The following is a 115343-nucleotide window of genomic DNA, read 5'->3' as shown; positions in this document are numbered from 1 at the left end:
TGCAGAATAAGATTTTGCCAGAGGGGAAGACTCGATTGTGCTGTTAATAACTTAATAATGGCAAAATAATGAGGTGTATATGCTTAATAATTAATGTTATGTAGTGAATTGTTCTGATTCTTAATTGTGAGTGTGGTTTTTTTATCTGTAAGATAATTGTTTGAAAATACCTCGTTTAAGAATTCACTAATGAATCGTGATGATGATATTTCCGCATTACGGAGAGTTTAACAGCGTGATGATTTCCGAGGTGTCGTAATGGGTGCAAGGTGTGAAACTATTGTTAAGCGGGATTAATGTATGAGGATGATGCTAATTAATTATTATTTAATATTCAAAAAGGTTTTGTTGTGCTTATTAATAATAGAAGATTACTTTGCCTAACATAACATAACTTTGCATCAGATAATTCGCAATGACCCTTATAAATAAAAGGTTTTTGGGGTAAAATGCTCGCATAAATGACGGATCCCTGCTCTTGATGCCGCCTCACCATTGCTGTTTGTACGTGTTCGCGTATGACCAGCGATGCTGCACGAGAGTGGAACAAGGACTCACATTTACATTTATACAAACACGCGCATGTCATAAATACAAAAGAGTGAGTAACTTAATAGATATGCGATTCCTGAAGATATATTCTGTGATCTACTTCAGGCATTATAACGGAACAATGTGAGTCGCTTTTTTAGTGCAACTCATATGCATTTTTACTTTCGTCCGGGTTCCGGATGAAACTGCCAGGGAGGCACATTACAAATGGAATTGCTTGTTTGTGTGTGCACAGCATTAACCAGCTCAGTATGAGCCGCCAGTAAGTGATAATATATGATAAGTGCAAATCGTCCGATAATTAACCTCGACCTCGATCTGCTGAGAACATTTGTTGCTGTTGCCGATCTGAACACTTTTGCTGCCGCAGCTGCCGCTGTGTGTCGTACTCAGTCCGCCGTAAGTCAGCAAATGCAGCGTCTGGAACAACTTGTTGGGAAAGAACTGTTCGCTCGTCACGGTCGCAACAAACTGTTAACTGAACATGGCATTCAACTTCTTGGTTACGCCAGAAAAATTCTGCGTTTTAATGATGAGGCCTGCTCATCATTAATGTTCAGTAATCTTCAGGGCGTGTTAACTATCGGTGCTTCAGATGAATCTGCCGATACGATCTTACCTTTCCTGTTAAATCGCGTGAGTTCGGTTTATCCGAAACTAGCGCTGGATGTCCGCGTTAAACGTAATGCCTATATGGCAGAAATGCTGGAATCCCAGGAAGTGGATTTGATGGTAACCACCCATCGTCCTTCAACGTTTAAGGCATTGAACCTGCGTACCTCGCCAACACACTGGTACTGCGCAGCGGAATACGTATTGCAAAAAGGCGAGCCGATCCCTCTTGTATTGCTGGATGATCCTAGCCCGTTTCGCGATATGGTGCTGGCGACGCTTAATAAAGCAGATATTCCATGGCGACTGGCTTATGTCGCCTCGACGCTTCCGGCAGTTCGTGCGGCAGTAAAAGCCGGTCTTGGCGTGACGGCAAGGCCGGTCGAGATGATGAGTCCAGACCTGCGTGTGCTGAGTGGAGTAGATGGCTTACCGCCGCTACCCGATACCGAATATTTGCTGTGCTATGACCCGTCCAGTAATAATGAGCTGGCTCAGGTGATCTATCAGGCGATGGAGAGCTACCATAATCCGTGGCAATACAGCCCAATGTCTGCTCCGGAAGGCGATGACTCATTGTTGATTGAAAGGGATATCGAGTAATCGACGGACCATAGATAATTTCTGAGACAATAGTGTAAAAACGAGCCGCTGGGGGTGTTTTAAACCCCAGCGGCTTTTTTTTAGTAAAAAGCCTTCCTCGTATCGTGCAGAACGTACAAAACTGTTCATTTTTCAATCACCAGAGATTCACGTCCCGAACGCACAAATAATCGCCTGAAAAAAATCACCTGCTACAATGATGTTAAAAAATACGTAAATTTGTTGCTGCGTTTTTGTTATGGAATGACAAAAGCGTGTCACAGATCAAGAAAATACTCTCTTTTGGGGGGAGGAATCGACACAAATTCCTGTCAAAATAGACCCGTATTTTTTCCATTGCTTCACAACGGACACGATTCAACAACATCTAATTATCCTGGAGTCGTCAAGGATCTGGGGTGAAAGGGCATTAAATGCTAATGGTGTTGATATTATGTAAACTAATGTGAAGAAACTTTTGTCAAAGTTGACAAAAGGTTATAGAAAGGAGTAAAAGACCACATCAATTAGCTGTATAAAAGAATTTCTACAGTGATTGTAAGGTTTTTTTTATTCCTCCCCATGAATCGATGTGGCGTCCATCTGCCGTGAAGAGCAGTGAATCTGGCGCTACTTTTGATGAGTAAGCAATGAGTATGTCAACATCCACTGAAGTCATCGCTCATCACTGGGCATTCGCTATCTTTCTTATCGTTGCCATTGGCCTGTGTTGCCTGATGCTGGTAGGCGGTTGGTTTTTAGGCGGTCGCGCACGCGCAAGGTCGAAAAACGTTCCGTTTGAATCCGGTATCGACTCGGTCGGCTCCGCCCGCTTACGCCTGTCCGCCAAGTTTTATCTGGTGGCCATGTTCTTCGTTATCTTCGACGTTGAAGCGCTGTATCTGTTCGCATGGTCAACCTCTATCCGCGAAAGCGGCTGGGTAGGCTTTGTGGAAGCTGCAATTTTTATTTTTGTGTTACTGGCAGGTCTGGTTTATCTGGTGCGTATTGGCGCGCTGGACTGGACGCCCGCGCGTTCACGCCGCGAGCGTATGAACCCGGAAACGAACAGTATCGCTAATCGTCAACGCTAACCGCGAGGCATTAAGATGGATTATACGCTCACCCGCATAGATCCCAACGGTGAGAACGACCGTTACCCCCTGCAAAAGCAGGAGATCGTAACCGACCCTCTGGAGCAAGAAGTTAACAAAAACGTGTTTATGGGCAAGCTCAATGACATGGTTAACTGGGGTCGTAAAAACTCAATTTGGCCGTATAACTTCGGTCTTTCCTGCTGTTACGTTGAGATGGTGACTTCGTTTACCGCGGTGCATGACGTGGCGCGTTTTGGCGCAGAAGTATTGCGTGCTTCGCCGCGTCAGGCTGACCTGATGGTGGTGGCAGGAACCTGCTTTACCAAAATGGCACCGGTTATTCAGCGTCTGTATGACCAGATGTTGGAACCAAAATGGGTTATCTCAATGGGTGCCTGTGCCAACTCCGGCGGTATGTACGATATTTATTCCGTTGTGCAGGGCGTCGATAAATTCATCCCGGTTGATGTGTATATCCCGGGCTGCCCGCCGCGTCCTGAAGCGTACATGCAGGCACTGATGCTGTTGCAGGAATCTATCGGCAAAGAACGTCGTCCGCTCTCCTGGGTGGTTGGCGATCAGGGCGTTTATCGCGCCAATATGCAATCAGAGCGCGAACGCAAGCGCGGTGAACGCATTGCCGTAACCAACCTGCGTACACCTGACGAGATTTAATTTGCGCCTGTCGGCAAAGGGATTTTTCTTCGCTTATTCCTAAATCTATTTCGCGAAGCTTACTGCGCCGACAGTCACCACGGACCATTTGCAATGGTGAACAATATGACCGACTTAACCGCGCAAGAACCCGCCTGGCAGACCCGCGATCATCTTGATGATCCGGTGATTGGCGAACTGCGCAACCGTTTTGGGCCGGATGCCTTTACTGTTCAGGCGACTCGCACCGGGGTTCCCGTTGTGTGGATCAAGCGTGAACAATTACTGGAAGTTGGCGATTTCTTAAAGAAACTGCCGAAACCTTACGTCATGCTGTTTGACTTACACGGCATGGACGAACGTCTGCGCACACACCGCGAAGGGTTACCTGCCGCGGATTTTTCCGTTTTCTACCATCTGATTTCTATCGATCGTAACCGCGACATCATGCTGAAGGTGGCGCTGGCAGAAAACGACCTGCACGTACCGACCTTCACCAAACTGTTCCCGAACGCCAACTGGTATGAGCGTGAAACCTGGGATCTGTTTGGCATTACTTTCGACGGTCACCCGAACCTGCGCCGCATCATGATGCCGCAAACCTGGAAAGGTCACCCGCTGCGTAAAGATTATCCGGCGCGCGCTACCGAATTCTCGCCGTTTGAGCTGACCAAAGCCAAACAGGACCTGGAGATGGAAGCCCTGACCTTCAAACCGGAAGAGTGGGGGATGAAGCGCGGCACCGAAAACGAGGACTTCATGTTCCTCAACCTCGGCCCGAACCACCCGTCGGCGCACGGGGCTTTCCGCATCGTTTTGCAGCTTGATGGCGAAGAAATTGTCGACTGCGTACCAGACATCGGCTACCACCACCGTGGTGCGGAGAAAATGGGCGAACGCCAGTCCTGGCACAGCTACATTCCGTATACCGACCGTATCGAATACCTCGGCGGCTGCGTTAACGAAATGCCTTACGTGCTGGCGGTAGAGAAACTGGCCGGGATCACCGTGCCGGATCGCGTTAACGTCATTCGCGTAATGCTTTCTGAGCTGTTCCGCATCAACAGCCATCTGCTGTATATATCCACCTTTATTCAGGACGTCGGCGCGATGACGCCAGTGTTCTTCGCCTTTACCGATCGTCAGAAAATTTACGATCTGGTGGAAGCAATCACTGGTTTTCGTATGCACCCGGCGTGGTTCCGTATTGGCGGCGTAGCGCACGACCTGCCGCGCGGCTGGGATCGCCTGCTGCGTGAGTTCCTCGACTGGATGCCGAAACGTCTGGCGTCTTACGAGAAAGCGGCGCTGCAAAACACCATTCTGAAAGGTCGTTCCCAGGGCGTTGCCGCCTATGGCGCGAAAGAGGCGCTGGAGTGGGGCACCACTGGCGCGGGCCTGCGCGCCACCGGGATCGACTTCGACGTGCGTAAGGCGCGTCCTTATTCTGGCTATGAAAACTTCGACTTTGAAATCCCGGTGGGTGGTGGTGTTTCTGACTGCTACACCCGCGTAATGCTGAAAGTGGAAGAGCTGCGCCAGAGTCTGCGCATTCTTGAGCAGTGCCTCAACAACATGCCGGAAGGCCCGTTCAAAGCGGATCACCCGCTGACCACGCCGCCGCCGAAAGAGCGCACGCTGCAACATATCGAAACCCTGATCACCCACTTCCTGCAAGTGTCGTGGGGTCCGGTGATGCCAGCCAATGAATCTTTCCAGATGATTGAGGCGACCAAGGGGATCAACAGTTACTACCTGACCAGCGACGGTAGCACCATGAGTTATCGCACCCGTATCCGTACGCCGAGTTATGCGCATTTGCAGCAAATTCCGGCGGCGATCCGCGGCAGCCTGGTGTCTGACCTGATTGTTTATCTGGGCAGTATCGATTTTGTTATGTCAGATGTGGACCGCTAATTATGCACGAGAATCAACAACCACAAACCGAGGCTTTTGAGCTGAGTGCGGCAGAGCGTGAAGCGATTGAGCACGAGATGCACCACTACGAAGACCCGCGTGCGGCGTCCATTGAAGCGCTGAAAATCGTTCAGAAGCAGCGTGGCTGGGTGCCGGATGGCGCGATCCACGCGATCGCCGATGTGCTGGGTATTCCGGCGAGCGACGTCGAAGGCGTGGCAACGTTCTACAGCCAGATCTTCCGCCAGCCGGTTGGCCGCCATGTGATCCGTTATTGCGACAGCGTGGTCTGTCATATCAACGGTTATCAGGGTATTCAGGCGGCGCTCGAGAAAAAGCTGAACATCAAACCAGGGCAAACGACATTTGATGGCCGCTTTACGCTGCTGCCAACTTGCTGCCTGGGGAACTGTGATAAAGGGCCAAACATGATGATCGATGAGGACACTCACGCGCATCTGACCCCGGAAGCGATCCCTGAACTGCTGGAGCGGTATAAATGAAAAACATTATCCGTACTCCCGAAACGCATCCGCTGACCTGGCGTCTGCGCGATGACAAACAGCCAGTGTGGCTGGACGAATATCGCAGCAAAAACGGTTACGAAGGCGCGCGTAAGGCGCTGACCGGGCTGTCTCCGGACGAAATCGTTAATCAGGTAAAAGACGCTGGTCTGAAAGGGCGCGGCGGCGCGGGCTTTTCGACTGGCCTGAAGTGGAGCCTGATGCCGAAAGACGAATCCATGAACATCCGTTACCTGCTGTGTAACGCCGATGAAATGGAACCGGGCACCTATAAAGACCGCCTGTTGATGGAGCAACTGCCGCACCTGCTGGTGGAAGGTATGCTTATCTCCGCGTTTGCGCTGAAAGCTTACCGTGGCTACATCTTCCTGCGTGGCGAATATATTGAAGCGGCAGTGAATCTGCGCCGCGCCATTGCCGAAGCGACTGAAGCGGGCTTGCTTGGCAAAAACATTATGGGAACAGGTTTCGACTTCGAACTGTTCGTCCATACCGGTGCAGGGCGCTACATCTGCGGGGAAGAAACAGCGTTAATCAACTCCCTGGAAGGGCGTCGTGCTAACCCACGCTCGAAACCCCCCTTCCCGGCAACCTCCGGCGTATGGGGCAAACCGACCTGTGTCAATAACGTCGAAACCCTGTGTAACGTTCCGGCGATCCTTGCTAACGGCGTGGAGTGGTATCAGAACATCTCGAAAAGTAAAGATGCTGGCACCAAGCTGATGGGCTTCTCCGGTCGGGTGAAAAATCCGGGCCTGTGGGAACTGCCGTTTGGCACCACCGCACGCGAGATCCTCGAAGATTACGCCGGTGGTATGCGTGACGGTCTGAAATTCAAAGCCTGGCAGCCAGGCGGCGCGGGTACTGACTTCTTGACTGAAGCGCACCTTGACCTGCCGATGGAATTCGAAAGTATCGGTAAAGCGGGAAGCCGTCTGGGTACGGCGCTGGCGATGGCGGTTGACCATGAGATCAACATGGTGTCGCTGGTGCGTAACCTGGAAGAGTTTTTCGCCCGTGAGTCCTGCGGCTGGTGTACGCCGTGCCGCGACGGTCTGCCGTGGAGCGTGAAAATTCTGCGTGCGCTGGAGCGTGGCGAAGGTCAACCGGGCGATATCGAAACACTTGAGCAACTGTGTCGATTCTTAGGCCCGGGTAAAACTTTCTGTGCCCACGCACCTGGTGCAGTGGAGCCGTTACAGAGCGCCATCAAATATTTCCGCGAAGAATTTGAGGCGGGAATCAAACAGCCGTTCAGCAATACCCATTTGATTAATGGGATTCAGCCGAACCTGCTGAAAGAGCGCTGGTAACCGAATTTCGATTAACGCTCAGTCTCTGACTGAGAAAACTGGAAGCATGCTAATGGCTACAATTCATGTAGACGGCAAAGAATACGAGGTCAACGGAGCGGACAACCTGCTGGAAGCTTGTCTGTCTCTGGGCCTTGATATTCCTTACTTTTGCTGGCATCCGGCGCTGGGAAGCGTCGGTGCTTGCCGCCAGTGTGCGGTGAAGCAATACCAAAACGCGGAAGACACGCGTGGTCGCCTGGTGATGTCCTGTATGACACCGGCTTCCGATGGCACCTTTATTTCCATTGACGACGAAGAAGCGAAACAGTTCCGTGAAAGCGTGGTCGAGTGGTTAATGACCAACCACCCGCACGACTGTCCGGTATGTGAAGAGGGCGGTAACTGCCATCTTCAGGATATGACGGTGATGACCGGACACAGCTTCCGTCGCTACCGTTTCACCAAACGTACCCACCGTAATCAGGATTTGGGGCCATTCATCTCTCACGAAATGAACCGCTGCATCGCCTGCTACCGCTGCGTGCGTTACTACAAAGATTACGCTGACGGCACGGATCTGGGCGTTTACGGTGCGCACGACAACGTCTACTTCGGTCGCCCGGAAGACGGCACGCTGGAAAGCGAATTTTCCGGTAACCTGGTCGAAATTTGCCCGACCGGCGTATTCACCGACAAAACGCACTCCGAGCGTTACAACCGTAAATGGGATATGCAGTTTGCGCCGAGCATCTGCCAGCAATGTTCCATCGGCTGTAACATCAGCCCCGGCGAGCGTTATGGCGAACTGCGTCGAATCGAAAACCGTTACAACGGTACAGTAAACCACTACTTCCTCTGCGACCGTGGTCGTTTCGGTTACGGTTACGTCAACCTGAAAGATCGTCCGCGTCAGCCAGTACAGCGTCGTGGCGATGATTTCATTACCCTCAACGCCGAACAGGCAATGCAGGGCGCAGCAGATATTCTGCGTCAGTCGAAGAAAGTGATCGGTATTGGTTCTCCGCGTGCCAGCGTGGAAAGCAACTTTGCGCTGCGTGAGCTGGTGGGCGAAGAAAACTTCTACACCGGTATCGCTCACGGTGAGCAGGAACGTCTGCAACTGGCGCTGAAAGTGCTGCGTGAAGGCGGCATTTATACGCCGGCACTGCGCGAAATCGAATCTTACGATGCGGTACTGGTGCTGGGCGAAGACGTTACTCAGACTGGCGCTCGTGTCGCACTGGCGGTGCGTCAGGCGGTGAAAGGTAAAGCGCGCGAAATGGCGGCAGCACAGAAAGTGGCTGACTGGCAGATTGCGGCAATCCTCAATATTGGCCAACGAGCGAAGCATCCGCTGTTTGTTACCAACGTTGATGACACCCGTCTGGATGATATCGCGGCGTGGACTTACCGCGCACCGGTTGAAGATCAGGCGCGTTTAGGTTTTGCCATTGCCCATGCTCTGGATAACTCCGCACCAGCGGTTGACGGTATCGAACCTGAGCTGCAAAGCAAAATCGACGTCATCGTGCAGGCTCTGGCGGGTGCGAAGAAACCGTTGATTATCTCCGGGACGAACGCCGGTAGCGCTGAAGTGATTCAGGCTGCGGCTAACGTGGCGAAAGCCCTGAAAGGTCGCGGCGCTAACGTCGGTATCACCATGATTGCCCGTTCCGTCAACAGCATGGGGCTGGGCATTATGGGCGGTGGATCGCTTGAAGAAGCGTTAACCGAACTGGAAACCGGACGCGCCGATGCGGTGGTGGTGCTGGAAAACGATCTGCATCGTCACGCTTCCGCTACCCGCGTGAATGCTGCGCTGGCTAAAGCGCCGCTGGTGATGGTGGTTGACCATCAACGCACAGCGATTATGGAAAACGCCCATCTGGTACTTTCCGCCGCCAGCTTTGCTGAAAGCGACGGTACGGTAATTAATAATGAAGGTCGCGCCCAACGTTTCTTCCAGGTTTACGATCCGGCTTATTACGACAGCAAAACTGTCATGCTGGAAAGCTGGCGTTGGTTACACTCGCTGCACAGCACCCTGCTGAGCCGTGAAGTGGACTGGACGCAGCTCGACCATGTGATTGACGCTGTTGTGGCGAAAATCCCGGAACTGGCGGGTATCAAAGATGCTGCGCCGGATGCGACATTCCGTATTCGTGGGCAGAAACTGGCCCGTGAACCGCACCGTTACAGCGGTCGTACCGCCATGCGCGCCAATATCAGCGTTCATGAGCCGCGTCAGCCGCAGGATATTGACACCATGTTCACCTTCTCGATGGAAGGTAACAACCAGCCGACCGCGCACCGTTCGCAAGTGCCGTTTGCCTGGGCTCCGGGCTGGAACTCCCCGCAGGCGTGGAACAAATTCCAGGACGAAGTTGGCGGCAAACTGCGCTTTGGCGATCCGGGCGTGCGTCTGTTTGAAACCAGCGAAAACGGTCTGGATTACTTCACCAGCGTACCGGCACGCTTCCAGCCGCAGGACGGGAAATGGCGTATCGCGCCGTACTACCACCTGTTTGGCAGCGATGAATTGTCACAGCGTGCTCCGGTTTTCCAGAGCCGTATGCCACAGCCGTACATCAAACTTAACCCGGCGGATGCCGCGAAGTTGGGTGTGAACGCGGGTACACGCGTCTCCTTTAGTTACGATGGCAACACGGTCACGCTGCCGGTTGAAATCGCCGAAGGGCTGACGGCAGGGCAGGTGGGCTTGCCGATGGGTATGTCCGGCATTGCTCCGGTGCTGGCGGGCGCGCATCTTGAGGATCTCAAGGAGGCACAACAATGAGTTGGATATCACCGGAACTGATTGAGATCCTGCTGACCATCCTCAAAGCGGTGGTGATCCTGCTGGTGGTTGTCACCTGTGGGGCATTCATGAGCTTTGGCGAACGTCGCCTGCTGGGTCTGTTCCAGAACCGTTACGGACCTAACCGTGTTGGCTGGGGCGGTTCGCTCCAGCTGGTTGCGGACATGATCAAGATGTTCTTTAAAGAAGACTGGATCCCGAAATTCTCGGATCGCGTCATCTTTACCCTGGCACCGATGATTGCCTTTACCTCGCTGCTGCTGGCCTTTGCGATTGTGCCAGTCAGCCCAGGTTGGGTGGTTGCCGACCTGAACATCGGGATTTTGTTCTTCCTGATGATGGCCGGTCTGGCGGTCTACGCGGTGCTGTTTGCGGGCTGGTCAAGTAACAACAAATACTCGTTGCTGGGGGCGATGCGTGCTTCTGCGCAGACTCTGAGCTACGAAGTGTTCCTCGGGCTTTCCCTGATGGGCGTGGTGGCGCAGGCCGGTTCATTCAACATGACCGACATCGTTAACAGCCAGGCGCATGTGTGGAACGTCATCCCGCAATTCTTTGGTTTTATTACCTTTGCCATCGCGGGCGTGGCGGTGTGTCACCGTCACCCATTTGACCAGCCGGAAGCCGAGCAGGAACTGGCGGATGGTTACCACATTGAATATTCCGGCATGAAGTTCGGTCTGTTCTTCGTGGGCGAATACATCGGGATTGTGACCATCTCTGCACTGATGGTGACGCTGTTCTTCGGTGGCTGGCAAGGCCCGTTGTTACCGCCATTCATCTGGTTCGCGCTGAAAACCGCGTTCTTTATGATGATGTTCATTTTGATTCGTGCGTCGTTACCGCGTCCGCGTTATGACCAGGTAATGTCCTTCGGCTGGAAAATCTGCCTGCCGCTGACGCTGATCAACTTGCTGGTAACGGCGGCTGTCATTCTCTGGCAGGCGCAATAAGGGGCAATAAGACCATGACCTTAAAAGAATTGTTAGTAGGTTTCGGCACCCAGGTTCGTAGTATCTGGATGATCGGCCTGCACGCGTTCGCCAAACGCGAAACGCGAATGTACCCGGAAGAGCCGGTCTATCTGCCGCCCCGTTATCGTGGTCGTATCGTTCTGACCCGCGATCCGGACGGCGAAGAGCGTTGCGTAGCCTGTAACCTCTGCGCGGTAGCCTGCCCGGTCGGCTGTATCTCGCTGCAAAAAGCAGAAACCAAAGACGGTCGCTGGTATCCGGAATTTTTCCGCATCAACTTCTCACGCTGCATTTTCTGTGGTCTGTGCGAAGAAGCCTGTCCGACCACGGCGATTCAGTTAACCCCGGATTTCGAAATGGGGGAATACAAGCGCCAGGATCTGGTTTACGAGAAAGAGGATCTGCTGATCTCCGGTCCGGGCAAATACCCGGAATATAACTTCTACCGGATGGCAGGTATGGCAATCGACGGCAAAGATAAGGGCGAAGCAGAGAACGAAGCCAAGCCTATCGACGTCAAGAGCCTGTTACCGTAAGGAGAGGGGCAATGGAGTTCGCTTTTTATATCTGTGGCCTGATAGCCATACTTGCGACCTTGCGAGTGATCACCCATACCAATCCGGTACACGCACTGCTGTACCTGATTATTTCGCTGCTGGCGATTTCCGGGGTGTTCTTCTCACTGGGCGCTTACTTTGCCGGTGCGCTGGAAATTATCGTCTACGCGGGTGCCATTATGGTGCTGTTCGTGTTCGTGGTGATGATGCTCAACCTGGGCGGTTCAGAAATTGAACAGGAACGCCAGTGGCTGAAACCGCAGGTGTGGATTGGTCCGGCGATTTTGTCGGCCATCATGCTGGTGGTGATTGTTTACGCCATTCTCGGTGTTAACGATCAAGGTATCGACGGTACGCCAATCAGTGCTAAAGCAGTGGGTATTACGCTGTTCGGGCCTTACGTACTGGCGGTGGAACTGGCTTCTATGCTGCTGCTCGCGGGTCTGGTTGTGGCCTTCCACGTCGGTCGTGAAGAGCGTGCGGGTGAAGTGCTGAGCAATCGTAAAGACGACAGCGCGAAAAGAAAAACGGAGGAGCACGCATGATCCCCTTACAACATGGACTGATCCTCGCGGCAATCTTATTCGTTCTTGGCTTAACTGGTCTGGTTATCCGTCGCAATCTGCTGTTTATGCTGATTGGTCTGGAAATCATGATTAACGCCTCCGCGCTGGCCTTTGTGGTCGCCGGAAGCTACTGGGGCCAGACCGACGGTCAGGTGATGTACATTCTCGCCATCAGCCTCGCGGCGGCAGAAGCGAGTATCGGCCTAGCGCTGCTGCTGCAACTTCACCGTCGTCGCCAGAACCTGAACATTGATTCAGTAAGTGAGATGCGCGGATGAACATGCTTGCCTTAACCATTATTTTGCCATTGATTGGCTTCGTCCTGCTGGCGTTCTCCCGTGGGCGCTGGTCTGAAAACGTCTCGGCGATCGTCGGCGTTGGCTCTGTGGGCCTGGCGGCGCTGGTAACTGCCTTTATCGGCGTTGACTTCTTCGCTAACGGTGAGCAGGCATACAGCCAGCCGCTGTGGACGTGGATGTCGGTAGGCGACTTTAACATCGGTTTTAACCTGGTGCTGGACGGCCTGTCGCTGACCATGCTCTCGGTGGTCACTGGTGTGGGTTTCCTTATTCACATGTACGCCTCCTGGTATATGCGCGGTGAAGAGGGCTACTCTCGCTTCTTCGCTTACACCAACCTGTTCATCGCCAGCATGGTAGTTCTGGTGCTTGCCGACAACCTGCTGCTGATGTACCTCGGCTGGGAAGGCGTGGGCCTGTGCTCCTATCTGCTGATCGGTTTCTATTACACCGATCCGAAGAATGGTGCAGCGGCAATGAAAGCGTTCGTCGTGACCCGTGTGGGTGACGTGTTCCTCGCTTTCGCGCTGTTCATTCTTTACAATGAACTGGGCACCCTGAACTTCCGCGAAATGGTGGAACTGGCACCAGCGCACTTTGCTGACGGCAATAACATGCTGATGTGGGCGACGCTGATGCTGCTGGGCGGTGCGGTCGGTAAATCTGCGCAGTTGCCGTTGCAGACATGGCTTGCCGACGCGATGGCAGGCCCGACGCCTGTCTCCGCGCTGATCCACGCCGCAACGATGGTAACCGCGGGTGTCTACCTGATCGCCCGTACCCACGGCCTGTTCCTGATGACGCCGGAAGTTCTGCATCTGGTGGGCATTGTTGGGGCGGTTACGCTGCTGCTGGCCGGTTTTGCCGCGCTGGTACAGACCGACATCAAACGTGTTCTCGCTTACTCTACCATGAGCCAGATTGGCTACATGTTCCTCGCGCTTGGCGTGCAGGCATGGGATGCGGCGATTTTCCACTTGATGACTCACGCATTCTTTAAAGCGCTGCTGTTCCTGGCATCCGGTTCCGTCATTCTGGCCTGCCATCACGAACAGAACATCTTCAAGATGGGCGGTCTGCGTAAATCTATTCCGCTGGTTTATCTCTGCTTCCTGGTGGGTGGCGCAGCACTGTCGGCACTGCCGCTGGTCACTGCGGGCTTCTTCAGTAAGGATGAGATCCTCGCGGGTGCGATGGCGAATGGTCATATCAATCTGATGGTGGCAGGTCTGGTCGGTGCGTTTATGACCTCGCTCTACACCTTCCGTATGATTTTCATCGTCTTCCACGGAAAAGAACAAATTCACGCTCACGCCGTGAAAGGGATAACTCACAGCCTGCCGCTGATTGTGCTGCTGATCCTTTCCACCTTCGTTGGCGCACTGATTGTACCGCCGCTGCAGGGCGTGCTTCCGCAAACGACGGAGCTGGCGCACGGCAGCATGTTGACCCTGGAAATTACCTCTGGCGTGGTCGCGGTGGTCGGCATTCTGCTGGCAGCCTGGCTGTGGCTGGGTAAACGTACTCTGGTGACCTCCATCGCCAACAGTGCTCCGGGCCGTCTGCTGGGCACCTGGTGGTACAACGCCTGGGGCTTTGACTGGCTGTATGACAAAGTGTTCGTCAAGCCGTTCCTGGGTATTGCCTGGTTGCTGAAACGCGATCCGCTGAACTCAATGATGAACATCCCGGCTGTCCTTTCCCGCTTTGCAGGTAAAGGTCTGCTGTTAAGCGAGAACGGTTATCTGCGCTGGTATGTGGCATCCATGAGCATCGGTGCGGTCGTGGTGCTGGCACTGTTGATGGTACTGCGTTGAGTTAAGGATTGTGGGCTTGCCCCTGGGCATATAAGAACGTAGGTCGGATAAGCCGCATTCGCGGTGCATCCGACACTACCCCCAATCCGAAGAGAATTTTCTGTCGTGAGAATTCGTTGAAAATCCGGTCCTGACGGGACTTTTACAAGGAATAAAGATCGCCATGTTACTACCCTGGCTAATATTAATTCCCTTTATCGGCGGCTTCCTGTGCTGGCAGACCGAACGCTTTGGCGTCAAGGTGCCGCGCTGGATCGCGCTGATCACCATGGGATTGACGCTGGCGCTGTCGCTGCAACTGTGGTTGCAGGGCGGTTATTCACTGACGCAATCCGCCGGAATTCCGCAGTGGCAGTCTGAATTCGACATGCCGTGGATCCCGCGTTTTGGTATCTCTATCCATCTCGCCATTGACGGGCTATCGCTGCTGATGGTCGTGCTGACCGGTCTGCTCGGTGTGCTGGCGGTACTCTGTTCGTGGAAAGAGATCGAAAAATATCAGGGCTTCTTCCACCTCAACCTGATGTGGATCCTGGGCGGCGTTATCGGCGTGTTCCTTGCCATCGACATGTTCCTGTTCTTCTTCTTCTGGGAAATGATGCTGGTGCCGATGTACTTCCTGATCGCACTGTGGGGGCATAAAGCCTCTGACGGTAAAACGCGTATCACGGCGGCAACCAAGTTCTTCATTTACACCCAGGCGAGTGGTCTGGTGATGTTGATCGCCATCCTGGCGCTGGTTTTTGTTCACTACAATGCGACTGGCGTCTGGACCTTCAACTATGAAGAGCTGCTGAATACGCCAATGTCTAACGGCGTGGAATATTTGCTGATGCTGGGCTTCTTCATCGCGTTTGCGGTGAAAATGCCGGTGGTTCCGCTGCATGGCTGGCTGCCGGATGCGCACTCACAGGCTCCAACCGCCGGTTCCGTTGACCTCGCGGGGATCTTGCTGAAAACCGCCGCTTACGGTCTGCTGCGTTTCTCCCTACCGCTGTTCCCGAACGCGTCGGCAGAGTTCGCGCCAATCGCTATGTGGCTGGGTGTTATCGGCATCTTCTACGGTGCGTGGATGGCCTTCGCCCAGACCGATATCAAACGTCTGATCGCCTACACCTCGGTTTCCCACATGGGCTTCGTGCTGATTGCTATCTATACCGGCAGCCAGTTGGCCTACCAGGGCGCGGTAATCCAGATGATTGCGCACGGCTTGTCGGCGGCGGGTCTGTTTATTCTCTGCGGTCAGCTTTATGAACGTATCCATACCCGCGACATGCGCATGATGGGCGGTCTGTGGAGCAAGATGAAATGGCTGCCAGCACTGTCGCTGTTCTTTGCGGTGGCAACGCTTGGGATGCCTGGCACCGGTAACTTCGTCGGCGAATTTATGATTCTGTTCGGCAGCTTCCAGGTTGTCCCGGTGATTACCGTTATCTCTACCTTTGGGCTGGTCTTTGCATCTGTTTATTCGCTGGCGATGTTGCATCGCGCTTACTTCGGTAAAGCGAAAAGCCAGATTGCCAGCCAGGAACTGCCAGGGATGTCGCTGCGTGAGCTGTTTATGATCCTGTTGCTGGTGGTGCTGCTGGTACTGCTGGGCTTCTATCCGCAGCCGATTCTGGATACCTCGCATTCCGCGATTGGCAATATCCAGCAGTGGTTTGTTAATTCCGTTACTACTACAAGGCCGTAAATCGCCATGACAATAACTCCACAAAACCTGATCGCACTGCTACCGTTGCTGATCGTCGGCTTGACGGTGGTGGTTGTGATGCTCTCCATTGCGTGGCGACGCAATCATTTCCTCAACGCTACGCTCTCGGTTATTGGGCTTAACGCGGCGCTGGTTTCGCTCTGGTTTGTCGGCCAGGCGGGCGCTATGGACGTTACGCCACTGATGCGCGTTGATGGTTTCGCCATGCTTTACACCGGGCTGGTATTGTTGGCGAGCCTCGCCACCTGTACTTTCGCCTACCCGTGGCTTGAAGGCTATAACGACAACAAGGACGAGTTCTACCTGTTGGTGTTAATTGCCGCGCTGGGCGGGATCCTGCTGGCGAATGCCAACCATCTGGCGTCTCTGTTCCTCGGTATCGAACTGATCTCTTTGCCGCTGTTTGGCCTGGTCGGTTACGCTTTCCGCCAGAAACGTTCGCTGGAAGCCAGTATCAAATACACCATTCTCTCTGCCGCAGCGTCTTCTTTCCTGCTGTTCGGTATGGCGCTGGTGTATGCGCAGTCTGGCGACCTGTCGTTTGTCGCGCTGGGTAAAAACCTCGGCGACGGTATGCTCAACGAGCCGCTGTTGCTGGCAGGTTTCGGCCTGATGATTGTTGGCCTCGGCTTCAAACTCTCTCTGGTGCCGTTCCACCTGTGGACGCCAGACGTATACCAGGGCGCGCCTGCGCCGGTTTCCACTTTCCTGGCGACGGCGAGCAAAATCGCTATCTTCGGTGTGGTGATGCGTCTGTTCCTCTACGCACCGGTGGGTGACAGCGAAGCGATTCGCGTGGTGCTGGCGATTATCGCCTTTGCCTCTATCATCTTCGGTAACCTGATGGCGCTGAGCCAGACCAATATCAAACGTCTGCTCGGTTACTCATCTATCTCTCACCTCGGCTATCTGCTGGTGGCGCTGATTGCGCTGCAAACCGGCGAGATGTCGATGGAAGCGGTAGGGGTTTACCTGGCCGGTTATCTGTTCAGCAGCCTCGGCGCGTTCGGCGTGGTCAGCCTGATGTCCAGCCCGTATCGTGGCCCGGATGCTGATTCCCTGTTCTCTTACCGCGGACTGTTCTGGCATCGTCCGATCCTCGCGGCGGTGATGACGGTGATGATGCTGTCTCTGGCCGGTATTCCGATGACGCTGGGCTTTATTGGTAAGTTCTACGTGCTGGCGGTCGGTGTCCAGGCACACTTGTGGTGGCTGGTGGGTGCCGTGGTTGTCGGTTCGGCAATCGGCCTCTACTACTACCTGCGCGTGGCGGTGAGCCTGTACCTGCACGCACCGGAACAACCGGGTCGCGATGCACCATCAAACTGGCAGTACAGCGCGGGCGGTATCGTGGTGCTGATCTCTGCACTGTTGGTACTGGTGCTGGGTGTATGGCCGCAACCGCTGATTAGCATTGTGCGGTTGGCCATGCCGCTGATGTAAGCAGTCAGTTTGTAAGTCAGAAAGCCGCCGACATGTTCGGCGGTTTTTTTTTGGTGCCCTGACCCCATCACCCAACAATAACCGTCAGCGCATGATTCCCTTGTCGCAGCATACGTCGATACGCACTAATCAGCTTTTCCATATCAAGCATGATCGAAGCAAAGAGTTGCCCCTCTAACTCTTCTGAAAAAGTCACACCAGGGTAAATCTCCATTTCATTGAGTCGTTTAATGGAAAACTGTTTACGCAGCTCACTTCGATCCAGAGCTTCCAGTCGGTCGATTGTCGCGGCTAACTCCTGATTCCAGGTCAATCCCAGGAAGCCATCTATGCCATCTTCGAGGTTGTGTTCACCAAGCACGGCACGACTCAGCGGATCATTCTTCGCGGGATCAAAAGCAGAGGTGCCTGTCAGGCCAAAATGTAAAAAATCCCAGCGTTTATCAATATCCAGTCGGCGTAATCCTGAAAGCGTGTCATGAATATTGTCCATTAAGGGTTTTTCAGTAGACTCAAGCAGTTGGTTAATCTTTTCTGAGTCAATTTCTGCAAAATAGCCAATCATTCCCATTTTATTTTCCTCCGTTGAATTTCATGTTTCGCATCTTAAAACAGACGAGGGAAAATAAAATGTACATGTCGCTTTTTCTGGACTCGCCTCGAGAAATTTTTATTATTTACTGTTGTATAACAAAGTTATAACCCCATCCACTACCTGAGCCATTTTCTGATAATTCAATCTGTCTGCGGTATCACCGGGCAAGTGGTATTGTTTATTACGATAAAAAGCGGTGTCGGTAATCATTACGGCGGGAATATCGTGTTGCCAATAATTAAGGTGATCAGAGAAATCAATACCGGGAATAAACCCTGGGGCATTCATAGAATAAACAGATAAATCCCGGGATGACAACAATGCCGCTTTTACCTGACGAACGGCGTTGATATCCTGCATTCTGCCGACCACGGCAATAAAGTCTCCCCGATCGGGATAAAGCCAGGACATTGCCGGGTAAGGGTAATCCTGACTACCAGGCGCAGAGTCGTAATAGCCAATCATCTCCAGCGCTATCATTAATCTCACTGGACGCTCAAGCGAAGCTGCATGTACCGCGCTCCCCATTTCATCGCTACGAAAGAAGGGCGGTTCTTCCGACGCATAGGCGACCAGCTGCACGCCAGTTTTCGGTGCTTGCTGCTGTAACAAACGTGCCAGTTCGAGTAATCCTGCCACGCCACTGGCGTTATCATCCGCGCCCGACGTATAGGTCAATTGATCGTTTTCATAACTGCTGGCAGAGTCATAGTGCGCACCAATAATAATCAGCGGTCCATCGGCAGGACCATAATCAGCAACAATGTTTTTGTAGGGGCCACCCGCAATGGGGACGTCCTGCGAGGTAACTCTGGCACCGCTACTGACAAAGACCTCTTTTATATACTCTGCGGACCTATTCAGATTATCAATATTGTCGGCACTACGTGGATGCACAGTTTGTGTAAGATAACGAACTGTTTTTTCTAATTGCTCAGGACTTGCGTGTCGGGGCGTTGACGGTAATGCATTGACCCAAGGTTGGCAAAAAATAATCAGAGGGAGTGATAGTAGTAATGATATAAAACAAAGAGGTGTTATTTTTTTCATATGTAAATTATCAATAAAAGGCGTTATTTCATTATTATTTATAATGAGTTATGAGCGTTTATTTTATTACGGTTGGTAGGAATATACAAAAAGTATTTTTTCAGTTGGTTCGCTATTTTAAAAAGGAATTCATATAAGAAATAAAAAATAAGTATGTTATTTATTGGTAGATTGAATTGACAGGGTGCAGAAATCTGAGGGTAAGAAAAATCAGCAACAACAATTCACTACATCAACAGACCAGCAATCGAGTGCCGCGATACGCTGGAAATACCCGCAGATTGAACTGGCGGGTGGTGTGACTGACATCAGTCAGTGATGACTTTTTAGCAAACTATGTTCGACCAGTCAGCATATTTGCTGACTGGTCGAATTAATTAACAATGATGTTAACTTACTCTTTTGCCTGATGCTCTATTTTGGGGTTGTGAGTGTTTTATTTCTAAGTCTCTATAATAATCATTGATATTTGCATCGCCATATTTATCTAAATAACAATTTCTGTTTGCCTGTCGATGTTGAAAATCAATTTCGTACTGCTCTTCTGCTGAATATTTTTTAAATCTGTCAGCATAGTTTTTTAATAACGTATAGGGGGCGCTGTCAGAATTGCTTTCCCTTTGTTCAATTACTTCCTGGGCTGCCATGCACACAAATGCACCGCAACTTTGGCTTAAATATTGCTGAAGATCGGCATGTAAAAATATTATCTCGGGTTCAGTTAAATGAACTTTTATATTATTATTCGACATTTCTCCCATGAGTTCAGAATTAAAACTATTAATGATACGTTTAAGTGAATTTTCTTTTTCATGGCCTAGTGCACGTAATGAATTGAATATGATGCATTTTATTTGTTGTGTGTTATTTTTTTCATTAACTATTTTTTGTAGCGAAACTAATATCCAGTGTCCGCCAGTATTTATGGGGAATAACTGGACTGCTTTCGGCCATAATGGATCGCTCTTAATATTATCATTGAGAGCGACTTCCAGGTAAGTGCTGTTGGAATTGGGGAGGTAGAAATCAGTAGGATAATTGACTTGAGTATTTTTTGCATTAGCGGCTATCTTTTTAAGATAGCAAGCTATTTCATCTGTGGTTAATTGACGATTTTTATCCCAGAAGTTTGTCCCATCGCTCAGTTCATTATTCTTATCATTTAAAAGTACCTTTGAAAGCGACTGTTTTTCTGATATAAGAGGAATGTCCTCACCGATAATTGTCATTAATTTCGAAGGGGAGAATAGTTTTTTGAACAGGAGATCATCTGAATCATGTGATTTGAGGGGGTGTTTGGTTGCGGTATGTGCCAAATTATATAATTTTAAACAGGCATTTTTAATAAGTCGGATAATCGATAGGGTTTCATTTGTTGGGTTTCTAACAATATGGTAAAGAATATCTTCAGCTTTTTTCCCAAATTCATCATAACCTAACGCAATATTATGCAGTAACTCAATGCTTTCTTCATCTCCGGATAACGCTGTTTTTTTTAAAGACTGCAGTAATTCATCGGTCACAGTAAATTTTTCTGCAAATGTCTGGCTGAGTTGGGTTTGAGATAATTGACAATAATTGCTGACAACTGTAACCATTATAGGCTCCTTTTAGTTGCAAAGGTTGTGCTGAATGAAGATAAAAAGAGGCAACTTATTGCTCTGAATATAGTGCGTAAGGAGATGAATAAATATCAAAAATCGCTCAATATGCCCGTGTGGGTGGATATATGTAGCGCGGGTTGCGATAACAGGGCAAGTTTCGCCCTGTTTTTAATAATAAGCAGAGTTAAACGTTAAACACGGTGAAATCATTCGCCAGTTCAGTCGCCGGGAAAATTGACCTGCATTCACGTAACAGGTGCTGACAACCTTTGTCATCATAGCGCGAGCTGACGTGGGTAATGATTAGCTTACCGACTCCAGCCTCACGTGCCAGTGTCGCAGCCTGGCGTGTAGAGCTATGACCGCGACTATTGGCTTTGGCTTCCATGGTTATATCCAGCGTCGCTTCGTGCACCATGACATCGACACCTTTAGCCAGGTCAAGTGCGGCATCGCAGGGGCCGGTATCGCCGAAAATAGCGAGCGCTTTACCTGGCACTGGAGCGGCTAAGTAATCTGCGCCGTTAATCTGCCTTCCATCTTCCAGCATGATTGTTTTGCCCGCTTTTAATGCCTGAAACAGTGGGCCAGGCGGTACGCCAGCAGCTTTTAATGCCTGGGCATTTAATGCACCCGGTTTATCATGTTCTTCAATACGATAGCCATAACATTCCAGTGGGTGTTCCAGCGGATAAGCGGTCACTTTGCGCAGGCCATCATCGAGAATTTCGCCAGCGCCAATTTCGACAATTTCCAGCGGATAATCGATCCATGAGCCGCTAATCCGTAGCGCAGTCTCCACAAATTCACGGATACCTTGCGGACCATAAATCGTTAAGGGTTGGATAATGCCTGACATAGAACGACTGCACAGTAAGCCGGGTAATCCAAAGAGATGATCGCCATGAAGGTGACTGATAAAAATCTTGTCCAGTTTTCCAGGGTTAAAGGTGGTATGCAGTAGCTGATGCTGGGTGCCTTCACCGCAGTCAAATAACCAAAGTCCGCTCTGGGTCGGATGTTGCAGGTTAAGCAATATTGCCGTGACATTGCGCGTACGGGTTGGCACACCGGCTGAAGTACCTAAAAAAATTAATTCCATGAGTTCATCACGTTTCAAAAAATATTCCGGCTAGTATAAGTCATACATCTAAAAGGAGAGCATTATGATTGAATGGCAAGATCTGCATCACTCTGAATTATCGGTTTCCCAGCTTTATGCCTTATTACAACTGCGTTGCGCGGTGTTTGTTGTTGAGCAGAATTGCCCTTATCAGGATATCGATGGTGATGATTTGACGGGGGATAATCGCCATATTCTCGGTTGGAAAAATGATGAACTGGTGGCGTATGCGAGGATTCTGAAAAGTGATGATGATCTTGAGCCGGTCGTTATTGGTCGGGTGATTGTTAGTGAAGCGTTGCGTGGCGAAAAAGTGGGGCAGCAGCTGATGAATAAAACACTCGAAACATGTACGCGTCACTGGCCTGATAAACCTGTTTACCTCGGGGCGCAGGCGCATCTGCAAAACTTCTACCAGAGTTTTGGCTTTATCCCTGTGACGGAGGTCTATGAAGAAGATGGTATCCCACACATTGGGATGGCACGCGAGGTAATTCAGGCGTAATCAATAACCCTTGTCTATAGTTAGTGACAGGTTTTACGCAAATGGAGAACGAGAATGTCTAATCAGTTTGGTGATACACGTATCGATGACGACCTGACGCTGCTTAGTGAAACACTGGAAGAGGTGCTCCGCTCCTCTGGCGATCCCGCCGATCAGAAATATGTTGAGCTGAAAGCGCGTGCAGAAAAAGCGCTGGATGATGTGAAAAAACGGGTTAGCCAGGCTTCAGACAGTTATTACTATCGGGCGAAGCAGGCTGTTTATCGTGCTGATGACTACGTCCACGAAAAACCCTGGCAAGGAATTGGTGTGGGCGCGGCCGTCGGGCTGGTACTAGGACTGTTGCTGGCACGCCGTTAAAACCTCCCTACACCGGGGTACTGCATTTTTTTTGTAGTACCCCGTATAATGTGAGGCTTTTAACAGGGAGAGGTCCGCGTGCAATCACTTACTACGGCGCTGGAAAATCTACTGCGCCATTTGTCGCAAGAGATTCCGGCGACACCCGGCATTCGGGTTATTGATATTCCTTTCCCTCTCAATGACGCTTTTGATGCCTTGAGCTGGCTGGCCAGTCAGCAAACGTACCCGCAATTCTACTGGCAACAACGTAATGGTGATGAAGAAGCTGCTGTCCTGGGCGCGATTATCCGTTTTACGTCGTTGGACCAGGCACAATGTTTTCTTCGTCAGCACCCGGAACACGCCGACTTACGCATCTGGGGGCTGAATGCGTTTGACCCGTCGCAGGGTAATTTACTTTTACCACGCCTTGAATGGCGACGCTGTGGTGGTAAAGCCACGCTGCGGCTGACGCTATTCAGCGAAAGCTCCCTTCAGCATGATGCGATTAAGGCAAAAGAATTTATCGCCACACTGGTGAGTATTAAACCCTTGCCTGGGTTACATTTAACCACCACCCGAGAACAACACTGGCCGGACAAAACGGGCTGGACGCAATTAATCGAACTGGCAACGAAAACCATCGCCGAAGGTGAGCTCGACAAAGTGGTGCTTGCTCGGGCAACTGACCTGCATTTCGCAAGTCCGGTCAATGCGGCAGCGATGATGGCTGCCAGTCGTCGGCTTAATCTGAACTGCTATCATTTTTACATGGCCTTTGATGGCGAAAATGCTTTTCTTGGCTCTTCACCGGAACGATTATGGCGGCGGCGTGACAAAGCGCTGCGTACTGAAGCGCTGGCGGGAACGGTAGCAAATCATCCTGATGATAAGCAGGCGCAGCGGTTGGGTGAGTGGCTGATGGCGGATGATAAAAACCAGCGCGAGAACATGTTGGTGGTAGAGGATATCTGCCAACGATTGCAGGCCGATACCCAGACGTTGGATGTTTTACCGCCGCAGGTACTGCGTCTGCGTAAAGTGCAGCATCTTCGCCGCTGTATCTGGACTGCACTCAACAAAGCGGATGATGTGATCTGTTTACATCAGTTGCAGCCAACGGCAGCAGTTGCTGGCTTACCGCGCGATCTGGCGCGACAGTTTATCGCCCGTCACGAACCGTTCACCCGAGAATGGTACGCCGGTTCTGCGGGCTATCTCTCTTTACAACAAAGCGAATTCTGCGTTTCCCTGCGCTCAGCAAAAATCAGTGGCAATGTCGTGCGATTATATGCTGGCGCGGGCATTGTCCGTGGTTCCGACCCCGAGCAAGAGTGGCAGGAAATCGACAACAAAGCGGCAGGGCTGCGTACTTTATTACAAATGGAATAGTAATGAGTCGCATCATTACCGATTCATATCAATAATCTATTTTTGTAGCTCCTTATACTTAGCCGCAATATTGATACCGGACAAACTCATGTCAGTAAGCGCATTTAACCGACGCTGGGCGGCGGTCATTCTGGAAGCATTAACGCGTCACGGCGTCAGACACATCTGTATCGCCCCTGGCTCGCGTTCTACACCGTTAACGTTAGCGGCGGCGGAGAATTCCGCATTCATTCACCACACCCATTTCGATGAGCGTGGACTGGGGCATCTGGCGCTGGGGCTGGCGAAAGTCAGCAAGCAGCCGGTGGCGGTGATTGTGACCTCCGGCACGGCGGTAGCAAATCTCTATCCTGCACTGATTGAAGCTGGGTTAACCGGAGAAAAACTGATCCTGTTAACCGCCGATCGCCCGCCGGAGCTAATTGACTGCGGCGCGAATCAGGCGATTCGTCAGCCGGGAATGTTCGCCTCTCACCCCACGCACAGTATTTCACTGCCGCGCCCGACCCAGGATATCCCCGCACGTTGGCTGGTTTCTACCATCGACCATGCTCTCGGTACGCTTCATGCTGGTGGAGTCCATATCAACTGCCCGTTTGCTGAACCGCTGTATGGCGAAATGGACGACACCGGGCTTAGCTGGCAACAGCGTCTGGGCGACTGGTGGCAGGACGATAAGCCGTGGCTGCGTGAAGCGCCTCGTCTGGAAAGTGAAAAACAGCGCGACTGGTTCTTCTGGCGACAAAAGCGCGGCGTGGTGGTTGCCGGGCGCATGAGTGCGGAAGAGGGCAAAAAAGTTACACTGTGGGCGCAAACTCTTGGCTGGCCGCTGATCGGCGATGTGCTGTCGCAAACCGGGCAGCCGCTGCCGTGTGCCGATCTCTGGTTAGGCAATGCCAAAGCGATCAGCGAACTGCAACAGGCGCAAATTGTGGTGCAACTGGGAAGCAGCCTGACGGGCAAACGGCTCCTGCAATGGCAGGCAATCTGTGAACCCGAAGAGTACTGGATTGTTGATGACATTGAAGGGCGACTTGATCCGGCACACCATCGCGGACGTCGCTTAATTGCCAATATTGCCGACTGGCTGGAGCAACATCCGGCAGAAAAACGCCAGCCCTGGTGCGTTGAAATCCCGCGCCTGGCTGAACAGGCAATGCAGGCGGTTATTGCCCGTCGCGATGCGTTTGGCGAAGCGCAACTGGCGCATCGCATCAGCGACTATCTGCCTGAACAGGGGCAATTGTTTGTCGGTAACAGCCTGGTGGTACGTCTGATTGATGCGCTTTCGCAACTTCCGGCAGGTTACCCGGTGTACAGCAACCGTGGTGCCAGCGGTATCGACGGGCTGCTCTCAACTGCCGCTGGCGTTCAGCGGGCCAGTGGCAAACCGACGCTGGCGATTGTGGGCGATCTCTCAGCACTTTACGATCTCAACGCGCTGGCGTTATTACGTCAGGTTTCCGCGCCGCTGGTATTAATTGTGGTGAACAACAACGGCGGGCAAATTTTCTCGCTGTTGCCAACGCCGAAAAACGAGCGCGAGCGTTTCTATCTGATGCCGCAAAACGTCCATTTTGAGCACGCCGCCGCGATGTTCGAGCTGAAATATCATCGTCCGCAAAACTGGCAGGAACTTGAAACGGCGCTTGCTGACGCCTGGCGCACGCCAACCACCACGGTGATTGAAATGGTGGTTAACGACACCGATGGTGCGCAAACGCTCCAGCAACTTCTGGCGCAGGTAAGCCATTTATGATCCTGCACGCGCAGGCAAAACACGGCAAACCAGGTTTACCCTGGCTGGTGTTTTTGCACGGTTTTTCCGGCGATTGCCACGAATGGCAAGAAGTGGGCGAGGCGTTTGCCGACTACTCGCGGTTGTATGTTGATCTCCCAGGTCACGGTGGTTCAGCGACGATCAGCGTCGATGGATTTGATGATGTCACCGACTTACTGTGTAAAACGCTGGTTAGTTACAACATCCTTAACTTCTGGCTGGTGGGGTACTCGCTTGGCGGACGGGTGGCGATGATGGCGGCTTGCCAGGAGCTGGCGGGGCTTTGTGGAGTTGTTGTCGAAGGCGGGCATCCTGGGTTGCAAAATGCTGAACAACGCGCGGAACGTCAGCGTTCCGATCGCCAATGGGCGCAGCGTTTTCGTACAGAACCGTTAACGGCGGTATTTGCCGATTGGTATCAACAGCCTGTTTTTACCTCGCTCAATGACGATCAACGCCGGGAGCTGGTGGCGCTGCGCAGCAACAATAATGGCACAACCCTTGCCGCCATGCTGGAGGCGACTTCTCTCGCCGTTCAGCCTGATTTACGTGCTAACCTTAGCGCCCGCACATTTGCGTTTTATTATTTATGTGGTGAACGTGACAGCAAATTCCGCGCCCTGGCGGCGGAACTGGCTGCCGAATGCCATGTCATTCCTCGCGCCGGACATAACGCGCATCGGGAAAATCCCGCTGGCGTAATCGCAAGTCTGGCGCAGATCTTGCGTTTCTGACTAAAGGACACAATATGATTTATCCTGATGAAGCAATGCTTTACGCACCGGTTGAATGGCACGACTGCTCCGAAGGTTTCGAGGACATTCGTTATGAAAAATCTGCCGACGGTATCGCAAAAATCACCATTAATCGTCCGCAGGTGCGCAATGCCTTCCGTCCTCTGACGGTAAAAGAGATGATCCAGGCGCTGGCAGATGCGCGTTATGACGACAACATCGGCGTGATCATTCTGACTGGTGCAGGCGATAAAGCGTTCTGCTCCGGTGGTGACCAGAAAGTGCGTGGCGATTACGGCGGCTATAAAGATGATTCCGGCGTACATCACCTGAACGTGCTGGACTTCCAGCGTCAGATCCGTACCTGTCCGAAACCGGTTGTCGCGATGGTGGCTGGCTACTCCATCGGCGGCGGTCACGTTCTGCACATGATGTGCGACCTGACTATCGCGGCAGATAATGCCATCTTCGGTCAGACTGGCCCGAAAGTCGGTTCCTTCGACGGCGGCTGGGGCGCTTCCTACATGGCGCGCATCGTCGGGCAGAAAAAAGCACGTGAAATCTGGTTCCTGTGCCGTCAGTACGACGCGAAACAGGCGCTGGATATGGGCCTTGTAAACACCGTGGTACCGCTGGCGGATCTGGAAAAAGAAACCGTCCGCTGGTGCCGCGAAATGCTGCAAAACAGCCCGATGGCGCTGCGCTGCCTGAAAGCTGCACTGAACGCCGACTGTGACGGTCAGGCAGGTCTGCAGGAGCTGGCGGGCAACGCCACCATGCTGTTCTACATGACGGAAGAAGGTCAGGAAGGTCGCAACGCCTTCAACCAGAAACGTCAGCCTGACTTCAGCAAATTCAAACGGAATCCGTAATGCGTAGCGCGCAGGTATACCGCTGGCAGATCCCCATGGACGCGGGGGTGGTTCTGCGCGACAGGCGGTTAAAAACCCGCGACGGGCTGTACGTTTGCCTGCGTGAGGGCGAGCGCGAAGGGTGGGGGGAGATCTCCCCACTGCCGGGCTTCAGCCAGGAAACCTGGGAAGAGGCGCAAAGCGTGCTGCTTGCCTGGGTAAATAACTGGCTGGCAGGCGATTGCGAGCTACCGCAGATGCCTTCCGTGGCCTTTGGCGTAAGCTGTGCATTGGCAGAACTGACCGATGCGTTGCCGCAAGCAGCCAACTACCGTGCGGCACCGCTGTGTAATGGCGATCCGGACGATCTGATCCTCAAACTTGCCGATATGCCGGGCGAGAAAGTGGCGAAGGTCAAAGTGGGATTGTACGAAGCCGTGCGCGACGGCATGGTGGTCAATCTGTTGCTGGAGGCAATTCCGGATCTGCATTTGCGTCTTGACGCGAACCGCGCCTGGACACCGCTGAAAGGCCAGCAGTTTGCCAAATACGTTAACCCGGATTATCGCCACCGCATTGCTTTTCTCGAAGAGCCGTGCAAAACCCGCGATGATTCGCGAGCGTTTGCCCGTGAAACCGGCATTGCCATTGCCTGGGATGAAAGCCTGCGCGAGCCGGATTTTACCTTTGTGGCTGAAGAGGGCGTGCGCGCGGTAGTTATCAAACCCACGCTCACGGGCAGCCTGGAGAAAGTACGCGAGCAGGTAGAGGCGGCGCACGCGTTGGGGCTGACGGCGGTGATCAGTTCATCTATTGAGTCGAGCTTAGGCTTAACGCAACTGGCGCGGATTGCCGCCTGGTTAACGCCAGAGACTATTCCAGGGCTGGACACGCTGGATCTGATGCAGGCGCAGCAGGTACGTCGCTGGCCGGGTAGCACGCTGCCTGTCGTGGAAGTTGATGCGCTGGAGCGGTTGTTATGATCTTCTCTGACTGGCCGTGGCGTCACTGGCGGCAAGTGCGGGGAGAAGCCATCGCCTTACGTCTTAATGACGAGCAACTCAACTGGCGCGAGCTTTGTGCTCGCGTCGATGAATTAGCCTCCGGCTTTGCGGCGCAGGGCGTTGTTGAGGGCAGCGGTGTGATGTTGCGGGCGTGGAATACGCCACAAACGCTGCTCGCCTGGCTGGCGTTACTGCAATGCGGGGCGCGGGTGCTGCCCGTGAACCCTCAGCTGCCGCAACCGTTGCTTGAAGAATTGCTGCCCAATCTTACGCTGCAATTTGCGCTGGTGCCGGATGGGGAAAACACGTTTCCAGCATTAACTTCGCTGCACATTCAGCTGGTTGAAGGCGCACATGCCGCTGCGTGGCAGCCGACGCGTCTGTGCTCAATGACGTTAACCTCTGGTTCCACTGGCTTGCCGAAAGCCGCTGTTCATACTTATCAGGCTCATCTTGCCAGCGCCGAAGGGGTGTTATCGCTGATTCCGTTTGGCGATCACGATGACTGGTTGCTCTCTTTACCGCTGTTTCACGTCTCCGGTCAGGGAATTATGTGGCGCTGGTTATACGCTGGTGCGCGGATGACGGTGCGTGATAAACAGCCATTGGATCAAATGCTGGCAGGCTGTACTCACGCTTCACTGGTGCCAACACAACTCTGGCGTTTGCTGGTTAACCGCAGTTCCGTTTCCCTGAAAGCGGTGTTACTTGGTGGTGCGGCAATTCCAGTCGAGTTGACGGAACAGGCGCGCGAGCAGGGGATTCGTTGCTTTTGCGGCTATGGTCTGACCGAGTTTGCCTCCACAGTGTGTGCGAAAGAAGCCGACGGTCTGGCAGACGTCGGTTCGCCGCTGCCGGGTCGGGAAGTGAAAATCGTAAACGACGAAGTGTGGCTGCGGGCTGCCAGCATGGCAGAAGGTTACTGGCGTAACGGGCAACTGGTTCCACTGGTTAATGATGAAGGCTGGTGCGCCACGCGCGATCGCGGTGAGATGCATAATGGCAAGCTGACCATTGTCGGACGTTTAGACAATCTGTTCTTCAGTGGTGGCGAAGGCATTCAGCCAGAAGAAGTCGAGCGCGTTATTGCTGCACATCCTGCGGTTTTGCAGGTGTTTATCGTTCCCGTTGCTGACAAGGAGTTTGGTCATCGACCGGTAGCGGTGGTGGAGTATGACCAGCAAACCGTTGATCTTGGCGAATGGGTGAAAGATAAGCTGGCCCGTTTTCAGCAACCGGTGCGTTGGTTAACGTTGCCGCCTGAACTGAAAAACGGCGGTATTAAAATTTCACGTCAGGCGCTAAAAGAGTGGGTGCAACGTCAGCAATAATTAACCCTCCGTTTCACTTCTCATTTCTGCCATTCCATTGCCGTTGATAAAGAGTTTATCTGTTAATCTGTAAATTGATGTGAAAACTCTTAGCAAACAGGATAATGCAATGGAATGGCTGGTCAAAAAATCGTGCTGCAATAAACAAGATAACAGACATGTACTTATGCTCTGCGATGCTGGCGGCGCGATAAAAATGATCGCCGAAGTGAAGAGTGACTTCGCCGTGAAAGTGGGGGATTTACTCTCCCCTTTGCAGAATGCGCTTTATTGTATTAATCGTGAAAAGCTGCATACGGTGAAAGTCCTCTCGGCAAGCAGTTATAGCCCCGATGAGTGGGAACGGCAGTGTACAGCGGCAGGGAAAACTCAGTAACGTTGTTTTGTCGTGGGCAGGAAAATCAACATCAACCCGCTCATAATACAAGCAACTCCCAGTAGTGCCTTCAGCGAAAAAGTTCCTTCCCAGCCGGGAAGTATCATTGATGCAATCCATACCAGCACATAGCTCATACTGAGCAAGGCATAGGCTTTGCTTAACGCAAGTTTATGTAGCGTTTTATACCAACAAAAAACGGAAAGCAGATAACCCAGCAGCCCGAGTAACAGTATCCGGGCATCCAGGCCAAAAGCTAACAGCGCCGCGATAAAATCCCATAAGTGCGTCATCGGCGGCAGATGACTCGCCGCAAAACCCAGGCTTAATTGCGCAGCGGAGGCGATAATGACGCTGAATAATCCCCACATCAGGCCCATTACACGGTACTCCCGAGGATCACAATGCCACCAATAATGAACGCCACCCCACACCAGTGACGCGGCGATACCGGTTCGTGCCACAGTTTTACTGCAGCCAGCGTCACCCAGACAAAATTCAGACTTAACATCGGGTAGGCAATGCCTACCGGTACGTTCTGCAAGACCAGCAGCCAGAGCACCATGGCAAGACCAAGACAAGCCAGCGCCAGTCCCAGCCACAGCACGATATGTTTGCGCCGTTTGTTTATCGCCACAAAGCAGGTTGCCTGTTTCTGACACAACTGCCCGGCAACGCTAAGCAAGCTGGCAAAGACTAATGTTAGCCAGATCATTTGGGACGATACTGAATCAGCACCAGACGCTCCTGACGATCGATGGCATCTGCGGGCGGAATGGCGAGACTGTTGATATCTTCATTGCGGTCAACCGAAAGCACGAGTGTAATAATCCCCTCCTGACGATGTTGATTAAGCCAGTTTGCGAACTCATCACCGCTGACAAATCTCCCTTTCGCATCCGGATAATTAAGGCCGTATTTCAACTCACCTGTCTGGCGATACATGATGATGTCATCGCGTTGCAGGCTCCATGCCAGACCTGCGGCAACACCGACGCTATCAGTAAGAATATAGCGGCTTGGCTGAAGTGATTCTTGTGTCATCTCGACAAAAAATTGCGGATGTTTTCCTTCCATGACTCTGTCAGGAATTGAAAATCCTACCAGCAACGCCAGCCCCAGCGGGCAAAGCGCGGCAAAAGACCAGGTCTTTTCGACGTTTGTTAAGGTGTACCAGCCGAAAAATGCCCATAGCGAAAAAATCGACCAGGCACAAAAGACTTTATAGCTCTCGAAGGTTTGCCACACTGGCGTGTTCATTGGTCCCCATGGGGAGACCACAAATGTGGCAATAATGCCAGTGACACCAAAAGCGATGTTAATCCAGCCATTAATCCGCAGCGCCAGAGGATTATTTTTTGCTGCCAGCAAAGCGTAATGCGCCATCAGCATTGCCAGAGGTGCAAAGCAGGAAAGAATATAGGTGGGCAATTTGCCTTTGGCGACGGAGAAAAACAGCAGCGGCATTATCGTCCAGCTCAACAAATAGACGGTTGCGGAATGCTTGCGGTTTTTCCAGCCTGCGTACAGTGCTCCGGGGAGTAATCCCAGCCACGGCAGGCTACCGGCAATGATGACCGGCAAGTAGTACCAGAACGGAGCTCTATGCTGAGCATCATCCATTGCAAAGCGTTGAATATGCTCAACCCAGAAAAAATAGTGCCAGAAGTCAGGCTCCCGCTGCGCTATCGCCAGTCCCCAGGGGAGAACCGTCAGTACGCAACTGATGACCGCCAGCCAGCCGTAAATAAAGAGATCTTTCCAGCGTTTTTGCGTTGCAACCCATGGAAGCACGCTTAATACCGGCACGGCAAGGGCGAGAAAACCTTTGGTCATCACCCCCATGCCGCAGGTGATTCCCAGCAGTAAAAATCCTGCGCTTTTGCCTTTCCACGTCTGTGCCTGCATTGCCAGCCAGAAGCTGCACATTCCCGCCACCAGCCAGAAGGCAATAAACGGATCGAGCACGGCATAAGTGCCGATGGCATAGACAATAAACAATGAGAGATAAATCACTGCGGCGAGTAATGCCAGACGTTTATCGCGCCATAAGCGCAGAGTAAACCAGGTCACCAGCGCGGCAGTTAACAGGGTCGCAAAGATAACGCCTGCCCGCACACCAAAGTTATTCGCGCCAAATAGCCATTGCCCAATGCTGTTAATCCAGTATCCGGCAATGGGTTTTTCGAAATAACGTAGCCCTAACAGATGGGGCACAATCCAGTCGCCGGATGCCAGCATTTCCCGACTGATTTCCGCATAACGCGTTTCATCGGGTTGCCAGAGCAGACGCGTGCTGATCGGTAACAGGTAATAGCAGGCAATAAACGCGAAGAGGCCGATAAGGTAACGTACCGATTTCATCAGCGACTACCCGCAATTTGTTGGCAACCCAGCCAGCCTTCACGTCCGGCAATATTTCCGCGAACAACTTGCCCGAGCGGCAACGTCCCTGATAACAGTTCGCTTAAAGGGCAAAATGTCACGCCTTCCTGGGCTGCCCGTTTCAGGAGATCCACAAAATTATGCTGATAAGCGCAGCCTTCAACTTCTGCATGAATGGTATAAACCGGCATGCCTTTATCTCGCAGGATGCGGTTGAGTAACCAACCGTTAAAATCTTCTGCTTTCACATCCCGACCAATCACTTCATCCCAGGTGGGTAAGGTCACCGGAATTTGCGCAGTACCGGGTTTTCCTGATTCGAGCAATGGACGAAACGGCATCGCCCCACGACAATCGCTGTTGTAGCGCAAATGGAACGCTTCTTTTGCTTCGATCACCTGCTGGTCGGCACGCCAGCCAGCGGCTGCGGAGCAAGTTACCGGTTGGCCGATAATTTCTTCCAGGGTGCGAAGGCCGCGTGCGATATCGTCGACCATTGTTTGCCGATCCCAGTTACCGCTATGGGCTTGCCATGCATGGTGATCCCAGGCGTGCAGGCCGACTTCGTGGTGTTTAGCCGCTTCACGAATGATATCGGCATTGGCATGACCAATCTCTTTACCTGGCCAGGCCGTACCTGCCAGTAAAATATCCCAGCCATAAAGCGATGCCGCGTTTGAGCGCAGCATCTTCCACAAAAACCTTGGCTTCACCAGTCGCCAGAGATGGCGGCCCATATTGTCCGGGCCGACGCTGAAAAAAATGCTGGCCTGAATATTATGCTTACTCAAGATTTCCAGCAGACGCGGCACGCCTTCACGGGTGCCACGAAAGGTATCGACATCAATGCGTAAGCCGACTTTGGTCATGATGGTTTATCCGTAAGATCAACGGTGCGCAGGAAGAAATCCAGCGTTTCGTCGATGGTTTCCTGCATATCAATTTTTGGTTCCCAGTCCAGGCAGCGGCGGGCATTGCGGATGCTCGGTTTACGATGCTCTACATCCTGATATCCTTTGCCGTAGTAGCTGCTACTTTCGACAACACGAAAGCCCGCAAACGGTGGGAAGTGATGGCGCAGCGGATGTTTTTCGAAGCTCGCCAGCAGCATCTCGCCCAGTTCCTCAATGCTCGCTTCGTTATCAGGATTGCCAATGTTGATAATTTCGCCGTCGCAGCGATTTCCCGCATTTTCGATAATGCGGTATAACGCCTCGATACCATCGCGAATATCAGTAAAGCAGCGTTTTTGTTTTCCGCCATCAATCAGCTTAATCGGTGAACCCTCTACCAGATTGAGAATGAGTTGCGTAATAGCGCGGGAGCTGCCGATTCGTGCCGCATTAAGGTTATCCAGTCGTGGTCCCATCCAGTTAAACGGGCGGAAGAGGGTGAACTGTAAACCCTCTTTTTCGCCATAGGCCCAGATAACCCGATCAAGTAATTGTTTAGACACCGAATAAATCCAGCGTGGTTTATTCACCGGGCCGACGATTAAATTAGAATGATCCTCATCGAAGTATTTATCGCTACACATCCCATAAACTTCTGAAGTCGACGGGAAGATGATTCGCTTACGGTACTTCACGCAGTAGCGGATAATGCGCAGATTCTCTTCAAAATCGAGTTCAAATACGCGCAGTGGGTTGCGGGTATATTCAATCGGCGTGGCTATCGCCACCAGCGGCAAGACGACATCACATTTTTTGACGTGATACTCAATCCATTCGGAATGAATACTGATATCGCCTTCGACAAAGTGAAAATGCGGATGATTCAGAAAACGGCTTATCGCATCGCTGCCGATATCCAGACCGTAAACTTCATAATGATCTTCGCGCAGCAGGCGTTCTGTCAGATGGTTGCCAATAAAGCCATTCACCCCGAGGATGAGTACCCGGGTACGGCGTCGGGCGGCACAGGCAGGCTGGCTATTCAAGCGTGAACCTTGCACCAGGCCCAGCGTCTGCGCTAATTGCGAGCCCTGCATAGTAATGCCGTCGCCCGCCTGTCCGGTGACGATTTCCAGCGCGCCATCGCCACAGGCAATCAGCAGTGGCGCAACAGAAATCACGCTCCCCGGTTGTGCTGCGGGCGCATGAGAATGCACGCGTGACGACCAGACGGTAAATTTCTGATTACCAACATAGCTGAAGGCACCCGGCCACGGATCGGCAACGGCACGCACCATGTTGTGCAGCACGGATGCCGGTTTATGCCATTCGAGGAAACTGTCTTCCGGTGTTCTGCGACCAAAACAGGTGGCTTCGTTTTCGCGCTGGGCGATTTCCAGAATATTACCGTGTTTAATGGCGGGTAATGTCTGTTCCAGTAGCTGGCGCGCGGCATGGCACAATTTATGATGCAGCGTAATAGCGATATCGTCTGGCGCAATGGCAATGCGCAGTTGCGCCACAATGGCCCCGGCATCGGCACGTTTCACCATTCGGTGCAATGTAACGCCAGTTTCCGTTTCACCGTTCACCAGCACCCAGTTCAGCGGCGCGCGACCACGATATTTTGGTAACAGCGAACCATGCAGATTAAATGCACCTGCGGGAGCGAGCTGCAAAATCTCGTCGCAAATAAGATGGCGATAATAAAAAGAGAAAATCACCTCTGGTGAGAGTTGGGCAATACGTTCCACCCACAGCGGATGATTAACGTTATCCGGCGCATAAACCGGAATGCCTCTTTCCGCCGCCAGACGAGCTACGGAACCATAAAAGGCTTTTTCACCGGGATTATCGGTATGGGTAAAAATGGCGCTAATTTCGTAACCGGCAGCCAGCAGGGCTTCAATACCGAGGCATCCCATATCGTGGTAGGCAAAAACGACGGTTTTCATTATTCATTTTCCTTGCTGGATGGACGGATAACTTGCTGAACAAAATAGCGGGGGCGGGCGCGGACATCGGTGTAGATCCTGCCGATATATTCACCGAGTAATCCCATGCCGATAAACTGAGCGCCAATAAAAGTAAACAGCACGGCAAATAGCATAAAGACGCCTTCTGCCGCCCATTGTGGTCCGAAGGTCAGGCGTAAAATCACCAGCAGCACAGCAATGCTAAAACCTCCAATCGCAATAATGCTGCCAAGCAGACTCAGCATACGTAGCGGCGTTGTGGTAAGGCAGGTCACCAGGTCGTACATCAAATTAATCAGGCGCATAAAACTGTATTTGGATTCACCAAACTCACGCTCGGCATGATGCACGGGAATTTCAATGGCACGGCGGGCGAAGATATTCGCCAGAATCGGGATAAAGGTACTGCGTTCATGGCAGTGCAACATCGCATCGACAATATGACGGCGATAGGCGCGCAGCATACAACCGTAGTCACCCATCGCTTTGCCGGTGGTGCGCTGAATAAGCCGGTTAATCATCTTCGATGCCGTTTTACGAAACCAGCTGTCCTGGCGGTTCTGACGCACAGTTCCTACCACGTCGTAGCCTTCATCGGCTTTTGCCACCAGGCGGGGGATCTCCTCTGGCGGATTCTGGAGATCGGCATCAAGGGTAATAATTAAGTCGCCAGTAACGTGACTGAATCCCGCCATAATCGCTGAATGTTGCCCGTAATTGCGGTTAAGCAAAATAGACACAATATGGCTGTTCTCCGCTTGTGAGGCTTCGACCAGCATATGCGCGGAATTATCGCTACTGCCGTCATCAATCAGCAGGATCTCATACTCTTTCCCCAGTGATTCACAGGCTTTTGTGGTGCGCCTGATTAATTCCGGTAAGCTTTCCTGCTCGTTATAAACGGGAATAACCACCGAGACTTTCTTAACAGGGTGGATTTCAAACATGGCTTATTGTCCTGCGAGTTGCTGAAGGGCTGTGATGACGCGGTCGGCATCGGCGGTGGTCATATCCGGGAACAGCGGCAACGAACAGATGCGTTCGCTATTCCATTCGGTATTCGGTAACGACATCGTGGGAAAACGCTCGCGATAATATTTTTGTGTGTGAGCGGCGCGGAAATGTAACCCGGTACCAATGCCTCTTTCTTTTAACGCTTCCATCAACGCATCGCGACTGATACCACAACGTTGTTCATTGACACGAATAATAAACAGATGCCAGGCGTGAACGTGCGGCCAGGCGGGAAGGCTTAATGGCTGAAAGGGGAGAGCTGCCAGTGCTTGCTGATATTGCAGAGCAATTTCGCGCCGACGGGTGTTGAGGTGCTCTAATTTGGCTAACTGGGTCAGGGCAATCGCGGCGTTAATATCGGTCAGATTATACTTATAGCCCGGCGTTAAGACTTCAGCTTGCGGTGCACGGCCCCAGGTTTGTCTGTCATAGGCATCGACACCCAGACCGTGAAATTTCAGCATCCGTAGCAGGCGGGCAAGGTTTTCATTATCTGTAACAATCAGGCCACCTTCCGCACAGGTAATATTTTTGATGGCGTGAAACGAAAAAATAGCGGTACCTTTTGCGCCAATATGTCGCCCTTTGTAATACGTACCGACGGCATGGGCAGCATCTTCGATAACTGCGATGCCGTAACGTTCGCCAATGGCGCGAATGGCGTCAATATCTGCTGGCGCACCGGCATAATGCACCGGAATGATGGCTTTAGTGCGTGGCGTAATGGCTGACTCGATCGCTTCAGGCGTGACCATCAGCGTATCGCGGTCGACATCCACCATTACCGGCGTTGCACCCAACAAGGAAATCATATTGAGGGTTGAAACCCAGGTCAGGGAAGGCGTAATCACTTCATCGCCCTTGCCAATTTCCAACGCCATTAGCGTGATATGCATTCCGGCGGTGGCTGAACTGACCGCGATGGCATGCTGATTTCCCGTCAACTGGCAAAAGGCTTGTTCAAGCGCCTGATTCTTCGGACCGGTTGTGATCCAACCGGATTCGAGAACCTCTTTAACTGCAGCGAGTTCCTCCACGCCCATTGCTGGTCGCGAAAAAGGCAAAAATTCTGACATTGCTTTTCCTTCCGCCATTGAATACCTGTCCACTTATATTTGCTATAAAGAGTGTTGTGTATATTTTGCCATTTGGAGCAAAATTTTAAGGATAGAATATTAACTTAACCTTAAGAAACTAATATTAGACGTAAATATTGAAATTTTTATATTTTTTCTTATTTAGGCTTTGCATTTGGCAAAATTTTGAGGCATTTTGCCGGCATCGCAGGATTTTTAATATTACACCAACTGCTAATTATCGCCAGAAATGTCGCTCAATTTCACGGTAATTGTCTGGTTGCGCTTGTCTATAGGTGGAGTTTACGTGTTAGCTTTTTGCCGCTCTTCGTTGAAGTCAAAAAAATATTTCATCATTTTACTGGCGCTCGCTGCAATTGCCGGACTGGGTACTCATGCCGCCTGGAGTAGCAATGGTTTGCCACGTATCGACAATAAAACGCTGGCCAGACTGGCACAGCAGCATCCGGTTGTCGTTTTGTTTCGCCATGCTGAACGTTGCGATCGTTCAACCAATCAATGCTTGTCAGATAAAACAGGTATTACGGTCAAAGGTACCCAGGATGCCCGTGAACTGGGCAACGCTTTTAGTGCTGATATCCCTGATTTCGATCTTTATTCCAGTAATACCGTCCGGACCATTCAGTCGGCGACCTGGTTTTCAGCGGGTAAAAAGCTGACGGTAGATAAACGACTTCTTCAGTGCGGTAATGAGATTTATAGTGCAATTAAGGACTTACAAAGCAAAGCGCCTGATAAAAATATCGTTATTTTCACCCATAATCATTGCCTGACATATATTGCTAAAGATAAGCGTGATGCGACATTTAAACCTGATTATCTGGATGGTTTAGTCATGCATGTGGAAAAAGGCAAAGTTTATCTGGATGGGGAATTCGTTAACCACTAAATTTTCAATCTGACAGCCAGTAATGGCTGTCATCATTATTACAGAAGACCTTTCAAACGTAACGTTTTTCGGGTGGCGACATTCAAATCATAATGCACCAGATCTTCAGGTTTTACCCACGCGTAGTCCTGAAACTCTTCGTTTATTTTCACTTCTCGGTTGGCAGAAACGCAGTCAAAAGTCAGGTAAATCATATAAATCTCTTCCTTGCGACCATCTGCATACGTCTTGGTGCGAATATCATCGCTGAAGGTCCACGGCGTGATTTCTGTCAAAAGCAGCTGTTCTCCCAGTTCTTCGCGAATTTCGCGGCGTAGTGCCTCTTCAATTCGTTCGCCAGGCTCCACGCCACCACCCGAAAGCGCCCATTGACCGGGGAAAACGCCGCGATCGTCGGCCATTTTACACAGCAAATAAGCACCATCATTTTGAATCAAAGGGCATACAATAGTCCGTTGTCGCACGGGGATATTCCTTATAAATAAAAAGAAACCATGAGAATACGGTAACTCAGAAATATGTGAAAGTGACAGTAATCTCTTTTGCGATGATAACTGCACTTATTATTATTTTTGTGTGTATCGGTAAAGTGTGTTTATTTTTTCGGCGTTTAATTATTTAAGAAGTATTTAGTTACAATAAGTGACTAGATCCCTTTTTTCGCTCATTGAATCCTCTGTGCCAGGCAGTACAATCCCGCAGCTTTGGGAATTTTGATTTATTGCTTGTGGGAGAGGGGAAAATGAAAAAAATTGCGCTAGCAGGTCTGGCCGGAATGCTGTTGGTTTCTGCATCGGTCAATGCAATGAGCATCAGCGGTCAGGCGGGTAAAGAATACACCAATATTGGTGTCGGTTTTGGGACTGAATCGACGGGCCTGGCGTTAAGCGGTAACTGGACACATAACGACGACGACGGTGACGTCGCGGGCGTGGGGCTGGGGTTGAATCTGCCTCTCGGGCCGTTAATGGCGACCGTTGGCGGAAAAGGCGTTTACACCAACCCGAATTACGGCGATGAAGGTTATGCCGCAGCGGTAGGAGGTGGTTTGCAGTGGAAAATTGGCAACAGCTTCCGTTTGTTTGGCGAGTATTACTACTCTCCGGATTCGCTCTCCAGCGGTATTAAAAGTTATGAGGAAGCGAATGCGGGCGCGCGTTACACCATTATGCGTCCAGTGAGTATTGAGGCGGGCTATCGCTACCTGAACCTTTCTGGTAAAGACGGTAACCGCGACAACGCCGTGGCTGACGGCCCGTATGTTGGGGTTAACGCCAGTTTCTGATCCCTTCCGGCGCGGCATTCTGTCGCGCCATTCAGTTTCTTACTACGCCTTATCTTCCTTTGCGTTATAGTGATTCGATAACAAAAGCAGGAGATAACCATGTTAAAAGTGGAAATGCTATCCACCGGGGATGAAGTGTTACACGGGCAAATCGTTGACACTAACGCTGCCTGGCTGGCCGATTTTTTCTTTCATCAGGGGTTGCCATTATCTCGCCGCAATACGGTGGGAGATAACCTTGATGACTTAGTGACCATTCTTCGCGAACGGAGTCAGCACGCCGATGTGCTGATCGTTAACGGCGGGCTGGGGCCGACCAGTGATGATTTAAGCGCACTCGCCGCTGCAACAGCAAAAGGTGAAGGCCTGGTGCTGCATGAGGCCTGGCTCAAAGAGATGGAACGCTATTTCCACGAACGTGGACGAGTAATGACACCGAGCAACCGTAAACAAGCGGAGCTACCTGCCAGTGCTGAATTTATCAATAACCCGGTAGGCACCGCCTGTGGTTTTGCCGTGCAGCTTAATCGTTGCCTGATGTTCTTTACCCCCGGCGTACCGTCAGAATTTAAGGTGATGGTCGAGCACGAAATCCTGCCGCGCCTGCGCGAGCGTTTTTCTTTACCGCAGCCGCCGGTTTGTCTGCGTTTGACTACATTTGGTCGTTCGGAAAGCGATCTGGCACAAAGCCTGGACACCCTGCAACTGCCGCCGGGGGTAACAATGGGCTATCGCTCTTCTATGCCGATTATCGAACTGAAACTCACCGGACCGGCAAGCGAGAAACAGGCGATGGAAAAACTGTGGCTGGACGTTAAACGTGTTGCCGGACAGAGCGTGATTTTCGAAGGTACCGAAGGACTGCCCTCGCAGATCAGCCGCGAATTGCAAAACCGCCAGTTCAGCCTGACGTTGAGCGAGCAATTCACCGGTGGTTTATTGGCTTTGCAACTTTCTCGCGCAGGTGCTCCATTGCTGGCGTGTGAAGTGGTTCCTTCACAGGAGGAAACCCTGGCGCAAACTGCGCACTGGATTACAGAACGGCGGGCCAACCATTTTGCCGGGCTGGCACTGGCTGTTTCTGGTTTCGAGAACGAACATCTCAACTTTGCGCTAGCCACGCCAGACGGCACTTTCGCTCTGCGTGTGCGTTTCAGCACTACGCGCTACAGCCTGGCTATCCGTCAGGAAGTGTGCGCAATGATGGCACTGAATATGCTGCGCCGTTGGTTAAACGGCCAGGACATCGCCAGTGAGCATGGCTGGATTGAGGTTGTTGAGTCCATGACTTTATCCAGTGCGCTGTAAAACCCCGTCCTTCAGGGCGGGGATATAAGGCGCGGTTTTCCACCTGACCAGGTGTTTGCTGTTGTTCAATGTATTGGCGGATGACGGATATTGGCGCACCTCCGCAGCTACTGGCAAAATAGCCAGGACTCCACAAAACGCCTTTGTAGTAATACCTGACTGCAATATCTGGTCGATCTCGTCGCAGTAACCTACCCGATACGCCTTTGAGGCTGTTTACCAGACTGGATATCGCCAGTTTGGGAGGATAGTTAATTAACAAATGGACGTGATCTGGTTCGCCATCCATTTCAACCAGTTCAGCTTCAAAATCAGCACATACATTTGAAAAGTAAGTGCGTAGTTTTTCTGTCGCGTCATGGTCAAAAATCTGGCGTCGGTATTTGGTGACAAAGACCAGGTGAACATGCATCAGGAAAACACAATGCCTTCCACGCCGGATATCGGTTTCTTTTTTCATAGACCAAAGTATCATTTGACCTGTGAAACGATTACAGGCATTTAAATTCCAGTTAAGACCAGGTGGTCAACAGGAGTGTGAAATGAGGCGCTTCGCAGGCGCATGTCGTTTCGTTTTCAATCGCGCTCTGGCGCTTCAGAATGAGAATCATGAGGCCGGTAATAAATACATCCCTTACGGGAAAATGGCTTCCTGGCTGGTTGAGTGGAAAAACGCCACTGAAACGCAATGGCTTAAAGATTCGCCCTCACAGCCATTGCAACAGTCACTGAAAGACCTTGAGCGGGCTTACAAAAACTTCTTCCAGAATCGGGCTGCTTTTCCCCGATTCAAAAAGCGGGGACAGAATGATGCATTCCGCTATCCGCAGGGCGTTAAGCTCGATCAGGAAAACAGCCGTATTTTTCTGCCGAAACTGGGCTGGATGCGCTACCGGAACAGCCGTCAGGTCACGGGTGTTGTAAAAAATGTCACTGTCAGCCAGTCCTGCGGTAAGTGGTACATCAGTATTCAGACAGAAAGTGAAGTATCAACTCCGGTTCACCCTTCAGCATCAATGGTCGGGCTGGATGCTGGCGTGGCTAAACTCGCCACGCTGTCAGATGGCACAGTCTTTGAGCCTGTAAACAGTTTTCAGAAAAACCAGAAGAAGCTGGCGAGACTTCAGCGACAGTTAAGCCGCAGGGTCAAATTCAGCAATAACTGGCAGAAGCAGAAACGCAAAATACAGCGACTGCATTCCCGTATCGCAAATATCCGCAGGGACTACCTTCACAAAGTCACAACGACCGTCAGCAAAAACCACGCAATGATAGTCATTGAGGATTTGAAGGTCAGCAACATGTCAAAGTCAGCAGCGGGTACGGTCAGCCAGCCGGGGCGCAATGTCCGGGCAAAATCAGGTTTAAACCGTTCGATACTGGATCAGGGCTGGTATGAAATGCGCCGCCAGCTTGAGTACAAGCAGCTCTGGAGTGGCGGTCAGTTGCTTGCTGTTCCGCCAGCGTACACAAGCCAGCGTTGCGCGTGCTGTGGTCATACTGCGAAAGAAAATCGCCTGTCACAAAGTCAATTCAGATGCCAGGTATGTGGATATACAGCGAACGCCGATGTAAATGGCGCTCGTAACATTTTAGCGGCGGGGCACGCCGTTCTTGCCTGTGGAGAGATGGTGCAGTCAGGCCGCTCGTTGAAGCAGGAACCCACCGAAATGATTCAGGCGACAGCCTGAACGTAGCAGGGATCCACGTTCTTCAGGGCGTGGAGGATGTCAAGTTGGCGCTGTATGTGCTGGCGTTTCTCGACCGTTCGAATATCGGTTTTGCCAAACAAACCTACCAGATTGATACCGGGCTGAGTAATGAAGCTTATGCGCTGGGAGCAGGCATTTTCTTTGTGGTATATGCGTTTCTGGGTGTTCCGGCGAATCTTTTGATGCGCAAACTGGGGGCCAGAACCTGGATTGGTACGACAACACTGCTGTGGGGATTTCTTTCGGCAGCCATGGCATGGGCCGATACTGAAGCGAAATTTCTGATCGTTCGCACTCTGCTTGGTGCTGCGGAGGCCGGGTTCTTCCCTGGTATGATTTATCTCACCTCGCAATGGTTTCCGCAGCGTAATCGCGCCAGCATTATGGGGCTGTTCTATATGGGCGCACCGTTGGCGTTAACACTGGGATCACCGCTTTCCGGCGCGCTGCTGGAGATGCATGGATTTATGGGGCATCCCGGCTGGTTCTGGATGTTTGTGATTGAAGGATTGCTGGCAGTCGGCGCTGGGGTATTCACATTCTTTTGGCTTGATGACACGCCGGAGCAGGCACGTTTTCTGAGTAAAGAAGAAAAAACGTTGCTTATCAACCAACTGGCAAGTGAAGAACAACAGAAAGTGACTTCTCGACTGAGCGATGCGCTGCGTAATGGGCGAGTCTGGCAACTGGCGATTATCTACCTGACCATTCAGGTGGCGGTTTACGGATTAATTTTCTTCCTGCCGACGCAGGTTGCTGCATTGTTGGGGACAAAAGTGGGCTTTACGGCGTCGGTGGTCACCGCCATTCCGTGGGTCGCGGCCTTGTTTGGGACCTGGCTTATTCCGCGCTATTCCGATAAAACCGGCGAACGGCGTAATGTCGCGGCGCTGACATTACTGGCGGCAGGCATTGGTATTGGTCTCTCCGGGCTGCTTTCTCCAGTACTGGCGATCGTAGCGCTGTGTGTTGCAGCCATCGGGTTTATTGCCGTGCAGCCGGTGTTCTGGACGATGCCGACACAACTGCTTTCCGGTACGGCGCTGGCGGCGGGGATTGGTTTTGTAAACCTGTTTGGTGCAGTGGGTGGGTTTATTGCCCCGATCCTGCGCGTGAAAGCAGAAACGTTGTTTGCCAGCGATGCGGCGGGATTACTGACGCTGGCAGCGGTGGCGGTCATCGGTTCGCTGATTATTTTCACTCTGCGTGTAAATCGCACTGTTGCGCAGACCGACGTGGCACATCATTAATAGGTTAAGGAACACCATGAACGCATTATTAACCAATCCCTTTAAAGAACGTTTACGCAAGGGCGAAGTGCAAATTGGTCTGTGGTTAAGCTCGACTACTTCTTATATGGCAGAAATTGCCGCCACCTCCGGTTATGACTGGTTGCTGATTGACGGGGAGCACGCGCCAAACACCATTCAGGATCTTTATCACCAGCTACAGGCGGTAGCGCCCTATGCCAGCCAACCCGTGATCCGTCCGGTGGAAGGCAGTAAGTCGCTGATTAAACAAGTCCTGGATATTGGCGCGCAAACTCTACTGATCCCGATGGTCGATACTGCCGATCAGGCACGTCAGGTGGTGTCTGCCACGCGCTATCCTCCCTACGGTGAGCGTGGTGTCGGGGCCAGTGTGGCACGGGCTGCGCGCTGGGGACGCATTGAGAATTACATGGCGCAAGTCAACGATTCGCTTTGTCTGTTGGTGCAGGTGGAAAGTAAAACAGCACTGGATAACCTGGACGAAATCCTCGACGTCGAAGGGATTGACGGCGTGTTTATTGGACCTGCGGATCTTTCTGCCTCGTTGGGCTACCCGGATAACGCCGGGCACCCGGAAGTGCAGCGAATTATTGAAACCAGCATTCGGCGGATCCGTGCTGCGGGTAAAGCGGCTGGTTTTCTGGCTGTGGCTCCTGATATGGCGCAGCAATGCCTGGCGTGGGGAGCGAACTTTGTCGCTGTTGGCGTTGACACGATGCTCTACAGCGATGCCCTGGATCAACGACTGGCGATGTTTAAATCAGGCAAAAATGGGCCACGCATAAAAGGTAGTTATTGATATCAAAGGCCCATGGGGATCGGCTGTGGGCCTGTGTTAATTAGTGGTTATTCGCTGCCAGATCGGCTTCGCTTAGCTGGGTGGCCGCGAGCACCAGGTCACGATCAATGCCCTGTTCCAGCATGCGCAAAGCAATTTTAATGGCTTGTTCATGCATGCCTTCCTGCAAACCTTCTAATTTACCCTCCTGCCAGCCAATTTGATGTCCTTCCTGCCGTAGCCGTTCAGCAATAGTCATTAATCTCTCCTTTTAATGACCGTTCGGAATATCAGCATCAGTGAGTTGGGTTGTCGCCAGCACAATCTCACGTTCAAAGCCCTGTTCCAGCATGCGCAAGGCAATTTTAATGGCTTGTTCATGCATACCTTCTACTTTGCCTTTCTGCAACCCCTCCAATTTCCCCTCCTGCCAACCTTCAATTTTACCTTCCTGCCAGCCAATTTGATGTCCTTCCTGCCGCAGCCGTTCAGCAATAGTCATTAATCTCTCCTTTTGTAGTGGTGAACGTTCGGCAATCTCCTGAATAAAGCGGGTGAAACGGGAGGTATCGCCGCATTGCAGCAGATAATTAAACAGCGTTTGTAGCTGGCTGTCATTAGTGAAGCCTCTAACCAAAAGCGTGGTGATCCTGTCGACCATACCGATTAAATCGCGGTCGCGAATATGCTTTTGAATCAGTTCCAGCAGAGCTATACGCCGATGTTGCATGATCTCATCGTCAGGTACGATGGTGATATCCACCAACGGAAAAGCTTCGGTGTACAACTGCCGGGCAAGTTGCGGATCGTCAAACTCATCCAGCCAGTTGAGTGAGTACGGGTAGGGCGAGGTTTCGCCATGATAAAACAGCAATGGCACCACCAGCGGAACTCTGTCATAGCCTTTATCCAGGTGACGCTGCATGGCGGCAGTGGCATAGCGCATTAGCCGAAAAGCCATATTCTTTTCTGCAGAGCTTTGATGTTCAATCACGCAGTAGATATAGCCTTCACCGTCGCTGGTTTCCACAGACCACAAAACATCCGAGTAGTAAGCGCGTAAACTTTTTTCAATAAAGCTGGTGGGTTCCAGGCGTAAAGTTTGCAGGTTGCAAAGCTTGCGCAGCGGCTCTGGTAGATGTATTTCCAGAAAATCCCGAGCGGTTTCGGGTGTGAACATAAAGGTTTTAAACACCGCATCATGCGGGGAGGAGGTTGTTGATTCGGTCATGGTTGTCCGTCACCTGATATTTATGATGACGCGACATTACGGTTATCCCAGGCCTTTGACATCTGCCAGTTTCAGCCTTTGCGAGACGTTTTCAGAGGAATTTTCACTGCGTTGCAACGCATACATTGGGCACGGAATCGTGTACGCAAAAATGCCCGGTAACAACATGCTTACCGGGCATCAGAAAGGAGTTTAAGCCAGCGCCTGGGCCAGCAGCGTAATCGGATGTTCGCAGCGAAGACTTGTGGACATCTCAATCTGCCATTTGCAGGTTTCGCAGTCGGTAACCACCAGATCTGCGCCGCTTTCTTCTATCTGACGGAACAGTGGTGCGCCGATGGCTTGTGAGGTGGGGTAGTTCTCTTTTTTGAAACCGTAAGTACCCGCAATACCGCAGCACTGGGAATCCAGCACCGTTAACTCAAGCCCCGGGATTTTACGCAACAGCTCCAGGGTGTAGAGCGTCCAGCCCATTTTTTCCATATGGCACGGAGTGTGATAAACCACTTTCAGCGGCAGCGGTTTCAGCGGTAACGTTTTGCCTTCGTCCAGCTTGCGCCACAGCCAGCGGGTCGCCAGTTCGATATGATCGCGCAAGCCTTTGTTGTCGACATTCAGCACTTCCGGGTATTCGTCGCGCAGGGCAAAGGTACAGGTTGAGGAGGTGGCAATCACCGGAATACCTTTTACTCCCACTGCTTCGCGGATCGACTCTACATTTGTGATTGCCTGTTTACGTGCTTTATCGGTAAAGCCGTTGGCGATCAGCGGTACGCCGCAGCATTTTTCTTTGCTGAGCAGTTGTACACCGGTACCCATTGCGTTGAGCACTTTAATTAAATCTTTGCCTAACTGCGGATGGTTGTAGTTAACGAAGCAGCCGTGAAAGAAAGCCACCTGGTCTTTATATTGTGCCTGCTGGGCCGCCACGCTGTGATACCAGCGACGGAACGTACCGAAGGAGTATTTCGGTAGCGTGCGGCGATGATCGATTTTTAACGCCGCATCAAGCAGCTGCCGCACTGGTTTCAGCGAGGTAGCGGTATTGACGATTGGTGCGAACGGCGTGGAAACGCTACCCATCAGGTCGGTATGACTCAACACAAAATTGCGCAGCGACGGGCGTGTGGTGTCATATTTCGCCCGCGCGCGCTGGATGATATCGCCAATCTTCACATCGGACGGGCAGGCGACTTCGCAACGTTTGCAGTTGATGCAATATTTCAGCGCCTCGTCATACAGTGCGCCATCTTTCAAACGCAGACGCTCGCCATCCGGCCCGGCTTGTTTTGGCCCCGGATATCCCGGATTCACCCGGCTCACCGGGCAGGCGGTGGTGCAGACGGTGCACTTAATGCAGTTTTCGAAGCTGGTGTCGTTCATTGTTGGCCTCCTGCGCGTTGGGCAATCTGTTGAGCGGCATGTAAAGCACTGACGGCACAAACACCGCCGCCGCATCCCTGGGCGATGGGATCAAATCCGCCCAGCACCGAACCGATGGCAAACAGGTTCTCAATGGTTTGACCTGCCTGCGACGGGCGTAGTGCCTCATCAGTGGTTACACCGAACTGCTGCCACGGTTGCGGCGCAAAAAAATCGCCCTTATACCATTCACCCCGCGTGGCGGTTTGTAGCACATCAAGGCCGAGAATCGGCTCGCGAATGCCGTCACGTTCTGCCACCAGTCCGCCGCTAAAGAAACTGCCGCTCGCAAGCACCGCAAATCGTGGGCGCAGCGGGATATCGGCGTGATTGCGGGTCCAGATTTCATTCACTACGCCATTTTTACAGGTCACTTTTTTCACTTCATCGCCTGGCATCCACACGCCACCCTGGCGCACAAACTGACGTTGAAGCTGATTTTGCAGACGAATGCCCAGCACGGAAGGCGGCAGCGTTGGCAAAAGCATCAATGAACAAGGTAGTTTTTCGTTCAACCAACGCCAGAGTTTGTCATCAGCCAGGCCGAAGCAGGCGGGCATCAGGATCATTTCGCAGGTATTGGCGACAGGAATAAGCGCATCAAGTAACAGCGACCAGTTCTCTTCGTTATCAAGGAAACGGGCGATATTCACCGCGCGAAACTCGGTGGCGTTGTTGCGCAGCACATCCAGTTCCGGCAGTTCAATTTCTGCGGTTTCAACTTTAAGATCCAATTCGCGCAATGAAGCCGCCGCAAGATGCGCCTGAAAATCCATCAGGCCGCTTATCCCGACCACACATATTTTCTTCGCGGGCAACGGCCAGACAGGAACTTCTGGCGAACTTAGCCAGGTTGAGCGCAGAGTGCCGAGTGGCGTAATCCGCTGGTGGGCCAGTTCTACGCTGCCCTGTAATTGCGCACCGCTTTCAGCGATTAATGCTTGCGCCTGGCAAGCGAGATCGAGCACGCGCTGTGGGCCGAGAACGCTGTAAGGATGGGCAGGTGCCTGCTGACGCAAAGATTCCAGTCCACTGTGAATGTCTGTCACCGGTTGACCATCCGGCAGATGGCTCAGCAAATCCAGCGATCCAGATGAGAAATGGAGCGCGCTTTGACCACGAGTGACAATGGTACAGCGCAGGCCGTGTTTTTGCAGTTGCAGGCCACAGAGTAATCCGGCGAGGCCGCCGCCCATAATGACAGTATCAAAGCGCATCTTTCTGCTCCTTCTCCAGACCACACAGTCCCTGATAAACCCAGCGGGTAAATTCGCTTTCGCGCAGTGCGTCTCCCCAGGCGATGGGTTGCACGCCTTTCCAGCGTTCGTTAAGGAAGGTGGAAAGTTGCTCGATAGATTGCGCGGACGTCGTGACGTTAAAACGTTGCAGCAGTCCGGCAGCCCGGCAGGCGCAGAGTTCGCCCTGGCAGGTACCCATCCCTACACGGGTACGACGGCGTAAATCCAGCAGGCTGTTAACATTTAAATTTTCTACTGCGTACTGCACTTCACCCGCAGTTACCGCTTCGCACTCACATACCAGGCTGCGGTGCAGGCGGCCTTCGCTCAGCCAGGCTGGTGTGCGATCGCCGTGCCGGTAAACTGCGGAACCGCGCAGCGGAGCGGGCAGGGAGATCACTTTGCGCAGCGTGACTTCTGCCGGTTCCTGTGAGCCAGGCAACGGCGTGTCGGCAGTGGTACAGGGGCGCGTATTGCCCAGCTTGCGACATACCGCGTCGGTAGCCCATTCCGCCATCAGCCGATAGGTCATCAGTTTGCCACCGGTGATGGTGATAAATCCGTCCAGACCATCGCGTTCAGCATGATCGAGCAGCACGATGCCACGGCTGACGTTACGTCCGCTCGGGTCGTCATCGCTGGCAACCAGTGGACGCACGCCAGAGTAGGCCCGCAAAATGCGCGTTTTCGCCATCACGGGGGCCAGTTTTTCCCCTTCACGCAGCAGAATATCAACTTCTTCTGCCGTCACTCGATTATCGTCAATCTCGTTGTAATCAATACGTAAAGAGGTGGTGCCAATCAGCGAAATGGTATCGCCAGGCACCAGAATATCGGCGTCGGACGGTTTGCGGCAGCGGTTGATCACATGCTGATTAATGCGGTGGTCCATGATCAGCAGCGATCCTTTCGCCGGGAACATGCGAATGCGGAGATCGGTATATTCGGCAATGTGTTGCCCCCAGATCCCAGCGGCATTAACCACGACAGGCGCATGAAGGGCCTGAGTTTCGCCGGTGAGATGGTTACGTACACGAACGCCGCACACCGTCGCGCCTTCACGAATCAGTCCCGTGACCTCATGAGCGGTAAGGATAACGGCACCGTGTTCTTTGGCATCCAGCATGTTTGCTGCGGTCAGACGAAATGGATCAACGGTGCCATCCGGAACTTTCACCGCGCCAATCAGTGCCGGGTTAACGGCAGGTTCGATAATGCGCGCTTGCTGCGGGTCTATAGCTTCTGCGCTGATCCCTGCTTCTTCGCAGGCGCGGATAAAAGTGGCCTGGAAGGAGAGATCATCTTCCGGCAGGGTGATAAACAGGCCGTTGGTCGGTTCAACGCAGTGACGCGCAATGCGTTTCAGGATCTGGTTTTCACTAATACATTCGCGGGCCGATTCCGAATCGGTTACCGCATAGCGCGCACCGCTGTGCAGCAGGCCGTGGTTACGCCCGGTGGCACCGGTTGCGATGTCGTGGCGTTCTACCAAAATCACGCGCAGCCCGCGCAGGGCACAGTCGCGGGCAATCCCGGCTCCCGTTGCGCCGCCGCCAATGATAATCACGTCACTTGATTGCGAGTCGCGAGTTTTCATTGTTATCCCTCTGAAGTTCGTTTTTTACCATTTAGCCATAGTAAAAACATGAATTGTTTGATTTCGCGCATATTCGCTCATAATTCGAAAGTGAAACGTGATTTCATGCGTCATTCTGAACATTTAACCCATCGTATTTAATAATGTGTGCGGTAATTCACATTTAATTTATGAATGTTTTCTTAACATCGCGGCAACTCAAGAAACGGCAGGTTCTCCCACTGAATCAGGCTGTTAATCATAAATAAGACCACGGGCCACGGAGGCTATCAATGTTGAGTATTTTTAAACCAGCGCCACACAAAGCGCGCTTACCTGCCGCGGAGATCGATCCGACTTATCGTCGATTGCGCTGGCAAATTTTCCTGGGGATATTCTTTGGCTATGCTGCTTACTATTTGGTTCGTAAGAACTTTGCGCTCGCTATGCCTTATCTGGTCGAGCAGGGCTTCTCACGCGGTGATTTAGGTTTTGCCCTTTCGGGGATCTCGATTGCTTATGGATTTTCGAAATTCATCATGGGCTCGGTGTCGGATCGCTCGAATCCGCGCGTTTTCCTGCCCGCAGGTTTGATTCTGGCGGCGGCGGTGATGCTTTTTATGGGCTTTGTGCCCTGGGCGACGTCGAGCATTGCGGTGATGTTTGTGCTGCTGTTCCTCTGCGGTTGGTTCCAGGGGATGGGATGGCCGCCGTGCGGTCGTACTATGGTGCACTGGTGGTCGCAGAAAGAACGTGGCGGCATTGTGTCAGTATGGAACTGTGCGCACAACGTCGGTGGTGGTATTCCGCCGCTGCTGTTCCTGCTGGGGATGGCCTGGTTCAATGACTGGCACGCCGCGCTCTATATGCCCGCATTCTGCGCCATTCTGGTGGCACTGTTCGCCTTTGCGATGATGCGCGATACCCCGCAATCCTGTGGCCTGCCGCCGATCGAAGAGTACAAAAATGATTATCCGGACGACTATAACGAAAAAGCGGAACAGGAGCTGACTGCGAAGCAAATCTTCATGCAGTACGTGCTGCCGAACAAACTGCTGTGGTACATCGCTATCGCCAACGTGTTCGTTTATCTGCTGCGTTACGGCATCCTCGACTGGTCACCGACTTATCTGAAAGAGGTGAAACACTTCGCGCTGGATAAATCCTCCTGGGCCTACTTCTTCTATGAGTATGCGGGCATTCCGGGCACCCTGCTGTGCGGCTGGATGTCGGACAAAGTCTTCCGCGGTAACCGTGGGGCCACCGGCGTCTTCTTTATGACACTGGTGACCATCGCGACTATCGTTTACTGGATGAACCCGGCGGGCAATCCGAACGTCGATATGATCTGTATGATTGTTATCGGCTTCCTGATTTACGGTCCTGTGATGTTGATCGGTCTGCATGCGCTGGAACTGGCACCGAAAAAAGCGGCAGGTACGGCAGCGGGCTTTACCGGGCTGTTTGGTTACCTGGGCGGTTCGGTGGCGGCGAGCGCGATTGTTGGCTACACCGTGGACTTCTTCGGCTGGGATGGCGGCTTTATGGTAATGATTGGCGGCAGCATTCTGGCGGTTATCTTGTTGATTGTTGTGATGATTGGCGAAAAACGTCGCCATCAGGAATTACTGCAAAAACGCAACGGAGGCTAATGGCATGAAATTGACGCTGAAAAACCTTAGCATGGCGATCATGATGAGCACTATGGTCATGGGAAGCGGTGCAATGGCGGCGGATAACAACGAAAAAATAGTCATCGCCCATCGCGGTGCCAGTGGATATTTGCCGGAGCATACGCTGCCAGCAAAAGCGATGGCGTATGCGCAGGGAGCGGATTATCTGGAACAAGATTTGGTGATGACCAAAGACGACCATCTGGTTGTCCTGCATGACCATTATCTCGATCGTGTTACTGATGTTGCCGATCGTTTCCCGGATCGGGCGCGCAAAGACGGTCGTTACTACGCGATAGATTTCACGCTCGATGAAATTAAGTCACTGAAATTTACCGAAGGTTTCGATATTGAAAACGGTAAGAAAGTACAGACTTATCCGGGCCGTTTCCCGATGGGTAAATCTGACTTCCGGGTACACACTTTCGAAGAAGAGATTGAATTTGTTCAGGGGTTAAATCACTCTACCGGGAAAAATATCGGTATCTATCCAGAAATTAAAGCGCCGTGGTTCCATCATCAGGAAGGGAAGGATATTGCGGCAAAAACGCTGGAAGTGCTGAAGAAATATGGTTACACCGGTAAGGACGACAAAGTTTATTTGCAATGTTTTGATGCCGATGAACTGAAGCGTATTAAGAATGAGCTGGAACCTAAAATGGGCATGGACCTCAATCTGGTACAGCTGATTGCCTATACCGACTGGAACGAAACTCAGCAGAAACAGCCGGACGGAAGCTGGGTTAATTACAACTACGACTGGATGTTTAAGCCGGGAGCCATGAAACAGGTGGCGGAATATGCAGATGGTATTGGTCCGGATTACCATATGTTGATTGAGGAGACATCGCAGCCGGGTAATATCAAACTCACTGGCATGGTGCAAGATGCTCAGCAGAACAAGCTGGTAGTGCATCCTTATACCGTGCGGTCAGATAAACTGCCTGAATACACTACTGATGTGAATCAGTTATATGATGCTCTGTATAACAAAGCGGGTGTAAATGGGCTGTTTACTGATTTCCCTGATAAGGCAGTAAAATTCCTTAATAAAGAGTAATGCTATTGCAGGATGGCGTTCATGCGCCATCCTCTGCTAAAGAGAAATAATGTTACTCCCGGTTGTTCTATTCATTAACCGGTGCATCCTGTTAAAAAAGATGCCAACATATTTGCGTAAAACTCATTCGTTAAGAAAGCTAACACTGGGCATTGTTATTCCTTAAATAGTATGAATTGGGTTCAATAATAAATTGTATTGCAGTTTATACTGTAAAGTATTATTCGCATTTCGGAAAAGTAAAGAAAATATTAATGTATCTTATTAATTTATCATATTGGTCTTGAGTGAATGCTGTTTGCACACCTTCAGGACAATATTCACCAGTAATAACTAGTTGTCCATTGCTGTGTTGTACCATTAAACCTTTTTTTTCCTTTGGATCTTCAAACTTAGAATTATCAAACGTGAAGATGTTATTTTCCTGTTTTGAGTAAGCAAAGAAATCTCGTGTATAGCTGAAACTATCATTTATTAATGGTGCTAACTTTTTGTCGGCGATATCGATAAGCTCACCACTTAATTTATTTATGTATTTCATTTGGTTCAATTTTTTCTGCGCTTGTACAATTTGCTTGTAGGTATTTTTAATTTCCTTAGAAGAATTCTTGAATTTATCATAGCGTTCCACGGAGGATGCGTATTTGTACCATTCTGTATTTTTCTCAGAATGTAGTAGCAGGTCTGTATATTTTTTTTGATCGCTGTAAAGTTGACTTTTAATACTTTCCTCACTGCTGGTTTTATAAGGTTTATCAGAGCTGTTTATTTTTGAAATGTCTTTTTCTGTCGGTGACTGGACCGTGTTGTGGATATTTTCTTTTATAACATGTTCATTGATGATGTTAATTGCAGTTTCATATTCATTTAAGTTTATTGTTCTTTGTGAAATAAACCCTTCTTTGCTTTCGACACTCAAAATACCTTCGTTGTTTTCACCTCGGGTAAAGGTAAGGGTATAGGGTTCATAATCCGCTGCAAATTCATTTTTATACGTTATGACATGTTCGACAAAATGTCTTATTGGTACGAAACCATAACTGTGAACGTCAATTTTTTGGGTCTTGATACTATCAATTGCATCTGAGGCTTTCGTGAAAAAAGCCAATAAATTAGCTATGCTGTCTGCTGAGGTTGATAACCCGTATCTACTTTGAGATATTTTTAGAAACTCATCGCAAAAAATCTCAAGTTTCGCGGTTTGTTGTGATTCTTTGTAAACTTCTGCTGGTTGCAATTTATTATTTTGTAAAATATTACAGCGAGATAAGTGAATAGATGTATTTGGCATAAATGATTCCTTGTAGTGTGAGTTAACAAGATACAATCTAATCTTTGCAAAATATATTCACTATCAAATTTAGCTCATTTTATTACGAAGACCTTTACGCATGTTAGAAAGTATCATTATTGTTAATAAATACGGTAATAAGTAACAAACAGATATTGATAACTTCCCTGACAAGTTATTAGGTATCCCACTTGAAGATTGAGAATGGCTCCAGAGTAAACTGTGTACTGTTCGCCGGAGTGTCATTACTCTCAACAATCGGTTTTGACAGTGAGTCGGGCGCTTCATACCGGTTTCTACCTGGAGTCATTGTCACTTCTCCCAACTGGATAAATATATATCGCCAATTCACAAAGTGGGCCAAAATCAGGTGAAAACGAATTATTACGCCTGGTAAAGGCTATAGTACAACTAAGTGTGGCGAATCAGGCAGTCTTGCATTTGTCATCAATCTCATGTCTTACATCAAATTTTTCCACTCACCACGAGTTGTTCCGTACACATTTGTAGTAAAAACAGTGGACTGCCTTCTACCGGCTTTTCTTTAGCCAGCAACGAAATCTGTCGATAGAAGGTTGGTTCGAGAGGAACGGAACACAATTCATCTGCAATGGTTTTCAGCGTTAACTCTGGTAATAAGGCGATGCCTAATCCCTGTCGAATAAAACTGATCGCTGTATCCGGGTGATTAAATTCATATTTTATCTGTGGGGTAATATTCTTTTCTTTAAATAGTGCCATAATGCTTAATTCATAGCGTCCTTTACTAATAATTAATGGTTCACCCATTAACTCTTCCACTGTAATAGTGCTGTTTTTTGCCAGAGCATGGTTGGGCGGTAACACTACGGTGAATTTATCCTGATAAATGGGCACGGAGTACATTCCGCTCACCGGAAAATGAACAAAACCGGCATCAATGGATTCATTCTGAAGGGAATCAATAATCGCTGTGCTATTTTCCTCAAAAGGAATAATTTTTATATTCGGATGATGAATTTCAAAGTAGCGAATCACAGCCGGTAAGATACAGGCGCAGACGCTGGGGAAACAACCAAGTCTCAGCGTTCTTTGAGGGTTCTGCTTTTCCTGCTCGGCTATCTCTTTTACTGCGTTAACTTCCCGATTAATGGCGCGCAGATGATGCACAATGCGATGACCTGCTGTGGTCAGTTGTATAGCTTTACGGCGATCGCGTAACAGTATATTCACACCAAGTTCTTGTTCGAGGGCAGCAATTGCCTGACTTACCGCCGACTGCGTCATGAACAATCGCTTGCTGGCTTCAGTAAAGCCACCGTAATCCAGCACGGCGAGTAAAGAATTTATTTGGGTAAGAGTCATTAGAGTTTGCTAATCAATAATATTAAAACGATTAATTTCTCTAATAGCATGCCGCCATTTATACTTCTGTTCTGCAAAGTACATCACAATTTGACGCAACCGCAGTAACGGGAGTGTTGTCTGCGTGCGTCATCCTGACAGGCGGTAGGGTATGAAAGAGAAGTTATGGACGAAGGATTTTTGGGCAATAACCATCATCAGCTTTATTATTTTCTTCGTCTTTTATGTTTTACTAACATTGTTGCCAATTTATATCTCTGACCGCTTGCATGCCTCTCCTGATAAAGCCGGTTTATTGGTGACTTTATTTTTAATTGCCGCCATTGTTATTCGCCCCTTTGCCGGGCAATGGGTGGGTAAATATTCGAATAAAACTATTCTGGTGCTCTCTTCTCTGGCCTTTTTGTTGGTCACTGCGTTGTATCCTTTTTGCCACTCAATTGAATCACTGCTTTTTATTCGGGTGCTTCATGGTATTACCTTCGGGGTTATTACTACGGTAAAAGGAACGATTTCCGCGCGGCTGATCCCGGCCTCCCGACGTGGGGAGGGCATCAGTTTTTTCTCTCTGGCAATGGGGCTGGCAATGGTGGTCGGGCCGTGGATTGGCCTGAATATGGCGCGCTGGGAGGCCTTTAATATGGCTTTCTGGTTATGCACCGGCGTGGCAGCGGTGGGGATTATTCTGTCGCTGATTATGACAGTGCCGCCGGTTATCAGCCATGCTGATGGTTCAAAGCCGAAAATGGGCTTCGCCGCCATGTTCGATCGCGCGGCGTTGCCATTTGCGATGGTCACCTTTTTTATGACCTTTTCGTATGCCGGGGTTTCTGCTTTTCTGGCGCTTTATGCACGCGAACTTAACCTGATGTCGGCAGCCAGTAATTTCCTGCTTTGCTACGCTATCTTCCTGATGATCTGCCGTACCTTTACCGGCAATGTCTGCGACAAAAAAGGACCGAAATATGTGGTTTACCCTTGCCTTGTGTTCTTTACGGTTGGACTGGTGGTTCTCGGCTACACCCAGGGAAGCATAATGATGGTTGTTTCTGGCGCGTTGATTGGTATCGGGTATGGTTCCGTGACGCCAGTTTTTCAGACGCAGATTATCAGTTCAGTGGAACCGCATAAAATCGGTGTCGCAAACTCCCTATTCTTCAATGCGATGGATGCAGGCCTGGCGCTGGGAGCCTGTGTGATGGGGATGATGGTTGCACATACTGGCTACCGAATGATTTATCTGCTGGGTGCACTATTAGTGGTAGTGGCTGGTGGAGTCTATGCGCTGCAAATGAAGGGTAAAAGCGGTGTCGCGCTAGTAGTGGCAAAAGAAATTCATTAATACGACACGTTTCATTAAGATTTTTCGCAGGTAACCACCTATAGTCATTGTCGTTAATAAAAAATGACAGGCGATAGGGTATGGCAGTTTCAGCAAAGCACGACGAATTTAATCACTGGTGGGCAACAGAGGGCGACTGGGTTGAAGAGCCTAACTATCGCCGTAATGGTATGAGCGGGGTGCAATGCGTCGAGCGCAACGGCAAAAAGCTATATGTAAAGCGCATGACGCATCATCTGTTTCATTCCGTACGTTATCCTTTCGGCCGACCAACGATTGTCCGTGAGGTTGCGGTAATTAAAGAACTGGAACGGGCCGGTGTCATCGTGCCGAAGATCGTTTTTGGTGAAGCGGTGAAAATTGAGGGGGAATGGCGCGCGTTGCTGGTGACTGAAGATATGGCGGGGTTCATCAGCATTGCTGACTGGTATGCCCAGCATGCAGTAACGCCCTATTCTGACGAAGTACGGCAAGCCATGTTGAAAGCAGTGGCGCTGGCGTTTAAGAAAATGCATAGCGTTAATCGTCAGCATGGCTGTTGTTATGTTCGCCATATCTATGTGAAAACAGAAGGTAAGGCAGAAGCTGGTTTTCTTGATCTGGAGAAAAGTCGTCGCCGCTTGCGTCGCGATAAAGCGATTAATCATGACTTCCGCCAGCTGGAAAAATATCTGGAGCCGATCCCTAAAGCGGACTGGGAGCAGGTGAAAGCGTATTACTACGCCATGTAATCGTTGTAGGCCAGATAATACGCGTAAGCGTCGTATCTGGCGCTAGTACCCGATCACAACTCGATTTCAATATCGCCTTTTGCCCGGCAACAACAGGGCAAAATTTCCCCCGGCTGAATAAAGGCTAACGGTTCGGCAATCCAGTCCACCTGGCCTGCAACAAGGCGCGTGCGACAGGAACCGCAGTAACCTTCGCGGCACTGGTACTCAACCGCCACATTGTGGGATTCCAGCGCCGCCAGAAGGGAAGGGTGTTCATCCTGGCACAGCAGTTGTGTGCCAGTGATGCGCAGGGTAACGCGAGCCATCAGAGCTGGAAGTTACTCAAATCGTCGGTGTCCACTTCCGAGTCAATCTGCCCGACCAGATAAGAACTGACTTCCACTTCCTGCGGAGCAACCTGCACGTTATCAGACACCAGCCAGGTATTGATCCACGGGATCGGGTTGGAGCGTGTCTGGAACGGCAGATCCAAACCGACTGCCTGCATGCGGATATTGGTGATGTATTCAACGTACTGGCAGAGAATGTCTTTATTCAGACCAATCATCGAACCGTCACGGAACAGATAATCCGCCCAGTCTTTCTCTTGCTGTGCCGCCTGGACAAACAGGTCATAGCATTCCTGCTTACATTCTTCGGCAATTTCCGCCATCTCCGGATCATCCGCACCGCTGCGCAGCAGATTCAGCATATGCTGAGTACCGGTCAGGTGCAGGGCTTCGTCGCGGGCAATCAGACGAATAATTTTGGCGTTACCTTCCATCAGTTCGCGTTCTGCAAAGGCAAAGGAACAAGCAAAGCTGACGTAGAAGCGGATCGCTTCCAGCGCGTTAACGCTCATCAGGCAGAGATACAGTTTTTTCTTCAGCTCGCGCAGGCTAACGGTTACGGTTTTACCGTTAACGGTGTGGGTACCTTCGCCCAGCAGATGCCAGTAGCTGGTCATTTCGATCAGCTCATCGTAATAGCTGGAGATCCCTTCCGCACGTTTCTGGATCTGCTCGTTGGTGACGATATCATCAAACACAACGGACGGATCGTTAACGATATTACGAATGATATGGGTATAAGAACGAGAGTGAATGGTTTCTGAGAACGCCCAGGTTTCGACCCAGGTTTCCAGTTCAGGGATCGAGATCAGCGGCAGCAGTGCCACGTTCGGGCTGCGACCCTGAATGGAGTCCAGCAGCGTCTGATATTTCAGGTTGCTGATAAAGATGTGTTTTTCGTGTTCAGGCAGTGCCTGGTAATCGATACGGTCACGAGAAACGTCAACTTCTTCCGGACGCCAGAAGAAAGAGAGCTGCTTTTCGATCAGCTTTTCGAAGATGTCATATTTTTGCTGATCGTAGCGAGCCACGTTAACCGGCTGACCAAAGAACATCGGTTCTTTCAGCTGATCATTTTTCGTCTGTGAAAAGGTGGTATATGCCATGAATGTGTCCTGTTGGGAGTTTAATGCCGGATAAGGCATTTTACGCCGCATCCTGTGCCTGATGCGACGCTGGCGCGTCTTATCAGGCCTACAAATCCGAGCCGTAGGCCGGATAAGGCGTTTACGCCGCATCCGGCACCCGGAGCCTGATGCGACGCTGGCGCGTCTTATCAGGCCTACAAACCGAGCCGTAGGCCGGATAAGGCGTTCACGCCGCATCCGGCATCTCAATATCAGATCTTACATGCGCCGCTTTCGCAGCCATCGTCCTGGATTGACGGCACCAGATCGTCTTGTGCGTCTTCAGCGCCGTCACGGGTGTTCTGATAATACAGCGTTTTGACCCCGAATTTGTAGGCGGTGAGCAGGTCTTTCAGCAGTTGCTGCATCGGCACTTTTCCTGACGGGAAGCGTGACGGATCGTAGTTGGTGTTAGCAGAGATCGACTGATCGATAAATTTCTGCATGATACCCACCAGTTGCAGGTAGCCATCGTTACCCGGCATTTCCCACAGCAGCTCATAGGCGTCGTGCAGATGCTCGTAGTCCGGCACCACCTGGCGGAGAATACCGTCTTTCGACGCTTTGATGCTGACGTAACCGCGCGGCGGTTCAATACCGTTAGTGGCGTTAGAGATCTGCGAAGAAGTCTCTGACGGCATCAGAGCAGAAAGCGTGGAGTTACGCAGGCCGTGCGTTTTGATTGACTCACGCAGTGCTTCCCAGTCGTAATGCAGCGGCTCATTAGCGATGGCATCCAGATCTTTCTTATAGGTATCGATCGGCAGGATCCCTTTCGCGTAAGTGGTTTCGTTAAACCACGGGCACGCGCCTTGCTCTTTCGCCAGCTCATTAGAGGCTTTCAGCAGGTAATACTGAATAGCTTCGAAGGTTTTATGTGTCAGGTTGTTGGCGCTGCCGTCGGAGTAGCGTTTACCGTGCTTCGCCAGGTAGTAAGCGAAGTTGATCACACCAATACCCAGCGTACGACGACCCATCGCTCCACGTTTGGCGGCCGGGATCGGGTAATCCTGATAATCCAGCAGCGCGTCGAGTGCGCGTACTGCCAGAATCGCCAGCTCTTCCAGTTCATCCAGGCTATTAATTGCGCCCAGGTTGAAAGCAGACAACGTACACAGCGCGATTTCACCGTTCTCGTCGTTGACATCATTCAGCGGTTTGGTCGGCAGGGCGATTTCCAGGCACAGGTTAGACTGGCGCACTGGCGCGATGGCCGGATCAAACGGGCTATGGGTATTGCAGTGGTCAACGTTCTGAATATAGATTCGACCGGTAGACGCACGTTCCTGCATCATCAGCGAGAACAGCTCAACGGCTTTCACACGCTGCTTGCGGATGCTGTCGTCTTTCTCATATTTGGTGTACAGGCGTTCAAACTCTTCCTGATCGGCGAAGAACGCGTCGTACAGCCCCGGTACGTCGGACGGGCTGAACAGGGTGATATCTTCACCTTTCAGCAGACGGGTATACATCAGTTTGTTGATTTGTACCCCGTAGTCCATATGACGCACGCGGTTGCCTTCCACCCCACGGTTGTTTTTCAACACCAACAGGCTTTCCACTTCCAGATGCCACATCGGGTAGAACAGCGTAGCCGCACCGCCACGCACACCGCCCTGAGAGCAGGATTTCACCGCTGTCTGGAAATGCTTATAGAACGGAATACAACCGGTATGGAACGCTTCGCCACCGCGAATCGGGCTACCCAGCGCACGAATACGCCCGGCATTGATGCCGATCCCGGCACGCTGGGAAACATATTTCACAATCGCGCTGGAGGTGGCGTTGATGGAATCCAGGCTGTCGCCGCACTCGATCAGTACGCAGGAGCTGAACTGACGAGTCGGGGTACGCACGCCGGACATGATTGGCGTCGGCAGCGAAATTTTAAATGTGGAAACCGCGTCGTAAAAACGCTTCACGTATTGCAGGCGCGTTTCACGCGGGTAGTTCGAGAACAGGCACGCGGCAACCAGAATATAAAGGAACTGGGCGCTTTCGTAGATTTCGCCGGTCACGCGGTTCTGTACCAGATATTTGCCTTCCAGCTGCTTAACGGCAGCATAAGAGAAGGTCATATCACGGTCGTGATCGATAAACGTGTCCATCTGCTTGAACTCTTCTTCCGTGTAGTCTTCCAGCAGATGATTATCGTATTTGCCCATCTCGACCATTTTCACCACGTGGTCGTACAGCGCAGGCGGCTCAAACTGGCCGTAGGCTTTTTTACGCAGGTGGAAGATTGCCAGGCGCGCGGCGAGATACTGATAATCCGGCGCATCACGGGAGATCAGGTCTGCGGCAGCCTTGATAATGGTTTCGTGGATGTCAGAGGTCTTGATACCGTCATAAAACTGAATGTGGGAGCGCAGTTCGACCTGGGAAATCGAAACGTTATGCAGTCCTTCTGCCGCCCAATCCAGAACGCGATGGATTTTGTCGAGATTGATGCGCTCTGTGCTACCGTCGCGCTTTGTCACCAGCAGATTCTGATTCATGTATGTCGTACCTGTTTTTGGAATTCTTTCCGCAATAGTTTCATGCAGACTACCTGTAGTGAGGGAAGCTGCTTAGAACACTATATATAGGGGGTATGTTTGGGATTCACTGCAAGATAGTGTGAAAATGGCCCTCTTGCAAGTGCATAACTTTGTGGATAACTCAGGAAGGAAAAAGTGGCTTTCGCGCACCTTAGGTCAGACAAGGTGTCCGGGAAAGTCAATGGGAAGAGAAAAATTTGTTAAAAATAACTGTTCGGCGATTTCTTGAACGGAAGAATAGGTTAGATAAATTGATATAGATGGTTTATTAATCTTTTGGCTAATGATTGCAAAAATTGATCTAAGCACGAGTCATCACATAATCTGATGTATCAGTTCTGGTCAATATATAAGCGAATGTAAGCGATTGTTGATATCGAAATGGTTGTTTTCTCTTCGGTTATTGTTAAATGCGAAGCCATTTTGTTAATTTACCTTATATTATAAGAAAATTATTCATTACTTTAATTCAGTTTAAATATAACTAATATCCCTTAAGGTGATTAACTTGAATTATGACGCACTGATATTATTCATGAAATAATAACAAAATAGCCATTGCACCGGGTTGAACAATTTACAAAAGAAAAATAACCCATATCGTATAATGCGATTAAATATGCCGTCTTATAGAAAATGATGGTCAGATTAATATGCGGATTATTTTTCTACGCAAGGAGTATTTATCTTTACTCCCGTCAATGATTGCATCTCTTTTCTCTGCTAACGGTGTCGCGGCGGTCATTGATTCATGTCAGGGATATGATATCAAAGCGAGTTGTCACGCCAGCAGGCAAAGCCTTTCAGGCATTACGCAGGACTGGAGCATCGCCGATGGGCAATGGCTGGTTTTTTCGGATATGACCAATAACGCCAGCGGTGGGGCCGTATTTTTGCAACAAGGAGCGGAGTTTTCTCTATCGCCAGAAAATGAAACTGGAATGACTCTGTTTGCCAATAATACTGTCTCAGGAGAATATAATAACGGCGGGGCAATATTTGCTAAAGAAAACTCAACGCTGAATCTTACTAATGTTATTTTTTCCGATAACGTTGCAGGTGGCTATGGTGGCGCAATCTATTCTTCTGGTACTAACGATACCGGTGTCGTCGATTTAAGTGTCACTAACGCCGTGTTTCGCAATAACATCGCTAATGACGGCAAAGGTGGTGGAATTTATACCATCAACAATGACGTCTATTTAAGTAAAGTTATTTTTGATAACAACCAGGCATATACATCAACAAGTTACAGTGATGGCGATGGGGGGGCAATCGATGTCACCGATAATAATAGCGATATCACGCATCCGTCAGGTTTCACAATAATAAATAACACCGCATTTACAAATAACACTGCCGAAGGTTATGGTGGGGCAATTTATACCAATAGCGTGTCGGCTCCCTATCTTATTGATATTTCGATTGATGACAGCTACAGCCAGAACGGCGGCGTGTTAATCGATGAGAACAATAGCGCGGCAGGTTATGGGGATGGTCCTTCCACTGCGGCGGGCGGCTTTATGTATCTCGGCTTAAGTGAAGTTACCTTTGATATTGCCGACGGAAAAACGCTGGTTATCGGCAATACAGAGAATGACGGAGCTGTTGACTCTATTGCTGGTACCGGGGTAATCACCAAAACAGGTTCCGGCGATCTGGTACTTAATGCAGATAACAATGACTTTACTGGTGAGATGCAGATAGAAAACGGTGAAGTTACCCTGGGCCGCAGCAACTCCCTGATGAATGTCGGCGATACGCATTGCCAGGACGATCCGCAAGACTGCTATGGTCTGACGATAGGGAGTATTGATCAGTATCAGAATCAGGCTGAGCTAAACGTTGGCTCGACCCAACAAACTTTTGTGCACGCATTGACGGGCTTTCAGAATGGCACTTTAAATATCGATGCTGGTGGCAACGTTACTGTTAATCAGGGCAGTTTTGCTGGCACCATCGAAGGTGCTGGTCAGCTCACCATTGCGCAAAACGGCAGCTACGTGCTGGCAGGGGCTCAGTCGATGGCGCTAACTGGCGATATAGTCGTTGATGATGGCGCGGTGCTTACGCTGGAAGGCGACGCGGCAGATCTTGCCGCTCTCCAGGACGATCCGCAGTCGATCGTGTTAAACGGCGGTGTGCTTGATCTCTCTGATTTCGCCACCTGGCAGAGCTGCACATCATACAACGATGGCCTTGCAGTCAGCGGCAGCGGCGGTACGGTTATCGGCAGTCAGGATGTGGTGGATCTCGCAGGGGGCGACAATTTGCATATCGGCGGCGACGGGCTGGTTAGCCTGGCAAACAATAATAGTTACCTGGGCACCACGCAAATCGCTTCCGGTACGCTGGTGGTGAGCGACAACTCGCAGCTTGGAGATACCCATTACAACCGCCAGGTTATCTTTACCGATAATCAACAAGAAAGCGTGATGGAGATTACTGCCAATGTCGATACTCGCTCTACAACGACTGAGCATGGGCGTGATATTGAAATGCGCGCCGACGGTGAAGTGGCAGTTGATGCGGGGGTAGACACGCAGTGGGGCGGACTGATGGCTGACAGCAGCGGGCAGCATCAAGATGAGGGTAGCACATTGACTAAAACGGGGGCGGGTACGCTGGAACTGACCGCCAGCGGTACGACGCAGTCGGCGGTACGTGTCGAAGAAGGCACCCTGAAAGGCGATGTTGCGGATATCTTCCCTTATGCTTCGTCGCTGTGGGTCGGTGACGGGGCAACATTCAAGACTGGCGCGGATCAGGATATTCAGTCAATTGATGCTACTTCCAGCGGCACTATCGACATCAGCGATGGTACGGTTTTGCGCCTGACCGGGCAGGATACTTCCGTCGCCCTTAATGCCTCACTGTTTAACGGCGATGGGACGCTGGTGAATGCCACCGATGGTGTGACGTTGACAGGTGAGCTTAATACCAACCTTGAAACTGACAGCCTGACTTATCTTTCCAACGTGACGGTTAATGGCAATCTGACCAATACGTCCGGTGCGGTTAGCCTGCAAAATGGCGTCGCTGGCGATACGCTGACGGTAAACGGTGATTATACCGGCGGCGGTACGCTACTGCTCGATAGCGAATTAAACGGCGATGACTCGGCAAGTGACCAACTGGTGTTGAACGGTAATACTGCTGGCAACACGACCGTGGTAATTAATCCCATTACGGGTATTGGTGAGCCGACATCTACAGGCATTAAAGTGGTTGATTTCGCAGCTGATCCCACGCAGTTTCAAAACAATGCGCAGTTCAGTCTGGCAGGTAGTGGCTACGTCAATATGGGAGCGTATGACTACACGCTGGTGGAAGATAACAACGACTGGTATCTGCGATCGCAAGAAGTAACGCCGCCATCGCCACCTGATCCCGACCCGACTCCCGATCCTGATCCCACACCGGATCCCGATCCAACACCCGACCCAGACCCTACGCCTGCTTACCAGCCGGTGCTGAATGCCAAAGTTGGTGGATATTTTAATAACCTGCGGGCGGCAAATCAGGCGTTTGTGATGGAGCGACACGATCACGCTGGTGGCAATGGTCAGACGCTGAATTTACGTGTTATCGGCGGAGATTATCATTACACAGCAGCGGGGCAACTGGCTCAGCATGAAGACACTTCTACGGTGCAGCTTAGCGGCGACTTGTTTAGCGGGCGCTGGGGCACGGATGGCGAGTGGATGCTTGGGGCGGTTGGTGGCTACAGTGATAACCAGGGCGACAGCCGCTCGAATATGACCGGAACTTGCGCCGATAACCAGAACCACGGTTATGCCGTTGGTCTGACCTCAAGCTGGTTTCAGCACGGTAATCAGAAGCAGGGGGCCTGGCTGGATAGCTGGCTGCAATACGCGTGGTTTAACAATGATGTTTCCGAACATGAAGATGGCGCGGATCATTACCACTCATCGGGGATTATCGCCTCGCTGGAAGCCGGGTATCAGTGGTTACCGGGGCGTGGTGTGGTGATTGAACCGCAGGCGCAGGTGATTTATCAGGGCGTGCAGCAGGATGATTTTACCGCCGCTAACCATGCGCGCGTGTCACAATCGCAGGGGGATGATATTCAGACGCGGCTGGGTTTACACAGCGAATGGCGTACCGCGGTTGGTGTCACACCAACATTAGATCTGAATTATTATCACGATCCCCATGCGACGGAAATTGAAGAAGATGGCAGCACTATCAGTGACGATGCGGTGAAGCAACGGGGTGAAATAAAAGTGGGAGTCACGGGCAATATCAGTCAGCGAGTGTCCCTGCGTGGTAACGTGGCGTGGCAGAAAGGGAGTGATGATTTTGCCCAGACGGCAGGGTTTTTGTCGATGACGGTGAAATGGTAGCTGCTTTGCGCCCGGCATTGTAGCCGGATGTGGTGCGAGCACCTTATCCGGCTAACAATTTTATTTATTCTGCGTGTGCAGCATATAGTTCACATCGACGCCGGGGCCGAGTTTAAAAGTATTAGTGATCGGGTTGTAATGTAACCCGGTTATATGTCGCTCTTTAAGGCTTGTCTGATCTACCCAGCCAAGCAGTTCTGCCGGTTTTATAAATTTCTTCACGTCGTGCGTGCCTTTGGGCACCATGCGCAAAATATATTCCGCGCCAACCACCGCCATCAGCCATGACTTGCCGTTGCGGTTAAGCGTCGAGAAAAAGACATCGCCGCCCGGTTTCACCAGTTGCGCACAGGCTCTGACCACTGACTGCGGATCGGGCACGTGCTCCAGCATCTCCATGCAGGTCACCACATCATACTGCCCGGCATGTTTTGCCGCGTGCTCTTCCACGGTTTCCTGCACGTAATCCACCTGAATGCCGCTTTCCAGCGCGTGCAGCTTTGCCACCTGCAATGGCTCAAAGCCCATATCCAGACCGGTCACCGTCGCGCCTTCGCGCGCCATACTCTCGGCCAGAATGCCGCCGCCACAACCGACATCGAGTACCTTTTTGCCAAATAAACCGCCAGCACGCTCGGCAATATAGCCCAGACGCAGCGGGTTAATGCGGTGCAGCGGTTTGAACTCACCTTCAAGATCCCACCAGCGGGAGGCGACAGCTTCAAATTTAGCGATCTCTTCGTGGTCTACGTTATGGTTTACCGGCGATTTTTCGGCATTCATTGGCACTTCTACTCCGTAATTGGCAAGACAAACGAGTATATCAGGCATTGGAGGTGAATAAAGCGTATAGGTTTACCTCAATCTGCGCGGCTGTGTTATAATTTGCGACCTTTGAATCCGGGATACAGTAGAGGGATAGCGGTTAGATGAGCGACCTTGCGAGAGAAATTACACCGGTCAACATTGAGGAAGAGCTGAAGAGCTCCTATCTGGATTATGCGATGTCGGTCATTGTTGGCCGTGCGCTGCCGGATGTCCGAGATGGCCTGAAGCCGGTACACCGTCGCGTACTTTACGCCATGAACGTACTAGGCAATGACTGGAACAAAGCCTATAAAAAATCTGCCCGTGTCGTTGGTGACGTAATCGGTAAATACCATCCCCATGGTGACTTGGCGGTTTATGACACGATCGTCCGTATGGCGCAGCCATTCTCGCTGCGTTACATGCTGGTAGACGGTCAGGGTAACTTCGGTTCCATCGACGGCGACTCTGCGGCGGCAATGCGTTATACGGAAATCCGTCTGGCGAAAATTGCCCATGAACTGATGGCCGATCTCGAAAAAGAGACGGTCGATTTCGTTGATAACTATGACGGCACGGAAAAAATTCCCGACGTCATGCCAACCAAAATTCCTAACCTGCTGGTGAACGGTTCTTCCGGTATCGCCGTAGGTATGGCAACCAACATCCCGCCGCACAACCTGACGGAAGTCATCAACGGTTGTCTGGCGTATATCGATGATGAAGACATCAGCATTGAAGGGCTGATGGAACACATCCCGGGGCCGGACTTCCCGACGGCGGCAATCATTAACGGTCGTCGCGGTATTGAAGAAGCTTACCGTACCGGTCGTGGCAAGGTATATATCCGCGCCCGTGCCGAAGTGGAAGTTGACGCAAAAACCGGACGTGAAACCATTATCGTCCACGAAATTCCGTATCAGGTAAACAAAGCGCGCCTGATCGAGAAGATTGCGGAACTGGTAAAAGAAAAACGCGTGGAAGGCATCAGCGCGCTGCGTGACGAGTCTGACAAAGACGGTATGCGCATCGTGATTGAAGTGAAACGCGACGCGGTCGGTGAAGTTGTGCTTAACAACCTCTACTCCCAGACCCAGTTGCAGGTTTCTTTCGGTATCAACATGGTGGCATTGCACCATGGTCAGCCGAAGATCATGAACCTGAAAGACATCATCGCGGCGTTTGTTCGTCACCGCCGTGAAGTGGTGACCCGTCGTACTATTTTCGAACTGCGTAAAGCTCGCGATCGTGCTCATATCCTTGAAGCATTAGCCGTGGCGCTGGCGAACATCGACCCGATCATCGAACTGATCCGTCATGCGCCGACGCCTGCAGAAGCGAAAACTGCGCTGGTTGCTAATCCGTGGCAGCTGGGCAACGTTGCCGCCATGCTGGAACGTGCGGGCGACGATGCTGCGCGTCCGGAATGGCTGGAGCCAGAGTTCGGTGTGCGTGATGGTCTGTACTACCTGACCGAACAGCAAGCTCAGGCGATTCTGGATCTGCGTTTGCAGAAACTGACCGGCCTTGAGCATGAAAAACTGCTCGACGAATACAAAGAGCTGCTGGATCAGATCGCAGAACTGCTGCGTATTCTTGGCAGTGCCGATCGTCTGATGGAAGTGATCCGCGAAGAGCTGGAACTGGTTCGTGAACAGTTCGGTGACAAACGTCGCACTGAAATCACCGCCAACAGCGCCGACATCAACCTGGAAGATCTGATCACTCAGGAAGATGTGGTCGTGACGCTCTCTCACCAGGGCTACGTGAAGTATCAGCCGCTTTCTGAATACGAAGCGCAGCGTCGTGGCGGGAAAGGTAAATCTGCCGCACGTATTAAAGAAGAAGACTTTATCGACCGACTGCTGGTGGCGAACACCCACGACCATATTCTGTGCTTCTCCAGCCGTGGTCGCGTCTATTCGATGAAAGTCTATCAGTTGCCGGAAGCCACTCGTGGCGCGCGCGGTCGTCCGATCGTCAACCTGCTGCCGCTGGAGCAGGACGAACGAATCACTGCCATCCTGCCGGTGACCGAGTTTGAAGAGGGCGTGAAAGTCTTCATGGCGACCGCTAACGGTACCGTGAAGAAAACTGTCCTCACCGAGTTCAACCGTCTGCGTACCGCCGGTAAAGTGGCGATCAAACTTGTTGAAGGCGATGAGCTGATCGGCGTTGACCTGACCAGCGGCGAAGACGAAGTAATGCTGTTCTCCGCCGAAGGTAAAGTGGTGCGCTTTAAAGAGTCTTCTGTCCGTGCGATGGGCTGCAACACCACCGGTGTTCGCGGTATTCGTTTAGGCGAAGGCGATAAAGTCGTCTCTCTGATCGTGCCTCGTGGCGATGGCGCAATCCTCACCGCAACGCAGAACGGTTATGGTAAACGTACCGCAGTGGCGGAATACCCGACTAAGTCGCGTGCGACGAAAGGGGTTATCTCCATCAAGGTTACCGAACGTAACGGTTTAGTGGTTGGCGCGGTGCAGGTAGATGACTGCGACCAGATCATGATGATCACCGATGCCGGTACGCTGGTACGTACTCGCGTTTCGGAAATCAGCATCGTGGGCCGTAACACCCAGGGCGTGATCCTCATCCGTACTGCGGAAGATGAAAACGTAGTGGGTCTGCAACGTGTTGCTGAACCGGTTGACGAGGAAGATCTGGATACCATCGACGGCAGTGCCGCGGAAGGGGACGATGAAATCGCTCCGGAAGTGGACGTTGACGACGAGCCAGAAGAAGAATAATTTTACTTCTTCATGCCAAAAGGGAGCTATCTCCCTTGTTTGAATTGAAAAGTCCAGGCTGCAAAGTCTGGGCTTTTGTCGTATTAGGGCGCGGTAAAGTTTTGCTGTGCTCGTAAAAAATGGCTGGCTTTACACAAGGAATGTGGCAATGAGTGGTGAAAAAAAGGCGAAAGGCTGGCGGTTCTATGGTCTTGTATGTTTGGGCGCAATAGTACTGCTTTCCGCTGGCGTCTGGGCGTTGCAATATGCTGGCAGTGGGCCAGAAAAAACGTTGTCGCCGCTGGTGGTGCACAACAATCTGCAAATCGATCTCAATGAGCCGGACCTCTTTCTCGACAGCGACTCTCTGAGCCAGCTTCCCAAAGACCTCCTTACCATTCCGTTTCTCCACGATGTTCTGAGTGAAGATTTCGTTTTCTATTATCAGAATCATGCCGATCGTCTGGGCATTGAAGGCAGCATTCGCCGCATTGTCTATGAACACGATCTCACGCTGAAAGATAAGCTCTTTTCGTCACTCTTAGATCAGCCCGCGCAGGCGGCGCTATGGCACGATAAACAAGGCCATCTTTCACATTACATGGTGCTGATCCAGCGCAGTGGTTTAAGCAAACTGCTGGAGCCATTGTTGTTTGCCGCTACCAGCGACAGCCAGTTAAGCAAAACGGAAATCAGTAGTATTAAGCTAAATAGTGAAACCATCCCGGTTTATCAGTTGCGCTATAACGGCAATAACGCCCTGATGTTCGCGACTTATCAGGACAAGATGCTGGTGTTTTCCAGTACGGATATGCTGTTTAAAGATGACCAGCAGGATACCGAAGCCACGGCGATCGCAAGTGATTTGTTGAGCGGTAAAAAACGCTGGCAAGCCAGCTTTGGCCTGGAAGAGCGTGCTGCTGAAAAAACGCCAGTACGCCAGCGCATCGTGGTCAGCGCCAGGTTGCTGGGGTTTGGCTACCAGCGATTAATGCCTTCTTTTGCTGGTGTACGCTTCGAAATGAGCAACGACGGCTGGCATAGCTTTGTGGCGTTAAATGATGAATCCGCAAGCGTAGATGCCAGTTTCGATTTTACGCCGGTATGGAACAGTATGCCTGCCGGGGCCAGCTTCTGTGTGGCGGTGCCGTATTCGCATGGTATTGCCGAAGAGATGCTTTCGCACATCAGCCAGGAAAACGACAAGCTGAACGGGGCGTTAGATGGTGCAGCCGGGCTGTGCTGGTATGAAGACTCAAAATTACAAACCCCGCTATTTGTTGGTCAATTTGATGGCTCAGCCGAACAGGCACAACTGCCTGGGAAACTGTTCACGCAAAATATTGGTGCGCACGAAAGCAAAGCGCCAGAAGGTGTTTTGCCGGTAAGCCAGACTCAGCAGGGCGAAGCGCAAATCTGGCGTCGCGAAGTGAGTTCCCGATACGGCCAGTATCCGAAAGCGCAGGCGGCGCAACCCGATCAATTAATGTCGGATTATTTTTTCCGCGTGTCGCTGGCGATGCAAAACAAAACGCTGCTTTTCTCCCTCGATGACACGCTGGTTAATAACGCCCTGCAAACACTGAATAAAACCCGCCCGGCAATGGTGGATGTAATACCCACTGATGGCATCGTTCCGCTCTATATCAATCCACAAGGCGTGGCGAAACTGCTGCGTAACGAAACGTTGACCAGTCTGCCGAAGAATCTCGAACCGGTTTTTTATAACGCCGCACAAACTTTATTAATGCCGAAGCTGGACGCTTTATCTCAACAACCGCGTTATGTCATGAAGCTGGCCCAGATGGAACCCGGTGCCGCCTGGCAGTGGCTACCCATAACCTGGCAGCCGCTATGAGGCACGGGCTGCTGGCGCTGATTTGCTGGCTGTGTTGTGTTGTTGCCCATAGCGAAATGCTGAATGTCGAACAGTCGGGGCTGTTTCGCGCGTGGTTTGTACGCATTGCACAGGAACAACTCCGCCAGGGGCCAAGCCCACGCTGGTATCAGCAGGATTGTGCGGGCCTGGTGCGATTTTCGGCGAACGAGGCGCTGAAAATTCACGACAGCAAATGGCTAAAAAGTAACGGTATAGCAAGTCAGTATTTGCCGCCTGAAATGACGCTAACACCTGAACAGCGTCAACTGGCGCAAAACTGGAATCAGGGGAACGGAAAAACCGGCCCCTATGTGACCGCGATTAATTTGATTCAATATAACAGCCAGTTCATTGGCCAGGACATAAACCAGGCGCTGCCTGGCGATATGATTTTTTTCGATCAGGGCGATGCCCAGCACTTAATGGTCTGGATGGGGCGTTACGTCATCTACCACACCGGAAGCGCTACGAAAACTGACAACGGAATGCGCGCAGTCAGTCTGCAACAACTTATGACATGGAAGGACACCCGATGGATACCCAACGATTCCAATCCCAATTTCATTGGCATTTATCGTTTAAATTTTCTGGCGCGATAGCAGCGTGCTTGTGCCTGTCTCTTGTGGGAACAGGGCTTGCTAATGCTGATGATTCGCTTCCTTCCAGTAACTATGCGCCGCCCGCCGGGGGAACATTCTTTTTGCTCGCTGACAGCAGTTTTAGCAGCAGTGAAGAGGCGAAAGTGCGACTGGAAGCGCCGGGGCGTGATTATCGGCGTTATCAGATGGAAGAGTACGGCGGTGTGGATGTTCGTCTGTATCGTATTCCTGACCCGATGGCATTTTTGCGCCAGCAGAAAAATCTGCATCGCATTGTGGTGCAACCGCAATATCTGGGCGACGGGCTGAACAACACGCTGACCTGGCTGTGGGATAACTGGTACGGCAAATCTCGCCGCGTGATGCAGCGTACTTTCTCTTCTCAGTCACGGCAGAATGTGACTCAGGCATTACCCGAATTACATCTCGGCAATGCCATTATTAAACCTTCCCGTTATGTACAGAACAACCAGTTTTCCCCGCTGAAAAAATATCCACTTGTGGAACAGTTCCGTTACCCATTATGGCAGGCTAAACCGGTCGAGCCGCAGCAAGGGGTAAAACTGGAAGGTGCATCCAGCAATTTCATCTCGCCGCAGCCGGGTAACATCTATATTCCGCTAGGCAAGCAAGAGCCGGGACTGTACCTCGTCGAGGCGATGGTTGGTGGGTATCGGGCGACGACGGTGGTGTTTGTTTCCGATACCGTGGCGCTTAGCAAAGTGTCAGGTAACGAGCTTCTGGTGTGGACCGCGGGTAAAAAACAGGGTGAAGCGAAGCCCGGCTCAGAGATCTTGTGGACTGACGGTCTTGGCGTGATGACCCGCGGTGTGACCGATGACAGCGGTACCTTGCAGTTACAACATATATCGCCGGAACGTTCATACATTCTGGGTAAAGATGCTGAAGGCGGCGTTTTTGTCTCCGAGAATTTTTTCTACGAAAGCGAAATCTACAACACCCGCTTGTATATCTTTACCGACCGCCCTCTGTATCGTGCAGGCGATCGTGTTGATGTCAAAGTGATGGGCCGCGAGTTCCACGACCCGTTGCATTCATCCCCCATCGTCAGCGCCCCGGCGAAGCTTTCAGTGCTGGACGCCAACGGCAGTCTGTTGCAAACCATCAATGTCACGCTGGATGCGCGTAATGGCGGGCAGGGGAGTTTCCGCCTGCCAGAAAATGCCGTCGCCGGAGGTTATGAGTTACGCCTGGCTTACCGCAAACAGGTCTATAGCAGCAGTTTTCGCGTGGCAAACTACATCAAGCCACATTTCGAGATTGGTTTAGCTCTCGACAAAAAAGAGTTCAAAACAGGCGAAGCGGTCAGCGGCAAACTGCAACTGCTTTACCCGGATGGAGAGCCGGTAAAAGATGCCCGCGTGCAGTTAAGTTTGCGATCTCAACAACTGTCGATGGTGGGCAACGATTTGCGTTATGCCGGACGTTTTCCCGTGTCGCTGGAAGGCAGTGAAACGGTGTCCGACGATAGCGGTCATGTGGCGTTAAATCTCCCCGCCGCTGATAAACCAAGCCGTTATTTGTTAACCGTCTCCGCCAGTGACGGTGCGGCGTATCGTGTCACCACCACCAAAGAGATCCTCATTGAACGTGGCCTGGCGCATTATTCATTAAGTACTGCCGCACAATACAGTAATAGCGGCGAGTCGGTTGTGTTCCGTTATGCCGCGCTGGAATCTTCAAAACAGGTTCCTGTTACGTATGAATGGTTGCGTCTCGAAGACCGCACGAGCCATAGCGGAGAGCTACCGTCAGGCGGCAAATCTTTTACCGTCAATTTCTCTAAACCTGGCAACTACAATCTGACATTACGCGATGAAGACGGCTTAATTCTCGCTGGGTTAAGTCATGCCGTCAGCGGTAAGGGCAGCACGGCGCATACTGGTACGGTAGATATCGTGGCGGATAAAACGCTGTACCAGCCAGGCGAAACCGCGAAGATGCTGATTACTTTCCCGGAGCCAATTGATGAAGCGTTATTGACGCTGGAACGCGATCGCGTGGAACAGCAGTCGCTGCTTTCGCATCCGGCAAACTGGCTGACGTTACAACGTTTAAACGATACCCAGTATGAAGCCCGCGTACCGGTGAGCAATTCCTTTGCGCCTAACATCACTTTTTCGGTGCTGTATACCCGTAACGGTCAGTACAGTTTTCAGAACGCCGGGATCAAAGTTGCCGTTCCCCAGCTGGATATCCGGGTGAAAACGGACAAAACCCATTACCAGCCTGGTGAACTGGTCAATGTCGAATTAACCTCTTCGCTGAAAGGTAAACCTGTTTCTGCGCAGCTAACGGTTGGTGTGGTCGATGAAATGATCTACGCGCTGCAACCGGAAATCGCGCCGAATACCGGCAAATTTTTCTATCCGCTGGGGCGTAACAATGTGCGTACCAGCTCCAGTCTGTCGTTTATCAGCTACGACCAGGCGCTCTCCAGCGAGCCGGTTGCGCCTGGCGCGACCAACCGCAGCGAGCGGCGAGTAAAAATGCTTGAACGTCCACGGCGTGAAGAGGTGGATACCGCGGCATGGATGCCGTCACTCACAACCGATAAACAAGGCAAAGCGTATTTCACGTTCCTGATGCCTGATTCGTTAACCCGTTGGCGCATTACAGCCAGAGGGATGAACGGCGACGGGCTGGTCGGGCAGGGGCGTGCTTATCTTCGTTCGGAAAAAAATCTCTACATGAAGTGGAGTATGCCAACGGTGTATCGCATGGGCGACAAACCGGCAGCAGGACTGTTTATCTTCAGTCAGCAGGATAACGAACCGGTGGCGCTGGTGACTAAATTTGCAGGCGCTGAGATGCGCCAGACGCTTACGCTGCACAAAGGGGCGAATTATATTTCGCTGACGCAGAACATTCAGCAATCTGGCTTGTTAAGCGCAGAACTGCAACAAAATGGGCAAGTGCAGGACAGCATTAGCACAAAACTGTCTTTTGTGGATAACAGCTGGCCCGTTGAACAGCAGAAAAATGTCATGCTCGCCGGTGGCGATAACGCGCTGATGTTGCCCGAGCAGGCGAGCAATATCCGGCTACAAAGTAGTGAAACGCCGCAGGAGATTTTCCGTAACAATCTTGATGCGTTAGTCGATGAACCGTGGGGTGGCGTGATCAACACCGGTAGCCGTCTGATCCCGCTCAGTCTCGCCTGGCGTTCGCTTGCCGATCATCAAAGTGCCGCCGCTAACGACATTCGTCAGATGATTCAGGATAACCGTCTGCGGCTGATGCAACTGGCGGGGCCCGGAGCGCGCTTTACCTGGTGGGGTGAAGATGGCAATGGTGACGCCTTCCTTACGGCATGGGCATGGTACGCCGACTGGCAAGCGAGCCAGGCCCTTGGCGTAACGCAGCAACCGGATTACTGGCAGCATATGCTCGACAGTTATGCCGAGCAGGCAGATAACATGCCGTTATTGCATCGGGCGCTGGTGCTGGCGTGGGCGCAGGAGATGAATCTGCCGTGCAAAACGTTGTTGAAAGGGTTGGATGAAGCTATCGCCCGGCGCGGAACTAAAACTGAAGATTTCTCTGAGGAAGACACCCGCGATATCAATGACAGCCTGATCCTCGATACACCGGAATCTCCACTGGCAGATGCGGTGGCAAACGTCTTAACCATGATGTTGCTGAAAAAAGCGCAGTTGAAGTCCACGGTGATGCCACAGGTTCAGCAATATGCGTGGGATAAAGCGGCAAACAGCAATCAGCCGCTGGCGCACACGGTTGTGCTGCTCAATAGCGGGGGCGACGCTACCCAGGCGGCTGCTATTTTAAGTGGTTTGACCGCTGAGCAATCCACTATTGAACGCGCGCTGGCCATGAACTGGCTGGCGAAATATATGGCGACAATGCCTCCGGTTGTGTTGCCTGCGCCTGCGGGCGCATGGGCTAAACATAAGTTAACTGGAGGGGGCGAATACTGGCGTTGGGTTGGTCAGGGCGTGCCGGACATTCTCTCTTTTGGTGACGAATTATCGCCGCAAAATGTGCAGGTCCGCTGGCGTGAACCGGCAAAAACGGCTCAACAAAGTAACATTCCGGTGACCGTTGAACGCCAGTTGTATCGGCTTATCCCCGGTGAAGAAGAGATGAGCTTTACTCTGCAGCCGGTGACCAGCAATGAGATTGACAGCGATGCGCTGTATCTCGATGAAATTACGCTTACCAGCGAGCAGGATGCCGTTCTGCGCTACGGTCAGGTGGAAGTACCGCTCCCGCCGGGAGCCGATGTTGAGCGCACAACATGGGGCATTTCGATCAATAAACCCAACGCCGCGAAACAGCAGGGGCAATTGCTGGAAAAAGCGCGAAATGAAATGGGCGAACTGGCCTATATGGTGCCGGTGAAAGAACTGACGGGAACGGTCACTTTCCGCCATTTGCTGCGCTTCTCGCAAAAAGGGCAATTCGTTCTGCCTCCTGCTCGTTATGTGCGTTCCTATGCACCTGCACAGCAACGTGTTGCGGCAGGGAGTGAATGGACCGGGATGCAGGTGAAATAAGTGAACTGGCGCAGAATCGTCTGGCTATTGGCGTTGGTTACTCTGCCAACGCTTGCGGAGGAGACGCCGTTACAACTGGTGCTGCGCGGTGCGCAGCACGATCAACTGTATCAGCTGTCGTCATCAGGCGTGACCAAAGTCTCAGCATTACCTGACACTCTCACCACGCCGTTAGGGAGTTTGTGGAAACTGTATGTTTACGCCTGGCTGGAGGATACCCATCAACCGGAGCAGCCCTACCAGTGTCGTGGAAACTCCCCGGAAGAGGTTTATTGTTGTCAGGCTGGGGAGAGCATAACGCGCGATACCGCGCTGGTACGTTCCTGTGGGCTCTATTTTGCGCCGCAGCGGTTGCATATTGGCGCAGATGTATGGGGGCAATACTGGCAACAGCGTCAGGCACCTGCGTGGTTAGCGTCTCTTACTACGCTGAAGCCAGAAGCCTCGGTAACGGTTAAATCACTGCTTGATTCATTAGCGACGTTACCTGCGCAAAACAAAGCTCAGGAAGTCTTACTGGATGTGGTGCTGGACGAGGCGAAAATCGGAGTTGCATCCATGCTCGGTAGTCGGGTACGGGTGAAAACCTGGAGCTGGTTTGCCGATGATAAGCAGGAAATCCGTCAGGGTGGTTTTGCTGGCTGGTTAACCGATGGTACACCGCTGTGGGTTACTGGCAGTGGCACCAGCAAAACGGTACTGACCCGTTATGCGACGGTGCTTAATCGGGTTTTGCCAGTGCCGACGCAAGTTGCCAGTGGGCAATGTGTAGAGGTGGAGCTGTTTGCCCGCTATCCGCTGAAGAAAATCACAGCGGAAAAGAGTACGACGGCAGTAAAACCCGGCGTACTTAATGGGCGCTATCGTGTGACGTTTACTAATGGTAACCACATTACGTTTGTCAGCCACGGTGAGACGACCTTACTGAGCGAAAAGGGCAAACTGAAATTGCAGTCGCATCTCGATCGTGAAGAGTACGTTGCCAGAGTTCTGGATCGCGAGGCGAAAAGTACGCCCCCTGAGGCAGCGAAAGCCATGACCGTGGCGATTCGCACTTTTTTACAGCAAAACGCCAATCGGGAAGGCGATTGCCTGACCATCCCCGACAGCAGCGCCACGCAGCGTGTTTCTGCTTCGCCAGCGACCACGGGGGCGCGAACGATGGCCGCCTGGACGCAGGATCTTATCTATGCGGGCGATCCGGTTCATTATCACGGCAGTCGCGCTACCGAAGGGACGCTTTCCTGGCGGCAAGCCATGGCCCAGGCGGGGCAGGGGGAGCGTTACGACCAGATACTCGCGTTTGCTTATCCCGACAACAGCCTTAGCCGCTGGGGAGCGCCACGCTCAACCTGTCAGTTATTACCCAAAGCGAAAGCCTGGCTGGCGAAAAAAATGCCGCAGTGGCGGCGTATATTACAAGGCGAGACGGGGTACAACGAACCAGACGTGTTTGCGGTCTGTCGTTTAGTCTCAGGTTTCCCCTATACCGATCGGCAGCAGAAACGGCTGTTTATTCGTAACTTCTTTACGCTTCAGGATCGGCTGGATTTAACCCATGAGTATCTGCACCTGGCCTTTGATGGTTATCCCACCGGGCTTGATGAGAACTATATCGAAACGCTGACCCGACAATTATTAATGGACTAATGCTATGCGAAAGATTTTTCTTCCGTTGTTACTGGTGGCGCTTTCGCCTGTCGCTCACAGTGAAGGTGTGCAGGAAGTCGAGATTGACGCACCGCTCTCTGGCTGGCATCCGGCAGAGGGCGAAGATGCCAGTTTTTCACAATCGATCAATTACCCGGCGTCGTCCGTCAACATGGCAGATGATCAAAATATCTCAGCGCAGATCCGCGGCAAAATAAAGAATTATGCTGCGGTGGGTAAAGTTCAGCAGGGCCGGCTGGTGGTCAACGGTGCCAGTATGCCGCAGAGAATTGAATCCGATGGTTCATTTGCACGCCCTTATATTTTCACTGAAGGCAGCAACAGCGTGCAGGTCATCAGCCCAGATGGGCAAAGCCGACAAAAAATGCAGTTTTACTCAACGCCGGGCGCTGGAGTGATCCGCGCGCGTTTACGGCTGGTTCTCTCCTGGGATACGGACAATACCGACCTCGACCTTCACGTTGTTACACCTGATGGCGAACACGCCTGGTACGGTAACACCGTGCTGAAAAACAGTGGTGCACTGGATATGGATGTCACGACGGGGTACGGCCCCGAGATTTTCGCCATGCCAGCGCCGATTCACGGACGTTATCAGGTGTATATCAACTACTATGGCGGACGCAGCGAAACGGAATTAACCACCGCCCAACTGACGCTGATCACCGATGAAGGATCGGTCAATGAGAAACAGGAAACATTTATTGTACCGATGCGTAATGCTGGTGAGCTGACGCTGGTGAAAAGTTTTGACTGGTGATTAATGGGGTTACCTTCGCCGTCGATGTTCAAGAAAACGCCCGATAACTTTCGCTATCGGGTGTTTTTATTGATTAATTCAACCGTTCAATCACCATCGCAATTCCCTGGCCGCCACCAATGCACAGTGTTGCCAGCCCCAGCGTTTTATCGCGTGCCTGCATGGCATGTAATAGTGTGACCAGAATACGAGCACCACTGGCACCGATAGGATGCCCGAGCGCGATGGCCCCGCCGTTGACATTCACTTTCTCAGAATCAAAGCCCAGGGTTTTCCCAACGGCAAGGAACTGTGCAGCAAATGCTTCATTAGCCTCAATGAGATCGATATCCGCCAGTTGCAGCCCCGCCAGTTGTAACGTTTTTTGCGTGGCAGGTACTGGCCCCATACCCATCAATGCGGGGGGCACGCCACCGCTGGCATAACTTTTAATGCGAGCCAGGGGGGTAAGGCCTGCTGCCAGCGCCGCAGATTCTTCCATAATCACCAGAGCGGCAGCACCGTCGTTAATACCAGACGCGTTCCCGGCGGTGACTGTTCCCGCTTTATCGAAGGCCGGGCGCAATGCGCCTAACGCTTCAGTCGTAGAATCCGCTTTCGGGAATTCGTCTTGACTGAAGACGAAGGTTTTCTTCCGAGTGACAACATTTACCGGGACGATTTCGGCTGTAAAAGCACCGGACTCAATTGCGGCTGCCGCTTTACGCTGTGAATGTAGCGCCAGTTCATCCTGCATTTCTCGGGTAATTCCGTACTCTTTGGCCACGTTCTCGGCGGTAATCCCCATATGATAACCATGGGTGGCGCACATCAGACCATCGCGCAGGATTACGTCATAAACCTGTCCGTCTCCAAGACGATAACCAGAGCGTGCTTTTGCATCGAGTAAGTAGGGCGCTAAACTCATATTTTCCATACCCCCCGCCACAATGCTTTGCGCCTGACCTGCCTGAATTGCCTGGGCGGCAAGCGCCACACTTTTAAGACCCGAACCACACACTTTATTGACCGTGAATCCGCACACCGTTTCTGCCAGCCCGCTTTTTAACAGTGCCTGACGTGCCGGATTTTGCCCCAACCCGGCTTGCAACACGTTACCCATAATCACTTCATCAATGTGTAGTGAATCGATTTTTGCACGTTCAATGGCGGCTTTAATTACTGTCGCCCCCAGGTCGATGGCGCTGGTGGAAGCGAGTGAACCGTTAAAACTACCGATAGCAGTACGTACCGCACTGACGATGACACAATTTTTCATTTTTTATTCCTTCTGTCTGTAGGGTTGCCGTCAGAACAGCGTTAAACCAACGACGAAAATGACGCCGGAGAAGAGCAGGGCAGTGATGCAATAGCCCATGATGTCGCGGACACCGAGTCCGGCGATTGCCAGTGCTGGCAGCGCCCAGAATGGTTGTGCCATGTTCATCCATTGCTCGCCGTAGGCGATCGCCATTACCGATTTACCGAGATCAGCGCCCAGCGCCTGGGCTGCGGGTATCACGAAAGGTCCCTGAATAACCCAGTGACCGCCGCCAGACGGAACGGCGAAGTTAATCAGTGCAGAACTAAAAAAGGTCATTACCGGGAAGGTGTCTTTGTTCGCAACATTGATGAAGAATTCGGTAATGAGTCCGCCCAGACCGGAATGCTCCATCATCAGTTGGATCCCAGCGTAGAAGGGGAATTGCACTAGAATACCGGCAGTACTGCGTGCTGCCGCGCTGATAGCACGCATATAAGCCATTGGCGTTTTATGTAGCAGCAGACCCGCAATCATAAACATCAGGTTGACGGTATTGATGGTGATGTTGAAGCCATGTTCGCTGAAGTACATCGCAAGGTAAGCGATACCGAGTGCGCCGATGATCAACGTCAGAATGCGGCTTTCTTCCAGTCGCTCGGATGGTGGGGCATCTTTCGGTAGCTGCTTTTGGAAATCAGCCTCTTCCATGAGTAGTTTCGGATCGATACTCACCACGTCAGACGGTTTTGGCATCATCATGCGGGTGATAAATGGCATCACCACAATCAACGCCACAGTGATGAAAATGTTAAAACCACTGAACAGAGTATCGCCCACCGGGATCAGCCCGGCGATATGCTCAACCGGGTTGCCCGGTGTTGCAGCCAACAGAGGCATTGAGCCAGAGAAACCGCCACCCCAGGTGAGAAAACCAATGTAGGCGCAGGCAATGAGCAACGGATAATCAGAACCGGGTACTCGGCGGGCGACTTCACGGGCAAACATTGCGCCGACAACCAAACCAAATCCCCAGTTGATGACACAAGCGACTGAACCGAAGAAAGTAACCAGCATGACGCCCTGTACGGGCGTCTTTGCGGCGGAGGCGGCAGTACGCAGCAAACTTTTTACCGGAGCAGAGCTGGCAAGGGCATGACCGGTAACGATGATAAGCGCCATCTGCATACCAAACGCCAGCAAGTTCCAGAAACCGTCACCCCACATTTTCACCATGCTGATCGGCGTTTGTGGTGTTAACCAAAGCGCGATCACGAAAGTTAGCAATGTCAGCAACATGGCAAAGATCAGTGGATCGGGAAGCCACCGGCTGACAAAACGCGTCATAAAACGCGATATGCGACCAATCATAAATCACCCCGTTGCGTATTCAGATCGGCGGCAACTTCAAACCGAGCTTCTGTTTTGGCACACACGGTGGCTAAATCACACCCGTCGGCAATTTCGGTGAGCCACATTTTGCCGTCAATAAAACGAAAGACAGCCAGTTCAGTAACCAGCATATGCACCGCATGTTGCGCAGTGAGTGGCATGGTGCAGCGGCGCAAAATTTTTGCTGAACCATCTTTGGCACAATGTTCCATGGCGATGATCACTTTGCGCGACCCGGTCACCAGATCCATCGCGCCACCCATACCGGGCACCATTTTCCCAGGCACTACCCAGTTCGCGAGGTTTGCTTCTTCGTCTACTTGCAAACCGCCGAGCACGCAGGCATCAATATGACCGCCGCGGATTAGCGCAAATGACATGGCGCTATCAAACATGGCTGCACCGGGTAAAACACCGCACGGTTGTCCGCCAGCGTTCACCAGATCTGGATGCGCTGTCGTGACCGGGCCTAAACCGAGGAAGCCGTTTTCCGATTGCAGAGTGATATGAATACCCTCCGGTAAATAATTGGCGACCATTGTGGGTAAACCGATCCCTAAGTTAACGATGTCACCATCACGAAGCTCTTGCGCCACACGGCGCGCAATACGTTGTTTCGCATCCATTATTTGCTCTCCTGTGAAACGATGATGTGGTCGATAACGGCACCAGGGGTGACAATATGGTCAGGTTGCAGCTCGCCGGTTTCGACCAGTTCATCTGGCTCTACCAGCGTGATATCAGCCGCAAGGGCTATCAGGGGGTTAAAGTTGCGGGCGCTAAGTTGATAGGTCAGGTTGCCAAGTGTGTCGCAACGATGAGCGCGAATTAGCGCCAGGTCGGCGCGCAGTGGGCGTTCGAGCAGCCAGATTTTACCGTCGAGTGTCAGTGTCTGTTTGCCTTCCTCTACGACGGTGCCGACACCCGTTGGGGTGAGAAAACCACCAAGTCCAGCTCCGCCACAGCGAATTTGCTCGATTAGCGTACCTTGCGGCACCAGAACGACGTCCATCTCACCAGATATCATGCGCCGACCTGTTTCCGGGTTGGTGCCGATATGTGAAGCAATCACTTTGCGGACTCGACCATTGACGATGAGCGGACCGATGCCAGTATCAACAAACGCGGTATCATTGGCTATCAATGTCAGGTCGCGAACACCAGATTCCAGTAATGCTTCAACCAGGCGGGATGGAGTGCCAATCCCCATAAATCCGCCCACCATGATGGTCATGCCGTCACGAAAGAAGCCGGTGGCATCTTGTAATGTCATCAATTTTGTTTTCATTTTTTATCCCTCTTGCATACACCGTTGTGGGTACAGTCAGGGAATAGCAAGGGGAGTGCCAGAATGAGATTATTGGATTTTGTTATTTAACTAATTGAATATGAAGGGATAAATTGGATGGGGATTTATAAGAAGAATGAGCGGCTATGCAGAAAATTGCGCACTGTGCAAATTTCTGCATAGCAAGTTTTGGCGTTATACATCCGCCGGATCGATACCGTATTCCTGGAGTTTATACATCAATGCACGGCGACTGATGCCCAGCATTAAAGCAGTGCGGGTTCGGTTTCCTTCTTGTTGTTCCAGCACTTCCATAATGATGCATTTTTCGACGCGTTTAATTTCCTCTTTTAAATTACGCTCTCCGACAGGGGATGTTTTTACCTCGCCAGCATTACAGACTGGCTGACGAATCTGCGGCGGAAGATCCTCAGAAAAAATGATCGGGCCTGAGTTCATCACGACGGCGCGTTCAATAACGTTGGAAAGCTCTCGAATATTTCCCGGCCATGACCAGGCGGTAAGCAGTGACATTGCCATCGGATCGATGTCGATAATATCGCGCTGATTCTCACTACTGAATTTTTGCAAAAAGTGATTAGCTAACAGGGAAATATCTTCCCGGCGATCGCGCAGAGGCGGCAGTATTAAATGAATAACGTTAAGGCGATAAAAGAGATCTTCACGGAAGGTGCCTTCTTTTACCATTGCCTGCAAGTCACGGTTGGTGGCAGCAATGATGCGGATATCAACTTTTATGGTCTGATGGCCGCCAATCCGTTCAAATTCCCGTTCCTGCAGAATGCGTAGTAATTTGGCTTGCAGTACGAGCGGCATTTCGCCAATTTCGTCGAGGAGCAGAGTACCTTCGTTGGCACGTTCAAATAATCCCTGACGCAAGGTTTGTGCACCAGTAAATGCACCTTTTTCATGACCAAACAGTTCACTTTCGAGCAACGATTCCGGCAGCGCCGCGCAGTTGACTTTAATGAACGGCCCCTTTGCCCGCCGCGAATTGTAGTGAATCGCTCTGGCAATCAGCTCTTTCCCGGTGCCGCTTTCACCGCTAATCAAGACGCTGGCCTGAGAAAGGGCAATTTTGGCGGTGTCTTTGCAGATGTCCATCATCGCCGGGCTGTTGGTGAGAATGTGCCCCCATTGCCAGCTAGTGCTCAGTGCCTGGTGCAGATGGCGGATCTCTTTTTTCATTGACTGGAGTTGTAAAGCGCGCTGAACGATTAAATTCAACTCATCGAGATCAAACGGTTTGATAACATAGTCGAAGGCCCCGCAGCGTAGCGCTTCGACGGCGGTTTCCACTTCAGCATAGGCCGTCATCAGAATAACGGGGGTCCGTGTCTCATGGCTGCGCATCTCCTTGAGTGCCTTGATGCCGTCCATCTCTGGCATGCGGATATCCATCAACACCACGTCAGGGTGAATATCGGCAAACAGGTGTAATGCTGTGCGTCCGTTGTTCGCACAATGTGTTTCGAATCCTTGTAGTGCAAAAGCGGTGCTCAGCATACGGCGAACATTATCTTCATCATCCACAATAAGGATGCGATTAATAGCAGTCATACAGTCTGATTTCCCTGCGGATTGATCGGTAAAATAAGCGTGAAGGTTGCGCCGTAGCCCGGCAAACTGGCGACGCGAATATCACCCTGATGGGCATTAATGATGCGTTGACTTAACGCCAGACCAAGCCCGGTTCCTGAGGCTTTGGTGGTGAAAAAGGGATCGAAGATCTTTTTTTGCAGCGAGAGATCAATGCCACAGCCGTTGTCCTCTATCGAAATGGCCTGTTGTGAGTCGCTGTATTGCCAGGTTTGAATGCGAATTTTCCCTCGTGCGCTGATAGCCTGGACGGCATTGATCAGGATATTCAGTAGTACCTGTTTGAGCAGTTCACGATCGGCGTTAATCGGGTTTAATTCATTATCCAGTTCGCTTATGAAGTCGACCCGAGCTTGTACGCCGGCGGTTTGTACCAGTACCAGAGTTTCTTCAACCAATGCATTGAGACTGACTTGTTGCCATTGACTGTGGCGTGGACGTGAAAATTCGAGCAATTGCTGAATAACTTTGTTAATTGAATCGATTTCTTTGAGTACTACGGACAGATATTCCTGATGTATTAGGTCGCTGGTTTGTTGGCGCAAGATCTGTACATAACCACGAATAGCCGTTAGCGGATTACGTACTTCATGCGCGACGCCAGCCATCAGCTCACCCAGTGTGGCGAGGCGTTCTGCTTGCGCCATGCGGCGCTGGGTTTCTTTGCGGGCAGTTAAATCAGAGAAAATCACCAAAGCACCTATCATTTCACCATGCGTGTTATGAATACGACTGGTAGTGACACTGAGTTCAATGGTGCGGTCACGGCCTGGAAAACTGATCTCCAGCGCTACATGTTCGGTGCCATGTTCCAGCGTATCCAGTACTGGACTGTAGAACTGAGTATTGTCGAACAACATGGAGTAAGGCTGCCCTACCAGTTCATGACGTTGATAGCCAGTGATGACTTCTGCTGCCGGGTTCATGGTGGTTACATCACCCTGGCGGTCAATGGCAATGACGCCATCGGCAGCGTTTTCAATAATCAGATCGTTAAGTGTCCGCGTTTCACGCAGTGCCTGGGCGAGGTTGTTAACACTCTGACTGATTTGCCCCATTTCACCGGGCAATTGTGGTAATCGAGTGGGAATATTTTGCGCCAGAGTCGAGAGGCCATCGGTGATGATATCAATATTGGCGCTCAGGCGACGGGAGAAAAGGACAATCAACAGCAGGCTTATCAGCAAACCGGCGGTGAGCACAATGATAATCCTCACATCCATTTTCCAGGCCTGGCGGCGAATATCTTCGGTTAATTCATTGGCCCAGATATAGCCGAGGATTTCACCATTACGCTCAATGGGGATCATTGAATTCAAAATATCGCCGCGCACCTGCCTGCCTGAATAAACCAAAGGGGTATTTGTACGCATGACTTCGCGACCAGGGTGATCTGCGGCAATGGTAACGCCCACATTATTCTGATATAGCGCTGAAGGTGCGTAGGTGATTATCGCATCCAGCGTTTTGTTGTAATAACCAGCGCCGATGCCAGGGAAGGCGTGAGTGATATTTTCGGTAATGGGGGCAAGTTCTGCATTTAATGCGCGGATACGCTCCTCACGCGGTAAGTCGATGTAGAGATCGTAGCGATTGCCTAGTGCCTGATTAAGCAGGTTGACCACGGCAGAAAGTTTTTTCTCTTTTTCAGATAAGACTGCTGAACGTCCTTCCGTTTCAACGATATAACCAATAGTAAGCGTTGGGACAATGACCATCAGGATTGCCATCAGGATCATTTGATTGCGTAAGCGGCGTGGATAAATCCACTTCATATAATGCATGCTGAAATCCACTAGTCTTGTCCGGTATATGACGATTATCAGAGGTTAAGGTGATGATTTCTCGGCGGTGTATCATATTCCAGAGAAGAGAGAACATTGCGGTAACACGCTTTTACCGCTACCTTAACCACACTCCATCGGTCACCTGAGGCGGAGCTTCGCCCCTTTGAAATACCTTGCTTCTTTTCGTACAACCCTGAAAGCCTCGCGCTACATGTTCAGAGCATTGGCGTTAGTGCTCTGGCTGTTGATTGCTTTTTCATCCGTTTTTTACATCGTTAATGCGTTACATCAGCGAGAATCGGAAATTCGTCAGGAATTTAATCTGAGTTCCGATCAGGCTCAGCGCTTTATTCAACGCACCTCTGATGTGATGAAAGAGCTGAAGTACATAGCTGAAAATCGCTTATCGGCAGAAAACGGTGTGCTTTCCCCGCGTGGACGAGAAACGCAGACGGATGTGCCTGCGTTTGAACCGCTGTTTGCTGACTCTGATTGTTCCGCAATGAGTAACACCTGGCGAGGCTCTCTGGAGTCATTGGCGTGGTTTATGCGCTACTGGCGCGATAATTTTTCTGCGGCTTACGATCTCAACCGGGTATTTTTAATCGGCAGCGATAACCTTTGCATGGCCAATTTCGGTCTGCGTGATATGCCAGTGGAACGCGATACCGCGTTGAAAGCTTTGCATGAACGCATCAATAAATATCGAAATGCACCACAAGACGATAGCGGCAGTAACCTCTACTGGATCAGCGAAGGTCCGCGCCCTGGCGTCGGGTATTTTTACGCGTTGACGCCAGTTTATCTGGCGAACCGGTTGCAGGCGCTTTTGGGTGTCGAGCAGACCATCCGGATGGAGAACTTTTTCTTACCTGGTACGTTGCCGATGGGGGTTACCATTCTTGATGAAAATGGTCATACCCTGATTTCGCTTACCGGACCAGAAAGCAAAATTAAGGGCGATCCTCGCTGGATGCAGGAACGCTCCTGGTTTGGCTATACGGAAGGGTTCCGGGAGCTGGTGCTGAAGAAAAATCTGCCACCCTCATCGCTAAGCATCGTTTATTCGGTGCCAGTTGATAAGGTGCTGGAACGCATTCGCATGTTGATCCTTAACGCAATTTTGCTGAATGTGCTTGCCGGAGCTGCATTGTTTACTCTCGCGCGGATGTACGAGCGACGTATTTTCATTCCGGCGGAAAGCGACGCCCTGCGACTGGAAGAACATGAGCAGTTTAATCGCAAGATTGTCGCCTCCGCGCCCGTGGGTATCTGCATTTTGCGTACCGCTGATGGCGTCAATATTTTAAGTAACGAACTGGCGCATACCTATCTCAATATGCTTACGCATGAGGATCGCCAACGGCTGACACAAATTATCTGTGGGCAGCAGGTCAATTTTGTTGATGTCCTGACCAGCAACAATACCAATCTGCAAATCAGCTTCGTCCATTCGCGCTATCGTAATGAAAACGTGGCCATTTGTGTGCTGGTGGATGTTTCTTCGCGCGTGAAGATGGAAGAGTCGTTGCAGGAGATGGCACAAGCAGCGGAACAGGCGAGCCAGTCAAAATCGATGTTCCTTGCCACCGTCAGTCATGAGCTGCGAACGCCGCTGTATGGCATTATCGGTAACCTGGATCTTTTGCAAACCAAAGAGTTACCGAAAGGCGTCGATCGTCTGGTGACGGCAATGAACAACTCTTCCAGCCTGTTGTTGAAAATTATCAGCGATATTCTCGATTTCTCGAAGATTGAATCGGAACAGTTGAAGATCGAACCGCGTGAGTTTTCACCGCGTGAAGTGATGAACCACATCACCGCCAACTATTTACCGCTGGTGGTACGCAAGCAGCTAGGCTTGTACTGCTTTATTGAACCGGATGTGCCAGTGGCCTTAAATGGCGACCCGATGCGTTTACAGCAGGTCATCTCCAATCTGTTGAGTAACGCCATAAAATTCACCGATACCGGCTGTATAGTTCTACATGTTCGCGCTGATGGCGATTATCTCTCTATCCGTGTTCGCGATACCGGCGTGGGGATTCCGGCGAAAGAAGTGGTGCGCTTGTTTGATCCCTTCTTCCAGGTCGGAACGGGCGTACAGCGAAACTTCCAGGGGACCGGTCTGGGTCTGGCGATTTGTGAAAAACTGATCAGCATGATGGACGGCGATATCTCGGTAGATTCAGAACCGGGAATGGGCAGCCAGTTTACCGTGCGTATTCCGTTGTACGGCGCTCAGTACCCGCAGAAAAAAGGCGTGGAAGGGTTGAGTGGTAAACGCTGCTGGCTGGCGGTCCGCAATGCGTCGCTCTGTCAGTTCCTGGAAAACAGTTTGCAGCGCAGCGGCATCGTCGTAACAACATACGAAGGGCAGGAACCGACTCCCGAAGATGTGTTAATCACTGACGAGGTAGTGAGTAAAAAATGGCAGGGCAGAGCGGTAGTGACCTTCTGTCGTCGACATATTGGTATTCCGCTGGAGAAAGCGCCAGGAGAGTGGGTACACAGTGTGGCTGCTCCGCATGAGCTACCGGCATTGTTGGCGCGTATTTATTTGATCGAGATGGAGAGCGACGATCCTGCTAACGCTCTGCCGTCGACGGACAAAGCGGTCAGCGATAATGACGATATGATGATTCTGGTCGTGGATGATCATCCGATTAACCGACGTCTGCTGGCAGATCAGTTGGGATCGTTGGGCTATCAATGTAAAACCGCGAATGATGGCGTCGATGCGCTTAATGTACTTAGCAAGAATCATATTGATATCGTGCTTAGCGACGTCAACATGCCAAATATGGATGGTTACCGCTTGACGCAACGCATTCGTCAGTTGGGACTGACGTTGCCGGTAATCGGAGTAACTGCTAATGCGTTGGCTGAAGAGAAGCAGCGGTGTCTGGAGTCCGGTATGGACAGCTGCCTGTCGAAGCCGGTAACGCTGGATGTGATAAAACAGACGCTGACGGTATATGCCGAGAGGGTCAGGAAATCGCGGGAATCGTAGGCTGTATAAGACGTTTACGCCGCATCTGGCATTCAGTGCAAATGCCAGATGCGACGCTGGTGCGTCTTATCTGGCCTACTTTGTTGTAATCCATTGAAATAATGGGAATCGTAGGCCGGATAAGGCGTTTACGCCGCATCCGGCATTCAGTGCAAATGCCAGATGCGACGCTGACGCGTCTTATCTGGCCTACAGGTGATTAGTCTTTATCTGCCGGACTTAAGGTCACAGAAGAGAGATAATTCAGCAGAGCAATATCGTTCTCGACACCCAGCTTCATCATCGCAGATTTCTTCTGGCTACTGATGGTTTTGATACTGCGGTTCAGCTTTTTAGCGATCTCAGTCACCAGGAAACCTTCCGCAAACAGGCGCAGAACTTCACTCTCTTTTGGCGAGAGACGCTTGTCACCGTAACCACCAGCACTGATTTTTTCCAACAGGCGAGAAACGCTTTCCGGGGTAAATTTCTTCCCTTTCTGCAGCGCGGCGAGAGCTTTCGGCAGATCGGTCGGTGCACCTTGTTTCAGCACGATCCCTTCGATATCCAGATCCAATACCGCACTAAGAATCGCCGGGTTGTTGTTCATAGTCAGAACAATGATCGACAGGCTTGGGAAATGGCGCTTGATGTACTTGATTAAGGTAATGCCATCGCCGTACTTATCGCCAGGCATGGAGAGATCGGTAATCAACACATGCGCATCCAGTTTCGGCAGGTTGTTGATCAGTGCTGTAGAGTCTTCAAATTCGCCGACAACATTCACCCACTCAATTTGCTCAAGTGATTTGCGAATACCGAACAAGACTATCGGATGGTCATCGGCAATAATTACGTTCATATTGTTCATGTAATAGGCTACCTTGCTACAGCAAGCTCTTGACATAACTGTCAATGTCGCTGATGTATTTTTCTATTCCTGGAACATCCTTCTCACGAATCAGATGTTCCAGCGTTTCACATAACTGCTTGCCGGGTACCAGATTTAGCATGGCAAATACGCCTTTAAGACGATGAGCCGTTTGGGCTAACGCAGCAAAGTCACTGGTTGCTGCTTCAGTATACAGCCTCTTAACATCATCCGGTACTGTGTCTACAAAGAGCGCATAATAGCCGCTGGCATGGAGTTGCGCATTTTCATCTCCGCCCAGAGGCGATTCTGTCACCTCTTCCTGCGCCAGTTGCACTTCAATTAATTGTAAGACCGCTTCCTGCATAGCGTTGCTCATATTGAAGTTGACGCACAATTGACCAGGCCCAATTTCCCGTACGCCAGACTCATCATCGCTTAAAAGCAAGCCAGAGGCAGTAAGATTAGACGGATTATCCGTTAAAAAGATATCATAATCTTGACTAATTAATCTTTCATCGGGTGTGATACAGGTTGCACCCCAATTTTCTAACTGGCGAGTGACAATATTCCGAATTTCTGCCGAAGTAACATCCACCATTACGCAGACATCATCCAGTAAACGCTCTTCTTCCTCTTCAACTTCCGGGTCAGCTGCGAGCATTTTGATATGCACAGAGTAGCGTGTACCAAGCCCATCCCGCGTTTTAATGTTTAAATGGCCGCCCAGTTTACGTGCCAGTTGATCGCTCAGCCAGAATGCCAGCGGGTCCGCCTTGCCATAGCGATCGTTTTGGGTCTGGTTGATAAACGGGAAGTGCAAATTATCCATTTCATGAATACTTACGCCTTCTCCGGTGTCCAGAATGCGGAACGTCAGGCGGTCTTCGGAGGACTCATCCTGATCAACCTCAAGGGTGATTTTTCCCAATTGTGTTGAGGTCACGGCATATTGCATCAGTAGCAGCAAAATGCGTCGTAAGGCATCGCGATCGCCGCGGCGCATATCGTGTGCTTTCAGATGATTGTTAATCAGCAGTTGCAGACCTTTACGCTTGATGGCAGGCAACACTGAAGGCACAACTTCATCAATCAAATCCTGCACAGAGAACAGCACCGTCTCACTTTTCCAGCTATCGTCCGCAAGCATGTTCGCTAACTGTATTTCATCGACCAGCCGCACCAGCACATCTGCCTGATTCGCCAGTTGTTTGCTTTCCGGGGCGTTGAGTTTAGCTGCGCTCTCCGCCAGGGACTGTGCAGGTTCTTTCAGCGCATCGCCAATGTTTTTCATAAAGGTCATCCGCCCCTGCTGGTTTTTCTCATACAGACGCTGCGCCTGCTTGAGTTTCTTGTTTACCAGCACTTCGCGATCCTGATCGCGAATAATGAAAATTTGTGTGCGCGGCGCGACCTGGCTGCGGAACATGCGGATCTCATACAGCTCGTTATTGATCGTCGCCTGAATAATCCCCTGATGTTGTTCCGCCATGGTGGTGATGTTTTGCAGATTCAAATGCGGCAGCAAATGATCGGCAATTTTGTTACTTATGACAGTGCGGTTCGATTCCTGATCGTGAACCAGCAGGCCGAGCGGCAGCAGTGAGACTATCTCTTCATTAATTGCCCGTAAAATGCGCAATTCGTTATTGACCGCCGTGCTGGGGACGCTTTCTGTACTGCGGCTGGAGAAATGGCGGAATGTGGTATAGCCAAATAACGCCAGCGCCAGCAAACCGATGTTCAGCAGCAGTGGCAGCAGAATGTTTTGCAACGTATCCAGCAATAAGGTGCCATAAGGAACCTGCCAGACCAGTCGCATATCGGTAGAGTTGAGTGCCGAGGAGATTTCAATCTTCGTACTGTTAAAGTGGATACTGACGCTATCCGTCCCTTCTTTCTCATTATCATTGTTTCCCGTTGCCGTCGCGTCTGGCTCAAGGCGGAAACTGTCCAGCGGCATACCCGGCGGGATCAAATCATTAATCGGCAGATCAAAAGCCACGACCGTTGCCAGATGTCCTGGCTGGTTGAACGTGGTACGCAAGGTAAAGTAATGACCGTTCTGCCAGGCCAGGCGGCGCATGTTAGAAAAACTTTCGCGTTCATCGAGGGCGTTGGCCTGTTGCAACATCTCTGCACGACGTGAATCAACAATGTCGCTGACGGTCGATTCTTTAAATCCGGAGGTGAGATCTTTGAGGGGCAGGGTTGAGATCAGCACCAGACTGTTATCCTGACCATTCAGGTAATACATCGACCACGGTACATTTTCTGCGCCCCACAATGTGTCCAGATAGGTGGACATCCGTTGAGTCATCTCAAGCGTTGAGTTGTCGTGAGAGCCAAAGATTAACGCTTCCGTTTTGCGGCGTGGTTTTTCCAGATAGTAGACATCCTGTTTCAGGCGCGTCTCTTGTAAACCTTCGCCGGAGGAGGGGGAGGTCGTCGCGGCAATGTTGTCGTAAATCTGCCAGGTCACGTAACGCCAGGTATCGACGCGCTTTTGGATTGCGTGGGTAATGTCGACAATCTGGTAACTTTTATCTTTCAGCCAGGCGTTAACGGCACTTTGTACCATTACCCCCATCGTCACCAGTAACACAATGATCAACAGTAAAAAGAAGCGGGTAATGCTCCCCGGTAGGAGTGAAAAGCGGGTCGTGGCCGTTGTCTCTTTCTGACGCATTCGTGTTTATGACCTGTTAAAACTTCGCGAAGTGATAGGGCAGTATAAAGGGTACAGTGTGAAATTCCAGACTCTTACCTGATTGATGATTTTCTATTCTCCCGTGATATTTATCATCCTGCATTGGGGGAAATAGATGTACAAGCGCCATTTCGCTGTACAAATAACCTACAAAAAGCCCAACGAAATTAATTGCAAATAAACGAAGATTGCTGGAAATTATGCTGATGTTAATTATTTGTGAAATAGTTAACAAGCGTTATAGTTTTTCTGTGGTAGCACAGAATAATGAAAAGTGTGTAAAGAAGGGTAAAAAAAACCGGATGCGAGGCATCCGGTTGAAATAGGGGTAAACAGACATTCAGAAATGAATGACGGTAATAAATAAAGTTAATGATGATAGCGGGAGTTATTCTAGTTGCGAGTGAAGGTTTTGTTTTGACATTCAGTGCTGTCAAATACTTAAGAATAAGTTATTGATTTTAACCTTGAATTATTATTGCTTGATGTTAGGTGCTTATTTCGCCATTCCACAATAATCTTAAAAAGTTCCCTTGCATTTACATTTTGAAACATCTATAGCGATAAATGAAACATCTTAAAAGTTTTAGTATCATATTCGTGTTGGATTATTCTGCATTTTTGGGGAGAATGGACTTGCCGACTGATTAATGAGGGTTAATCAGTATGCAGTGGCATAAAAAAGCAAATAAAGGCATATAACAGAGGGTTAATAACATGAAAGTTAAAGTACTGTCCCTCCTGGTCCCAGCTCTGCTGGTAGCAGGCGCAGCAAACGCTGCTGAAGTTTACAACAAAGACGGCAACAAATTAGATCTGTACGGTAAAGTAGACGGCCTGCACTATTTCTCTGACGACAAGTCTGTAGATGGCGACCAGACCTACATGCGTCTTGGCTTCAAAGGTGAAACTCAGGTTACTGACCAGCTGACCGGTTACGGCCAGTGGGAATATCAGATCCAGGGCAACAGCGCTGAAAACGAAAACAACTCCTGGACCCGTGTGGCATTCGCAGGTCTGAAATTCCAGGATGTAGGTTCTTTCGACTACGGTCGTAACTACGGCGTTGTTTACGACGTAACTTCCTGGACCGACGTACTGCCAGAATTCGGTGGTGACACCTACGGTTCTGACAACTTCATGCAGCAGCGTGGTAACGGCTTCGCGACCTACCGTAACACTGACTTCTTTGGTCTGGTTGACGGCCTGAACTTTGCTGTTCAGTACCAGGGTAAAAACGGTAGCGTAAGCGGCGAAGGCATGACCAACAACGGTCGTGGTGCTCTGCGTCAGAACGGCGACGGCGTTGGCGGATCTATCACTTATGATTACGAAGGCTTCGGTATCGGTGGTGCGATCTCCAGCTCCAAACGTACTGATGATCAGAACAGCCCGCTGTACATCGGTAACGGCGACCGTGCTGAAACCTACACTGGTGGTCTGAAATACGACGCTAACAACATCTACCTGGCTGCTCAGTACACCCAGACCTACAACGCAACTCGCGTAGGTTCCCTGGGTTGGGCGAACAAAGCACAGAACTTCGAAGCTGTTGCTCAGTACCAGTTCGACTTCGGTCTGCGCCCGTCTGTAGCATACCTGCAGTCTAAAGGTAAAAACCTGGGCACCATCGGTACTCGTAACTACGACGACGAAGATATCCTGAAATATGTTGATGTTGGTGCTACTTACTACTTCAACAAAAACATGTCCACCTATGTTGACTACAAAATCAACCTGCTGGACGACAACCAGTTCACTCGTGACGCTGGCATCAACACTGATAACATCGTAGCTCTGGGTCTGGTTTACCAGTTCTAATCTCGATTGATATCGAACAAAGGGCCTGCGGGCCCTTTTTTCATTGTTTTCAGCGTACAAACACAGTTTTTTGGTGTACTCTTGCGACCGTTCGCATGAGGATAATCACGTATGGAAATAAGCTTTACCCGCGTTGCACTGCTGGCTGCCGCGCTCTTCTTTGTTGGTTGCGATCAAAAACCACAACCCGCCAAAACCCACGCTACTGAAGTTACCGTTCTTGAAGGCAAAACTATGGGTACCTTCTGGCGTGCCAGCATCCCGGGCATTGACGCCAAACGCAGTGCCGAACTTAAAGAAAAGATTCAGACCCAGCTGGACGCCGACGATCAGCTGCTTTCGACCTATAAAAAAGATTCCGCGCTGATGCGATTTAACGACTCGCAAAGTTTATCGCCGTGGCCGGTAAGTGAAGCGATGGCCGATATCGTCACTACCTCGCTACGCATTGGCGCGAAGACCGATGGCGCGATGGATATAACCGTCGGGCCGCTGGTGAATCTGTGGGGTTTCGGTCCGGAACAACAGCCGGTTCAAATTCCGAGCCAGGAACAGATCGATGCGATGAAAGCCAAAACCGGCTTACAGCACCTGACGGTGATTAATCAGTCCCACCAGCAATATCTGCAAAAAGACCTGCCGGATTTATATGTCGATCTCTCTACCGTCGGTGAAGGTTATGCGGCGGATCACCTAGCACGCTTGATGGAGCAGGAAGGGATTTCCCGCTATCTGGTGTCGGTGGGCGGCGCGCTGAACAGCCGTGGTATGAACGGTGCAGGCCAGCCGTGGCGGGTAGCGATTCAAAAACCAACTGATAAAGAAAATGCGGTTCAGGCCGTGGTGGATATCAACGGTCATGGCATTAGCACCTCTGGCAGCTACCGTAACTATTACGAACTGGATGGCAAACGTCTTTCTCATGTTATCGATCCGCAAACCGGGCGTCCCATCGAACACAATCTGGTATCCGTGACGGTGATTGCCCCGACGGCGCTGGTAGCCGATGCCTGGGATACTGGCTTGATGGTACTGGGGCCGGAGAAAGCCAAAGAGGTTGTTCGTCGGGAAGGGCTGGCGGTTTATATGATCACCAAAGAGGGCGATAGTTTTAAAACCTGGATGTCGCCGCAGTTTAAAAGCTTCCTTATCAGCGAAAAAAATTAAAGCGCAAGATTGTTGGTTTTTGCGCGATGGTGACCGGGCAGACTAAAGGCTATCCTTAACCAGGGAGCTGATTATGAAAAACGCCACATGCTTAACTGACGATCAACGCTGGCAATCTGTCTTAGCCCGCGACCCGAATGCCGACGGCGAATTCGTTTTCGCCGTGCGCACCACAGGCATCTTTTGCCGTCCGTCTTGCCGCGCCAGACATGCTTTGCGGGAAAACGTCTCCTTCTACGCAAATGCCAGTGAGGCACTCACCGCCGGATTTCGCCCCTGCAAACGCTGCCAACCCGATAAAGCCAATGCCCAGCAACATCGGTTGGATAAAATCACCCACGCCTGCCGACTGCTGGAACAGGAAACGCCTGTAACGCTGGAAACCTTAGCCGACCAGGTGGCGATGAGCCCGTTCCATCTGCATCGGTTGTTTAAAGCGACTACCGGAATGACGCCGAAAGCCTGGCAACAGGCCTGGCGCGCTCGCCGTTTGCGCGAATCGCTGGCGAAAGGGGAGAGCGTGACTACATCTATTCTTAACGCCGGATTTCCCGACAGCAGCAGTTACTACCGCAAAGCCGACGAAACGCTGGGCATGACGGCTAAACAATTCCGTCACGGTGGCGAAAATCTGGCGGTGCGTTACGCGCTGGCTGATTGTGAGCTGGGCCGTTGCCTGGTGGCAGAAAGCGAGCGGGGGATTTGCGCGATATTGCTGGGCGATGATGACGCGACATTAATCAGCGAGTTGCAGCAGATGTTTCCCGCTGCCGACAACGCGCCTGCCGATCTGACGTTTCAGCAACATGTGCGTGAAGTGATCGCCAGCCTCAATCAACGCGATACGCCGCTGACGTTACCGCTGGACATTCGCGGCACTGCTTTTCAGCAACAAGTCTGGCAGGCATTGCGCACGATACCTTGCGGTGAAACCGTCAGTTATCAGCAACTGGCTAACGCCATCGGCAAACCGAAAGCGGTACGTGCCGTTGCCAGCGCCTGTGCCGCCAACAAGCTCGCTATCGTTATACCTTGTCATCGGGTGGTCCGTGGTGATGGCACACTTTCCGGTTACCGCTGGGGCGTGTTGCGTAAAGCACAACTGCTGCGCCGCGAAGCTGAAAATGAGGAGAGATAATGTTGGATCTGTTTGCCGATGCTGAACCGTGGCAAGAGCCTCTGGCGGCTGGTGCGGTAATTTTACGGCGTTTTACTTTTAACGCTGCGGAGCAACTGATCCGCGATATTAATGATGTTGCCAGCCAGTCGCCGTTTCGCCAGATGGTCACTCCAGGCGGATATACCATGTCGGTGGCGATGACCAACTGTGGGCATCTGGGCTGGACGACCCATCGGCAAGGTTATCTCTATTCGCCCATTGATCCGCAAACAAATAAACCGTGGCCCGCCATGCCACAAAGCTTTCATGATTTATGTCAACGTGCGGCTACGGCGGCGGGCTATCCAGATTTCCAGCCAGATGCTTGTCTTATCAACCGCTACGCTCCTGGCGCGAAACTGTCGCTGCATCAGGATAAAGACGAACCGGATCTGCGCGCGCCGATTGTTTCTGTTTCTCTGGGCTTACCCGCGATTTTTCAATTTGGCGGCCTGAAACGAAATGATCCGCTAAAACGTTTGTTGTTGGAACATGGCGATGTGGTGGTATGGGGCGGTGAATCGCGGCTGTTTTATCATGGCATTCAACCGTTGAAAGCGGGGTTTCATCCACTCACCACCGACTGCCGCTACAACCTGACATTCCGTCAGGCAGGTAAAAAAGAATAAAAATAAGAATTATTATTGCTGTGCGCGCGAAGATGTTTAAACTGCGGGCTGTAATTCATTGTCCGGGTTTTCTGCATGGAACTTCTTGTACTTGTCTGGCGGCAGTATCGCTGGCCATTTATCAGTGTGATGGCGCTAAGCCTCGCCAGTGCGGCATTAGGCATTGGCTTAATTGCTTTTATCAATCAGCGTCTTATCGAAACGGCAGATACCAGTCTGCTGGTGTTGCCGGAGTTTCTGGGATTATTGCTACTGTTGATGGCTGTCACTCTCGGATCGCAACTGGCGCTTACTACGCTGGGCCATCACTTCGTTTACCGACTGCGTAGCGAATTTATCAAGCGGATTCTGGATACCCACGTCGAGCGCATTGAACAACTTGGTAGCGCTTCGTTGCTGGCGGGATTAACCAGCGATGTGCGCAATATCACCATTGCTTTTGTGCGTCTGCCGGAACTGGTGCAGGGGATCATCCTCACTATCGGTTCCGCGGCGTACTTGTGGATGCTGTCGGGCAAAATGTTGCTGGTAACGGCTATCTGGATGGCAGTCACCATCTGGGGCGGTTTTGTGCTGGTGGCGCGGGTGTACAAACATATGGCGACCCTGCGTGAAACCGAAGACAAGCTGTACACGGATTTTCAAACCGTACTCGAAGGGCGCAAAGAGCTGACTCTGAACCGGGAACGCGCCGAGTATGTGTTTAACAACCTCTACATTCCTGATGCGCAAGAGTATCGCCATCATATTATTCGCGCAGACACCTTCCATCTTAGTGCCGTGAACTGGTCAAACATCATGATGCTGGGCGCAATCGGCCTGGTGTTCTGGATGGCGAACAGTCTCGGTTGGGCTGATACCAACGTTGCCGCGACCTATTCGTTGACGCTGTTATTCCTGCGTACGCCGCTGCTTTCGGCGGTTGGCGCATTACCGACGCTGCTGACGGCGCAGGTGGCGTTTAACAAGCTGAACAAATTCGCGCTCGCACCTTTCAAAGCAGAGTTTCCACGCCCGCAGGCGTTTCCCAACTGGCAAACGCTGGAGCTGCGTAACGTGACGTTTGCTTATCAGGATAATGCGTTTTCCGTTGGGCCGATTAACCTCACCATTAAACGTGGCGAGCTGCTGTTTCTGATTGGTGGCAACGGTAGTGGAAAATCGACGCTGGCGATGTTGCTGACGGGCTTGTATCAGCCACAAAGCGGCGAAATCTTGCTGGATGGCAAACCTGTCAGCGGCGAACAACCGGAAGATTATCGCAAACTGTTTTCGGCAGTGTTTACCGATGTCTGGCTGTTCGATCAACTGCTGGGGCCGGAGGGTCAACCCGCTAACCCGCAACTGATTGAGAAGTGGCTGGCGCAACTGAAAATGGCTCATAAGCTTGAGTTAAGCAACGGGCGTATTGTTAACCTGAAGTTATCGAAAGGGCAGAAAAAACGCGTCGCGCTGTTGCTGGCGCTGGCAGAAGAACGCGATATTATCCTGCTGGATGAATGGGCGGCGGATCAGGACCCACACTTCCGTCGTGAGTTTTATCAGGTGTTGCTGCCGCTGATGCAGGAGATGGGTAAAACGATTTTCGCCATCAGTCATGATGATCATTACTTTATCCACGCCGACCGCCTGCTGGAAATGCGCAACGGGCAACTTAGCGAGCTGACGGGCGAAGAGCGCGATGCCGCTTCGCGTGATGCCGTTGCCCGGACGGCATAATATTACGACGCTGACCTGGCGGACTGCTGCCGCCAGGTCAATATGCTAAAAATCCCTTCATTTCTAATAACCCTATAATTAATCAACGAAATCATAATGTTTCTAAAATTAGAATATAATTTATAAACATTATTTAAATGTTGTTACTTAAGTGTTACCGTTGATGCCGCGCAAATCTCACCTGCAATAAAGCGACTAAAAGTAAGGCATTAACAAGATGAAAAAAGTGACTGCCATGCTCTTCTCGATGGCCGTGGGGCTTAATGCCGTTTCGATGGCGGCAAAAGCGAAAGCGTCCGAGGAGCAGGAAACTGATGTACTGTTGATTGGCGGCGGCATTATGAGCGCCACGTTGGGGACCTATTTACGCGAGCTGGAGCCTGAATGGTCGATGACCATGGTGGAGCGCCTGGAGGGTGTCGCGCAGGAGAGTTCGAACGGCTGGAACAACGCCGGAACCGGGCATTCTGCACTGATGGAACTCAATTACACTCCGCAAAACGCCGATGGCAGCATCAGTATTGAAAAAGCAGTCGCCATTAACGAAGCATTCCAGATTTCCCGCCAGTTTTGGGCACACCAGGTCGAACGTGGTGTGCTGCGAACCCCACGTTCATTTATTAATACCGTTCCACATATGAGCTTTGTCTGGGGCGAGGATAACGTCAATTTCCTGCGCGCCCGTTACGCCGCGTTGCAACAAAGCTCGCTGTTTCGCGGTATGCGTTACTCTGAAGATCACGCGCAGATCAAAGAGTGGGCACCGTTAGTGATGGAAGGGCGCGATCCGCAACAGAAAGTGGCAGCCACGCGTACGGAAATTGGTACTGATGTGAACTATGGCGAGATCACCCGCCAGTTAATTGCTTCCTTGCAGAAGAAATCTAATTTTTCGCTGCAACTCAGCAGCGAAGTCCGCGCCCTAAAGCGTAATGACGATAACACCTGGACCGTCACTGTTGCCGATCTGAAAAACGGCACTGCACAGAACATCCGCGCTAAATTTGTCTTTATCGGCGCGGGCGGTGCGGCGCTGAAGTTGTTACAGGAATCGGGTATTCCGGAAGCGAAAGACTACGCCGGTTTCCCGGTGGGCGGACAGTTCCTTGTTTCGGAAAACCCGGACGTGGTTAATCACCATCTGGCGAAGGTTTACGGTAAAGCATCCGTTGGCGCACCACCGATGTCGGTTCCGCATATCGATACCCGTGTTCTGGACGGTAAACGCGTCGTGCTGTTTGGGCCATTTGCCACCTTCTCAACCAAATTCCTCAAAAACGGTTCATTGTGGGATCTGATGAGTTCCACCACCACCTCTAACGTGATGCCGATGATGCACGTCGGGCTGGATAATTTCGATCTGGTGAAATATCTGGTGAGTCAGGTGATGTTGAGTGAAGAGGATCGTTTTGAAGCGTTGAAAGAGTACTATCCGCAGGCGAAAAAAGAGGACTGGCGTTTGTGGCAAGCGGGGCAGCGCGTACAGATTATCAAGCGTGATGCCGAGAAAGGTGGCGTACTGCGTCTGGGTACCGAAGTGGTCAGCGACCAGCAAGGGACTATTGCCGCGCTGCTGGGGGCATCGCCAGGTGCGTCAACCGCCGCGCCGATTATGTTGAATCTGCTGGAAAAAGTATTTGGCGATCGCGTTTCCAGCCCGCAATGGCAGGCTACGTTGAAAGCGATCGTTCCGTCTTATGGACGCAAGCTGAACGGTGATGTAGCGGCAACAGAACGCGAGTTGCAGTACACCAGCGAAGTGCTGGGGCTGAAATACGACAAGCCGCAGGCAGCAGATAGTACGCCGAAACCGCAGTTGAAACCGCAACCCGTTCAAAAAGAAGTGGCGGATATTGCGTTGTAATGATGTGCCACATCCGGCATGGTATGCCGGATGTGGCGTATGCTGATAAGACGCGCCAGCGTCGCATCAGGCAACCGGCTCGGGCGTTGGATCGGATGCGGCGTGACCGCCTTATTCGGCCTACGGGTTGCAGCACTTCACAGTAGTTTAGCGAACAACCGCGTTGTCAATTTTCTCTTCCGCCTTCCAGACGCGGTACTTCACATCCACATTGTCTGGCGTATACACCACGATCGGCAGCTTGCTGTTGTAACGCAGCATTCCGGCATCGCCCAGATACGCGGTGACAAATTTCTTCTCTTTCTTGCCATCCGGGCAGGCCATCATCGTCGAAACCGGCGAGCTAACTTTATCAAAGACGTAATAATCATAGCCCCAGCCTTCCAGCGTTTTGCTTTCCAGCTTCCCGCCGAGACGATGCAAATTGCAATCGACTTCCAGCGTCTGGCCGATTAACAGTTCTACTTTCAGGGTAGATTCATCTTCTTGCGGGGTTAACTGAATCACCTGACGCTTCATGCCTTTTTCAGCTTGTGGATAAGGCGCGATTTTTTCCAGTGGCTGGACGCTTTCTGCCGCCAAGGCGGAAGTGGTGGCGAAAGCGGCAAACAATACTGCAGGTAGAATGGTCTTCATTTTTTTGCTTTCCTTCTTCATTTATAGGTTTTCACCGATGATGTCGCTGAAGGTTAACATATTCATCAGATTTATTAATTTGCTTTATGAATAACTTAAAGAACATTCAGACAATTTTACCTGCTCTTTTAGTGTTAAATTCTGGTGAGAGAACAAACCGACATAAATATCTCTGGTGAATTAATCGCTATATAAGTATGTTTATAACCATTTGAAATGTGAGCAAAAGCCCGTTTTTGCCACGCTTCCCGCCACTCTTTTGATCCTGCTACAGGTTTTACCCCGATCGGGGTATGCATCTTTGACACATCCTTTAATATCTTAGCGGCTATAAAAATGGCTTATTAATTATGCGGTTTATTTGGTCGCTCTCAATTTTCAGAGCGCGTTAATGATGGAAGGTCAATGTGAAGATTGATGCATCCCGTCGGGGCATACTCACTGGTCGCTGGCGCAAAGCCAGTAACGGTATCCGTCCGCCCTGGTCCGGTGATGAATCTCATTTTCTGACCCATTGCACTCGCTGCGACGCCTGTATTAATGCTTGTGAAAACAACATTCTGCAACGCGGCGCGGGTGGCTATCCGAGCGTTAATTTCAAAAATAACGAGTGCAGCTTCTGTTACGCCTGCGCGCAGGCTTGCCCCGAATCGCTATTTTCTCCGCGCCACACCAGGGCCTGGGATTTGCTGTTCACCATCGGGGAGGCGTGCCTGGCGTATCAAACAGTTGAATGCCGCCGCTGTCAGGATAGCTGTGAGCCAATGGCAATTATCTTTCGCCCGACGCTCTCCGGGATCTACCAGCCGCAACTTAATAGCCAACTTTGCAACGGATGTGGAGCATGTGCAGCCAGCTGTCCGGTATCAGCCATAACTGCGGAGTATCTCCATGCACACTAACTGGCAAGTTTGCAGCCTGGTCGTGCAGGCCAAAAGCGAACGAATTTCAGACATCAGCACCCAACTGAACGCCTTTCCCGGCTGTGAAGTTGCTGTCAGCGACGCGCCGAGCGGTCAGTTGATTGTGGTGGTGGAAGCAGAAGACAGCGAAACGCTGATTCAAACCATTGAGTCAGTACGCAACGTAGAGGGCGTGCTGGCGGTGTCGCTGGTTTATCACCAGCAGGAAGAGCAAGGTGAGGAAACACCATGAAACTCAGTCGTCGTAGCTTTATGAAAGCTAACGCCGTTGCGGCCGCTGCGGCGGCTGCCGGTCTCAGCGTGCCGGGCGTTGCCCGCGCCGTTGTTGGTCAGCAGGAAGCCATTAAATGGGATAAAGCGCCGTGCCGTTTCTGCGGTACTGGTTGCGGCGTTCTGGTCGGAACGCAGCAGGGGCGTGTGGTGGCCTGTCAGGGCGACCCGGACGCACCGGTTAACCGTGGTCTGAACTGCATTAAGGGCTATTTCCTGCCCAAAATCATGTACGGTAAAGACCGTTTGACGCAGCCGCTTCTGCGTATGAAAAACGGTAAATATGACAAAGAAGGCGAATTTACCCCAATCACCTGGGATCAGGCCTTCGATGTGATGGAAGAGAAATTCAAAACCGCCCTGAAAGAAAAAGGGCCGGAATCGATCGGTATGTTCGGTTCTGGTCAGTGGACTATCTGGGAAGGTTATGCCGCGTCCAAGCTGTTCAAAGCGGGCTTCCGTTCGAACAACATCGACCCGAACGCGCGTCACTGTATGGCGTCGGCAGTAGTTGGCTTTATGCGTACCTTTGGTATGGATGAGCCGATGGGCTGCTATGACGACATCGAGCAGGCTGATGCGTTTGTGCTGTGGGGCGCGAACATGGCGGAAATGCACCCGATCCTCTGGTCGCGCATCACTAACCGTCGTCTCTCCAACCAGAACGTCACCGTGGCGGTGCTTTCTACCTACCAGCATCGTAGCTTCGAGCTGGCGGATAACGGCATCATCTTTACGCCGCAATCAGACCTGGTGATCCTGAACTACATCGCCAACTATATCATTCAAAACAATGCGATAAATCAGGACTTCTTTAGCAAACACGTTAACCTGCGCAAAGGGGCGACGGACATCGGCTACGGTTTACGTCCGACCCATCCGCTGGAAAAAGCAGCGAAGAATCCGGGTTCTGACGCCTCCGAACCGATGAGCTTTGAAGATTACAAAGCCTTCGTTGCCGAGTATACGCTGGAAAAAACCGCCGAAATGACTGGCGTACCAAAAGATCAGCTGGAACAACTGGCGCAGCTGTATGCCGATCCGAACAAGAAAGTCATCTCCTACTGGACGATGGGCTTCAACCAGCATACTCGTGGCGTGTGGGCCAACAACCTGGTCTACAACCTGCACCTGCTGACCGGCAAAATTTCCCAGCCGGGTTGCGGTCCGTTCTCCCTGACCGGGCAGCCTTCCGCGTGTGGTACTGCGCGTGAAGTGGGCACCTTTGCTCACCGTCTGCCTGCGGACATGGTGGTAACTAACGAGAAACATCGTGATATCTGCGAGAAGAAGTGGAATATCCCGAGCGGCACCATTCCGGCGAAAATCGGTCTGCATGCGGTAGCACAAGACCGTGCGCTGAAAGACGGCAAGCTGAATGTTTACTGGACCATGTGTACCAACAACATGCAGGCCGGGCCGAACATCAATGAAGAGCGTATGCCGGGCTGGCGCGATCCGCGCAACTTCATCATCGTCTCCGATCCGTATCCGACAGTCAGTGCGCTGGCAGCGGACTTGATTCTGCCGACCGCAATGTGGGTAGAGAAAGAGGGCGCTTACGGTAACGCCGAACGCCGTACTCAGTTCTGGCGTCAGCAGGTACAGGCACCGGGCGAAGCGAAATCGGATCTCTGGCAGTTAGTCCAGTTCTCCCGCCGCTTCAAAACTGAAGAAGTATGGCCGGAAGAGCTGCTGGCGAAGAAACCGGAACTGCGTGGCAAAACGCTGTACGAAGTTCTGTATGCCACCCCGGAAGTGAGCAAATTCCCGGTATCCGAACTGGCGGAAGATCAGCTGAACGATGAATCCCGCGAGCTGGGCTTCTATCTGCAAAAAGGGCTGTTCGAAGAGTACGCATGGTTTGGTCGCGGTCACGGTCACGATCTGGCACCGTTCGATGATTACCACAAAGCACGCGGTCTGCGCTGGCCGGTAGTGAACGGTAAAGAAACGCAGTGGCGTTACAGCGAAGGTAACGACCCATACGTGAAAGCGGGCGAAGGCTACAAGTTCTACGGTAAACCGGATGGCAAAGCGGTGATCTTCGCGCTGCCGTTCGAACCGGCGGCGGAGGCACCGGATGAAGAGTACGACCTGTGGCTCTCTACCGGACGCGTCCTGGAGCACTGGCATACCGGCAGTATGACTCGCCGTGTACCGGAACTGCACCGTGCCTTCCCGGAAGCGGTCCTGTTTATTCACCCGTTGGATGCGAAAGCGCGCGATCTGCGCCGTGGCGACAAAGTGAAAGTGGTTTCTCGCCGTGGCGAAGTGATCTCGATTGTCGAAACGCGCGGTCGTAACCGTCCGCCGCAGGGCCTGGTGTACATGCCGTTCTTCGACGCCGCACAGCTGGTTAACAAACTGACGCTGGATGCGACCGATCCGCTCTCGAAAGAGACGGACTTCAAGAAGTGCGCGGTCAAACTGGAGAAGGTGTAAGCCATTATGTCCCGGTCAGCGAAACCTCAAAATGGTCGCCGCCGCTTTCTGCGCGATGTCGTTCGCACAGCTGGCGGGCTGGCTGCCGTGGGTGTGGCGCTGGGGTTACAACAGCAAACCGCACGCGCATCTGGCGTGCGGTTGCGCCCGCCCGGAGCCATAAACGAGAACGCCTTTGCCAGTGCCTGTGTGCGTTGCGGTCAGTGTGTTCAGGCTTGCCCTTACGACACCTTAAAACTGGCGACGCTGGCTTCTGGCCTGTCGGCGGGCACGCCATATTTTGTCGCACGGGATATTCCTTGCGAAATGTGTGAGGACATTCCGTGCGCCAAAGTGTGCCCGAGCGGTGCGCTGGATCGTGAGATCGAATCGATCGACGACGCGCGGATGGGGCTGGCGGTACTGGTGGACCAGGAAAACTGTCTCAACTTTCAGGGGCTGCGCTGCGATGTTTGTTATCGCGAATGCCCGAAAATTGATGAGGCAATCACCCTGGAGCTGGAGCGCAACACGCGTACCGGTAAGCACGCCCGCTTTCTGCCGACGGTTCACAGCGACGCCTGTACCGGCTGCGGTAAGTGCGAAAAAGTGTGCGTGCTGGAACAACCGGCAATCAAGGTGTTACCGCTGTCACTGGCGAAAGGGGAGTTAGGTCACCATTACCGCTTCGGCTGGCTGGAGGGGAACAATGGCAAATCGTAAACGTGACGCCGGGCGCGAGGCGCTGGAGAAAAAAGGCTGGTGGCGCAGCCACCGTTGGCTGGTGTTACGTCGCCTTTGTCAGTTCTTCGTGCTGGGGATGTTTTTGAGCGGTCCGTGGTTTGGTGTGTGGATCTTGCACGGCAACTACAGCAGTAGCCTGTTATTCGACACCGTTCCGCTGACCGATCCGCTGATGACGCTGCAAAGTCTTGCCAGCGGTCATCTGCCTGCCACGGTGGCGTTGACCGGTGCGGTAATTATCACCGTGCTCTACGCCCTGGCAGGAAAGCGATTATTTTGCAGCTGGGTCTGCCCGCTGAACCCGATTACCGACTTAGCGAACTGGTTACGCAGGCGCTTTGACCTCAATCAGTCTGCGACGATCCCTCGCCACATTCGCTACGTGCTGTTGGTGGTCATTCTGCTGGGATCGGCCTTAACCGGCACACTCATCTGGGAATGGATCAACCCCGTTTCCCTGATGGGGCGCAGTCTGGTAATGGGATTCGGCAGCGGCGCGCTGCTTATTCTCGCGCTGTTTTTATTTGATCTACTGGTCGTTGAACACGGCTGGTGCGGGCACATTTGTCCGGTTGGCGCGCTGTATGGCGTGCTGGGTAGCAAAGGTGTCATTACCGTTGCGGCCACCGATCGGCAGAAATGTAACCGCTGTATGGATTGTTTTCATGTTTGCCCGGAACCGCATGTGCTACGTGCCCCGGTGCTGGATGAACAAAGCCCGGTGCAGGTCACCAGCCGCGATTGCATGACGTGCGGTCGCTGCGTGGATGTCTGTTCTGAGGATGTATTTACAATAACTACACGATGGAGTTCGGGAGCGAAATCATGAAAAGCCATGACCTGAAGAAAGCGCTGTGTCAATGGACGGCGATGCTGGCCCTGGTGGTGAGCGGCGCGGTTTGGGCGGCTAATGGCGTCGATTTTAGCCAGTCGCCGGAAGTATCCGGGACGCAGGAAGGGGCCATTCGGATGCCAAAAGAGCAGGATCGGATGCCGCTGAACTATGTGAATCAGCCGCCAATGATCCCGCATAGCGTTGAAGGTTATCAGGTAACGACCAATACCAACCGCTGCTTGCAGTGCCACGGTGTCGAAAGCTATCGCACCACTGGCGCGCCGCGCATCAGTCCTACTCACTTTATGGACAGCGACGGCAAAGTGGGCGCGGAAGTGGCTCCACGTCGTTACTTCTGTCTGCAATGTCACGTGCCGCAGGCTGATACCGCGCCAATCGTGGGGAATACCTTTACCCCGTCAAAAGGTTACGGGAAATAAGAGGTTATTATGGGAAATTCTGACCGTAAGCCTGGTCTGATTAAGCGCCTGTGGAAATGGTGGCGTACCCCCAGCCGTCTGGCGCTGGGGACGCTGCTGTTGATCGGTTTTGTCGGTGGCATCGTCTTCTGGGGCGGCTTTAACACCGGGATGGAAAAAGCCAATACCGAAGAGTTCTGCATTAGCTGCCACGAAATGCGTAACACGGTGTATCAGGAATACATGGATTCCGTGCACTACAACAACCGTAGCGGCGTCCGTGCGACCTGTCCGGATTGTCACGTTCCGCACGAGTTTGTGCCGAAGATGATACGCAAGCTCAAAGCAAGTAAAGAGCTGTATGGTAAAATTTTTGGCGTTATTGACACGCCGCAGAAATTTGAAGCTCATCGCCTGACGATGGCACAGAATGAGTGGCGGCGCATGAAGGACAATAACTCGCAGGAGTGCCGTAACTGTCACAACTTCGAGTATATGGATACAACCGCCCAGAAATCGGTTGCCGCGAAGATGCATGACCAGGCGGTGAAAGATGGGCAAACCTGTATTGATTGCCATAAAGGGATAGCGCACAAGCTGCCCGATATGCGTGAAGTCGAGCCAGGTTTTTAACAGGGTTATTGCGTGGGTATGCTTGAAGCCAGAGAGTTACTTTGCGAGCGGGATGAACGAACCTTATTTAGTGGCTTGTCATTTACGCTGAACGCAGGAGAGTGGGTACAAATCACCGGTAGCAACGGCGCGGGGAAGACAACGCTTCTCCGTTTGCTGACGGGGTTGTCTCGCCCTGACGCAGGCGAGGTTCTCTGGCAAGGGCAGCCCTTGCATCAGGTACGCGACAGCTACCATCAAAACCTGTTATGGATAGGCCATCAGCCGGGGATCAAAACCCGGCTGACGGCGTTAGAAAATCTGCACTTTTATCATCGCGATGGCGATACCGCACAATGTCTGGAAGCCCTGGCGCAGGCCGGGCTTGCCGGATTCGAAGATATTCCGGTAAATCAACTTTCTGCCGGGCAACAACGCCGCGTCGCTTTAGCGCGTCTGTGGCTGACCCGTGCCACGTTATGGATCCTCGACGAGCCTTTTACCGCGATTGATGTTAACGGCGTCGATCGTCTGACCCAGCGTATGGCGCAGCATACGGAGCAGGGGGGGATTGTGATTCTGACTACCCACCAACCGCTCAACGTTGCTGAAAGTAAAATTCGCCGCATTTCACTGACGCAAACGGGGGCCGCATGATGTTCTGGCGCATTTTCCGTCTTGAGCTGCGCGTAGCGTTTCGCCATAGCGCCGAAATCGCCAACCCGCTGTGGTTCTTCCTGATTGTAATTACCCTTTTTCCGCTCAGTATCGGTCCGGAGCCGCAACTGCTGGCGCGTATTGCGCCGGGCATTATCTGGGTTGCTGCGCTGCTTTCATCCTTGCTGGCACTGGAGCGTCTGTTCCGTGACGATTTGCAGGACGGCAGTCTTGAACAATTGATGTTGTTGCCGTTACCCTTGCCCGCCGTTGTGCTGGCGAAGGTGATGGCGCACTGGATGGTAACCGGTCTGCCGTTACTTATCCTTTCGCCCCTGGTAGCAATGCTACTGGGAATGGATGTTTATGGCTGGCAAGTGATGGCGCTGACGCTGCTGCTGGGAACTCCTACGCTTGGCTTTCTCGGTGCACCGGGCGTGGCGCTGACAGTGGGACTTAAGCGCGGTGGTGTGCTGCTCAGCATACTGGTGTTACCGCTGACTATCCCATTACTCATCTTTGCCACCGCCGCGATGGACGCGGCTTCTATGCATTTGCCCGTTGATGGGTATCTGGCAATTTTAGGCGCGTTGCTGGCAGGCACCGCGACATTAAGTCCTTTTGCGACGGCGGCAGCGTTACGAATCAGCATTCAATAACGCTGGATTACTGATTTTTGTTCGAGTCTGGTATCGAAACTATGTGGAAAACACTGCATCAACTGGCGATCCCACCACGGCTGTATCAAATCTGTGGCTGGTTTATACCGTGGCTGGCAATTGCCAGTGTGGTCGTGCTTACCGTCGGCTGGATCTGGGGATTCGGCTTTGCTCCGGCTGATTATCAGCAGGGAAATAGCTACCGCATTATCTACCTGCATGTGCCTGCGGCGATCTGGTCGATGGGCATTTATGCATCAATGGCGGTGGCGGCGTTTATTGGCCTTGTCTGGCAGATGAAAATGGCCAACCTGGCGGTGGCGGCGATGGCCCCCATTGGTGCCGTGTTTACCTTTATTGCCCTGGTTACCGGCTCTGCATGGGGAAAACCGATGTGGGGCACCTGGTGGGTATGGGATGCACGTCTGACTTCTGAACTGGTGCTGCTGTTTTTGTATGTGGGTGTGATTGCCCTGTGGCACGCCTTCGACGACCGCCGTCTGGCGGGCCGTGCGGCAGGTATTCTGGTGCTGATTGGCGTGGTGAATCTGCCGATTATTCATTACTCCGTGGAGTGGTGGAACACCCTGCATCAGGGATCAACGCGGATGCAGCAAAGTATCGATCCGGCGATGCGTTCGCCGCTGCGCTGGTCGATTTTTGGCTTCCTGCTGCTGTCTGCCACGCTGACGCTGATGCGGATGCGTAATTTGATTTTGCTGATGGAAAAACGCCGTCCGTGGGTGAGTGAACTGATACTGAAAAGAGGCCGTAAATGACCCCTGCATTTGCTTCCTGGAATGAATTTTTCGCAATGGGCGGTTACGCCTTTTTTGTCTGGCTGGCGGTGGTGATGACCGTTATTCCGCTGGTGGTTTTGGTCGTGCACTCGGTGATGCAGCATCGCGCAATTCTGCGTGGCGTGGCGCAACAGCGGGCGCGTGAGGCGCGTTTACGTGCTGCGCAACAGCAGGAGGCTGCATGAATATTCGCCGTAAAAACCGCTTGTGGATTGCCTGTGCCGTGTTGGCAGGGCTGGCGCTGACTATCGGTCTGGTGCTATATGCGCTGCGCTCGAATATCGATCTCTTTTATACGCCGGGGGAAATTCTCTACGGCAAGCGTGAAACTCAGCAAATGCCGGAAGTCGGTCAGCGTCTGCGCGTTGGCGGGATGGTGATGCCGGGTAGTGTGCAGCGCGATCCCAATTCGCTAAAAGTAACTTTCACCATTTACGACGCTGAAGGTTCAGTAGATGTCTCTTACGAAGGCATTTTGCCGGATCTGTTCCGTGAAGGGCAGGGCGTTGTGGTGCAGGGCGAACTGGAAAAAGGCAATCATATCCTCGCGAAAGAAGTGCTGGCGAAACATGATGAAAACTACACGCCGCCAGAAGTTGAGAAAGCGATGGAAGCCAATCACCGTCGCCCGGCGAGTGTTTATAAGGACCCAGCATCATGATGCCGGAAATTGGTAACGGACTGCTGTGTCTGGCGCTAGGAGTTGCGCTGCTGCTGTCCGTGTATCCGCTATGGGGCGTAGCGCGCGGAGATGCGCGCATGATGGCGTCTTCCCGCTTGTTTGCCTGGCTGCTGTTTATGTCTGTGGCTGGCGCATTTCTGGTACTGGTCAATGCCTTCGTGGTCAACGACTTTACCGTCACCTATGTTGCCAGCAACTCCAATACCCAGCTTCCGGTGTGGTATCGCGTGGCGGCTACCTGGGGCGCACATGAAGGCTCGCTCCTGCTGTGGGTGCTGCTGATGAGCGGCTGGACCTTTGCGGTGGCGATTTTTAGTCAGCGTATTCCGCTGGATATTGTGGCCCGCGTACTGGCGATAATGGGGATGGTCAGCGTCGGCTTTTTGCTGTTCATTCTCTTTACCTCTAACCCGTTTTCACGCACGCTGCCGAATTTCCCGATTGAAGGTCGCGATCTTAACCCGCTGTTGCAGGATCCGGGGCTGATCTTCCATCCGCCTCTGCTTTATATGGGGTACGTCGGCTTCTCGGTGGCGTTTGCTTTTGCCATTGCTTCTTTGTTGAGCGGGCGTCTGGACAGCACTTATGCGCGTTTTACTCGTCCGTGGACACTGGCAGCGTGGATCTTCCTGACGCTCGGCATCGTGCTCGGTTCCGCATGGGCCTATTACGAACTCGGCTGGGGCGGCTGGTGGTTCTGGGATCCGGTAGAAAACGCCTCGTTTATGCCGTGGCTGGTGGGGACTGCGCTGATGCACTCACTGGCGGTCACTGAACAACGCGCCAGCTTCAAAGCGTGGACATTACTGCTGGCAATCAGTGCCTTCTCGTTGTGTCTGCTGGGGACTTTCCTGGTGCGTTCCGGCGTACTGGTATCGGTACACGCGTTTGCGTCTGATCCGGCACGCGGTATGTTTATCCTCGCCTTTATGGTGCTGGTGATTGGCGGTTCGCTGCTGCTTTTTGCCGCGCGTGGACACAAAGTTCGCTCACGCGTAAACAATGCGCTGTGGTCGCGGGAATCTCTGCTGTTAGCGAACAACGTTTTGCTGGTCGCCGCGATGCTGGTGGTATTACTGGGGACGCTGCTGCCGCTGGTGCACAAGCAACTGGGACTGGGCAGTATTTCGATTGGCGAACCGTTCTTCAACACCATGTTTACCTGGCTGATGGTGCCGTTTGCGCTGCTGCTTGGTGTCGGTCCTCTGGTGCGCTGGGGGCGCGATCGCCCACGTAAAATCCGCAATTTATTGATTATCGCCTTCATCTCAACGCTGGTGCTGTCGCTGCTGCTGCCGTGGCTGTTCGAAAGCAAAGTTGTGGCGATGACGGTGCTCGGCCTGGCAATGGCCTGCTGGATTGCGGTGCTGGCAATTGCGGAAGCTGCGCTGCGTATTTCACGTGGCACGAAAACCACCTTCAGTTATTGGGGAATGGTGGCGGCTCACCTGGGGCTGGCAGTGACAATTGTTGGTATTGCCTTTAGCCAGAACTATAGCGTTGAGCGTGATGTGCGCATGAAGTCCGGCGATAGTGTCGATATTCATGAATATCGCTTCACCTTCCGTGATGTCAAAGAGGTGACTGGCCCGAACTGGCGTGGCGGTGTGGCGACTATCGGCGTAACGCGCGATGGCAAGCCGGAAACGGTGCTGTATGCGGAAAAACGTTATTACAACACTGCCGGGTCGATGATGACCGAAGCGGCGATTGACGGCGGCATCACGCGTGACCTGTACGCCGCGCTCGGTGAAGAGCTGGAAAACGGCGCGTGGGCCGTGCGTCTTTACTACAAACCGTTTGTTCGCTGGATTTGGGCGGGCGGGCTGATGATGGCATTGGGCGGGCTGCTGTGCCTGTTTGATCCTCGCTATCGTAAGCGCGTGAACCCGCAGAAAACTGCGCCGGAGGCTGTATGAAGCGCAAAGTATTGTTAATTCCGTTGATTATCTTCCTGGCGATTGCCGCGGCGCTACTGTGGCAGCTGGCGCGTAATGCCGAAGGGGATGATCCGACCAATCTGGAATCGGCGCTCATTGGCAAGCCGGTGCCGAAGTTTCGCCTCGAATCACTGGACAATCCGGGGCAGTTTTATCAGGCGGATGTGCTGACTCAGGGCAAACCAGTGCTGCTTAACGTCTGGGCGACCTGGTGTCCGACCTGCCGTGCGGAACATCAATATCTGAATCAGCTTTCTGCGCAGGGCATCCGCGTGGTCGGCATGAACTATAAAGACGATCGCCAGAAGGCAATCAGCTGGCTGAAAGAGCTGGGCAATCCTTACGCACTAAGCCTGTTTGATGGCGACGGCATGTTAGGACTGGATCTCGGTGTCTATGGCGCGCCAGAAACGTTCCTTATTGACGGCAACGGCATCATTCGCTATCGCCATGCGGGCGATCTCAATCCTCGCGTCTGGGAAGAAGAGATCAAGCCGCTGTGGGAGAAATACAGTAAGGAGGCCGCACAATGAGGTTTTTATTGGGCGTGCTGATGCTGATGATCTCCGGCTCAGCGCTGGCGACCATCGACGTGTTGCAGTTTAAGGATGAAGCGCAGGAGCAGCAGTTCCGGCAACTCACTGAAGAACTACGCTGCCCGAAATGCCAGAACAACAGCATTGCCGATTCCAACTCGATGATTGCCACCGACCTGCGCCAGAAAGTGTATGAACTGATGCAGGAAGGTAAAAGTAAAAAAGAGATTGTCGATTATATGGTGGCGCGTTACGGCAACTTCGTCACTTACGATCCGCCGTTAACGCCGCTGACCATGCTGCTGTGGGTGCTTCCGGTAGTGGCTATTGGCATTGGCGGTTGGGTCATATACGCCCGCTCGCGGCGTCGGGTACGCGTGGTGCCGGACGCGTTTCCTGAACAAAGCGTGCCGGAAGGTAAGCGTGCCGGATATATTGTTTATCTGCCGGGTATTGTGGTGGCGTTAATTGTGGCTGGCGTCAGCTACTACCAGACGGGCAATTATCAGCAGGTGAAAATCTGGCAGCAGGCCACGGCACAGGCTCCGGCGTTACTGGACAGGGCGCTGGATCCGAAAGCCGATCCGCTCAACGAAGAAGAGATGTCGCGCCTGGCGCTGGGGATGCGTACTCAACTGCAAAAAAATCCGGGAGATATAGAAGGCTGGATTATGTTGGGCCGCGTTGGCATGGCGCTGGGTAACGCCAGTATTGCCACCGATGCATACGCTACTGCATATCGCCTCGATCCGAAGAACAGTGATGCGGCGCTCGGATACGCTGAAGCGTTGACACGTTCATCTGATCCCAACGACAACCGCCTCGGTGGTGAACTGCTACGCCAGTTGGTGAGAACGGACCATAGCAATATCCGTGTGTTAAGCATGTATGCGTTTAATGCCTTTGAGCAGCAGCGATTTGGCGAAGCGGTTGCCGCGTGGGAGATGATGTTGAAACTCTTACCTGCCAACGATACTCGCCGTGCAGTGATTGAACGTAGTATCGCGCAGGCGATGCAACATTTGTCGCCGCAGGAGAGTAAATAAAAAGAGGCCCGATGGTGATGCCATCGGGCTATTTTTATTGTGCCCCGCGTTGTTGCAGGAACAGAATGGTGGCCGCCACGCGTGAGCGGACATTGAGTTTACGCAGCAGATTGCGAATGTGTACTTTTACTGTCTGCTCGGAAATATTCAACACCGAGGCAATCTGTTTATTTGACAGCCCCTGTGCCAGCTCGTGCAGAACATCCAGCTCGCGCTCCGTCAGCACGCTGAAGGGATCTTCTTCCGCGCCAAACATTTCACGTTCACGTAAGTACTGATTGACGCGTTCGCTAAAGACTTTGCTGCCTTTCGCTCCGGCACGAATCGCTTCCAGCAACACTTCCGGGTCGCTATCTTTCAACAGATAACCGTCTGCGCCTGCGTCTATCAGCGCAAAGACATCGCTGGAGGCATCTGATACAGTCAGGATAATAATTTGCGCGGTAACGCCATCCCTGCGCAAGGCATTGAGGGTATCCAGGCCACTCATACCTTTCATATTGAGATCCAGCAAGATCACGTCGATATCCAGTCTATTCGCCAGATCGATCGCGCTCGCGCCGTCGCCCGCTTCGGCGACCACTTCAAAGCCAGGATCAAGCTCCAGTAACTGACGAACACCGCGTCGCATAAGTGGATGATCATCCACAATCATCACCTGAAAAGGCGTTGCTTCAGGCATAGTAGTCTCCTGAGGTTTTATTAGAATCATTATGTTTGAGCGTAGCGTTGGTAACGCTACCAGGCGCGTGAATGTTACCCCATTTTATGTATGGACATGTAGTGAAAACTACAACCTTGTCGTTCGCTTTGGCATCATTTTCATTATAAAGACGGAATTTTGCATCAGCTTCTCATCAAGAAAAACAACTAAAAAATCAATCACAATACTTGTGCATTTCTTTAAACAGTTTTTAAAAACTGACTC

The 115343-nt window shown here is 51.7% G+C and carries 96 protein-coding genes and 3 pseudogenes; 64 read left to right on the top strand and 35 right to left on the bottom strand.

Annotation, left to right across the window (positions count from 1 at the left end; translation table 11 throughout):
* Window positions 1-828: 828 nt before the first annotated feature.
* From lrhA to nuoN, 14 genes are all read left to right on the top strand, one after another.
* Window positions 829-1767, top strand: coding sequence for a transcriptional regulator LrhA (lrhA, locus tag G434_RS16980; RefSeq protein WP_000622290.1), 939 nt, complete (start codon window positions 829-831; stop codon window positions 1765-1767).
* 629 nt (window positions 1768-2396) lie between these two features.
* Window positions 2397-2840: an NADH-quinone oxidoreductase subunit NuoA gene (gene nuoA / locus G434_RS16985; RefSeq protein WP_000062997.1), complete on the top strand. Its 444-nt coding sequence runs from the start codon at window positions 2397-2399 to the stop codon at window positions 2838-2840.
* 15 nt (window positions 2841-2855) lie between these two features.
* Window positions 2856-3518 carry an NADH-quinone oxidoreductase subunit NuoB gene (gene nuoB, locus G434_RS16990; RefSeq protein ID WP_000386733.1) on the top strand — a complete coding sequence of 221 codons (663 nt, stop codon included), beginning with the start codon at window positions 2856-2858 and terminating at the stop codon, window positions 3516-3518.
* A gap of 93 nt (window positions 3519-3611) precedes the next feature.
* Entirely contained in the window at window positions 3612-5414 is a 1803-nt protein-coding gene (gene nuoC / locus G434_RS16995) for an NADH-quinone oxidoreductase subunit C/D (RefSeq protein ID WP_000247878.1), read from the top strand.
* 2 nt (window positions 5415-5416) lie between these two features.
* The gene (gene nuoE, locus G434_RS17000; RefSeq protein ID WP_000545042.1) at window positions 5417-5917 is read left to right on the top strand and encodes an NADH-quinone oxidoreductase subunit NuoE; all 501 of its coding nucleotides are present in this window, start codon (window positions 5417-5419) and stop codon (window positions 5915-5917) included.
* Window positions 5914-7251: an NADH-quinone oxidoreductase subunit NuoF gene (gene nuoF / locus G434_RS17005; RefSeq protein ID WP_000789502.1), complete on the top strand. Its 1338-nt coding sequence runs from the start codon at window positions 5914-5916 to the stop codon at window positions 7249-7251. Before nuoE ends, nuoF begins: the two co-directional genes overlap by 4 nt.
* A 52-nt stretch (window positions 7252-7303) precedes the next feature.
* Window positions 7304-10030: an NADH-quinone oxidoreductase subunit NuoG gene (gene nuoG / locus G434_RS17010; protein ID WP_001306459.1), complete on the top strand. Its 2727-nt coding sequence runs from the start codon at window positions 7304-7306 to the stop codon at window positions 10028-10030.
* Window positions 10027-11004, top strand: a complete 978-nt coding sequence (nuoH, locus tag G434_RS17015; protein WP_000118507.1) for an NADH-quinone oxidoreductase subunit NuoH — start codon at window positions 10027-10029, stop codon at window positions 11002-11004. Before nuoG ends, nuoH begins: the two co-directional genes overlap by 4 nt.
* 14 nt (window positions 11005-11018) lie before the next feature.
* The gene (nuoI, locus tag G434_RS17020) at window positions 11019-11561 is read left to right on the top strand and encodes an NADH-quinone oxidoreductase subunit NuoI (protein WP_000172749.1); all 543 of its coding nucleotides are present in this window, start codon (window positions 11019-11021) and stop codon (window positions 11559-11561) included.
* 11 nt (window positions 11562-11572) lie between these two features.
* Window positions 11573-12127, top strand: coding sequence for an NADH-quinone oxidoreductase subunit J (gene nuoJ, locus G434_RS17025; RefSeq protein WP_000393511.1), 555 nt, complete (start codon window positions 11573-11575; stop codon window positions 12125-12127).
* Window positions 12124-12426, top strand: a complete 303-nt coding sequence (gene nuoK, locus G434_RS17030; RefSeq protein ID WP_000612644.1) for an NADH-quinone oxidoreductase subunit NuoK — start codon at window positions 12124-12126, stop codon at window positions 12424-12426. The genes nuoJ and nuoK overlap by 4 nt, the downstream gene beginning before the upstream one ends.
* Complete coding sequence (gene nuoL, locus G434_RS17035; protein ID WP_001056608.1) at window positions 12423-14264, top strand: NADH-quinone oxidoreductase subunit L; 1842 nt, start codon at window positions 12423-12425, stop codon at window positions 14262-14264. Before nuoK ends, nuoL begins: the two co-directional genes overlap by 4 nt.
* A gap of 163 nt (window positions 14265-14427) precedes the next feature.
* The gene (gene nuoM, locus G434_RS17040) at window positions 14428-15957 is read left to right on the top strand and encodes an NADH-quinone oxidoreductase subunit M (protein WP_000926437.1); all 1530 of its coding nucleotides are present in this window, start codon (window positions 14428-14430) and stop codon (window positions 15955-15957) included.
* 6 nt (window positions 15958-15963) lie between these two features.
* Entirely contained in the window at window positions 15964-17421 is a 1458-nt protein-coding gene (nuoN, locus tag G434_RS17045; RefSeq protein ID WP_000156701.1) for an NADH-quinone oxidoreductase subunit NuoN, read from the top strand.
* A gap of 67 nt (window positions 17422-17488) precedes the next feature.
* Here the strand turns inward: nuoN and G434_RS17050 are convergent, their stop codons facing one another.
* Both G434_RS17050 and G434_RS17055 read right to left on the bottom strand, forming a co-directional pair.
* A complete protein-coding gene (locus G434_RS17050) occupies window positions 17489-17992 on the bottom strand; it encodes a YfbM family protein (protein WP_000525355.1) in 504 nt (167 codons plus the stop codon).
* 102 nt (window positions 17993-18094) lie between these two features.
* Window positions 18095-19066, bottom strand: a complete 972-nt coding sequence (locus G434_RS17055) for a M28 family metallopeptidase (protein WP_001306461.1) — start codon at window positions 19064-19066, stop codon at window positions 18095-18097.
* A gap of 184 nt (window positions 19067-19250) precedes the next feature.
* Between G434_RS17055 and G434_RS30700 the strand changes: the two genes are divergently transcribed.
* Window positions 19251-19385 carry a hypothetical protein gene (locus G434_RS30700; protein WP_001376971.1) on the top strand — a complete coding sequence of 45 codons (135 nt, stop codon included), beginning with the start codon at window positions 19251-19253 and terminating at the stop codon, window positions 19383-19385.
* 70 nt (window positions 19386-19455) lie between these two features.
* Here G434_RS30700 and elaD read toward each other — a convergent pair whose 3' ends face one another.
* Window positions 19456-20664 (bottom strand): deubiquitinase ElaD, encoded by a 1209-nt coding sequence (gene elaD, locus G434_RS17060; protein ID WP_000259169.1) that lies wholly within the window; start codon window positions 20662-20664, stop codon window positions 19456-19458.
* 190 nt (window positions 20665-20854) lie between these two features.
* Window positions 20855-21772 (bottom strand): ribonuclease BN, encoded by a 918-nt coding sequence (rbn, locus tag G434_RS17065; RefSeq protein ID WP_001306464.1) that lies wholly within the window; start codon window positions 21770-21772, stop codon window positions 20855-20857.
* A 64-nt stretch (window positions 21773-21836) separates the two neighbouring features.
* Between rbn and G434_RS17070 the strand changes: the two genes are divergently transcribed.
* The 9 genes from G434_RS17070 to pmrD all read left to right on the top strand — a co-directional run bounded on the left by G434_RS17070 (window position 21837) and on the right by pmrD (window position 30108).
* On the top strand, window positions 21837-22298 hold the full coding sequence (locus tag G434_RS17070) for a GNAT family N-acetyltransferase (protein ID WP_000574084.1): 462 nt from the start codon (window positions 21837-21839) through the stop codon (window positions 22296-22298).
* 54 nt (window positions 22299-22352) lie between these two features.
* Entirely contained in the window at window positions 22353-22658 is a 306-nt protein-coding gene (gene elaB / locus G434_RS17075) for a stress response protein ElaB (protein ID WP_000070621.1), read from the top strand.
* A gap of 78 nt (window positions 22659-22736) precedes the next feature.
* Window positions 22737-24032, top strand: a complete 1296-nt coding sequence (gene menF / locus G434_RS17080; RefSeq protein ID WP_001191438.1) for an isochorismate synthase MenF — start codon at window positions 22737-22739, stop codon at window positions 24030-24032.
* Between the two features lie 88 nt (window positions 24033-24120).
* A complete protein-coding gene (gene menD, locus G434_RS17085) occupies window positions 24121-25791 on the top strand; it encodes a 2-succinyl-5-enolpyruvyl-6-hydroxy-3-cyclohexene-1-carboxylic-acid synthase (RefSeq protein ID WP_001306466.1) in 1671 nt (556 codons plus the stop codon).
* Window positions 25788-26546 (top strand): 2-succinyl-6-hydroxy-2,4-cyclohexadiene-1-carboxylate synthase, encoded by a 759-nt coding sequence (menH, locus tag G434_RS17090; RefSeq protein ID WP_000600521.1) that lies wholly within the window; start codon window positions 25788-25790, stop codon window positions 26544-26546. The genes menD and menH overlap by 4 nt, the downstream gene beginning before the upstream one ends.
* A 14-nt stretch (window positions 26547-26560) precedes the next feature.
* Window positions 26561-27418, top strand: a complete 858-nt coding sequence (menB, locus tag G434_RS17095; RefSeq protein ID WP_000639989.1) for a 1,4-dihydroxy-2-naphthoyl-CoA synthase — start codon at window positions 26561-26563, stop codon at window positions 27416-27418.
* Complete coding sequence (menC, locus tag G434_RS17100; protein WP_001255627.1) at window positions 27418-28380, top strand: o-succinylbenzoate synthase; 963 nt, start codon at window positions 27418-27420, stop codon at window positions 28378-28380. The genes menB and menC overlap by 1 nt, the downstream gene beginning before the upstream one ends.
* A complete protein-coding gene (menE, locus tag G434_RS17105; protein ID WP_000577547.1) occupies window positions 28377-29732 on the top strand; it encodes an o-succinylbenzoate--CoA ligase in 1356 nt (451 codons plus the stop codon). Before menC ends, menE begins: the two co-directional genes overlap by 4 nt.
* 109 nt (window positions 29733-29841) lie before the next feature.
* Window positions 29842-30108 (top strand): signal transduction protein PmrD, encoded by a 267-nt coding sequence (pmrD, locus tag G434_RS17110; RefSeq protein ID WP_001297080.1) that lies wholly within the window; start codon window positions 29842-29844, stop codon window positions 30106-30108.
* Here pmrD and arnF read toward each other — a convergent pair.
* The 7 genes from arnF to arnB are packed head-to-tail and all read right to left on the bottom strand — an operon-like array spanning window position 30102 to window position 37452.
* Window positions 30102-30488 (bottom strand): 4-amino-4-deoxy-L-arabinose-phosphoundecaprenol flippase subunit ArnF, encoded by a 387-nt coding sequence (gene arnF, locus G434_RS17115; protein WP_000523862.1) that lies wholly within the window; start codon window positions 30486-30488, stop codon window positions 30102-30104. The two genes, pmrD and arnF, sit on opposite strands and share 7 nt — an antisense overlap.
* Window positions 30488-30823, bottom strand: a complete 336-nt coding sequence (gene arnE / locus G434_RS17120; protein WP_000638031.1) for a 4-amino-4-deoxy-L-arabinose-phosphoundecaprenol flippase subunit ArnE — start codon at window positions 30821-30823, stop codon at window positions 30488-30490. The genes arnF and arnE overlap by 1 nt, the downstream gene beginning before the upstream one ends.
* A complete protein-coding gene (gene arnT / locus G434_RS17125) occupies window positions 30820-32472 on the bottom strand; it encodes a lipid IV(A) 4-amino-4-deoxy-L-arabinosyltransferase (RefSeq protein WP_000844019.1) in 1653 nt (550 codons plus the stop codon). The genes arnE and arnT overlap by 4 nt, the downstream gene beginning before the upstream one ends.
* Complete coding sequence (arnD, locus tag G434_RS17130) at window positions 32472-33362, bottom strand: 4-deoxy-4-formamido-L-arabinose-phosphoundecaprenol deformylase (RefSeq protein WP_000169749.1); 891 nt, start codon at window positions 33360-33362, stop codon at window positions 32472-32474. Before arnD ends, arnT begins: the two co-directional genes overlap by 1 nt.
* Complete coding sequence (arnA, locus tag G434_RS17135; RefSeq protein WP_000860278.1) at window positions 33359-35341, bottom strand: bifunctional UDP-4-amino-4-deoxy-L-arabinose formyltransferase/UDP-glucuronic acid oxidase ArnA; 1983 nt, start codon at window positions 35339-35341, stop codon at window positions 33359-33361. Before arnA ends, arnD begins: the two co-directional genes overlap by 4 nt.
* Entirely contained in the window at window positions 35341-36309 is a 969-nt protein-coding gene (arnC, locus tag G434_RS17140; protein WP_000461642.1) for an undecaprenyl-phosphate 4-deoxy-4-formamido-L-arabinose transferase, read from the bottom strand. Before arnC ends, arnA begins: the two co-directional genes overlap by 1 nt.
* A gap of 3 nt (window positions 36310-36312) precedes the next feature.
* Window positions 36313-37452, bottom strand: coding sequence for a UDP-4-amino-4-deoxy-L-arabinose aminotransferase (gene arnB / locus G434_RS17145; RefSeq protein WP_019842024.1), 1140 nt, complete (start codon window positions 37450-37452; stop codon window positions 36313-36315).
* 307 nt (window positions 37453-37759) lie between these two features.
* Here arnB and ais point away from each other — a divergent pair, with 307 nt between their 5' ends.
* On the top strand, window positions 37760-38362 hold the full coding sequence (gene ais / locus G434_RS17150) for a lipopolysaccharide core heptose(II)-phosphate phosphatase Ais (RefSeq protein ID WP_001306469.1): 603 nt from the start codon (window positions 37760-37762) through the stop codon (window positions 38360-38362).
* 38 nt (window positions 38363-38400) lie between these two features.
* On the opposite strand, the gene nudI is transcribed toward ais, so the two are convergent.
* A complete protein-coding gene (gene nudI, locus G434_RS17155) occupies window positions 38401-38826 on the bottom strand; it encodes a nucleoside triphosphatase NudI (protein WP_001306470.1) in 426 nt (141 codons plus the stop codon).
* Between the two features lie 278 nt (window positions 38827-39104).
* On the opposite strand from nudI, the gene G434_RS17160 reads away from it, so the two are divergent.
* Both G434_RS17160 and G434_RS17165 read left to right on the top strand, forming a co-directional pair.
* Entirely contained in the window at window positions 39105-39647 is a 543-nt protein-coding gene (locus tag G434_RS17160) for a YfaZ family outer membrane protein (RefSeq protein WP_001301623.1), read from the top strand.
* 99 nt (window positions 39648-39746) lie between these two features.
* On the top strand, window positions 39747-40955 hold the full coding sequence (locus G434_RS17165; RefSeq protein WP_000921638.1) for a nicotinamide mononucleotide deamidase-related protein YfaY: 1209 nt from the start codon (window positions 39747-39749) through the stop codon (window positions 40953-40955).
* 49 nt (window positions 40956-41004) lie between these two features.
* Here G434_RS17165 and tnpA read toward each other — a convergent pair.
* Window positions 41005-41430: pseudogene (gene tnpA / locus G434_RS27310) on the bottom strand (IS200/IS605 family transposase); the annotation flags it as partial.
* A gap of 7 nt (window positions 41431-41437) precedes the next feature.
* On the opposite strand from tnpA, the gene G434_RS17170 reads away from it, so the two are divergent.
* From G434_RS17170 to yfaU, 3 genes are read left to right on the top strand one after another with little or no spacing between them, the layout of a single operon-like run.
* Window positions 41438-42646 carry an RNA-guided endonuclease InsQ/TnpB family protein gene (locus G434_RS17170; protein WP_032143504.1) on the top strand — a complete coding sequence of 403 codons (1209 nt, stop codon included), beginning with the start codon at window positions 41438-41440 and terminating at the stop codon, window positions 42644-42646.
* Window positions 42643-43917: an MFS transporter gene (locus tag G434_RS17175; RefSeq protein ID WP_042004878.1), complete on the top strand. Its 1275-nt coding sequence runs from the start codon at window positions 42643-42645 to the stop codon at window positions 43915-43917. The genes G434_RS17170 and G434_RS17175 overlap by 4 nt, the downstream gene beginning before the upstream one ends.
* 16 nt (window positions 43918-43933) lie before the next feature.
* The gene (gene yfaU, locus G434_RS17180) at window positions 43934-44737 is read left to right on the top strand and encodes a 2-keto-3-deoxy-L-rhamnonate aldolase (RefSeq protein WP_000992992.1); all 804 of its coding nucleotides are present in this window, start codon (window positions 43934-43936) and stop codon (window positions 44735-44737) included.
* A gap of 40 nt (window positions 44738-44777) precedes the next feature.
* Here the strand turns inward: yfaU and G434_RS17185 are convergent.
* From G434_RS17185 to glpA, 5 genes and pseudogenes are all read right to left on the bottom strand, one after another.
* Window positions 44778-44987, bottom strand: a pseudogene (locus G434_RS17185) (hypothetical protein); the annotation flags it as partial.
* Window positions 44988-45947: an ISNCY family transposase gene (locus G434_RS17190; RefSeq protein ID WP_000140599.1), complete on the bottom strand. Its 960-nt coding sequence runs from the start codon at window positions 45945-45947 to the stop codon at window positions 44988-44990.
* Window positions 45948-46139: 192 nt separating this feature from the next.
* Complete coding sequence (gene glpC, locus G434_RS17195) at window positions 46140-47330, bottom strand: anaerobic glycerol-3-phosphate dehydrogenase subunit GlpC (RefSeq protein WP_001000352.1); 1191 nt, start codon at window positions 47328-47330, stop codon at window positions 46140-46142.
* Entirely contained in the window at window positions 47327-48586 is a 1260-nt protein-coding gene (gene glpB, locus G434_RS17200) for a glycerol-3-phosphate dehydrogenase subunit GlpB (protein WP_001209956.1), read from the bottom strand. The genes glpC and glpB overlap by 4 nt, the downstream gene beginning before the upstream one ends.
* Complete coding sequence (gene glpA, locus G434_RS17205) at window positions 48576-50204, bottom strand: anaerobic glycerol-3-phosphate dehydrogenase subunit A (protein ID WP_016239060.1); 1629 nt, start codon at window positions 50202-50204, stop codon at window positions 48576-48578. Before glpA ends, glpB begins: the two co-directional genes overlap by 11 nt.
* Before the next feature lie 272 nt (window positions 50205-50476).
* Here glpA and glpT point away from each other — a divergent pair, with 272 nt between their 5' ends.
* Entirely contained in the window at window positions 50477-51835 is a 1359-nt protein-coding gene (gene glpT, locus G434_RS17210) for a glycerol-3-phosphate transporter (protein ID WP_000948719.1), read from the top strand.
* Window positions 51836-51839: 4 nt separating this feature from the next.
* Complete coding sequence (glpQ, locus tag G434_RS17215; protein ID WP_000779113.1) at window positions 51840-52916, top strand: glycerophosphodiester phosphodiesterase; 1077 nt, start codon at window positions 51840-51842, stop codon at window positions 52914-52916.
* A 220-nt stretch (window positions 52917-53136) separates the two neighbouring features.
* On the opposite strand, the pseudogene G434_RS17220 reads toward glpQ, so the two are convergent.
* A pseudogene (locus tag G434_RS17220) lies at window positions 53137-54207 on the bottom strand (hypothetical protein).
* 465 nt (window positions 54208-54672) lie between these two features.
* A complete protein-coding gene (locus G434_RS17225; protein WP_000176736.1) occupies window positions 54673-55551 on the bottom strand; it encodes a LysR family transcriptional regulator in 879 nt (292 codons plus the stop codon).
* 151 nt (window positions 55552-55702) lie between these two features.
* On the opposite strand from G434_RS17225, the gene G434_RS17230 reads away from it, so the two are divergent.
* Window positions 55703-56893: an MFS transporter gene (locus G434_RS17230; RefSeq protein ID WP_000660225.1), complete on the top strand. Its 1191-nt coding sequence runs from the start codon at window positions 55703-55705 to the stop codon at window positions 56891-56893.
* Window positions 56894-56973: 80 nt separating this feature from the next.
* Window positions 56974-57624, top strand: a complete 651-nt coding sequence (inaA, locus tag G434_RS17235; protein ID WP_000301028.1) for a lipopolysaccharide kinase InaA — start codon at window positions 56974-56976, stop codon at window positions 57622-57624.
* A gap of 53 nt (window positions 57625-57677) precedes the next feature.
* Here the strand turns inward: inaA and yfaE are convergent, their stop codons facing one another.
* The 3 genes from yfaE to nrdA form a co-directional block, all read right to left on the bottom strand.
* On the bottom strand, window positions 57678-57932 hold the full coding sequence (gene yfaE / locus G434_RS17240) for a ferredoxin-like diferric-tyrosyl radical cofactor maintenance protein YfaE (RefSeq protein WP_000135039.1): 255 nt from the start codon (window positions 57930-57932) through the stop codon (window positions 57678-57680).
* Window positions 57932-59062: a class Ia ribonucleoside-diphosphate reductase subunit beta gene (gene nrdB, locus G434_RS17245; protein ID WP_000332037.1), complete on the bottom strand. Its 1131-nt coding sequence runs from the start codon at window positions 59060-59062 to the stop codon at window positions 57932-57934. Before nrdB ends, yfaE begins: the two co-directional genes overlap by 1 nt.
* A 233-nt stretch (window positions 59063-59295) precedes the next feature.
* Window positions 59296-61581, bottom strand: coding sequence for a class 1a ribonucleoside-diphosphate reductase subunit alpha (nrdA, locus tag G434_RS17250; protein WP_001075170.1), 2286 nt, complete (start codon window positions 61579-61581; stop codon window positions 59296-59298).
* A 127-nt stretch (window positions 61582-61708) separates the two neighbouring features.
* Between nrdA and ypaB the strand changes: the two genes are divergently transcribed.
* Window positions 61709-61852 carry a protein YpaB gene (gene ypaB / locus G434_RS30935; protein ID WP_001300064.1) on the top strand — a complete coding sequence of 48 codons (144 nt, stop codon included), beginning with the start codon at window positions 61709-61711 and terminating at the stop codon, window positions 61850-61852.
* Window positions 61853-62276: 424 nt separating this feature from the next.
* On the top strand, window positions 62277-65990 hold the full coding sequence (gene yfaL / locus G434_RS17255) for an AIDA-I family autotransporter adhesin YfaL/EhaC (RefSeq protein ID WP_001220060.1): 3714 nt from the start codon (window positions 62277-62279) through the stop codon (window positions 65988-65990).
* Window positions 65991-66050: 60 nt separating this feature from the next.
* Here the strand turns inward: yfaL and ubiG are convergent, their stop codons facing one another.
* Entirely contained in the window at window positions 66051-66773 is a 723-nt protein-coding gene (gene ubiG, locus G434_RS17260; protein WP_000990765.1) for a bifunctional 2-polyprenyl-6-hydroxyphenol methylase/3-demethylubiquinol 3-O-methyltransferase UbiG, read from the bottom strand.
* Window positions 66774-66919: 146 nt separating this feature from the next.
* On the opposite strand from ubiG, the gene gyrA reads away from it, so the two are divergent.
* From gyrA to G434_RS17290, 6 genes are all read left to right on the top strand, one after another.
* A complete protein-coding gene (gene gyrA, locus G434_RS17265; protein WP_001281220.1) occupies window positions 66920-69547 on the top strand; it encodes a DNA topoisomerase (ATP-hydrolyzing) subunit A in 2628 nt (875 codons plus the stop codon).
* Between the two features lie 148 nt (window positions 69548-69695).
* Window positions 69696-71384: a DUF2138 domain-containing protein gene (locus tag G434_RS17270; RefSeq protein WP_000012269.1), complete on the top strand. Its 1689-nt coding sequence runs from the start codon at window positions 69696-69698 to the stop codon at window positions 71382-71384.
* Window positions 71381-72004, top strand: coding sequence for a DUF1175 domain-containing protein (locus G434_RS17275; protein WP_001322734.1), 624 nt, complete (start codon window positions 71381-71383; stop codon window positions 72002-72004). Before G434_RS17270 ends, G434_RS17275 begins: the two co-directional genes overlap by 4 nt.
* 23 nt (window positions 72005-72027) lie before the next feature.
* Entirely contained in the window at window positions 72028-76542 is a 4515-nt protein-coding gene (locus G434_RS17280) for an alpha-2-macroglobulin family protein (RefSeq protein WP_000536505.1), read from the top strand.
* Window positions 76543-78192, top strand: a complete 1650-nt coding sequence (locus G434_RS17285; RefSeq protein WP_001104554.1) for a YfaQ family protein — start codon at window positions 76543-76545, stop codon at window positions 78190-78192.
* Window positions 78193-78196: 4 nt separating this feature from the next.
* Window positions 78197-78973 carry a YfaP family protein gene (locus tag G434_RS17290; protein WP_001225870.1) on the top strand — a complete coding sequence of 259 codons (777 nt, stop codon included), beginning with the start codon at window positions 78197-78199 and terminating at the stop codon, window positions 78971-78973.
* 73 nt (window positions 78974-79046) lie between these two features.
* Here the strand turns inward: G434_RS17290 and atoB are convergent, their stop codons facing one another.
* The 6 genes from atoB to atoS all read right to left on the bottom strand — a co-directional run bounded on the left by atoB (window position 79047) and on the right by atoS (window position 86297).
* Window positions 79047-80231: an acetyl-CoA acetyltransferase gene (gene atoB / locus G434_RS17295; protein ID WP_000786526.1), complete on the bottom strand. Its 1185-nt coding sequence runs from the start codon at window positions 80229-80231 to the stop codon at window positions 79047-79049.
* 30 nt (window positions 80232-80261) lie between these two features.
* Window positions 80262-81584 carry a TIGR00366 family protein gene (locus G434_RS17300; protein ID WP_000580276.1) on the bottom strand — a complete coding sequence of 441 codons (1323 nt, stop codon included), beginning with the start codon at window positions 81582-81584 and terminating at the stop codon, window positions 80262-80264.
* A complete protein-coding gene (gene atoA / locus G434_RS17305) occupies window positions 81581-82231 on the bottom strand; it encodes an acetate CoA-transferase subunit beta (protein WP_000339064.1) in 651 nt (216 codons plus the stop codon). The genes G434_RS17300 and atoA overlap by 4 nt, the downstream gene beginning before the upstream one ends.
* A complete protein-coding gene (gene atoD, locus G434_RS17310) occupies window positions 82231-82893 on the bottom strand; it encodes an acetate CoA-transferase subunit alpha (protein ID WP_000850534.1) in 663 nt (220 codons plus the stop codon). The genes atoA and atoD overlap by 1 nt, the downstream gene beginning before the upstream one ends.
* A gap of 195 nt (window positions 82894-83088) precedes the next feature.
* The gene (gene atoC / locus G434_RS17315; protein WP_000125283.1) at window positions 83089-84474 is read right to left on the bottom strand and encodes an acetoacetate metabolism transcriptional regulator AtoC; all 1386 of its coding nucleotides are present in this window, start codon (window positions 84472-84474) and stop codon (window positions 83089-83091) included.
* A complete protein-coding gene (gene atoS, locus G434_RS17320; protein WP_000559134.1) occupies window positions 84471-86297 on the bottom strand; it encodes a two-component system sensor histidine kinase AtoS in 1827 nt (608 codons plus the stop codon). The genes atoC and atoS overlap by 4 nt, the downstream gene beginning before the upstream one ends.
* Window positions 86298-86463: 166 nt before the next feature.
* Between atoS and rcsC the strand changes: the two genes are divergently transcribed.
* Window positions 86464-89313 carry a two-component system sensor histidine kinase RcsC gene (rcsC, locus tag G434_RS17325; protein WP_000876052.1) on the top strand — a complete coding sequence of 950 codons (2850 nt, stop codon included), beginning with the start codon at window positions 86464-86466 and terminating at the stop codon, window positions 89311-89313.
* A 199-nt stretch (window positions 89314-89512) separates the two neighbouring features.
* Here the strand turns inward: rcsC and rcsB are convergent, their stop codons facing one another.
* The gene (gene rcsB, locus G434_RS17330) at window positions 89513-90163 is read right to left on the bottom strand and encodes a response regulator transcription factor RcsB (RefSeq protein ID WP_001061917.1); all 651 of its coding nucleotides are present in this window, start codon (window positions 90161-90163) and stop codon (window positions 89513-89515) included.
* A gap of 16 nt (window positions 90164-90179) precedes the next feature.
* Window positions 90180-92852 carry a phosphotransferase RcsD gene (gene rcsD, locus G434_RS17335; RefSeq protein ID WP_001249134.1) on the bottom strand — a complete coding sequence of 891 codons (2673 nt, stop codon included), beginning with the start codon at window positions 92850-92852 and terminating at the stop codon, window positions 90180-90182.
* Window positions 92853-93590: 738 nt separating this feature from the next.
* Between rcsD and ompC the strand changes: the two genes are divergently transcribed.
* The 6 genes from ompC to mqo all read left to right on the top strand — a co-directional run bounded on the left by ompC (window position 93591) and on the right by mqo (window position 101232).
* Window positions 93591-94694 (top strand): porin OmpC, encoded by a 1104-nt coding sequence (ompC, locus tag G434_RS17340; RefSeq protein ID WP_000865559.1) that lies wholly within the window; start codon window positions 93591-93593, stop codon window positions 94692-94694.
* Between the two features lie 111 nt (window positions 94695-94805).
* Window positions 94806-95861: an FAD:protein FMN transferase ApbE gene (gene apbE, locus G434_RS17345; RefSeq protein WP_000406060.1), complete on the top strand. Its 1056-nt coding sequence runs from the start codon at window positions 94806-94808 to the stop codon at window positions 95859-95861.
* Between the two features lie 73 nt (window positions 95862-95934).
* Complete coding sequence (gene ada / locus G434_RS17350; protein ID WP_000786381.1) at window positions 95935-96999, top strand: bifunctional DNA-binding transcriptional regulator/O6-methylguanine-DNA methyltransferase Ada; 1065 nt, start codon at window positions 95935-95937, stop codon at window positions 96997-96999.
* A complete protein-coding gene (gene alkB / locus G434_RS17355; RefSeq protein ID WP_000884977.1) occupies window positions 96999-97649 on the top strand; it encodes a DNA oxidative demethylase AlkB in 651 nt (216 codons plus the stop codon). Before ada ends, alkB begins: the two co-directional genes overlap by 1 nt.
* Window positions 97650-97724: 75 nt before the next feature.
* A complete protein-coding gene (yojI, locus tag G434_RS17360) occupies window positions 97725-99368 on the top strand; it encodes a microcin J25 efflux ABC transporter YojI (RefSeq protein ID WP_000422210.1) in 1644 nt (547 codons plus the stop codon).
* Between the two features lie 217 nt (window positions 99369-99585).
* Window positions 99586-101232 carry a malate dehydrogenase (quinone) gene (gene mqo / locus G434_RS17365; RefSeq protein WP_000758076.1) on the top strand — a complete coding sequence of 549 codons (1647 nt, stop codon included), beginning with the start codon at window positions 99586-99588 and terminating at the stop codon, window positions 101230-101232.
* 147 nt (window positions 101233-101379) lie between these two features.
* Here mqo and eco read toward each other — a convergent pair whose 3' ends face one another.
* Window positions 101380-101889 carry a serine protease inhibitor ecotin gene (eco, locus tag G434_RS17370; RefSeq protein WP_262353703.1) on the bottom strand — a complete coding sequence of 170 codons (510 nt, stop codon included), beginning with the start codon at window positions 101887-101889 and terminating at the stop codon, window positions 101380-101382.
* A gap of 113 nt (window positions 101890-102002) precedes the next feature.
* Window positions 102003-102167: a hypothetical protein gene (locus G434_RS30930; protein ID WP_001306485.1), complete on the bottom strand. Its 165-nt coding sequence runs from the start codon at window positions 102165-102167 to the stop codon at window positions 102003-102005.
* A 108-nt stretch (window positions 102168-102275) separates the two neighbouring features.
* Between G434_RS30930 and napF the strand changes: the two genes are divergently transcribed.
* Genes napF through ccmH form a run of 15 tightly spaced genes read left to right on the top strand, consistent with a single transcriptional unit; the run spans window position 102276 to window position 114415 of the window.
* Window positions 102276-102770, top strand: coding sequence for a ferredoxin-type protein NapF (napF, locus tag G434_RS17380; RefSeq protein WP_000686721.1), 495 nt, complete (start codon window positions 102276-102278; stop codon window positions 102768-102770).
* Window positions 102760-103023, top strand: a complete 264-nt coding sequence (napD, locus tag G434_RS17385; protein WP_000557378.1) for a chaperone NapD — start codon at window positions 102760-102762, stop codon at window positions 103021-103023. Before napF ends, napD begins: the two co-directional genes overlap by 11 nt.
* Window positions 103020-105506, top strand: a complete 2487-nt coding sequence (gene napA, locus G434_RS17390; protein ID WP_000778067.1) for a periplasmic nitrate reductase subunit alpha — start codon at window positions 103020-103022, stop codon at window positions 105504-105506. The genes napD and napA overlap by 4 nt, the downstream gene beginning before the upstream one ends.
* 6 nt (window positions 105507-105512) lie before the next feature.
* Window positions 105513-106208 carry a ferredoxin-type protein NapG gene (gene napG / locus G434_RS17395; protein ID WP_000091291.1) on the top strand — a complete coding sequence of 232 codons (696 nt, stop codon included), beginning with the start codon at window positions 105513-105515 and terminating at the stop codon, window positions 106206-106208.
* Window positions 106195-107058 (top strand): quinol dehydrogenase ferredoxin subunit NapH, encoded by an 864-nt coding sequence (gene napH, locus G434_RS17400; RefSeq protein WP_000013506.1) that lies wholly within the window; start codon window positions 106195-106197, stop codon window positions 107056-107058. Before napG ends, napH begins: the two co-directional genes overlap by 14 nt.
* A complete protein-coding gene (gene napB, locus G434_RS17405) occupies window positions 107055-107504 on the top strand; it encodes a nitrate reductase cytochrome c-type subunit (protein ID WP_000835174.1) in 450 nt (149 codons plus the stop codon). The genes napH and napB overlap by 4 nt, the downstream gene beginning before the upstream one ends.
* 9 nt (window positions 107505-107513) lie before the next feature.
* The gene (napC, locus tag G434_RS17410; protein WP_000528376.1) at window positions 107514-108116 is read left to right on the top strand and encodes a cytochrome c-type protein NapC; all 603 of its coding nucleotides are present in this window, start codon (window positions 107514-107516) and stop codon (window positions 108114-108116) included.
* Between the two features lie 12 nt (window positions 108117-108128).
* Window positions 108129-108752, top strand: a complete 624-nt coding sequence (gene ccmA / locus G434_RS17415) for a cytochrome c biogenesis heme-transporting ATPase CcmA (RefSeq protein WP_000525586.1) — start codon at window positions 108129-108131, stop codon at window positions 108750-108752.
* Entirely contained in the window at window positions 108749-109411 is a 663-nt protein-coding gene (gene ccmB, locus G434_RS17420; protein WP_000971730.1) for a heme exporter protein CcmB, read from the top strand. The genes ccmA and ccmB overlap by 4 nt, the downstream gene beginning before the upstream one ends.
* 41 nt (window positions 109412-109452) lie before the next feature.
* Entirely contained in the window at window positions 109453-110190 is a 738-nt protein-coding gene (ccmC, locus tag G434_RS17425) for a heme exporter protein CcmC (protein WP_001295447.1), read from the top strand.
* The gene (gene ccmD / locus G434_RS17430) at window positions 110187-110396 is read left to right on the top strand and encodes a heme exporter protein CcmD (protein ID WP_000186540.1); all 210 of its coding nucleotides are present in this window, start codon (window positions 110187-110189) and stop codon (window positions 110394-110396) included. Before ccmC ends, ccmD begins: the two co-directional genes overlap by 4 nt.
* Window positions 110393-110872: a cytochrome c maturation protein CcmE gene (gene ccmE / locus G434_RS17435; protein WP_001026418.1), complete on the top strand. Its 480-nt coding sequence runs from the start codon at window positions 110393-110395 to the stop codon at window positions 110870-110872. The genes ccmD and ccmE overlap by 4 nt, the downstream gene beginning before the upstream one ends.
* Window positions 110869-112812, top strand: coding sequence for a cytochrome c-type biogenesis heme lyase CcmF (gene ccmF / locus G434_RS17440; RefSeq protein ID WP_000982470.1), 1944 nt, complete (start codon window positions 110869-110871; stop codon window positions 112810-112812). The genes ccmE and ccmF overlap by 4 nt, the downstream gene beginning before the upstream one ends.
* On the top strand, window positions 112809-113366 hold the full coding sequence (gene dsbE / locus G434_RS17445; RefSeq protein ID WP_000824439.1) for a thiol:disulfide interchange protein DsbE: 558 nt from the start codon (window positions 112809-112811) through the stop codon (window positions 113364-113366). The genes ccmF and dsbE overlap by 4 nt, the downstream gene beginning before the upstream one ends.
* On the top strand, window positions 113363-114415 hold the full coding sequence (ccmH, locus tag G434_RS17450) for a cytochrome c-type biogenesis thiol:disulfide oxidoreductase CcmH (protein ID WP_001211549.1): 1053 nt from the start codon (window positions 113363-113365) through the stop codon (window positions 114413-114415). The genes dsbE and ccmH overlap by 4 nt, the downstream gene beginning before the upstream one ends.
* 34 nt (window positions 114416-114449) lie before the next feature.
* Here the strand turns inward: ccmH and narP are convergent, their stop codons facing one another.
* Window positions 114450-115097, bottom strand: a complete 648-nt coding sequence (narP, locus tag G434_RS17455; RefSeq protein ID WP_001113637.1) for a nitrate/nitrite response regulator protein NarP — start codon at window positions 115095-115097, stop codon at window positions 114450-114452.
* Between the last annotated feature and the right edge of the window lie 246 nt (window positions 115098-115343).

Origin of the sequence: Escherichia sp. KTE172 (assembly GCF_000408845.1) — a bacterium.
In the GTDB taxonomy this organism is placed as follows: Bacteria; Pseudomonadota; Gammaproteobacteria; order Enterobacterales; family Enterobacteriaceae; genus Escherichia; species Escherichia coli.
Note: the sequence above shows the minus strand (reverse complement) of the source record. Positions and strands in the feature narration are given on the sequence as shown.

Coding starts and splice junctions, on each gene's coding strand:
- napH (WP_000013506.1), top strand. CDS start 106,195: ATGGCAAATCGTAAACGTGACGCCGGGCGCGAGGCGCTGGAGAAAAAA.
- pmrD (WP_001297080.1), top strand. CDS start 29,842: ATGGAATGGCTGGTCAAAAAATCGTGCTGCAATAAACAAGATAACAGA.
- glpC (WP_001000352.1), bottom strand. CDS start 47,330: ATGAACGACACCAGCTTCGAAAACTGCATTAAGTGCACCGTCTGCACC.
- narP (WP_001113637.1), bottom strand. CDS start 115,097: ATGCCTGAAGCAACGCCTTTTCAGGTGATGATTGTGGATGATCATCCA.
- menH (WP_000600521.1), top strand. CDS start 25,788: ATGATCCTGCACGCGCAGGCAAAACACGGCAAACCAGGTTTACCCTGG.
- napA (WP_000778067.1), top strand. CDS start 103,020: ATGAAACTCAGTCGTCGTAGCTTTATGAAAGCTAACGCCGTTGCGGCC.
- alkB (WP_000884977.1), top strand. CDS start 96,999: ATGTTGGATCTGTTTGCCGATGCTGAACCGTGGCAAGAGCCTCTGGCG.
- nuoK (WP_000612644.1), top strand. CDS start 12,124: ATGATCCCCTTACAACATGGACTGATCCTCGCGGCAATCTTATTCGTT.
- G434_RS17270 (WP_000012269.1), top strand. CDS start 69,696: ATGAGTGGTGAAAAAAAGGCGAAAGGCTGGCGGTTCTATGGTCTTGTA.
- glpB (WP_001209956.1), bottom strand. CDS start 48,586: ATGCGCTTTGATACTGTCATTATGGGCGGCGGCCTCGCCGGATTACTC.
- menE (WP_000577547.1), top strand. CDS start 28,377: ATGATCTTCTCTGACTGGCCGTGGCGTCACTGGCGGCAAGTGCGGGGA.
- ubiG (WP_000990765.1), bottom strand. CDS start 66,773: ATGAATGCCGAAAAATCGCCGGTAAACCATAACGTAGACCACGAAGAG.
- G434_RS17230 (WP_000660225.1), top strand. CDS start 55,703: ATGAAAGAGAAGTTATGGACGAAGGATTTTTGGGCAATAACCATCATC.
- G434_RS17165 (WP_000921638.1), top strand. CDS start 39,747: ATGTTAAAAGTGGAAATGCTATCCACCGGGGATGAAGTGTTACACGGG.
- ccmB (WP_000971730.1), top strand. CDS start 108,749: ATGATGTTCTGGCGCATTTTCCGTCTTGAGCTGCGCGTAGCGTTTCGC.
- atoA (WP_000339064.1), bottom strand. CDS start 82,231: ATGGATGCGAAACAACGTATTGCGCGCCGTGTGGCGCAAGAGCTTCGT.
- arnT (WP_000844019.1), bottom strand. CDS start 32,472: ATGAAATCGGTACGTTACCTTATCGGCCTCTTCGCGTTTATTGCCTGC.
- ccmE (WP_001026418.1), top strand. CDS start 110,393: ATGAATATTCGCCGTAAAAACCGCTTGTGGATTGCCTGTGCCGTGTTG.
- nuoM (WP_000926437.1), top strand. CDS start 14,428: ATGTTACTACCCTGGCTAATATTAATTCCCTTTATCGGCGGCTTCCTG.
- atoD (WP_000850534.1), bottom strand. CDS start 82,893: ATGAAAACAAAATTGATGACATTACAAGATGCCACCGGCTTCTTTCGT.
- ccmC (WP_001295447.1), top strand. CDS start 109,453: ATGTGGAAAACACTGCATCAACTGGCGATCCCACCACGGCTGTATCAA.
- nuoH (WP_000118507.1), top strand. CDS start 10,027: ATGAGTTGGATATCACCGGAACTGATTGAGATCCTGCTGACCATCCTC.
- ccmF (WP_000982470.1), top strand. CDS start 110,869: ATGATGCCGGAAATTGGTAACGGACTGCTGTGTCTGGCGCTAGGAGTT.
- menC (WP_001255627.1), top strand. CDS start 27,418: ATGCGTAGCGCGCAGGTATACCGCTGGCAGATCCCCATGGACGCGGGG.
- G434_RS17160 (WP_001301623.1), top strand. CDS start 39,105: ATGAAAAAAATTGCGCTAGCAGGTCTGGCCGGAATGCTGTTGGTTTCT.
- G434_RS17275 (WP_001322734.1), top strand. CDS start 71,381: ATGAGGCACGGGCTGCTGGCGCTGATTTGCTGGCTGTGTTGTGTTGTT.
- eco (WP_262353703.1), bottom strand. CDS start 101,889: ATGAAGAAGGAAAGCAAAAAAATGAAGACCATTCTACCTGCAGTATTG.
- napB (WP_000835174.1), top strand. CDS start 107,055: ATGAAAAGCCATGACCTGAAGAAAGCGCTGTGTCAATGGACGGCGATG.
- elaB (WP_000070621.1), top strand. CDS start 22,353: ATGTCTAATCAGTTTGGTGATACACGTATCGATGACGACCTGACGCTG.
- G434_RS17300 (WP_000580276.1), bottom strand. CDS start 81,584: ATGATTGGTCGCATATCGCGTTTTATGACGCGTTTTGTCAGCCGGTGG.
- napD (WP_000557378.1), top strand. CDS start 102,760: ATGCACACTAACTGGCAAGTTTGCAGCCTGGTCGTGCAGGCCAAAAGC.
- lrhA (WP_000622290.1), top strand. CDS start 829: ATGATAAGTGCAAATCGTCCGATAATTAACCTCGACCTCGATCTGCTG.
- nuoE (WP_000545042.1), top strand. CDS start 5,417: ATGCACGAGAATCAACAACCACAAACCGAGGCTTTTGAGCTGAGTGCG.
- G434_RS17055 (WP_001306461.1), bottom strand. CDS start 19,066: ATGAAAAAAATAACACCTCTTTGTTTTATATCATTACTACTATCACTC.
- nuoL (WP_001056608.1), top strand. CDS start 12,423: ATGAACATGCTTGCCTTAACCATTATTTTGCCATTGATTGGCTTCGTC.
- ccmD (WP_000186540.1), top strand. CDS start 110,187: ATGACCCCTGCATTTGCTTCCTGGAATGAATTTTTCGCAATGGGCGGT.
- gyrA (WP_001281220.1), top strand. CDS start 66,920: ATGAGCGACCTTGCGAGAGAAATTACACCGGTCAACATTGAGGAAGAG.
- atoS (WP_000559134.1), bottom strand. CDS start 86,297: ATGCATTATATGAAGTGGATTTATCCACGCCGCTTACGCAATCAAATG.
- arnD (WP_000169749.1), bottom strand. CDS start 33,362: ATGACCAAAGTCGGCTTACGCATTGATGTCGATACCTTTCGTGGCACC.
- glpQ (WP_000779113.1), top strand. CDS start 51,840: ATGAAATTGACGCTGAAAAACCTTAGCATGGCGATCATGATGAGCACT.
- napG (WP_000091291.1), top strand. CDS start 105,513: ATGTCCCGGTCAGCGAAACCTCAAAATGGTCGCCGCCGCTTTCTGCGC.
- napC (WP_000528376.1), top strand. CDS start 107,514: ATGGGAAATTCTGACCGTAAGCCTGGTCTGATTAAGCGCCTGTGGAAA.
- glpT (WP_000948719.1), top strand. CDS start 50,477: ATGTTGAGTATTTTTAAACCAGCGCCACACAAAGCGCGCTTACCTGCC.
- atoC (WP_000125283.1), bottom strand. CDS start 84,474: ATGACTGCTATTAATCGCATCCTTATTGTGGATGATGAAGATAATGTT.
- mqo (WP_000758076.1), top strand. CDS start 99,586: ATGAAAAAAGTGACTGCCATGCTCTTCTCGATGGCCGTGGGGCTTAAT.
- arnF (WP_000523862.1), bottom strand. CDS start 30,488: ATGGGCCTGATGTGGGGATTATTCAGCGTCATTATCGCCTCCGCTGCG.
- yfaU (WP_000992992.1), top strand. CDS start 43,934: ATGAACGCATTATTAACCAATCCCTTTAAAGAACGTTTACGCAAGGGC.
- rcsB (WP_001061917.1), bottom strand. CDS start 90,163: ATGAACAATATGAACGTAATTATTGCCGATGACCATCCGATAGTCTTG.
- apbE (WP_000406060.1), top strand. CDS start 94,806: ATGGAAATAAGCTTTACCCGCGTTGCACTGCTGGCTGCCGCGCTCTTC.
- nuoN (WP_000156701.1), top strand. CDS start 15,964: ATGACAATAACTCCACAAAACCTGATCGCACTGCTACCGTTGCTGATC.
- inaA (WP_000301028.1), top strand. CDS start 56,974: ATGGCAGTTTCAGCAAAGCACGACGAATTTAATCACTGGTGGGCAACA.
- nuoF (WP_000789502.1), top strand. CDS start 5,914: ATGAAAAACATTATCCGTACTCCCGAAACGCATCCGCTGACCTGGCGT.
- dsbE (WP_000824439.1), top strand. CDS start 112,809: ATGAAGCGCAAAGTATTGTTAATTCCGTTGATTATCTTCCTGGCGATT.
- G434_RS17050 (WP_000525355.1), bottom strand. CDS start 17,992: ATGGGAATGATTGGCTATTTTGCAGAAATTGACTCAGAAAAGATTAAC.
- nuoJ (WP_000393511.1), top strand. CDS start 11,573: ATGGAGTTCGCTTTTTATATCTGTGGCCTGATAGCCATACTTGCGACC.
- nrdA (WP_001075170.1), bottom strand. CDS start 61,581: ATGAATCAGAATCTGCTGGTGACAAAGCGCGACGGTAGCACAGAGCGC.
- arnB (WP_019842024.1), bottom strand. CDS start 37,452: ATGTCAGAATTTTTGCCTTTTTCGCGACCAGCAATGGGCGTGGAGGAA.
- ada (WP_000786381.1), top strand. CDS start 95,935: ATGAAAAACGCCACATGCTTAACTGACGATCAACGCTGGCAATCTGTC.
- nuoA (WP_000062997.1), top strand. CDS start 2,397: ATGAGTATGTCAACATCCACTGAAGTCATCGCTCATCACTGGGCATTC.
- yfaL (WP_001220060.1), top strand. CDS start 62,277: ATGCGGATTATTTTTCTACGCAAGGAGTATTTATCTTTACTCCCGTCA.
- G434_RS17070 (WP_000574084.1), top strand. CDS start 21,837: ATGATTGAATGGCAAGATCTGCATCACTCTGAATTATCGGTTTCCCAG.
- menD (WP_001306466.1), top strand. CDS start 24,121: ATGTCAGTAAGCGCATTTAACCGACGCTGGGCGGCGGTCATTCTGGAA.
- nuoG (WP_001306459.1), top strand. CDS start 7,304: ATGGCTACAATTCATGTAGACGGCAAAGAATACGAGGTCAACGGAGCG.
- menB (WP_000639989.1), top strand. CDS start 26,561: ATGATTTATCCTGATGAAGCAATGCTTTACGCACCGGTTGAATGGCAC.
- yfaE (WP_000135039.1), bottom strand. CDS start 57,932: ATGGCTCGCGTTACCCTGCGCATCACTGGCACACAACTGCTGTGCCAG.
- nuoB (WP_000386733.1), top strand. CDS start 2,856: ATGGATTATACGCTCACCCGCATAGATCCCAACGGTGAGAACGACCGT.
- G434_RS17190 (WP_000140599.1), bottom strand. CDS start 45,947: ATGACCGAATCAACAACCTCCTCCCCGCATGATGCGGTGTTTAAAACC.
- G434_RS17290 (WP_001225870.1), top strand. CDS start 78,197: ATGCGAAAGATTTTTCTTCCGTTGTTACTGGTGGCGCTTTCGCCTGTC.
- arnC (WP_000461642.1), bottom strand. CDS start 36,309: ATGTTTGAAATCCACCCTGTTAAGAAAGTCTCGGTGGTTATTCCCGTT.
- G434_RS30930 (WP_001306485.1), bottom strand. CDS start 102,167: ATGCATACCCCGATCGGGGTAAAACCTGTAGCAGGATCAAAAGAGTGG.
- nuoI (WP_000172749.1), top strand. CDS start 11,019: ATGACCTTAAAAGAATTGTTAGTAGGTTTCGGCACCCAGGTTCGTAGT.
- arnA (WP_000860278.1), bottom strand. CDS start 35,341: ATGAAAACCGTCGTTTTTGCCTACCACGATATGGGATGCCTCGGTATT.
- glpA (WP_016239060.1), bottom strand. CDS start 50,204: ATGAAAACTCGCGACTCGCAATCAAGTGACGTGATTATCATTGGCGGC.
- ccmH (WP_001211549.1), top strand. CDS start 113,363: ATGAGGTTTTTATTGGGCGTGCTGATGCTGATGATCTCCGGCTCAGCG.
- rcsD (WP_001249134.1), bottom strand. CDS start 92,852: ATGCGTCAGAAAGAGACAACGGCCACGACCCGCTTTTCACTCCTACCG.
- arnE (WP_000638031.1), bottom strand. CDS start 30,823: ATGATCTGGCTAACATTAGTCTTTGCCAGCTTGCTTAGCGTTGCCGGG.
- nrdB (WP_000332037.1), bottom strand. CDS start 59,062: ATGGCATATACCACCTTTTCACAGACGAAAAATGATCAGCTGAAAGAA.
- yojI (WP_000422210.1), top strand. CDS start 97,725: ATGGAACTTCTTGTACTTGTCTGGCGGCAGTATCGCTGGCCATTTATC.
- ypaB (WP_001300064.1), top strand. CDS start 61,709: ATGGCCCTCTTGCAAGTGCATAACTTTGTGGATAACTCAGGAAGGAAA.
- rbn (WP_001306464.1), bottom strand. CDS start 21,772: ATGGAATTAATTTTTTTAGGTACTTCAGCCGGTGTGCCAACCCGTACG.
- G434_RS17225 (WP_000176736.1), bottom strand. CDS start 55,551: ATGACTCTTACCCAAATAAATTCTTTACTCGCCGTGCTGGATTACGGT.
- atoB (WP_000786526.1), bottom strand. CDS start 80,231: ATGAAAAATTGTGTCATCGTCAGTGCGGTACGTACTGCTATCGGTAGT.
- nuoC (WP_000247878.1), top strand. CDS start 3,612: ATGGTGAACAATATGACCGACTTAACCGCGCAAGAACCCGCCTGGCAG.
- ompC (WP_000865559.1), top strand. CDS start 93,591: ATGAAAGTTAAAGTACTGTCCCTCCTGGTCCCAGCTCTGCTGGTAGCA.
- elaD (WP_000259169.1), bottom strand. CDS start 20,664: ATGGTTACAGTTGTCAGCAATTATTGTCAATTATCTCAAACCCAACTC.